General features: G+C 42.7%; 110 protein-coding genes, 2 tRNA genes, 3 pseudogenes, 1 riboswitch and 4 other annotated features (2 of these 120 cut by a window edge). Of the genes and pseudogenes, 15 read left to right on the top strand and 100 right to left on the bottom strand.

All coding sequences use genetic code 11. The annotated features are described in order from the left end of the window. The 9 genes and pseudogenes from ruvB to nadB all read right to left on the bottom strand — a co-directional run. On the bottom strand, window positions 1-408 hold the 5' portion of the coding sequence (gene ruvB, locus AC1DVK_RS02325) for a Holliday junction branch migration DNA helicase RuvB (protein ID WP_477625747.1). The gene continues 591 nt to the left of window position 1, outside the view; 408 of the gene's 999 nt are visible here — the first part of the coding sequence; the start codon lies at window positions 406-408; its stop codon lies off the left edge, out of view. An 11-nt stretch (window positions 409-419) separates the two neighbouring features. Beyond that, window positions 420-1034 carry a Holliday junction branch migration protein RuvA gene (ruvA, locus tag AC1DVK_RS02320; RefSeq protein ID WP_061464231.1) on the bottom strand — a complete coding sequence of 205 codons (615 nt, stop codon included), beginning with the start codon at window positions 1032-1034 and terminating at the stop codon, window positions 420-422. 177 nt (window positions 1035-1211) lie between these two features. After that, window positions 1212-1712, bottom strand: coding sequence for an intercompartmental signaling factor BofC (locus tag AC1DVK_RS02315; protein ID WP_061464232.1), 501 nt, complete (start codon window positions 1710-1712; stop codon window positions 1212-1214). A 110-nt stretch (window positions 1713-1822) separates the two neighbouring features. Next, entirely contained in the window at window positions 1823-2374 is a 552-nt protein-coding gene (locus tag AC1DVK_RS02310) for a YhcN/YlaJ family sporulation lipoprotein (RefSeq protein ID WP_477625746.1), read from the bottom strand. Between the two features lie 155 nt (window positions 2375-2529). Further along, window positions 2530-3477 carry a phosphotransferase gene (locus AC1DVK_RS02305; RefSeq protein WP_410861893.1) on the bottom strand — a complete coding sequence of 316 codons (948 nt, stop codon included), beginning with the start codon at window positions 3475-3477 and terminating at the stop codon, window positions 2530-2532. Window positions 3478-6066: 2589 nt separating this feature from the next. Continuing rightward, window positions 6067-6214: pseudogene (gene safA, locus AC1DVK_RS02300) on the bottom strand (SafA/ExsA family spore coat assembly protein); the annotation flags it as partial. Between the two features lie 869 nt (window positions 6215-7083). Beyond that, the gene (gene nadA, locus AC1DVK_RS02295) at window positions 7084-8190 is read right to left on the bottom strand and encodes a quinolinate synthase NadA (protein ID WP_477625745.1); all 1107 of its coding nucleotides are present in this window, start codon (window positions 8188-8190) and stop codon (window positions 7084-7086) included. Continuing rightward, window positions 8187-9038, bottom strand: a complete 852-nt coding sequence (gene nadC, locus AC1DVK_RS02290) for a carboxylating nicotinate-nucleotide diphosphorylase (protein ID WP_089361651.1) — start codon at window positions 9036-9038, stop codon at window positions 8187-8189. Before nadC ends, nadA begins: the two co-directional genes overlap by 4 nt. Further along, window positions 9019-10602: an L-aspartate oxidase gene (gene nadB, locus AC1DVK_RS02285; protein ID WP_477625744.1), complete on the bottom strand. Its 1584-nt coding sequence runs from the start codon at window positions 10600-10602 to the stop codon at window positions 9019-9021. Before nadB ends, nadC begins: the two co-directional genes overlap by 20 nt. 102 nt (window positions 10603-10704) lie before the next feature. Here nadB and AC1DVK_RS02280 point away from each other — a divergent pair, with 102 nt between their 5' ends. Together AC1DVK_RS02280 and AC1DVK_RS02275 are read left to right on the top strand one after the other, a co-directional pair. Further along, window positions 10705-11832: an IscS subfamily cysteine desulfurase gene (locus AC1DVK_RS02280; protein WP_477625743.1), complete on the top strand. Its 1128-nt coding sequence runs from the start codon at window positions 10705-10707 to the stop codon at window positions 11830-11832. Between the two features lie 46 nt (window positions 11833-11878). After that, window positions 11879-12412, top strand: a complete 534-nt coding sequence (locus AC1DVK_RS02275) for a transcription repressor NadR (protein ID WP_061466154.1) — start codon at window positions 11879-11881, stop codon at window positions 12410-12412. Window positions 12413-12602: 190 nt separating this feature from the next. On the opposite strand, the gene AC1DVK_RS02270 is transcribed toward AC1DVK_RS02275, so the two are convergent. From AC1DVK_RS02270 to AC1DVK_RS02220, 11 genes are all read right to left on the bottom strand, one after another. Next, window positions 12603-12737, bottom strand: coding sequence for a hypothetical protein (locus AC1DVK_RS02270; RefSeq protein ID WP_477625742.1), 135 nt, complete (start codon window positions 12735-12737; stop codon window positions 12603-12605). Between the two features lie 425 nt (window positions 12738-13162). Beyond that, window positions 13163-14038 carry a prephenate dehydratase gene (gene pheA, locus AC1DVK_RS02265; RefSeq protein ID WP_089361654.1) on the bottom strand — a complete coding sequence of 292 codons (876 nt, stop codon included), beginning with the start codon at window positions 14036-14038 and terminating at the stop codon, window positions 13163-13165. A 132-nt stretch (window positions 14039-14170) separates the two neighbouring features. Then, window positions 14171-14620 carry an ACT domain-containing protein gene (locus AC1DVK_RS02260; RefSeq protein WP_061464241.1) on the bottom strand — a complete coding sequence of 150 codons (450 nt, stop codon included), beginning with the start codon at window positions 14618-14620 and terminating at the stop codon, window positions 14171-14173. A gap of 40 nt (window positions 14621-14660) precedes the next feature. Further along, window positions 14661-15950 carry a GTPase ObgE gene (gene obgE, locus AC1DVK_RS02255; RefSeq protein WP_061464242.1) on the bottom strand — a complete coding sequence of 430 codons (1290 nt, stop codon included), beginning with the start codon at window positions 15948-15950 and terminating at the stop codon, window positions 14661-14663. Between the two features lie 48 nt (window positions 15951-15998). After that, window positions 15999-16544, bottom strand: a complete 546-nt coding sequence (locus tag AC1DVK_RS02250; protein WP_477625741.1) for a Spo0B C-terminal domain-containing protein — start codon at window positions 16542-16544, stop codon at window positions 15999-16001. A gap of 544 nt (window positions 16545-17088) precedes the next feature. Beyond that, the gene (gene rpmA / locus AC1DVK_RS02245; RefSeq protein ID WP_034308845.1) at window positions 17089-17379 is read right to left on the bottom strand and encodes a 50S ribosomal protein L27; all 291 of its coding nucleotides are present in this window, start codon (window positions 17377-17379) and stop codon (window positions 17089-17091) included. Between the two features lie 12 nt (window positions 17380-17391). Then, window positions 17392-17724: a ribosomal-processing cysteine protease Prp gene (locus AC1DVK_RS02240; protein ID WP_061464244.1), complete on the bottom strand. Its 333-nt coding sequence runs from the start codon at window positions 17722-17724 to the stop codon at window positions 17392-17394. Between the two features lie 13 nt (window positions 17725-17737). Further along, a complete protein-coding gene (gene rplU, locus AC1DVK_RS02235) occupies window positions 17738-18046 on the bottom strand; it encodes a 50S ribosomal protein L21 (protein ID WP_034308849.1) in 309 nt (102 codons plus the stop codon). A gap of 13 nt (window positions 18047-18059) precedes the next feature. Next, window positions 18060-18143: a sequence feature (ribosomal protein L21 leader region), on the bottom strand. A 76-nt stretch (window positions 18144-18219) separates the two neighbouring features. Continuing rightward, window positions 18220-19689, bottom strand: a complete 1470-nt coding sequence (locus tag AC1DVK_RS02230) for an Rne/Rng family ribonuclease (RefSeq protein WP_477625740.1) — start codon at window positions 19687-19689, stop codon at window positions 18220-18222. Window positions 19690-19730: 41 nt separating this feature from the next. Next, a complete protein-coding gene (locus tag AC1DVK_RS02225) occupies window positions 19731-20597 on the bottom strand; it encodes a M50 family metallopeptidase (RefSeq protein ID WP_061464246.1) in 867 nt (288 codons plus the stop codon). Next, window positions 20590-21339: a M23 family metallopeptidase gene (locus tag AC1DVK_RS02220; RefSeq protein WP_089361657.1), complete on the bottom strand. Its 750-nt coding sequence runs from the start codon at window positions 21337-21339 to the stop codon at window positions 20590-20592. The genes AC1DVK_RS02225 and AC1DVK_RS02220 overlap by 8 nt, the downstream gene beginning before the upstream one ends. A gap of 284 nt (window positions 21340-21623) precedes the next feature. Between AC1DVK_RS02220 and AC1DVK_RS02215 the strand changes: the two genes are divergently transcribed. After that, on the top strand, window positions 21624-22067 hold the full coding sequence (locus AC1DVK_RS02215; protein ID WP_053347157.1) for a S1 domain-containing RNA-binding protein: 444 nt from the start codon (window positions 21624-21626) through the stop codon (window positions 22065-22067). Between the two features lie 144 nt (window positions 22068-22211). Here the strand turns inward: AC1DVK_RS02215 and minD are convergent, their stop codons facing one another. From minD to AC1DVK_RS02170, 9 genes are all read right to left on the bottom strand, one after another. Further along, the gene (minD, locus tag AC1DVK_RS02210) at window positions 22212-23015 is read right to left on the bottom strand and encodes a septum site-determining protein MinD (RefSeq protein ID WP_089361659.1); all 804 of its coding nucleotides are present in this window, start codon (window positions 23013-23015) and stop codon (window positions 22212-22214) included. Window positions 23016-23017: 2 nt separating this feature from the next. Further along, window positions 23018-23701 carry a septum site-determining protein MinC gene (gene minC, locus AC1DVK_RS02205; RefSeq protein WP_089361660.1) on the bottom strand — a complete coding sequence of 228 codons (684 nt, stop codon included), beginning with the start codon at window positions 23699-23701 and terminating at the stop codon, window positions 23018-23020. Between the two features lie 116 nt (window positions 23702-23817). Continuing rightward, entirely contained in the window at window positions 23818-24333 is a 516-nt protein-coding gene (gene mreD, locus AC1DVK_RS02200) for a rod shape-determining protein MreD (RefSeq protein WP_477625739.1), read from the bottom strand. Further along, window positions 24330-25202: a rod shape-determining protein MreC gene (gene mreC, locus AC1DVK_RS02195; RefSeq protein WP_089361662.1), complete on the bottom strand. Its 873-nt coding sequence runs from the start codon at window positions 25200-25202 to the stop codon at window positions 24330-24332. The genes mreD and mreC overlap by 4 nt, the downstream gene beginning before the upstream one ends. Window positions 25203-25391: 189 nt before the next feature. After that, entirely contained in the window at window positions 25392-26411 is a 1020-nt protein-coding gene (locus AC1DVK_RS02190) for a rod shape-determining protein (protein ID WP_061464254.1), read from the bottom strand. 147 nt (window positions 26412-26558) lie between these two features. Next, a complete protein-coding gene (gene radC, locus AC1DVK_RS02185; RefSeq protein ID WP_089361663.1) occupies window positions 26559-27233 on the bottom strand; it encodes a RadC family protein in 675 nt (224 codons plus the stop codon). 48 nt (window positions 27234-27281) lie between these two features. Next, window positions 27282-27851 carry a Maf family protein gene (locus tag AC1DVK_RS02180; protein ID WP_089361664.1) on the bottom strand — a complete coding sequence of 190 codons (570 nt, stop codon included), beginning with the start codon at window positions 27849-27851 and terminating at the stop codon, window positions 27282-27284. A gap of 196 nt (window positions 27852-28047) precedes the next feature. Continuing rightward, window positions 28048-29013: a hypothetical protein gene (locus AC1DVK_RS02175; protein ID WP_477625738.1), complete on the bottom strand. Its 966-nt coding sequence runs from the start codon at window positions 29011-29013 to the stop codon at window positions 28048-28050. A 307-nt stretch (window positions 29014-29320) separates the two neighbouring features. Further along, window positions 29321-30043, bottom strand: coding sequence for a prepilin peptidase (locus AC1DVK_RS02170; RefSeq protein WP_477625737.1), 723 nt, complete (start codon window positions 30041-30043; stop codon window positions 29321-29323). Between the two features lie 520 nt (window positions 30044-30563). Here AC1DVK_RS02170 and AC1DVK_RS02165 point away from each other — a divergent pair. Continuing rightward, window positions 30564-30861: pseudogene (locus AC1DVK_RS02165) on the top strand (transposase); the annotation flags it as partial. Window positions 30862-30887: 26 nt separating this feature from the next. Here AC1DVK_RS02165 and AC1DVK_RS02160 read toward each other — a convergent pair. Then, window positions 30888-32177 carry a bifunctional folylpolyglutamate synthase/dihydrofolate synthase gene (locus tag AC1DVK_RS02160; protein ID WP_477625736.1) on the bottom strand — a complete coding sequence of 430 codons (1290 nt, stop codon included), beginning with the start codon at window positions 32175-32177 and terminating at the stop codon, window positions 30888-30890. 98 nt (window positions 32178-32275) lie between these two features. Between AC1DVK_RS02160 and AC1DVK_RS02155 the strand changes: the two genes are divergently transcribed. Both AC1DVK_RS02155 and AC1DVK_RS02150 read left to right on the top strand, forming a co-directional pair. After that, complete coding sequence (locus AC1DVK_RS02155) at window positions 32276-33217, top strand: ATP-grasp domain-containing protein (RefSeq protein ID WP_089361668.1); 942 nt, start codon at window positions 32276-32278, stop codon at window positions 33215-33217. Beyond that, window positions 33186-34040 (top strand): ATP-grasp domain-containing protein, encoded by an 855-nt coding sequence (locus AC1DVK_RS02150; protein WP_477625735.1) that lies wholly within the window; start codon window positions 33186-33188, stop codon window positions 34038-34040. Before AC1DVK_RS02155 ends, AC1DVK_RS02150 begins: the two co-directional genes overlap by 32 nt. A gap of 71 nt (window positions 34041-34111) precedes the next feature. On the opposite strand, the gene AC1DVK_RS02145 is transcribed toward AC1DVK_RS02150, so the two are convergent. Then, window positions 34112-36763 (bottom strand): valine--tRNA ligase, encoded by a 2652-nt coding sequence (locus tag AC1DVK_RS02145; protein WP_289319949.1) that lies wholly within the window; start codon window positions 36761-36763, stop codon window positions 34112-34114. Window positions 36764-36806: 43 nt separating this feature from the next. Next, window positions 36807-37035, bottom strand: a binding site (T-box leader). 237 nt (window positions 37036-37272) lie between these two features. On the opposite strand from AC1DVK_RS02145, the gene AC1DVK_RS02140 reads away from it, so the two are divergent. Further along, on the top strand, window positions 37273-37464 hold the full coding sequence (locus tag AC1DVK_RS02140) for a hypothetical protein (protein WP_061464264.1): 192 nt from the start codon (window positions 37273-37275) through the stop codon (window positions 37462-37464). A gap of 56 nt (window positions 37465-37520) precedes the next feature. Here the strand turns inward: AC1DVK_RS02140 and ysxE are convergent, their stop codons facing one another. The 8 genes from ysxE to hemA form a co-directional block, all read right to left on the bottom strand. Further along, a complete protein-coding gene (gene ysxE, locus AC1DVK_RS02135) occupies window positions 37521-38600 on the bottom strand; it encodes a spore coat protein YsxE (RefSeq protein WP_477625734.1) in 1080 nt (359 codons plus the stop codon). 123 nt (window positions 38601-38723) lie between these two features. After that, window positions 38724-40145 (bottom strand): stage VI sporulation protein D, encoded by a 1422-nt coding sequence (gene spoVID / locus AC1DVK_RS02130; protein WP_089361672.1) that lies wholly within the window; start codon window positions 40143-40145, stop codon window positions 38724-38726. A 342-nt stretch (window positions 40146-40487) separates the two neighbouring features. Next, a complete protein-coding gene (gene hemL, locus AC1DVK_RS02125) occupies window positions 40488-41777 on the bottom strand; it encodes a glutamate-1-semialdehyde 2,1-aminomutase (RefSeq protein WP_477625733.1) in 1290 nt (429 codons plus the stop codon). Between the two features lie 39 nt (window positions 41778-41816). Then, a complete protein-coding gene (gene hemB / locus AC1DVK_RS02120) occupies window positions 41817-42812 on the bottom strand; it encodes a porphobilinogen synthase (protein WP_089361674.1) in 996 nt (331 codons plus the stop codon). Window positions 42813-42830: 18 nt separating this feature from the next. Continuing rightward, a complete protein-coding gene (locus tag AC1DVK_RS02115) occupies window positions 42831-43607 on the bottom strand; it encodes a uroporphyrinogen-III synthase (protein ID WP_477625732.1) in 777 nt (258 codons plus the stop codon). Then, entirely contained in the window at window positions 43607-44539 is a 933-nt protein-coding gene (hemC, locus tag AC1DVK_RS02110) for a hydroxymethylbilane synthase (protein ID WP_061464269.1), read from the bottom strand. Before hemC ends, AC1DVK_RS02115 begins: the two co-directional genes overlap by 1 nt. A 9-nt stretch (window positions 44540-44548) precedes the next feature. Next, a complete protein-coding gene (locus AC1DVK_RS02105; RefSeq protein WP_089361677.1) occupies window positions 44549-45379 on the bottom strand; it encodes a cytochrome C assembly family protein in 831 nt (276 codons plus the stop codon). 10 nt (window positions 45380-45389) lie between these two features. Then, the gene (hemA, locus tag AC1DVK_RS02100) at window positions 45390-46739 is read right to left on the bottom strand and encodes a glutamyl-tRNA reductase (RefSeq protein WP_061464271.1); all 1350 of its coding nucleotides are present in this window, start codon (window positions 46737-46739) and stop codon (window positions 45390-45392) included. A gap of 251 nt (window positions 46740-46990) precedes the next feature. Here hemA and AC1DVK_RS02095 point away from each other — a divergent pair, with 251 nt between their 5' ends. Beyond that, on the top strand, window positions 46991-47473 hold the full coding sequence (locus AC1DVK_RS02095; RefSeq protein WP_061464272.1) for a LiaI-LiaF-like domain-containing protein: 483 nt from the start codon (window positions 46991-46993) through the stop codon (window positions 47471-47473). A gap of 75 nt (window positions 47474-47548) precedes the next feature. Here the strand turns inward: AC1DVK_RS02095 and yihA are convergent, their stop codons facing one another. The 33 genes and pseudogenes from yihA to AC1DVK_RS01930 all read right to left on the bottom strand — a co-directional run bounded on the left by yihA (window position 47549) and on the right by AC1DVK_RS01930 (window position 77416). Next, window positions 47549-48130, bottom strand: a complete 582-nt coding sequence (gene yihA / locus AC1DVK_RS02090; protein WP_061464273.1) for a ribosome biogenesis GTP-binding protein YihA/YsxC — start codon at window positions 48128-48130, stop codon at window positions 47549-47551. Continuing rightward, window positions 48127-50448 carry an endopeptidase La gene (gene lon, locus AC1DVK_RS02085; protein ID WP_061464274.1) on the bottom strand — a complete coding sequence of 774 codons (2322 nt, stop codon included), beginning with the start codon at window positions 50446-50448 and terminating at the stop codon, window positions 48127-48129. Before lon ends, yihA begins: the two co-directional genes overlap by 4 nt. A gap of 254 nt (window positions 50449-50702) precedes the next feature. Beyond that, a complete protein-coding gene (lonB, locus tag AC1DVK_RS02080) occupies window positions 50703-52373 on the bottom strand; it encodes an ATP-dependent protease LonB (RefSeq protein ID WP_089361681.1) in 1671 nt (556 codons plus the stop codon). Window positions 52374-52570: 197 nt separating this feature from the next. Then, a complete protein-coding gene (gene clpX, locus AC1DVK_RS02075; protein ID WP_061464276.1) occupies window positions 52571-53839 on the bottom strand; it encodes an ATP-dependent protease ATP-binding subunit ClpX in 1269 nt (422 codons plus the stop codon). 426 nt (window positions 53840-54265) lie between these two features. Continuing rightward, the gene (tig, locus tag AC1DVK_RS02070; protein WP_061464277.1) at window positions 54266-55558 is read right to left on the bottom strand and encodes a trigger factor; all 1293 of its coding nucleotides are present in this window, start codon (window positions 55556-55558) and stop codon (window positions 54266-54268) included. A gap of 183 nt (window positions 55559-55741) precedes the next feature. Then, a complete protein-coding gene (locus AC1DVK_RS02065) occupies window positions 55742-56776 on the bottom strand; it encodes a tetratricopeptide repeat protein (RefSeq protein ID WP_477625731.1) in 1035 nt (344 codons plus the stop codon). A gap of 166 nt (window positions 56777-56942) precedes the next feature. Next, a complete protein-coding gene (leuD, locus tag AC1DVK_RS02060; RefSeq protein ID WP_061464279.1) occupies window positions 56943-57542 on the bottom strand; it encodes a 3-isopropylmalate dehydratase small subunit in 600 nt (199 codons plus the stop codon). Window positions 57543-57570: 28 nt separating this feature from the next. Then, window positions 57571-58980 (bottom strand): 3-isopropylmalate dehydratase large subunit, encoded by a 1410-nt coding sequence (leuC, locus tag AC1DVK_RS02055; protein ID WP_477625730.1) that lies wholly within the window; start codon window positions 58978-58980, stop codon window positions 57571-57573. Between the two features lie 69 nt (window positions 58981-59049). Further along, on the bottom strand, window positions 59050-60162 hold the full coding sequence (leuB, locus tag AC1DVK_RS02050) for a 3-isopropylmalate dehydrogenase (RefSeq protein ID WP_061464281.1): 1113 nt from the start codon (window positions 60160-60162) through the stop codon (window positions 59050-59052). Window positions 60163-60177: 15 nt separating this feature from the next. After that, the gene (locus tag AC1DVK_RS02045; RefSeq protein WP_089361685.1) at window positions 60178-61713 is read right to left on the bottom strand and encodes a 2-isopropylmalate synthase; all 1536 of its coding nucleotides are present in this window, start codon (window positions 61711-61713) and stop codon (window positions 60178-60180) included. Continuing rightward, entirely contained in the window at window positions 61700-62728 is a 1029-nt protein-coding gene (gene ilvC, locus AC1DVK_RS02040) for a ketol-acid reductoisomerase (protein WP_061464283.1), read from the bottom strand. Before ilvC ends, AC1DVK_RS02045 begins: the two co-directional genes overlap by 14 nt. A gap of 45 nt (window positions 62729-62773) precedes the next feature. Continuing rightward, window positions 62774-63286: an acetolactate synthase small subunit gene (ilvN, locus tag AC1DVK_RS02035; RefSeq protein WP_061464284.1), complete on the bottom strand. Its 513-nt coding sequence runs from the start codon at window positions 63284-63286 to the stop codon at window positions 62774-62776. A 3-nt stretch (window positions 63287-63289) separates the two neighbouring features. Further along, window positions 63290-65005, bottom strand: coding sequence for an acetolactate synthase large subunit (ilvB, locus tag AC1DVK_RS02030; protein ID WP_089361686.1), 1716 nt, complete (start codon window positions 65003-65005; stop codon window positions 63290-63292). Between the two features lie 115 nt (window positions 65006-65120). Continuing rightward, window positions 65121-65379 (bottom strand) — a binding site (T-box leader). Between the two features lie 280 nt (window positions 65380-65659). Further along, window positions 65660-65935 carry a M15 family metallopeptidase gene (locus AC1DVK_RS02025; protein WP_477625729.1) on the bottom strand — a complete coding sequence of 92 codons (276 nt, stop codon included), beginning with the start codon at window positions 65933-65935 and terminating at the stop codon, window positions 65660-65662. A 23-nt stretch (window positions 65936-65958) separates the two neighbouring features. Continuing rightward, window positions 65959-66153 (bottom strand): hypothetical protein, encoded by a 195-nt coding sequence (locus AC1DVK_RS02020; RefSeq protein WP_410861207.1) that lies wholly within the window; start codon window positions 66151-66153, stop codon window positions 65959-65961. A gap of 146 nt (window positions 66154-66299) precedes the next feature. Further along, on the bottom strand, window positions 66300-66575 hold the full coding sequence (locus tag AC1DVK_RS02015; RefSeq protein ID WP_089361687.1) for a GNAT family N-acetyltransferase: 276 nt from the start codon (window positions 66573-66575) through the stop codon (window positions 66300-66302). A 434-nt stretch (window positions 66576-67009) separates the two neighbouring features. Next, window positions 67010-67369 carry a YidH family protein gene (locus AC1DVK_RS02010; RefSeq protein ID WP_061464288.1) on the bottom strand — a complete coding sequence of 120 codons (360 nt, stop codon included), beginning with the start codon at window positions 67367-67369 and terminating at the stop codon, window positions 67010-67012. 109 nt (window positions 67370-67478) lie between these two features. Further along, entirely contained in the window at window positions 67479-67652 is a 174-nt protein-coding gene (locus AC1DVK_RS02005; RefSeq protein WP_167555994.1) for a hypothetical protein, read from the bottom strand. A 181-nt stretch (window positions 67653-67833) separates the two neighbouring features. Continuing rightward, a pseudogene (locus AC1DVK_RS02000) lies at window positions 67834-68042 on the bottom strand (2TM domain-containing protein). Between the two features lie 167 nt (window positions 68043-68209). After that, entirely contained in the window at window positions 68210-68566 is a 357-nt protein-coding gene (locus AC1DVK_RS01995; RefSeq protein WP_089361688.1) for a GIY-YIG nuclease family protein, read from the bottom strand. 18 nt (window positions 68567-68584) lie between these two features. Continuing rightward, window positions 68585-69340, bottom strand: a complete 756-nt coding sequence (locus AC1DVK_RS01990; RefSeq protein WP_289319938.1) for a DUF2087 domain-containing protein — start codon at window positions 69338-69340, stop codon at window positions 68585-68587. Window positions 69341-69956: 616 nt separating this feature from the next. Beyond that, window positions 69957-70157, bottom strand: a complete 201-nt coding sequence (locus tag AC1DVK_RS01985; protein WP_061464291.1) for a hypothetical protein — start codon at window positions 70155-70157, stop codon at window positions 69957-69959. A 224-nt stretch (window positions 70158-70381) separates the two neighbouring features. Then, window positions 70382-70455: transfer RNA gene (locus tag AC1DVK_RS01980), tRNA-Arg, on the bottom strand. 574 nt (window positions 70456-71029) lie between these two features. Next, window positions 71030-71317: a hypothetical protein gene (locus AC1DVK_RS01975; protein WP_410861202.1), complete on the bottom strand. Its 288-nt coding sequence runs from the start codon at window positions 71315-71317 to the stop codon at window positions 71030-71032. Window positions 71318-71449: 132 nt separating this feature from the next. Next, window positions 71450-71523, bottom strand: a tRNA-Arg gene (locus AC1DVK_RS01970). Between the two features lie 173 nt (window positions 71524-71696). Further along, complete coding sequence (locus tag AC1DVK_RS01965) at window positions 71697-72209, bottom strand: metallophosphoesterase family protein (protein ID WP_477625728.1); 513 nt, start codon at window positions 72207-72209, stop codon at window positions 71697-71699. Window positions 72210-72211: 2 nt separating this feature from the next. After that, on the bottom strand, window positions 72212-72823 hold the full coding sequence (locus AC1DVK_RS01960) for an XTP/dITP diphosphatase (RefSeq protein ID WP_089361692.1): 612 nt from the start codon (window positions 72821-72823) through the stop codon (window positions 72212-72214). After that, window positions 72792-72995 (bottom strand): hypothetical protein, encoded by a 204-nt coding sequence (locus AC1DVK_RS01955; protein WP_318681383.1) that lies wholly within the window; start codon window positions 72993-72995, stop codon window positions 72792-72794. Before AC1DVK_RS01955 ends, AC1DVK_RS01960 begins: the two co-directional genes overlap by 32 nt. Before the next feature lie 810 nt (window positions 72996-73805). Beyond that, complete coding sequence (locus tag AC1DVK_RS01950) at window positions 73806-74885, bottom strand: GerMN domain-containing protein (RefSeq protein WP_061464300.1); 1080 nt, start codon at window positions 74883-74885, stop codon at window positions 73806-73808. A gap of 238 nt (window positions 74886-75123) precedes the next feature. Next, the gene (racE, locus tag AC1DVK_RS01945) at window positions 75124-75927 is read right to left on the bottom strand and encodes a glutamate racemase (RefSeq protein ID WP_089361695.1); all 804 of its coding nucleotides are present in this window, start codon (window positions 75925-75927) and stop codon (window positions 75124-75126) included. Between the two features lie 10 nt (window positions 75928-75937). After that, window positions 75938-76381, bottom strand: a complete 444-nt coding sequence (locus AC1DVK_RS01940) for a MarR family winged helix-turn-helix transcriptional regulator (protein WP_089361696.1) — start codon at window positions 76379-76381, stop codon at window positions 75938-75940. A 223-nt stretch (window positions 76382-76604) separates the two neighbouring features. Further along, complete coding sequence (locus tag AC1DVK_RS01935; RefSeq protein ID WP_028392149.1) at window positions 76605-76829, bottom strand: helix-turn-helix domain-containing protein; 225 nt, start codon at window positions 76827-76829, stop codon at window positions 76605-76607. Between the two features lie 122 nt (window positions 76830-76951). Next, window positions 76952-77416 carry an acyl-CoA thioesterase gene (locus tag AC1DVK_RS01930; protein ID WP_410861199.1) on the bottom strand — a complete coding sequence of 155 codons (465 nt, stop codon included), beginning with the start codon at window positions 77414-77416 and terminating at the stop codon, window positions 76952-76954. A 152-nt stretch (window positions 77417-77568) separates the two neighbouring features. On the opposite strand from AC1DVK_RS01930, the gene AC1DVK_RS01925 reads away from it, so the two are divergent. Further along, window positions 77569-77709 carry a hypothetical protein gene (locus AC1DVK_RS01925; RefSeq protein WP_477625727.1) on the top strand — a complete coding sequence of 47 codons (141 nt, stop codon included), beginning with the start codon at window positions 77569-77571 and terminating at the stop codon, window positions 77707-77709. Between the two features lie 58 nt (window positions 77710-77767). Here the strand turns inward: AC1DVK_RS01925 and sdhB are convergent, their stop codons facing one another. From sdhB to AC1DVK_RS01910, 3 genes are all read right to left on the bottom strand, one after another. Beyond that, a complete protein-coding gene (sdhB, locus tag AC1DVK_RS01920) occupies window positions 77768-78541 on the bottom strand; it encodes a succinate dehydrogenase iron-sulfur subunit (RefSeq protein ID WP_061464304.1) in 774 nt (257 codons plus the stop codon). Between the two features lie 17 nt (window positions 78542-78558). Further along, window positions 78559-80310, bottom strand: coding sequence for a succinate dehydrogenase flavoprotein subunit (gene sdhA, locus AC1DVK_RS01915; protein ID WP_089361698.1), 1752 nt, complete (start codon window positions 80308-80310; stop codon window positions 78559-78561). A gap of 70 nt (window positions 80311-80380) precedes the next feature. Further along, entirely contained in the window at window positions 80381-80989 is a 609-nt protein-coding gene (locus tag AC1DVK_RS01910) for a succinate dehydrogenase cytochrome b558 subunit (protein ID WP_089361699.1), read from the bottom strand. 384 nt (window positions 80990-81373) lie between these two features. Between AC1DVK_RS01910 and AC1DVK_RS01905 the strand changes: the two genes are divergently transcribed. Continuing rightward, the gene (locus tag AC1DVK_RS01905) at window positions 81374-81844 is read left to right on the top strand and encodes a YslB family protein (RefSeq protein ID WP_061464307.1); all 471 of its coding nucleotides are present in this window, start codon (window positions 81374-81376) and stop codon (window positions 81842-81844) included. Between the two features lie 63 nt (window positions 81845-81907). Here the strand turns inward: AC1DVK_RS01905 and AC1DVK_RS01900 are convergent, their stop codons facing one another. The 14 genes from AC1DVK_RS01900 to zapA form a co-directional block, all read right to left on the bottom strand. After that, window positions 81908-83140: an aspartate kinase gene (locus AC1DVK_RS01900; protein ID WP_289319929.1), complete on the bottom strand. Its 1233-nt coding sequence runs from the start codon at window positions 83138-83140 to the stop codon at window positions 81908-81910. Between the two features lie 89 nt (window positions 83141-83229). Beyond that, a riboswitch (Lysine riboswitch) is annotated at window positions 83230-83406 on the bottom strand. A 61-nt stretch (window positions 83407-83467) separates the two neighbouring features. Beyond that, a complete protein-coding gene (gene uvrC / locus AC1DVK_RS01895) occupies window positions 83468-85240 on the bottom strand; it encodes an excinuclease ABC subunit UvrC (protein WP_284470063.1) in 1773 nt (590 codons plus the stop codon). A 102-nt stretch (window positions 85241-85342) separates the two neighbouring features. Next, complete coding sequence (gene trxA, locus AC1DVK_RS01890; RefSeq protein WP_061464310.1) at window positions 85343-85657, bottom strand: thioredoxin; 315 nt, start codon at window positions 85655-85657, stop codon at window positions 85343-85345. 206 nt (window positions 85658-85863) lie between these two features. Then, a complete protein-coding gene (locus AC1DVK_RS01885; RefSeq protein ID WP_410861196.1) occupies window positions 85864-86841 on the bottom strand; it encodes an electron transfer flavoprotein subunit alpha/FixB family protein in 978 nt (325 codons plus the stop codon). 70 nt (window positions 86842-86911) lie between these two features. Continuing rightward, complete coding sequence (locus tag AC1DVK_RS01880) at window positions 86912-87685, bottom strand: electron transfer flavoprotein subunit beta/FixA family protein (RefSeq protein WP_410861194.1); 774 nt, start codon at window positions 87683-87685, stop codon at window positions 86912-86914. Window positions 87686-87813: 128 nt separating this feature from the next. Beyond that, window positions 87814-88587 (bottom strand): enoyl-CoA hydratase, encoded by a 774-nt coding sequence (locus AC1DVK_RS01875; RefSeq protein WP_410861192.1) that lies wholly within the window; start codon window positions 88585-88587, stop codon window positions 87814-87816. A gap of 124 nt (window positions 88588-88711) precedes the next feature. Then, window positions 88712-89299 carry a TetR/AcrR family transcriptional regulator gene (locus AC1DVK_RS01870; RefSeq protein ID WP_061464314.1) on the bottom strand — a complete coding sequence of 196 codons (588 nt, stop codon included), beginning with the start codon at window positions 89297-89299 and terminating at the stop codon, window positions 88712-88714. A 198-nt stretch (window positions 89300-89497) separates the two neighbouring features. Continuing rightward, the gene (locus tag AC1DVK_RS01865; protein ID WP_477625726.1) at window positions 89498-91195 is read right to left on the bottom strand and encodes a long-chain-fatty-acid--CoA ligase; all 1698 of its coding nucleotides are present in this window, start codon (window positions 91193-91195) and stop codon (window positions 89498-89500) included. Window positions 91196-91389: 194 nt separating this feature from the next. Continuing rightward, window positions 91390-92148, bottom strand: a complete 759-nt coding sequence (locus AC1DVK_RS01860; protein WP_477625725.1) for a GNAT family N-acetyltransferase — start codon at window positions 92146-92148, stop codon at window positions 91390-91392. Between the two features lie 210 nt (window positions 92149-92358). Next, a complete protein-coding gene (locus AC1DVK_RS01855) occupies window positions 92359-92766 on the bottom strand; it encodes a DUF350 domain-containing protein (RefSeq protein WP_061464317.1) in 408 nt (135 codons plus the stop codon). 64 nt (window positions 92767-92830) lie between these two features. Continuing rightward, the gene (locus AC1DVK_RS01850) at window positions 92831-95185 is read right to left on the bottom strand and encodes an endonuclease MutS2 (RefSeq protein ID WP_477625724.1); all 2355 of its coding nucleotides are present in this window, start codon (window positions 95183-95185) and stop codon (window positions 92831-92833) included. 35 nt (window positions 95186-95220) lie between these two features. Beyond that, entirely contained in the window at window positions 95221-96939 is a 1719-nt protein-coding gene (polX, locus tag AC1DVK_RS01845) for a DNA polymerase/3'-5' exonuclease PolX (RefSeq protein WP_477625723.1), read from the bottom strand. Window positions 96940-97149: 210 nt separating this feature from the next. After that, a complete protein-coding gene (locus AC1DVK_RS01840) occupies window positions 97150-97695 on the bottom strand; it encodes a CvpA family protein (protein ID WP_061464320.1) in 546 nt (181 codons plus the stop codon). 4 nt (window positions 97696-97699) lie between these two features. Continuing rightward, window positions 97700-97960, bottom strand: coding sequence for a cell division protein ZapA (gene zapA, locus AC1DVK_RS01835; RefSeq protein ID WP_048678967.1), 261 nt, complete (start codon window positions 97958-97960; stop codon window positions 97700-97702). Between the two features lie 172 nt (window positions 97961-98132). Between zapA and rnhC the strand changes: the two genes are divergently transcribed. Further along, complete coding sequence (rnhC, locus tag AC1DVK_RS01830) at window positions 98133-99092, top strand: ribonuclease HIII (protein ID WP_477625722.1); 960 nt, start codon at window positions 98133-98135, stop codon at window positions 99090-99092. On the opposite strand, the gene AC1DVK_RS01825 is transcribed toward rnhC, so the two are convergent. The 4 genes from AC1DVK_RS01825 to AC1DVK_RS01810 form a co-directional block, all read right to left on the bottom strand. After that, window positions 99083-99547, bottom strand: a complete 465-nt coding sequence (locus AC1DVK_RS01825) for a hypothetical protein (protein ID WP_477625721.1) — start codon at window positions 99545-99547, stop codon at window positions 99083-99085. The genes rnhC and AC1DVK_RS01825 overlap by 10 nt on opposite strands. A gap of 60 nt (window positions 99548-99607) precedes the next feature. Then, a complete protein-coding gene (gene pheT / locus AC1DVK_RS01820; RefSeq protein ID WP_477625720.1) occupies window positions 99608-102022 on the bottom strand; it encodes a phenylalanine--tRNA ligase subunit beta in 2415 nt (804 codons plus the stop codon). A gap of 28 nt (window positions 102023-102050) precedes the next feature. Beyond that, window positions 102051-103091 (bottom strand): phenylalanine--tRNA ligase subunit alpha, encoded by a 1041-nt coding sequence (pheS, locus tag AC1DVK_RS01815; protein ID WP_061464323.1) that lies wholly within the window; start codon window positions 103089-103091, stop codon window positions 102051-102053. Between the two features lie 58 nt (window positions 103092-103149). Further along, window positions 103150-103389: a binding site (T-box leader), on the bottom strand. Window positions 103390-103432: 43 nt separating this feature from the next. Beyond that, window positions 103433-104191, bottom strand: a complete 759-nt coding sequence (locus AC1DVK_RS01810; RefSeq protein ID WP_089361710.1) for a TrmH family RNA methyltransferase — start codon at window positions 104189-104191, stop codon at window positions 103433-103435. Window positions 104192-104313: 122 nt separating this feature from the next. Between AC1DVK_RS01810 and sspI the strand changes: the two genes are divergently transcribed. After that, window positions 104314-104523 carry a small acid-soluble spore protein SspI gene (gene sspI, locus AC1DVK_RS01805; RefSeq protein WP_061464325.1) on the top strand — a complete coding sequence of 70 codons (210 nt, stop codon included), beginning with the start codon at window positions 104314-104316 and terminating at the stop codon, window positions 104521-104523. Between the two features lie 16 nt (window positions 104524-104539). Here the strand turns inward: sspI and AC1DVK_RS01800 are convergent, their stop codons facing one another. From AC1DVK_RS01800 to AC1DVK_RS01770, 7 genes are all read right to left on the bottom strand, one after another. After that, window positions 104540-104923, bottom strand: coding sequence for a general stress protein (locus AC1DVK_RS01800; protein ID WP_318682289.1), 384 nt, complete (start codon window positions 104921-104923; stop codon window positions 104540-104542). A gap of 323 nt (window positions 104924-105246) precedes the next feature. After that, window positions 105247-106029 (bottom strand): general stress protein, encoded by a 783-nt coding sequence (locus tag AC1DVK_RS01795; RefSeq protein ID WP_477625719.1) that lies wholly within the window; start codon window positions 106027-106029, stop codon window positions 105247-105249. Between the two features lie 182 nt (window positions 106030-106211). Continuing rightward, on the bottom strand, window positions 106212-107141 hold the full coding sequence (locus AC1DVK_RS01790; protein ID WP_317776900.1) for a YsnF/AvaK domain-containing protein: 930 nt from the start codon (window positions 107139-107141) through the stop codon (window positions 106212-106214). Between the two features lie 245 nt (window positions 107142-107386). Further along, window positions 107387-108712: a (Fe-S)-binding protein gene (locus tag AC1DVK_RS01785; RefSeq protein WP_410861182.1), complete on the bottom strand. Its 1326-nt coding sequence runs from the start codon at window positions 108710-108712 to the stop codon at window positions 107387-107389. Continuing rightward, entirely contained in the window at window positions 108709-110121 is a 1413-nt protein-coding gene (glcD, locus tag AC1DVK_RS01780; protein ID WP_477625718.1) for a glycolate oxidase subunit GlcD, read from the bottom strand. The genes AC1DVK_RS01785 and glcD overlap by 4 nt, the downstream gene beginning before the upstream one ends. Before the next feature lie 116 nt (window positions 110122-110237). Next, complete coding sequence (locus AC1DVK_RS01775; protein ID WP_477625717.1) at window positions 110238-111350, bottom strand: PucR family transcriptional regulator; 1113 nt, start codon at window positions 111348-111350, stop codon at window positions 110238-110240. Window positions 111351-111419: 69 nt separating this feature from the next. Next, window positions 111420-113111, bottom strand: a complete 1692-nt coding sequence (locus tag AC1DVK_RS01770; protein WP_477625716.1) for an L-lactate permease — start codon at window positions 113109-113111, stop codon at window positions 111420-111422. Between the two features lie 253 nt (window positions 113112-113364). Between AC1DVK_RS01770 and AC1DVK_RS01765 the strand changes: the two genes are divergently transcribed. From AC1DVK_RS01765 to AC1DVK_RS01755, 3 genes are all read left to right on the top strand, one after another. Next, window positions 113365-114096 carry a FadR/GntR family transcriptional regulator gene (locus tag AC1DVK_RS01765; RefSeq protein WP_089361717.1) on the top strand — a complete coding sequence of 244 codons (732 nt, stop codon included), beginning with the start codon at window positions 113365-113367 and terminating at the stop codon, window positions 114094-114096. Window positions 114097-114273: 177 nt separating this feature from the next. Continuing rightward, a complete protein-coding gene (locus AC1DVK_RS01760; RefSeq protein ID WP_061464334.1) occupies window positions 114274-114990 on the top strand; it encodes a (Fe-S)-binding protein in 717 nt (238 codons plus the stop codon). A 22-nt stretch (window positions 114991-115012) separates the two neighbouring features. Beyond that, on the top strand, window positions 115013-115343 hold the 5' portion of the coding sequence (locus AC1DVK_RS01755; protein ID WP_089361718.1) for a LutB/LldF family L-lactate oxidation iron-sulfur protein. 1100 nt of this gene lie beyond the right edge of the window; only the first 331 of its 1431 coding nucleotides appear in the window; its start codon is at window positions 115013-115015; its stop codon lies beyond the right edge, outside the window.

Here is a 115343-nt window from a genome sequence, read left to right as displayed (position 1 = left end):
TACAATATCCAGACAGAAGTCCTCCATAGCCGGGTATAGCACTTCTTCGACAACACGAGGAAGACGGTGAATCTCATCAATGAATAACACATCACCAGGCTCAAGTGCACTCAAAATGGCCGCCAGATCTCCCGGCCGCTCAATGGCGGGACCGGAAGTCGTGCGGATATTGACACCCATTTCATTGGCGATGATGACAGCTAGCGTCGTCTTCCCAAGTCCGGGCGGTCCATATAAAAGTACATGATCAAGCGTTTCTTCCCTCATCCTTGCCGCTTCGATGTATACGCTCAAATTCGCTTTCACTTTATCCTGTCCAATATATTGCTTTAAGTTTTGCGGCCGCAGGCTTTGTTCAAAGGATAGTTCGTTCAGACCGGCTTCCTGATTGAATATTCTCTCCTCCATTGCGCCACTCCTTATCTTAACATCATTTGCAATGCTTTCTTAATGTATTGCTCGGTCGTCATATCTTCCGTCTGCAACTTCTTAGCAACCTTTTGGATTTCCTTTTCAGAATAACCAAGAGCCTTTAAAGCAAGAATGGCTTCATCCAACGCTTCCGTATAACCATTGGGACTGAGTGCGGCCGTGACGCCTTCGTTAAACAAGCTTGGAAAGGCATCCGGAATAATGTTCTCAAGTTTCCCTTTTAAATCCAGAATCATTTGCCGTGCCGTTTTCTTGCCGACTCCCGGGAATTTCACCAAAAACGATTCATCTTCACTTTCGATCGCCTGCACCACCTGATCAACTTGTCCTGATGCTAATATGGCTAGAGCACCCTTCGGTCCGATTCCGGTTACATTCAATAATTTTGTGAATAATGCCTTTTCTTGCCTAGTCTGAAATCCGTAAAATGCAGCCATATCCTCGCGCACATAATGATATAAAAAAACTTGGATTTCTTTCTGGTATTGGGCGGAAAAAATAAAAGGATTCGGCGTCATCACTTGATATCCGATTCCCCCATTTTCCACAACTATGTATTCAGGTCCAATATAATCGACCTTGCCTTTTATATAATCATACAAATTAATTCTCTCCCTGATTTTGCTGTACCTCTCATTTTATCATAAAAAAGAAGGGTTGTTCATTAAAAGTTATTTAGTAGTCGGCAAAGACTTTTCCAATGGACGCTATCCCGTTTTATCGCATTTGGGGTTTACGGTTTTCTGGAGAAAAACAAAGAGGATGGGTGTCATCCCATCCTAGTTTACCGAATATGGCTCATATTCTTTAATGAGCTGTTTATATTGGTCTTTATTCATGATCGGTATCCCTTTTTGCAGTTCCTCCTGCTTGTATACTTCAAGTTTACCAACGTCTATTTGGTAAAAAGTATGAATGATCTTGGCGTGCTCAGGCCTTCCGATAAAAATGGATAACGTACCATCTTCCCTCATCCCAAGATAACCATTCGCTTTTAAAAGCGGAGATATGTCATTTTCAATTTTCTTAAGGACAATATGTTCTTCATTTTGATCGACTACTTTCCACCCTTGATATTTTGACCAAAAGTCTTCCATCGACCAAATTGTTTCTGTCAATTTCTCCTCACTTAACTCGCCATCCAGATACATACGCTGAAGGATGACTTTCCTTTCAATTGGTTCATTTTCCTTCTGCACAGGTCCTTCGGCATAAACGGTTAAACAAAATGGCAGTATGAAAAGTATCATGAAAAATTGGATCCTTAGTTGATTAATCAATATTCTCACCTCTTAAGGCGTTTACTTTTTAAGTAGTTTGACCCAAATAAGGATTATTAACCAGAAAAAATCTAAAAGGGCTGACCATGGAATCGGGGTCAGCCCTGTAATTATTTTAAGTGATCTTGATGAATGTTAAGATTCTCGAACATGTCATTGGCATCCAGAATGACCATTTCCCTCGTATCGCCATCACGAAGATTGTTATCAAGTGTCATCGACCTATAATAGACACCTTGATCGGTTGTGACGTATAGGTTCCGGCCATTTGAAAGCGGTCCGATTTCATTCTTGACTTTTTCTTTGACATTTTTTGCTTGGCTGTAGTCATTAAGCAGCAAGGCAACCAGCATTTCGTCTTTCATGATGATTGTTCTGGCATCGATAACAGGGTCCACTCCATTGGCGATTCCATTAGCTTTGTCGGCTAACGTGCCTTCATAAGAATTATAATAGGATGATCGGGCCCTCAGCGGTTTACTTTCATGGCCATGGTAATTACGATCCCGCGTACTGTATGCATCATCTTTATCGTAAAGGCCTTGCCCCATATTCCGATAATTGATGTTTCGTACCAATACATCTTTTTCAGTTGTATGGTACCCTGTTTCATTCGTTATATTTTCGTTTTTCGCTGTATCATTATTAGCGCATCCAACCAAACTGACAGCGGCTAATACCGTATAAAGTGGCAGTGTCCATTTTATTTTCTGMAAAATAACCCTCCCATTGCAATAGAATGAGCTATATTCCGCTCATAATTAGCATGGGTGTCTAACGATGAATGTACTCTGTAAGTTACGGCCAAAAGCGCGTTTTATTTCCTCTTTAGGGAAGAAATCTTCTTCTCCAATTTTTCATTCATCTCAATCCGCTCCGAAAAACCTTCCACAGTCATTTTCCAGACCGAATGAAGCTGAGAAGAACTTTTATTAAGACGATTCCATTCACGGAAAATATCCGTAGGATAAGTTAAAGCATATAAAAAGGCCAGGTCAGACTGATAGCTTTGCAATTGCGGCACTTCCCACAACTTGGTGGCCGCATCTTCCAAATGAGGTGAAATTCGATTTGCATACTGTAAATAATCAATGCATCTTGGAGCACTTGACATTAGATCAAAATCGATTAAGGTTAAAGTGCCGTCTTCTCTCCGCAAGAAATTATGGTGGGCACAATCACCATGAATGATGACTTTCTTTTCCTTACTCCATAAAGACTGGTTCTTATCAAAACCCTCTAATGCCCACTCCCCCCATCTAATCCATTCTTTAATAATATCTTCGGAAACATATTGGCGAACATAAGAAAAGTTATTTTTAAATAGTGATAAACGCTCTTTCCATTTTTTTGATTGATCAAAAACAGGCGCATTAATGGAGAGATGTTCAGAAACATCATGGAAGCTTTCCAGTAACTGAATTCCCTCTAAACGGTCCTTATGATTGGAAAATCGGAATTTTTTCTTACTCGGCGGAAAATAGTCCATACTGCCATACCATTTCCCTTTGAATTGAAAGGGCATTAAATTCTGATGAATATAATACGTTTGATGGAAACCCTTTTGTTTTAATAAAGAAGTCAATTCTCTTTGCCGATCCCATTTTTCAAAACTGCTGAATCCTTTAAGGATTATTGGATGACCCTTTTCAAAAGTTATTAAATAGACACTGCTTTGAAGATGGTGGACTTTCTTTGGCTTACGATTTATATAAGAGAGGAGACGAGTGTTAAAAACACTGTCTCCTTGATAATTAGTAGTCATCGCTTTCATCTACATATGTTGGTATCCCAAATGTTTCAGGAGCACGAACGCCACCGAATTGGCCAGGCTGTCCTCCCATTTGTCCAGGCAACATAGCTTCAGGCTGCCCCCGCATCATGCCCGGCTGACCACCAAATTGACCCGGCATCATCATCTCTAGCTGACTTCCCGGCTGACCTCCACCTTGACCTCCCATCATCCCTGGTTGGCTTCCTGGCTGGCCTCCACCTTGACCTCCCATCATCCCTGGTTGACCTCCTTGGAAGCCTCCCATCATTCCTGRTTGRCCTCCTGGATGGCCTCCCATCATTCCTGGTTGGCCTCCTTGGAAGCCTCCCATCATTCCTGATTGACCTCCTGGATGGCCTCCCATCATTCCTGGTTGGCCTCCTGGATGGCCTCCCATCATTCCTGGTTGGCCTCCTGGATGGCCTCCCATCATTCCTGGTTGGCCTCCTGGATGGCCTCCCATCATTCCTGGTTGGCCTCCTGGATGACCTCCCATCATTCCTGGTTGGCCTCCTGGATGGCCTCCCATCATTCCTGGTTGGCCTCCTGGATGGCCTCCCATCATTCCTGGTTGGCCTCCTGGATGGCCTCCCATCATCCCTGTATGGCTTCCTTGATGGCCTCCCATCATCCCTGTATGGCTTCCTTGATGGCCTTCCGTCATCCCTGTATGGCTTCCTTGATGGCCTCCCGTCATCCCTGTATGGCTTCCTTGATGGCCTCCCGTCATGCCTGAATGGCTTCCTTGATGGCCTCCCGTCATCCCTGAATGGCTTCCTTGATGACTTCCCATCATGCTTGGATGGCTTCCTTGATGACCTTCCATCATGCCTGAGTGGCTTCCTTGATGACTTCCCATCATGCTTGGATGGCTTCCATGATGACCTTCCATCATGCCTGAGTGGCTTCCTTGATGACTTCCCATCATGCTTGGATGGCTTCCATGATGACCTTCCATCATCCCTGAATGGCTTCCTTGATGACCTTCCATCATCCCTGAATGGCTTCCTTGATGACCTCCCATCATGCCTGAATGGCTTCCATGATGACCTTCCATCATGCCTGAGTGGCTTCCTTGATGACCTCCCATCATGCCTGAGTGGCTTCCTTGATGACCTTCCATCATCCCTGAATGGCCTCCTTGATGACCTTCCATCATCCCTGAGTGGCCTCCTTGATGACTTCCCATCACCCCTGAGTGGCTTCCTTGATGACCTTCCATCATGCCTGAGTGGCTTCCTTGATGACCTCCCATCATGCCTGAGTGGCTTCCTTGATGACCTCCCATCATCCATGGTTGACCTCCACCTTGGCCACCTATCATCATACCTGGATAGCTTCCACTTTGACCGCCCATCATCATGCCTGGATCACTTCCACTTTGACCGCCTATCACCATACTTGGATCGCCTCCACTTTGACCGCCCATCATCATACTTGGATCGCCTCCACTTTGACCGCCCATCATCATGCCTGGATCGCTACCACTTTGACCGCCATATTGTTGGACTTGAGCCGATTCTTCTGACTCCGCTTCATATTGATGCTGCATCTCTATTTTTTTGTTTCCTTGATACTGCCCTTTCACATCCGGCCCATAAGTTCCTAGTACCCCCTTATTACAGCCGCAATCTTCCTCTTCTTCACCGGCTGTCTGGGTATACTGCTGAGGAAAGTTATGGTGATCATTTGAAGAAGACGATTCCATTGATGACCCATACTCTTGTTGCATATATGAACCTGCTACTTGAGCTTGTTGATTCATCCCCCCATAAAAATGATGCGGAACCGGTGCTGAGGCTTGATATGGATAATGTTGCTGGCCTGCTGGATTCATACTTGCCCCTTGAACGAATCCTTGCCCCATCGTTTGCATGTCAGGAGATCCTCCCCAAACATCAGAACTTTCTTCCATCATTTGATAACCTTGTGGAGCCGCCTGGTACCCTTGAGCACCTTGATATGGGGCTTGCATCCCTTGCATCTGCATATACGCCCATGGAGGCGGCTGAATACAATAACCGCTTCCAGGCATGATTGGAGTTACTGGAATACAATCATCCACCGGCTCACAATATTCCTGTTCTGGCTGGACAGCAGGCTTTTTCTTCTTCTTTTTAGTGACTGCCTGCACTTCTTTTTTCTTTGGTAAAGGTGGTGGTGCAGGAGGCTTCTGTACACTCATATTGGTCATGTTGACCATATAATAATTATTGATATCGATTTCCGGAATCACTGGCATCGGTACTGGTACTTCTTTTGGAACGATTATTTGCTTCTCTTTAATGATTGGCTTTGGCTGAACGATCTGTTGCTCTTTCTTAGCTGGCTGAACGATCTGCTGCTCCTTCTTAGCTGGCTGTTGAAAGATTTTCTGCTCTTTTACTGGTTTTTGAACGATTGGTTGTTCTTTAACCGGCTGTTGAAATTTCGGCTGTTCTTTTACTGGATGTTTTTGCATAATTTGCTGCTCTTTCATAGGTGCAGGCTGTGCCTGATACGGTTGAATTTGGGATTCTTTCATTCCCTGTTGAATATTCACGTTTGGTTTAACCGTTTCTTTTATTACAGCTCCGGATGTCCCTGGTATTTTAATTTTCATTCCGGGCATCATCATGTCCGGGTTGCTCAATTGCGTGTTAACTTTTTTAAGTTCTTCAAAACTGACGCCATATTTTTTGGCGAGCTTCCAAAGCGTATCGCCTTTTTGGACTATATGAATTTTCACGCTGTTAACCCCTCCTGTGCATATGTCCATATATTCTATGATGCAGTGGGTGAATTGCTATTATTTTTATCATGAAAACTTATGCGTGAAAAAGGACTTTTATGATTGGAACCAATGATTTAGACACATGAAAGGTACTTTTTTGAAGAAGAAAAAATCGATATGGCATCCCGGAAAAAGGATATTCTTCTCTCTTAGGACCTGCCTTATTAATAGGATCGATAATTAGAAAGGAACCATTGCACTCATCCTAAAAAAAGGATTCGTCAGGAATCCATCATGAAAGAAACGCTTCCTTCAACCCGTCTAAACTAAAGGGGAATCCTGGTATAATAAGCTAAATGACCTAAAGCTGTGGGTCCAGGTAACTTTTCTTACATTCTGGGAGGAATATTAGTGGAAGAAAGGGTAGCTCGAACGTGGAGGACAAAAGAGGTAAAGATATGGCCGGAATCGGTTTGGCAATCATCTTGTTCGTGATGCTCCTGGCGGTAATCCAAGCGAATTGCTAGGCAGCTTGAATTCCACAGATTTGGCTATACTTCTATTTAAAAACCAAAAAGAATGTTGGCAAAAGGAGTTTTATCTAAATGGTAAAACAAATTTGACTGAGATGGAAGATGCGAGACTGCTGGGAAAAGTGCGTCCAAGGAAGTCCTCACAGGCGCAAAGAGTGCCCAGGTCGGACCGTCCGCGGAAAGCGAGTGCCCTACGTTCCAATCAACGTTCAAATTTTACAAACCCACAAAAAAAAACTGTAGACACACTCAATTATTTATCGAGTGTGTCTACAGTCTGAGGGGGGCTTCTGCCCTCCCTTTCTTATGTTATGAAAAGCCTTTTTCAATTTTATTATTGAAAGGATTAACTTAAACCCGTTCCAACATTCTGTTTAAAGCTAGTATGGCATTATCCGCAATGCCCTTCTCGACTTTTATCGGATTAATGACAATACCTTCTTCAATTGATTCAAGCGCCCAAAGCAAGTGAGGCAAATCAATCCGGTTCATCGTAAGGCATGGACACATATTCGGATTTAACGAGATGATGTTCTTGTCAGGGTTATTGGCGATAAGCCGTTTAACAAGATTCATTTCCGTGCCGATTGCCCAAGAACTACCTGGTTCGGCCTTTTCTATCATATTAATGATGTACGATGTCGAACCCGCATAATCCGACAGGGCGACTACCTCACGGCGACATTCGGGATGAACGATGATATTCATTTCCGGCTGCTCCGCTCGAAGCGTTTCAATATTCGCCGTCGTGAAATTTTCATGGACCGAACAATGCCCTTTCCAAAGAAGTACCTTCAGATCTTCGAGTTCCCCTTCATAAATCAATTCGTCCTTATGAGGATCCCAGACAGCCATTTCATTTAATGGAATGCCAAGGTCAAAGGCTGTATTCCTCCCAAGATGCTGATCGGGAAGAAACAGGATCCGTTCTTTTTGCGAGAGGGCCCACGATACCATCCCTTGTGCATTTGAAGAAGTCACCGTCGCCCCGCCATTTTTCCCTACAAAAGCTTTGATGGCCGCAGTCGAATTAACATAAGTGAGCGGAAGGATCGTATCGCCAAATAATTCCTGAAGCTTTGTCCAGGCCCGTTCCGTTTGTTCAATATCCGCCATATCTGCCATTGAACAGCCTGCACGCATGTCAGGAAGGATGACCGTCTGCCCTTCTTCAGTCAAAATATCGGCAGTTTCAGCCATGAAATGTACGCCACAAAACACGATATAATCCGCTTCGCGATTTTCGGCGGAAAGCTGTGCCAACTGAAGTGAATCTCCCGTTACATCCGAAAATTGAATGACTTCCTCCCGTTGATAATGATGACCTGGGATATAAAGCCGCTTTCCCATTCGGTTCTTAATGTCATGGACCCGTTTTTCCATATCTTCCATTGTCATCGTCTTATATTTTTCAGGCAATACATTCCCTGCCGTACTAGCCATCTCCAATATGTTCATTTCAATATCCCCTCACGTTCTTTGACCTTAGCGCTAATATCAAGTGCCCTGACACTGTGAGTCAGACTGCCCAATGAAATATAGTCAACCCCTGTTTCCCGATATGAGGCTAGATTGTCTAAATGAATACCTCCGGAAGCTTCAGTTATGATGTGGGCAGGAACCAATTTGATCAGTTGCTTAATTTCTTCGGGGCTCCGGTTATCGAACATGATGATATCAGCACCGGCTTCCACTGCTTCAAGCACCTGTTCGATTGATTCCGTTTCCACTTCCACTTTAGTGGTATGTCCCAGTTTGGATTTTACCGTTTGAACCGCCTTCGTTATGGACCCAGCGAAAGAAATATGATTATCCTTTATCATGACGGCATCAAACAGGCCATATCGGTGATTGAATGCCCCGCCTGAACGGACCGCATATTTTTCAAGCATCCGCAGGCCAGGTGTAGTTTTCCTCGTATCACAAGCCCTCGTCTTCGTCCCCGCTAAAATGTTGGTAGCTTTATGAGCCTGTGTCGCTATGGCGGACATACGCTGCACTAAATTCAAAACCACCCGTTCCCCTTTTAAAAGAGAAGCCATATCGCCGGTCATTCTTGCAAGTTGATGTCCTGGTTCAAAAACTTCGCCATCATGAACAAAAAGGGAAACCTCGATTTGCTCATCCAACAATGCAAACCCTGTCTTGATGACGTCACTTCCACTAAAAACTCCGCCTTCTTTTGCAATGAATGTCAAAGTCCCTTGTTCACCTTGATCAAAAATCGTATCACTCGTTACGTCGCATTCACCTATATCTTCCATTAAAAATTGTTGCAGCATCTGCTTAAGCTTCAATATATTCATATAGTCGCCTCCCTTTTACCCGGTTTTTCACATCTGTGCAAGCAAGGATAACCGAATTTTCAAGCCATTGGGAGTCATCTTCGCTTGGATAGTCACTGCGGAAATGACCGCCCCTGCTTTCCGTTCTGGTCAGTGCGGATTCGGCAATCAGCCATGCCACGATTGTGGCATTGATATTCGTTATCTCTTTTATTGATAATCCCGTTACTTCCATATGCAGCAATTTTTCGATATTGAATGTCTCAAGATAATCCTTCAGTCGAGTTAAACCTGCTTCATTTCGAACGATTCCTGCTTCGTTCATTAATTTTTCCTGCAATGTCGCGAGATCAGGTAAAATGGTAAAATGGCAGGAACCTTTGGACTGCTCTTTTTCTTCCGGTATCGACCTTGCTGGCATATTTGCTAGCAACTGACCAAGCGCATTTCCAAAAACCAGCCCTTCGAGTAGGGAGTTGCTGGCCAATCGGTTCGCCCCATGTACACCAGTGCATGCCACTTCACCAACTGCATACAAAGAAGGGACAGAGGTTCTCCCCCATTCGTCGACTTCAATCCCCCCCATCAGGAAATGGTTTCCAGGCGCTACAGGGATTTTCCCGAATTTAAGGTCCAGCCCGCTTTTTTCACATAATGAGCTCACTGTCGGAAAACGCTTCTTAAAATCCTTAATCATTGAAATATCCAAAAATACCTTTTCTCCGCGCTGTAAATAAGAAAAAATCGTCTGTGCCACAATATGCCTTGGAGCCAGATCTTTCATGGCATGGACATCCTCCATGATCGGTCTTCCCATTTCAGTCACTAACCTTGCACCATCCCCGCGGACCGCTTCTGAAACCAGCCCTTGCGCTTTACCATTTATAAAAAGCAGGGTCGGATGAAACTGTATGAATTCCATGTCACGAACTTTTGCCCCGGCCTTGAATGCAAGTGCGATTCCATCTCCTGAAACCGTTTGTGAATTTGAAGTGAAATGGTATAGGGAACCACAGCCTCCAGTTGCCAAAACTGTTCGTTCCGCGTGGTACGTTACAAGTTTCCCAGCCTTATCAAGAGTTTTGACGCCTATGCAAGAATCATCTTTTCCGATAATCAACTCCACTGCTGCCGCATTCTCGACCACAGTAATCAAAGAGTTTTTCAAACACCCTATTAGATGTTCCATGATGTACTTTCCTGTAGAATCCCCATGACTATGAAGGATTCTCCTTTCACTGTGGGCACCCTCCATGCCAAGCATGAGGGTACCATCATGATCATGGTCAAATTGCATGCCGGAACGAATAAGTTCAGCTATCACCGAAGGGGCCTCTTCGACGAGTATTTCCACTGCCTTTTCCTTGTTATAACGCTGACCAGCCTCCAGCGTATCTTTTTTATGATAGGATACTCTGTCACGATCAGATATTGCAGCTGCAATCCCGCCCTGTGCTAAATAGGAATTACTATGGCGGATCTTTGATTTTGTGATGAGTATCACATGCTTATGTTTACTTGCTTCCAATGCCGTTTTCAAGGCAGCAATCCCGCTACCTATAACGATGATTCCCGCTTTTACCATTATTTCATTCCTCCTGTTTATGACAGGTGTCTTGACAACTATATTTACATATTATTAAACTATTATCAAGAGTTTTTTAGATTACAAGATAGAGGTGATTTCTTGATTTATTTGGATTATGCAGCCACAACGCCGATTGATGATGAGGCACTCGACGTATTCAGCCAAGCATCCCGGAAGTTTTTCGGGAATGCAAGCAGTTTGCATGATATTGGCTCTGAAGCGGCACGTTTATTGGATATGTCACGGCAGCAACTAGCAGAAATGCTGAACATAAAAAAGGAAGGAATCATCTTTACGAGCGGCGGGTCAGAAAGCAACATGCTTGCCATTGATACATTCATCGCATCAAAACCATCCTGGCAGAACCACTTGATTGTAAGCCGAACTGAACATGCATCAATTGCCAATTTTGTCGCAAAGCTTGAACATGAAGGCTTCGAGGTTACGTATTTACGGCATTTGGAAGATGGCCGAGTTGATATTGAACATCTACAGGAATGTTTATCGGAGAAAACTTGCTTGGTCATCGTCCAACATGTGAATTCAGAAATCGGGGTCATTCAACCCATTGAGCAAATAAGTAAAATCGTTCGAAGACACCATGCTTTCTTGCATGTGGATTGTGTCCAATCATTTGCTAAATTGCCGCTTGGGAAGTTATCTGCCTTATGTGATGGATTATCAGTTTCCAGTCATAAAGTTTATGGTCCAAAAGGGACTGGAGCCGTCATTTTCCCGGCCATCCATCGGTTGAAGGCTTCTGTACCGAATATCACTCATGAATATGGTTTCCGGCCAGGGACAGTGGACGTCCCCGGTATAGCTTCCTTCGTAACCGCTGCAAAGAAATTAGGGGATATCATGGAAGATGAACGGAAACGGATTTCCATGCTTAGGGTGCAATTGATCGAGCGGCTTACGGAAAAGAAAGTCGATTTTCAAATCATCGATGCGGAGGACAAGCAATTGCCCCACATTCTGGCACTGACCTTTGCTGGATTCCAAGGACAGTACATCATGCTGGAATTAAACCAGAAGGGATTTGCTGTATCGACGGGAAGCGCCTGTCAAATCGGTAAACAGGATCCTTCAAAAACAATGATGGCCATTGGGAAAAGCGAAGATGAAGCACATCAATTCGTCCGTTTTTCATTTGGTAAAAATACAACGGCCGACGACATTCACAAGTTGGCAGACTGTCTCGAAGGAATAGCTTCCATTCGATAAACCCCTCCATTCTATGGTAGAATGTTTGTTAATAAAGAGGTGAATGATTATGGAAAGAAAGAAATTACTCGGGGAAGAAAGACGGACGAAACTCTTACATTTATTGCAAACAAGCGATCAGCCAGTAACAGGCAGCGAGCTTTCGCAAATCACGAATGTAAGCCGGCAGGTTATCGTTGGTGACATAACGCTCCTGAAAGCACGGAATGAACCTATCATTGCCACGAGCCAGGGCTATATGTACTTACAAACGGGGAGCACCCAAAAGCCGGAAAGGATAATTGCTTGCCAGCATGATCCTTCACGGGCCCAAGAAGAGCTATTTTTACTCGTGGATATCGGCATCACGGTGAAAGATGTCAAAATCGAGCACCCCGTATACGGCGACCTGACCGCTTCCATCATGGTCAGCAGCCGTAAAGAAGTCCAGCAATTCCTCTCTAAGGTGACGGCAACGAACGCATCTTTTTTATCGGAACTAACGAGCGGCATCCATCTCCATACACTGAGTGCATCATCAGAAGAACTGCTTGATGAAGCGGAAGGTGCATTGAGGGATGCCGGCATTTTGGTCGATTGAAAAAATGAAAGTCCTCAAAAGCCACATCTTTTGAGGATTTTTTATTGGCTCCGCACTATCCATCCTAGATTCTCAATTTCCAAAAAAAGACTAATGCTGGGGCCTACCGCCTGTCCCCAGCCCCCTATCCCTTGTGTTAATTCATCATTCGATGGCCTCTTCCAAATGGGATATTGATATTTCTGCATAATCAAATGCCCTGAAGTTCATTACCAATCAAAGCTAAGTTTTTTGCGAAATTCTTCGTCCAAGGTAATGAATGGGAAATGACGGTTCCAATCGCTTGAGTCCAAGAACCGAACGTTTCTTCGAATTGCCAATCCATCTCTGCTAACCATCATCCTATCATGCATGTTTGGATATTTTTCTAGCATTAAAAAAAGGTGCAACTACTAAGGATTAGTCACAAGGTATGTAATCATGTTCCATATAGGTAATCCTCATATTCCTCTAAAGAATCATCTCCAAAGTGAAAAATAATGAATTCCTTCATCGCTCTCCATTTTATATATATTCTATAAAATGACAGTCAGCCATTTTAAGAACTTATACACAAGAAAAAGCCCAATCTTAACGGAAACCTTCACAAAAAAATGCCCCGGAACTAATCCCGGGGCACCTTTCTTGTATAAAGCACAGCTGAGGGTTGTACCATTTATCACTTAGGAAATCGATGATGCAAAATTCCAGCCCTATGTACCCAGGAAAAATCGTTTACAGTCGCTTTAAGCGTTCAATTTTCCTGGGAAATCATCGTTGCGGTACACCATTTTGGACTCTAAAGCATGAATAGCTTCCCATGATCGAAACCGTACACCCAAGGGCCTCGAGCTCAGAAATTGCTCCTGGAATAAGAACATCGTCAAGGGCCATTTCAATGTCGATGATGAAAAAGTAATTGCCTAATCCTGTTTTCATGGGTCTTGATTCAATCTTGGAAAGATTAAGCTTCCTCCAGGAAAAAGCGGATAGGACTTGGTGAAGCTGCCCTGAGTGGTCGGCAGGCAGCTGAATCATCAGGGTCGTTTTCTTGTTCCCTTCAACGGTCAAATGCCCTTCATAGTCAACTTCACTGTTGGATACGACAATAAACTTGGTGTGATTATGTTCGTAATCGTGAATGTTTTCTTCCACAATCGTCAAACCATACTCCGCTGCAGCCATATCATTTGCAATCGCAGCAATATTGATATCGGGATTCTCCATCACCATTTTTGCAGCGGCTGCAGTGGATGTGACATACTCATATGGAATGCCCCTTAGTTCTTTATGGAGGAATTTGCGGCATTGAGCGATGGCATGGGAATGCGAATAAACCATGTCCGGTTTGAAACCAGGATATGCATGATCCGGATGCACCATATAATGCTGTTGAATTGGGATCGTCACTTCCCCTTTCATCGGTAATGTGACTTCATGGACTAAGTAATCCATCGTAATATTTACCGATCCCTCCAAAGCATTCTCGATCGGTACGAGCGCGTGATTCACTTCCCCGTCCCGGACAGCATCAAGGCAGTCTGGAATCGTGTTCATCGGCATTTTTATATCATTAGGAAATAGTCGCGAAACAGCTAAATCCGTGAACGTCGCTTTTGGTCCAAGAAATGCAATTTTTGATGTCATATTATAAACTCCTTTTCACGGAAAATCTATTGTTTATGTTATGCCATTTTCTGATTTTTTACAATAGTTAATCGATAAATCATCCTCTAACAAATAAAAACAGCCTGTACATGTGAAATGTACAGGCTGTTTTCATGCGCCGTTCCCAATAATTTCGACTTTTTCGACGAACTCCATTTTACGCAATTTAGTAAGCAGTTCATCAATATCCATCGTCATCCCACCCGTGTTCAGAGATAGGGTAACATTGGCACGACCCTGCAAAGGAATCGTTTGGTGGATAGTCATGATGTTGCAACCGGATGAGGCGACGAGCCGTAAGAGCTCCGATAGAGTACCAGAACGATCCTCGAGGTAGAAGAACAGTGTAATCAGCTTTTCTTTAACAACAGTATGAAACGGAAATACCGTGTCACGGTATTTGTAAAAAGCACTCCTGCTTAGGTCCACTCGCTGTACCGCTTCCCAAACTGATTCTGCTTTTCCCCGTTCAATCATTTCTTTTGCATCCAGCGTTTTTTTCATCGCTTCGGGAAGGACATCCTCCCGAACGAGGAAAAATTTCTGATCGGCCTTATTCAAACTCCGCACGCCTCCTTTTGCCTGCCATCATGGTCTTCAATCAATCAACAAATTCAAATTCATATTCAAGGATACGGACGATATCGCCATTTGTTGCACCTTTTTGACGAAGGCCTTCGTCGACTCCGAATGAACGAAGCTGTCTAGCGAAACGACGTATGGACTCATCACGGGTAAAATCAGTCATTTTGAATAGACGTTCGATCTTGAATCCTGATACGGCAAAGCTGCCATCGGATTCGCGTTCAATATTAAATTCATCTGACTGTGATGTATGTTTATAAAGAACCCGGTGGATTCCAGTATTCTCTTCTTCATGATCAAGAGGGAACTCAGGCGTTTCTTCGATTTTATCAGCAATTGCATAAAGAAGCTCACGGATTCCTTCACGCGTTACGGCAGAAATCGGGAAAACAGGATAGTCTTCTTCCAGCTTTTCTTTGAATGCTGCTAAATTATCTGCTGAGTCCGGCATATCCATTTTACTTGCTACAATGATTTGCGGACGTTCAGTCAAGCGCAGGTTATACTCTTCCAACTCTTTATTGATTGTTTGGTAGTCTTCATATGGATCCCTGCCTTCAAGACCCGACATATCGATTACATGAACGATTACTCTCGTTCTTTCAATATGGCGCAGGAATTGATGCCCAAGGCCCACTCCTTCTGAAGCGCCTTCGATCAAACCCGGTAAATCGGCCATGACGAAGCTGCGGTGATCTTCCGTTTCCACCATTCCGAGGTTAGGAACGATCGTTGTGAAATGATATTCGGCAATTTTAGGTCTTGCTGCGGATACGACAGAAAGCAAAGTGGATTTCCCTACACTTGGGAAACCAACCAAACCGACATCAGCCAACAGTTTCAATTCCATGATTATATCGCGCTCTTGGCCCGGTTCACCGTTCTCCGCGATTTCAGGTGCAGGATTGGCAGGTGTAGCAAAACGGGAATTTCCCCGGCCTCCACGGCCACCCTTTGCGATAATGGCGCGCTGCCCGTGCTCAACTAAATCAGCAATGACTTCCTTCGTTTTTTCATCAATGACAACCGTGCCTGGTGGAACTTTGATGACCATATCCTTTGCGGCCGCACCATGCATGTTTTTGGACATGCCATGTTCCCCGCGGGGTGCCTTAAAGTGACGTTGATAACGGAAATCCATTAACGTACGCAAGCCCTCTTCCACTTCAAAAACGACATTTGCCCCATTACCGCCATCTCCGCCGGCAGGTCCGCCTTTTGGTATGAATTTCTCACGACGATAAGCAACTATTCCGTTACCACCGTCTCCGCCTTTTATATAGACTTTCGTTTGATCGACAAACATGCTATCACTTCCTTGTTTTCTGCAAGTCATTTCTTGCTGTATACTTCTCTAAAAGTTAATATCCATCTTAAAAAATATTTCATCCTCATTACATTCGAGAATTTCAATTGATTGCTCGGCCGTTAATGAACCTTCCAAAAACTCCCTCACTGCGGATTGATCAATGAACCTGCCTTGCATATGAAAGGAACAGCGCATATCGCTCACTTCTTTTTCTTTTTTACTCATAGAAACAGCTAGTATATTTTCAAAAAACGGGTCCAGATTCTTATCCAGAGTTTTAAAGAAATCGTTCGTCCAGCGATACATCAGCTCGTCCATTTCAGCAGAGCCTTCAAAAATATCAATGATTTCATATTCGCAATAAAATGAGCCATTATTCCAATTCGACGTCAGCAACATCTCGGTGAACTTAGGTAAATTCAAACTGGAGAGGCGTGCTTCATTCTGGGTTTCAACAATGATTTCATCAATGATGCCCTTGACACGATCAATTCTGTTCAGCTCCAGATTCCCTTTGATGATTTGAATTTTATTCAGCCAGTCATGCCTGGTTTGACGAAGAGTTTCAATAGTCGTCCAATTTTTTTCCATTATAAACACCTTCAATTATGATAAAGAAACTTTTTTCAGCTCTATCATGTTGAATACTTCCATTTGTACAGTATATCAAAAAAACGACAAACAGGAAATGAAGCTCGATTCACATGCCTTCACATGAAAGCCCCCGTCCAAAAAATACAGCCGCACACCCTGAGTTCTTTGGACGATGGTAGAGCCATTTGAACTAAAAAAGAGAATGGGCCTTATTTATGCACCAATTGGAGATATTATAGTTGAATTGGACTGTCTATTCGGTTTAATCAAATGGGAAGGATGAGTAACTTGGATTTTCCCCCCTGAAAGTTTAAGAAAGCCCGCCGATTGGCGAGCCTTTTGTAAGTCAGAGGTTGTTTTCCTTATACTAATGACTAAAGTCTCCTGCAAAATGCTGGTTATTAATCGTTCCTATAGTATAAATAAAGGGCCAGACCCCTTCTTCACTATATAGCATACCATTATTAAAAATGACGCGGTATATAGTGTCTCGTAGAAGGAATCAGACCCTTTTGAGTCAGCCTCTGTTCAAAGATGCCAATTATGCTTCTTGTGCAACTGGATATACGCTTACTTTTTTACGGTCACGTCCGAAACGTTCGAATTTAACAACACCGTCTACTTTAGCGTATAGAGTATCGTCTCCACCACGGCCTACGTTCTCACCAGGATAGATTTTTGTTCCGCGTTGACGGTAAAGGATAGAACCACCAGATACGAATTGACCATCTGCACGCTTAGCGCCAAGACGCTTAGATTGAGAGTCACGTCCGTTCTTTGTAGAACCTACTCCTTTTTTCGAAGCGAAGAACTGAAGATTTAATCTTAACATTTGTTCCACCTCCTATTGGTTGAGGATAATTTTCATGTATTTACCATAATCACGTTCGATGGTTTGCAGCGATATGAGCATACTGTTCAAAAGCAGCTGAACCTTCTCTTCCGATTCCGGCGAAAGATTCCCCGGAATGACGCAGCGAAGATAGCCGCCTTCCCTACCTTGCTCAATCTCAGGCTCTACGTCCGTTAAGGACATGATCGCATTGACTGCCCCGAAGGAAACAGCCGATACACCTGCACAAACGATATCAGAACCTTTTTTAGCAAAATTAGCATGTCCGCTTAAGGTGAACGAAGTAATCCGTTCCTGCGGAGCATCAAAGACAACTTTAATCATCTAGAATCAGCCCTTACGCGTTGATTGCTTCGATAACAACTTTTGTGTATGGTTGACGATGACCTTGTTTTTTACGATTGTTTTTCTTCGCTTTGTATTTGAAAACAGTGATTTTCTTTTGCTTACCTTGTTTTTCGACAGTACCTGTTACAGTAGCGCCTTCAACTAGTGGAGCACCGACTTTCACGTCTTCGCCACCTACGAATAAAACTTTGTCAAATGTAACAGTTTCGCCTGCTTCTGCGTTTAATTTTTCAATGTAAACCGCTTCGCCAGCTGCTACTTTAATTTGTTTACCGCCAGTTTCGATAATTGCGTACATACTTGCACCTCCTTAAATGTCTCAGACTCGCCAATCACAGGCGTTTTACCAGAAAGGCAAAAGCTTAGGACCTGTTGTTGAGCGGTTGTAGCACGGGTGCTACAAACATAACATTAAAATCCTAACATGAAACCGGAATGGCTGTCAATATATTTGTGAGATTTACCCTTCCTTCATTCGAAAGCCCGCCCGATTTCCTGTATGCTCCCGAAGCGCTTGATGGAATAGGCATTCCTGGGACCTGGGATAAAAGATAGGAATAACTTTTTAGCGATCAATTCCTCCAGTGTCTGCCGGTATGATTCCTTTTCACCAAGCAGCACGTCCGCCACCGCTTTACTGACCTCCACCCAGACCGCTTCATCATCCGTCTTCCGATGTTCAAGCAATTCACGTTCCAAGCGGAAGGCCACCGTTTCCGGGCTCTCGATTTTACCGATACCACTGCACACGGGGCAAGGCACCGTCATCATTTCACTTAAAGATGGGGATGTTCGCTTTCTCGTCATTTGTAAAATGCCCAGTTCCGTAAAGCCGATGACCTGGATCCGCTTCTCATCCCTCGCCGCTTCCTTTTTGACGATGTCGATGATTTCTTGCGCATGTCGTGATTGGTCCATATTGATGAAATCTATCAAAATGATTCCGCTGATATTCCTCAATCTCAGTTGACGGGCGACCTCTTTCGCCGCAGCCTGATTCACCGCAAACAATGTTGCTTCCTTCGCCACCTTGCCGGTGAACTTACCTGAATTGACATCGATTACGGTGAAAGCTTCCGTTTCTTCAAAAATTAAATATCCGCCATTATCAAGCCAGACGATTTTCTTGGCCACTTTCTCGACTTGCGCTTCCACATTCCATTCAGAAAAAATATTCTTACCAGATACATGGGATATTTCCCACTCCTTACGGTTTTCCTGTACCCATTTTTTCAATTCCTGATAGGCCTCGAAATCATCGATGGCAAGTTCTCCGGCAGCCGTTCCCGACATTTCAGAAATGATCATATCAAGGTATGTGTCCCTCTCATATAGAAGGAACGGGGCCTTGAGGGACCCAGCCTTAATTTCAAGTCCTTTATAGAGCTCCCGCAATATAGTTAACCTATCCAGGAAGACCGTTTCACTTTCGTTCTCCATCGAGGTGCGGACAATCAATCCCTCATCTGGCTTTTTATATTGTAAGGCCGTTTCCCGCCACTGCTTATGCAGATCATCATTTTTGAATTTCTTTGAAACGCCAACATAATCTATTCCATGTATGTATACGAGGGAATCCGTTGAAAACTCGATCAGCCCTGTCAATTTAGCACCTTTCGTACCCGTTTCATCCCGGGCCACCTGAACTAGCAGCTTTTCTCCTTGACGGACATATTGACCGATTGATGCTTTCCCATCGCTTTTTTTTGTCAGCTGGTAAGAGGGAATCTCGTCACGGTGTAAAAAGCCATTCTTCTCTGCACCGTAATCAATGAAGACGGCATCCATACCCGGTAACACCTTCGTCACTTTCCCAAGATAAATATTACCGACCGTACTGCGCTTTTGAGGCGGCATGATTTCAAGTTTACGTAAAACACCATTCTCAAGTACGGCCACTCTTTTTTCGCGTGAAGCTAGGTTCGCGATCATCTTTTTCATCAAAAAAATCCTCTCCTCAATTTGAAGAAAGGATAACATATTTAATAAGAATATAATAGGTCGCCGATTTTCCCGTTTGTCATTTTCTCGGAAAAATAGGCATGAAGGATTTCCGTTTCATCCAACGAACCGCTTTCTTTCCCGTTTTTCATGATGATGACGGGGTGTTTACATCCGCGCTGGAACAGTTCCAGCACTTTATAAATCGGTTCTTGTGAATCCACCGAAATCGGCTTCAGTTTCGCCAAATCATTCGTATGCCCGTAATGGCGCTGCAAAAGAAAGCGGATAAACGCATAATACCGCTGCCGCCATTCCATGACGAGCGACAGACTTATGAAAAAGATGATGAGCCAGATGTTCAAATTGAGCGGATCAAGAATGAGCCAGGTCAAAAAAGCCAGGACAGCGAATGCTGCAGAAAAATGAAGTGTATGTTTCTGCGCTTCAAGAAAGGTACAATATAGGGAAACACCGATGAAGAGCAGCCTTCCCCCGTCCAATGGCCAGATTGGCAGCAAATTAAAGACCAGCAGCATAAGATTCATATATAAAAAGGGCTGATACAGTTCATAGGAAATAATAGAAAAGAAATAGAGCAAAAAGGCTGCACCAATGAGCCAAACATGTTGAAGCGGACCGGCGAGCACCACCGCCAAATCCTCCTTCAAACTCTTATTTCCATACTCCTCAGTCTCGACAGCCCCACCAAAAGGAAGGAGCTGGATTGACTTTATCCGCCATTTGAAGTGCTGGGCACAGACGGCATGCCCCATCTCATGAATGAAGACGATGAGCAGCAGCATCATCACTTCAACGAAATGGGCAGTGAGGATGGCGATGCCAATGACAAACCACAATGTCGGATGCACCCTGATTTTAAACAGTAATTTCCCATATTCACTCAAATCGAATCACCTTTTTAGGATTGACGAAAGCGTCATTTTCTTTTATCGCTAAATAAAACCTGCCCTTGGATCCATCTTCACTTACTGTAACCTGTCCGACTTCATTGCCCTTTTTAACGAACTCGTACAACTTCACATCAATACCTTCCAGCTGCCCATACCAAGATTCACTTTTATTGGCATGCTGAATGACGACCGTCTTTCCAATCCCCTCCTTTTCGCCGGCAAAAATGACTACCCCTTCATTAACGGCCTCAACCTTTGAGCCTTTGCTCGTTTCCAATATGATTCCCTCACCGTTCGTCTCGAAGGTTTGGGTAATCTTCGCAGAAGCTGGCATTGCATATTCTTCATTCGAATCAACAGTTTCCTTACCAGCTTCATTCGGTAAAAAAGCAATTGGTTTACCAAACGCACTTTCGTACCAATTGGAGATTGAAGCGAACTGAAATTCCTTGCTCATGTTCTCCGTGACAAAACTTCTGGCAGGGTCAAGCCGCACAGAAGGGTGTTTGAACATCACCGCGATAATCAGGAACAGGCATACACTGGCAAGGACTTTAAAGAAAAAATATTCTTTCTTGAAGAGCGGATGATCTTTCTCGGAATACCCGTTAAATGAATCAACCCCATATGGTTCCTCATTATTGATCTCCGTCCAACTACTGCTTCCTGCCGGTTTATCATTAAACTTACGTCTCTTGGCGATACGATTGCGGATATCTTTCCTCCGATCATCCATTCCAGATTCTCCCCCCTGTTCATGTCAAAGCGCTATAGTACAACGTATGAGCAACTTGTCCTGACTATGACGGAGAAAAGTTTTTCTTTCCGGACATCCCCAGGATTTATAAAGCGAAAAAAATTTTTTGAAGGAAAAATCCACCGGAAACTAATGAATTCCTCAGGCAATTTGGGCATCGATTCAGATAATCGAATAATTGAGGAAAAAATCCAATTGATATTGTTCCCATTAATTTGTTATAATAAAGTGGTTTTAACATTATTGAGGGGGAACGTTTTTTTATGTCAATCGAAATAGGCAGCAAAGTACAAGGTAAAGTAACAGGTATCACTAATTTTGGAGCATTCGTAGAATTACCAGGAGGCTCAACAGGTCTTGTGCATATCAGTGAGGTAGCAGATAGCTATGTAAAAGACGTAAATGACCATCTTAAAGTAGGCGACCAAATTGAAGTAAAAGTGATTAGTGAGAAAGACGGAAAAACTGCCTTGTCCATCAAAAAGGCTATAGATAAACCCGAAGGGCAAACCTCTTCTTATACCAAACGCCCACCACGCCAAGGGGATAGCCGTTCTAAAGATTTTCGTTCAAAAGGTAATTTCCAACCAAAGGAAAATTTCGAAGATAAAATGGTTCGCTTTTTAAAGACTAGTGAAGAAAATTTATCGACTCTTAAACGCAGCACCGAATCAAAACGCGGCGGCAGAGGCGGAAGACGCGGATAACCCGCACATTCCAGCATATAGATAAGGCAAGCCAGGATATGGCTTGCCTTTTTTATTTATTATGATGGGAATACCCAATAGTTCCATGCAGCAAAAGAAGCGAATGCATAAAATGCTCCCGCTTCTTAATATGGAATATAGAATTTACCGCACGCTAAAGAATTTTTTCAATTTGGACATGAAGCCTTTCGGTTCTCCGCCAATTGGAGTCAAGGGTACAGATTCGCCAAGGATCCTTCTGGCAATGTTCCGATAGGCAAGTGAGACTCTATTGTCCGGGTTATAGGCAATGGGTTCCTTTCTATTCGCTGCCACAATGACTTGGTCATCATCAGGAATGACGCCGATCAAATCAATTTTAAGAAAATCGGCAACCCCATCGATATCCATTTCTTCATCCTCATGAAGTAAATGGCCGCGTATCCGGTTGATGATCAATTGAGGCGGTTCAATATGCTCTTCTTTTTCAAGCAGGCCAATAATACGGTCTGCATCCCTGACAGCCGGTCTCTCTGCAGTCGTAACGATGATCGCCTTGTCCGCCCCAGCGATGGCATTCCTGAAGCCCTGTTCAATGCCTGCAGGGCAATCAATGATGACATAATCATAGTCGGGCTTCATATCGCTTATGAGTTTCCTCATCTGCTCTTCATTCACCACTGTTTTATCACTATTTTGTGGAGCTGGAAGCAAATACAGCAGATCCTCGAAATGTTTATCTTTAATAAGCGCTTGGTGTAGCTTACAGCGCCCCTCTACAACATCGACCAAATCATAGATGATGCGATTTTCCAATCCCATGATCACATCCAGGTTCCGAAGACCAATATCCGTATCAATCAAGCAAACCTTTTTGCCTAGAAGAGCTAAAGATGTTCCTAAATTGGCGGAGGTGGTCGTTTTCCCGACACCACCCTTACCGGATGTTATAACTATTGCCTCTCCCACGATTAGAGACCCCCTTCTAATCTATTTAAATTAGGTCTATATTTCTTTAAAACTTGCAGTTTTTCTATAATGATATTTTCTTCTTCATCCATGAAGGCACATTCCAAGTCATGTCCCCATTTCGTATATTGATCAGGAGATAAATTCACTTGTCCAGCAATGCGCAGCTGGGCAGGCTTCATGACAGAGGCAGCTATTATGGCCTCATTATTCCCTTTATATCCGGCATGGGCTATTCCCTTTAGCTGACCCATGATATATATGTTGCCGCCCGCACGAACCGTTCCGTCGGGGTTGACATCGCCAATTAGAAGTAAATCACCAGGGACTTCAAAAACCTGTCCCGACCTGATCACCTTGGTCACGGTCGTCACTTGGTTTTCATCTTTCCAGCGTCTCGCTTCTTCCTTCGTCAGGACATTCGAAATCATCTCATCAACGAAAAGCTTCTTCTTTTTATGGATGACCTCTTTAATCTTTTCTTCTTGTTTTTCATCAAGATAGCGGTTCCCTGTATGTACTTTTACGGAAATGGACGGGTCATTTTCTTGAAACTGATAGTTTGCCGAAAGCTTCACTTCTAACTCTTTCAATAACTCGGAAAATGAGCAAGAATCATCGAGATGAAGCATAAACCCGTCTTTTGTTCCCTTAATCATGACATTTTGCTGAATTCTTTTATTCATGACGTTAGTTTCACCTCAATGAAATATAATTCGACATAGGAAAACAAATTTCCTTTTTCTACGTACACGGAAAAGAGAAAATACATTCTCGACCTGCTTTGTAAGACACAGGAACGTTAATCCGTTTCTCCTTGCAAATCAAGCTTTTCAAACATTCTTTTTAAAGGATAGCAGCTGATAATAATGAATGCGAGGTTCAATAATAATGTCGGCAGCAATCTGCGTTCCGCAAATTCACCGAATCCCATATCTGCAAAAGAAAGGATGACATTCATCTGAAAGATGACAACCTCTAAAACTGCCGTGAACAAAAACGCCGTCAGGCAGGAAACCAATAAACTATTTTGCAGGATTTTCATGCATTTCGATATCAGATATGCAAGAAAAGGCAGCAGGAACATGTAAATCCCCAGGATTTCCGTATACACGACATCATAAGTCAACCCAAGAATCGCTCCATAAAGCATACCCATTTTCCTGGATCCGTACATGGTCAGGAAAAAGACGAAAATCATCATGAAATGGGGAACGAGGATTTTATCGGACCCGAATGCACCAGCGAATATCTGGGCGAAGATGCTTTCAAATACGAAAAAAACCAAGGCTATAAAAGAAAGGATGAAATATCTCACTTAGCTTCATCCTCCCCATCACTTTCTTTCGGTACACCGCCCACTTCACGCTGAACGACCATTACATTATTAATATCATAAAAATCCGTCGAAGGTTCAATATATGCGGTTTGGTTCAATCCATATTGATCCACTTTGACATCGACAACTTTCCCGATCAGCAAACCTTTCGGAAAGATCCCTCCATAACCTGAAGTGATGACCAATGAATTTTTCTTGATCTTTTTATCATAAGGTATCCGCTTCATCAGTAAAAGGTTCTTCTTATCATCGAAGCCTTCAATCAAGCCATATGCTTTATCATCACCTTGAACGATGGCAGAGACACGGTTGGCTTTATCGATCGAACTTAATAGTTGAACCGAAGCCGTGAAATCCGTCGCTGTTTTCACCTTACCGACTAGCCCTTTGGATGTGATGACAGCCATATTTTTTTCTACCCCATTACGCTTCCCTTTATTAATCGTCAGCATTTCATGCCAGCGGTCAGGATTACGTCCAATGACCGTCGCCTGAGTGGGTGAATACTTCCGCAGGTCATCTTCTTTTTTGAGGTTATCGCGAAGGTCTTCATTTTCTTGTTTTAAATCTTGGACTTGGGTTTTCAATAATACATATTCATCCAAGCGGGCTTTCAATTTTTTGTTTTCCTCGTATGTATTTTGAAGGTCTTTTAAGCCCCCTACAAAACCTGTTATACCCGATACTGGCTTATTAAACACATTTCCGACCCAGCCTGTCGTATCTTTCAGGAATTGCTCCGGCCATGTCAACTCTTCTCTCTCTCTTAATGAAAAACCGATCAATGCCACGAGAACGATAATACTAACGAGCAAGAGAAGGAGCTTTTTATTAAAAAACTGTGGCATGATAATTGCACCTCTATATCTAAAATATATAAAATCTAATATCTAAAATCATCTAAAATTTACACAATCGTCTTGTTCATACAGACCAAAAAAACAGCTATAAATGATTATAATGAAACAGATAAACATAAGAAAAACCGGCTCAAAATTGCACCTTTTGTTGAGCCGGCCCTATTTGAGAAGTAATGCTTATCGCGAATCTCTTGATTTGGTCTTGAACAAATGAATGTGGTCCAACGCTTTACCCGTTCCGATTGCAACACAATCCAGCGGATTTTCAGCGATGATTACCGGCATTTGCGTTTCTTCACTGATGACTTTATCCAAATTGCGCAGCAAAGCACCCCCGCCTGTCAGCACAATGCCTCTATCCATGATGTCAGCTGCTAATTCAGGTGGTGTTTTCTCTAGAGTGTTTTTCACGGAATCCACAATTGCAGAAACTGTGTCGCTTAATGCCTTGGATATTTCCTCAGCTGTAATTTCGATCGTTTTCGGTAGTCCAGTCAATAGGTCACGGCCGCGAATTTCCATGTTATCTACGCCTTCCGTGTCTCCAGCAGAACCAATTTCCATTTTGATGGCCTCAGCAGTACGCTCACCGATCATCAAATTGTAGTTCTTACGGATGTAAACGATAATGGCATCATCCATTTCATCACCGGCAATACGGATGGATTGGCTTGTTACGATTCCGCCAAGGGAAATGATCGCCACCTCCGTTGTTCCACCGCCAATATCAACGACCATGCTGCCTGTAGGCTCCCAAACAGGAAGGTCAGCCCCGATCGCTGCTGCAAACGGTTCTTCGATAGGATATGCATCACGGGCTCCAGCTTGTCTAGCTGCATCGATGACTGCGCGCTGCTCAACTGCCGTAATTCCGGAAGGCACACAAATCATGACATATGGCTTATTACCGAATACGCCCTTCTTTTGAGCTTCCTTCATATAGTACTTCATCATGGTAGCCGTCGTTTCATAATCGGCAATCACTCCATCCTTCATAGGACGTAGGGCAACCACGTTACCAGGTGTACGGCCGATCATGTTTTTCGCATCGTTTCCGACTGCAACGATTTGCTTTGTATCTGTTTGCACAGCTACAACCGATGGTTCACGTACTGCGATTCCTCTTCCTTTCACATATACAAGCGTATTCGCCGTTCCTAAATCAATCCCTATATCTCTAGCGCCAATTCCAAACATTATGGTATCTCCCTTTCGTAAACAAAAATGCCTTTTATAAGTTCAAATAATAATTTGTCGTTTTTTGACAATAAGAGTTTTGAAAAAGTTTCCTCTTTTAAAAATCATAAACAATATTATATCGTATCGTCAAAAATTTTGATAGTGTCATAAATAACCTTTTTCCTTCAAACTAACATATTTATGTTCCCCGATAATGATATGGTCCAATACTTCAATCCCGATTATTTTACCACATTCGACTAATCTTTTCGTCACTTCAATATCTTCTCTGCTGGGAGAGGGGTCTCCGGAGGGGTGGTTATGAAGACAGATGATAGAGGCAGCGGACCTTCTGAAAGCTTCTTTAAAAACCTCACGCGGATGAACGATTGAGGCATTGAGGCTACCGATGAAGACCGTAGTTTTTTGAAGCACTTGATTTTTCGTATTTAAATAGAGACAGACAAAATGTTCCTGTGACAAGAACCGCATTTCTTCCATGCAATAATTGGCTCCATCTTCAGGAGATCGAATCACATAACGGTCTTGATCATTCAATTTGTTAATCCTCCTGCCAAGTTCGACAGAGGCCAGTATTTGAATCGCTTTCGCTTCACCAATCCCTTTAATCACCGTCAGTTCTTCCACTGAGGCTTCTTTTAGCAGACGCAGGCCCTTGAAAGAATTGATGAGCCTGCCCGATAGTTGCAGAACGGATTCTTCCTTTGATCCCGTCCTCAATAACAGAGCAAGCAATTCTTGATTGGATAGACTTTGCGGTCCGTCCTGCAGAAACCTTTCGCGCGGCCTCTCTTCTTTCGGGTAATCCCGAATTAACATTTTTGATCCACCCTTTCTTGGAAAAGGGAGATGCCAGAGGGAAATCGTTTATGCTAAGTCTGCCTGCATCGCTTTAAGTTCACGGGCCAATCTTGAGACCGGAAGCCCGACGACAGAGAAATAGTCCCCTTTGATTTGTTTGACGAGAAGAGATCCATATCCTTGAATCCCATAGCCGCCAGCTTTGTCAAAAGGTTCCCCGCTATCCAGATAACGTTCGATTTCAGCTTCTGGCAGCTCCCAAAATGTCACTTCCGTCTTTTCTGCGAATACTCTGCGATGTTCGCCGAATAGGATGGCAACACCTGTGTATACTTCGTGTGTCCGTCCTGATAACATTTCCAGCATTCTTTTTCCATCTGCCCGGCTTGCCGGCTTCCCCAATATCTCACCATCAAGGACAACAACGGTATCCGAGCCGATTACCCAGTTTTCCTGAAATTTCGCTGCGATGGCTTCCGCTTTACGGGAGGCCAAGTCTTTCACCGCAGCATCCGGACACATGTTTTCATCAATACTTTCATCGACATTGGAATTCATGCTTTCAAAGGGGATTTGAAGAAATTGTAGAAGTTCTTTACGACGTGGTGATGAAGAAGCTAAAATCAATGGCTGCATAATTAAAAAGTCACCTTTCTTTACTAGGGAGATACATATCTATCCTATCAAATAATGGTCCAATCCACAATTATTGTTTACTAGGAATCGACAAATGCCCGAAAGTATTTCCCGGAAAATAAAAAAAGGTGTCAGCAGATAGTTTCATATTGGGAGCCTGTCCCATTAGGCAGCTCCCCTTTTTCTTTACTTAACTTTATATATTTTGGTAATTCAATAAAAAATCAAGAAGACTTTCTTGAGCCTGAAATAGCTTTTCTTCGTTTAGGGAAGTCTCATATTCGTTAATCGACTTTGCCGCAGCCGTCAGGTCATCGTTCATTTTTGTAAACTTCGGTGATAATTGCCCTCCCTTCAGTTCATCCAGGTTTTTTTTCAGGGTTTCTCCGTTTACCGTCCCTTCCTTTCCGCGAAGCTTTGTTGCAGATATTTCTGCCAATGATGTATATACTGCCTTCATCTTGTCAAGGGTTTTCTCTTCTTCCTGGCTTGTCCCAGCCGCTTCAAAATTGATTTCCTTCCAATATACCTCTACATCATAGGACTTTAAGAATAAGGCCAGCTCCTTACTTGCAGTGAGACTCTCTGCCGATCCCAGGAATAAATAATAGCTGTCTTCCAATTTGAAAATTTCAGCTGGAACCTGCTTTTCCACGATTTTCTTTTGGATTTGCCTTGCCGCATCCTCGCTGCTGAATACACCACCCTGTACAAGAAATGTCTTTAGCTGGGTTCCTGGTTCATTTGCTGCCGCTTTTTTATCTTCAACAGTGGCTCCCTTTGGAATCGAGGTCCCGACCGAAGAAACTGCGGCTTTTTCCTTTGTAATCGTTTTAACGGCGATCAAGCCAAGAATCGATCCAAAAAACACTGCACACATGACAGCGATCATGAATGCCTTGATCGGTCTATTATCCGGGCTTTTCAGCGAACTAGTCCCAAAACCGATTAGCTTCGGCATTTTCTTCTTTGGCGGTGAGGGAATCAATACAATCTTGTTTTCATTTGAATCCTCAGGGAGTATCCATTCGAAACTCTCATCTGGCTGTTCCAGCTCCTCACTCGCCGCCTCTTGGCTTTCCATCTTATTTTTATCCGCAAATACTTTTTCTTCCCCATTTATTTTAATCGTGACGCCTTTGCTTTTTTCCGTCTTGCCCAATTTTTTTCCTCCCCTCCAGATCATTTTTTTCATCCTAACATAGAGGCAAAAAAAAATAACAAGACTTTTGTCGTCTTGTCATTAATAGGTTTCGTCAAATTTCCCTATTCATATCGAGTTACACAAAAAGGAACTTTAAGGCACTGGTGCTTCTGGTCCATGAACCGTTTAATARCGCCATACACCAATTACATATATACCTCTTCCATGTCATCTTCACTTGAAGCCAAATGGGGATAGTTCCCTACTCCTCATTGTTCAGGTGTTTTTTGACAAATTACTCTTGAACTGGGATGGTCCTTTAAGCTCATCTTAGAAAAGTTACATACCAATGTAAAAGGGAATCGCCCCAAAAATAAGCAGTCAAAGTCCCCAAAACGATATATGGCCCGAAAGGAATCAGTGTTTTCTTTTTTAGAACCCCGGTTAGCAACCCGATGATTCCAAGGAATGCACCATAAAAGCACGCAAAAAGAAACGATAGCAGGACCATCTTCATTCCCAGTACAAAGCCAATCACTGCAAATAGTTTGATATCACCGCCACCCATGCCCCCCTTACTCACCACAGCGATTAATAGCAGCAGGCTAAAGCCAATCGCTGCCCCGACAATTGAATCCCACCATGGCGACAGCGGAAATGAAACTCTTAGAACCGTAAAAATCGCCATAAAGAAAAGCAGTATTTTATCAGGAATGAGCATATAGGCTACATCAGACACGAAGATGATCATAAATAATGAAATCAATGTCCAGCCAACCCAGAGTTCGTCCGACCAGCCAAGAAATATGGGAGCTGAGGCAAACAAAACACCGGTCAGCATTTCCACTGACGGATAGAGGGGGGAAATCCTTGCTTTACAGCCCAGGCATTTTCCGGATTGCATCATATAAGAAATAACCGGTATCAACTCGAAGAATGTCAATGTACGCCCACAAGAAGGGCAAGCAGAGCGCCGATTCGCAAATGAATTACCCGCTGGAACACTTAAACCGACGACGTTAAAGAATGAGCCTAAAATTAAGCCCAAGACGAAGAGATAGATATGGATAGCCATCATTTATACAAAGTGCACGAGGATTCGATTGCTTTTCTTTGAAACCCTAATATAAAAGTCCCTTCCGCTATATAATAATCACTTGGTTTCTTCATGATTTTTCATTCCTCCCGTCATTTTAATAAGTAGATCCTACTATTCATCAGTCATATAGAATCAATATATAAACATATTTTAACAAATATACTTGGTGAATTGTTATCAATCACTCTATTAGAGTTTTTTCTTTTCAAGAGACTCTGTTACAAGAGAAAAGGACCTTTGAAAAGATCCTTTTCCAGACTGTAGACAAACTCTCGATGAAAATTTTTAGGGGTTTGTGCAATAGGAACGTAGGGCACTCCCTTTGCGCCTGCGGGGTCTCCCATGGACTCGCTTTTCTAAGCAGGAGTCTCGTACACCCGCTCCAATCAACTTTGTTTTAACTTATAGATAGAGCCCTTTTGCCTAAAGTCTTTATTGTTTTAAAATAGACTTAATAAAACTTGAGGTGATGAGGATGCATCCTATTAAGCGTGATCAACTTGAAATGATCATTTTAAATCAACTGGTGCCTGCGAACCATTTGGTTCGTAAAATTGAAGCTAACACTTTCATTTATGATTTGTTGAAAGATTTGTATTCAGAGATAGGACGCCCAAGTATTGATCTAGACTTTCATTCAATATAACTTCGGTATTCGTTCAATGCGTAAAACAATTGAAGAAGTTGAAACAAATATAGCTTACCGTTGGTTCTTAGGCTTTGGTTTCCATGATAAAGTGCCTCATTTCTCAACATTCGGGAAAAATAATTAGTCCGGTAAAGGCACATCCCTTTAGGCATCTTCTCTGATTAGGAATTCCCTCACAAGTGAAAGGAAATGAAGGGAACCTGTGATGACAAGGGCCTCTTTTCCCCCTGTTTTCCGTCTGCCTTCCCTTATCRCCGCCTGCCAATCCTTGTTTATACTTTTATTTTCATGACTGCATTTTTCATAAAGCGTGTGCGCATCCGCCGCCCGTTCGTGGAAGAATTCAGTAATGATGATTTCCATCGCTTCCTTTTCCAGTCCACGAAGCATCTGGGAATAATTTTTATCTTTGAATGAGCTGAATATGAACCGGTACTTATATTCAGGGTAATGCACTTTTAGCGTTTCCATCAATACGTCGATGCCGGCCGGATTATGTGCACCATCAATGATCACCAACGGCTCATCCGATATTTTTTCAAAACGTCCATCCCATTTCGCTTCCCCTATTCCTTTAAGGATGCTTTTTTCATCGATATTTTCCATTCCTAATAGGACAGCAGCAATGGCCAGCGCCGCATTTTCCATTTGATGACGGCCTAACATCTGCATTTCCACATTTTCGATGGACCTGTCTCCAAGCGAAAAGGAGAAACTTTGCCCACATTCACTTTGCTTTACATTGCCTACATGAAAGTCTTTACCTAATTGGTAATAAGGCACGCCTACTGAAGACGCTTTTTCTTCGATTACTTTTGCTGGTTCCCAAGCGGTGACTCCGCTGATGATCGGTGCCCCGCTTTTAATGATGCCCGCCTTCTCTGAAGCAATTTCCCCAAGTGTGTTACCCAGGATATTCGTATGTTCCAAAGAAATCGAGGTAATGATCGAAAGAAACGGCTGGATGACATTCGTTGTATCGAGCCTGCCTCCCAGTCCGGTTTCCATTAAAACCAAATCCACTTCCTTTTTGCTGAAATAAGAAAATGCCATTGCAGTCAATATTTCAAACTGAGTAGGTCCATTCCCCTTACTGTCCATCTCTTGGATGAACGGCTGCAGCTCCCGGAATGTGGCGATAAAATCCTTATCACTGATTTCGTCCGCATTTATCTTCAGCTGTTCATTCAACCGTATTAAATAAGGTGAAGTGAAGGAAGCGACACGTACCCCTTCAGCTAGAAGGATTTCTTTCATATATTGCAAGGTAGATCCTTTCCCGTTTGATCCTGCAATGTGAATATACTTAAGCGCCTTATGTGGGTCACCTAAGTTAGTTAATAATGTTTCCATCCTTGATAAGCCAAAATTCATACCCAATTGAACTTGGCGCCGTTCAAAAAAATGATTGATTTCCTTCATGGTTGTTACCATTATCGTTGAGCCTCCTCTTTCTTTATACCGCTCTTATGCGTTAATATTATTTTATCAATATATGAACGATTAACCTAGATGAAAGGTAGTGTTTTAAAATGAAACCTTCAGATCTTCACTGTTGGATCGTCGTTAACGGCTATTTACAGCATGATAAGTTTTCCAATTTAGCTTTGTTCATTAAGGAGGCGGCTGAAAGGAAAGAAATCATGGCAACCCTTATCCGTAATTCAGATCTGATACCCATAATTGAAAAAGGAGTGCCTCTAATTAAAGGAGCCTTTGATAAGCTGCCTGATTTTGTTCTGTTCATGGATAAAGACATTCATTTGGCTCGCCATTTGGAATTGCTCGGCATCCCCGTATATAACGGCAGTACAGCTATCGATATTTGTGACAGTAAAGCAAAAACACATCAAGCATTGGCCGGGCATGGCATACCGATGCCGAAAACCTTGTTTCCCCCCTTTACGTACGAAGGTATCGAAAGGGTCAATATGGATGCCTTTAAACAAATCGGCATTGAACTTGGGTATCCACTTATCGTTAAGGAAGCATACGGTTCTTTTGGGGAACAAGTATATTTGATCCAAACAGAGGATGAGTTATTTAAGACAATCCGTAATCTTGGCCACAAACCATTTATCATTCAGGAATTCGTCGAACACAGTAAGGGACGGGATATTCGTGTTAATGTCGTCGGCAATCGAGTCATAGCAGCGATGCAACGCCATTCCGAGCACGACTTCCGAGCTAATATGACTGCTGGGGGTCAGGCTGCCCCCTATACACCCACCACGGAAGAAGCACAACTTGCCATCAAATGTGCGGAGATTCTAGGTGCCGACTTCGCCGGCGTCGATTTGCTGTTCGGTGAAGAGGGACCGCTTTTGTGCGAAGTGAATTCGAATTCTCATTTACTGAATATTTATGAATGTACAGGCATCAACATCGCTGATAGCATGTTCGATTATATCTTGAACAAATTAGGAAAAGGAAGTGCATCTGATGAAAAAACAAGCGGGTTGGTTGATTTATAACCGTGAGGATGCCATAAATAATAAAGGATACATAGATTGGATGCTTGGCGAAGCCAGTCAGCTTGATCTTGATTTACACTTTCTCCATCGGGAGGACCTTAGGATCGGCCACCGTTTCAACGAATTGTACGTGGAACATGAGATGAAGCCAATTTCATTGCCTGACTTTGCTATCGTCCGGACCATCGATCCTTTTTTTACTAGGCAACTGGAGCAACTGGGGATTGCCTGCTTTAACTCCTCATCCGTATCCGAAATCGCGAATGACAAAGCAAAGACGCATCAATATTTGTCCTCGCTGGGGATACCAATGGCCGATACCGTTTACTGCAACGGAAGGCCGAATGCCGAGGATATGGAGTTCCCTTTCATCGCTAAAGAAACAGGCGGCCGCGGCGGGAAACAAGTTTATTTAATCGAGCATGCCGATGATTTGGCCGAACTGAATGACGGAAATTGGATTGTCCAAAAACCTGGTTTATTCGGCAGGGATATCCGTGTCTTTGTAGTTGGTAAAAAAGTGAAGGCAGCTGTACTTAGGGAATCCGCTTCAAGTTTCAAGGCAAATTACACGCTAGGGGGATCGGCTTCGTTATATGAGCTGACCGCATCCGATTTAACCCTTGTAGAAAGAGTAATCGAGGCATTTGATTTTGGCCTGGTCGGAATCGATTTCATATTTGCCGAAGATGGCAGCCTCATGCTCAACGAAATCGAGGATGTCGTCGGCAGCCGGACATTAAGTGCACTAAGCGACATGAATATCGTACGGGATTACCTCCTATTCATAAAAGAAAGAATATCCTCCCAACGGAACATTTGATTCTGGGAATGGCATCAATTGCGTTAAATACAAAAGGATGAACCGGCATATAGCTGGTTCATCCTTTTGTTTTACAGTTGTTTCAGTTCGCTGATCCTGTGGATCACAGAGTCGCGTTTTTCGCTATAGTCTTTTTCTTTGGCACGTTCTTCTTCAATGACGCTTGCCGGCGCCTTTTTAACGAAGCCCTCGTTGCCTAATTTTTTCTGTACGCGTTCAACTTCTTTATTAAGTTTGTCGAGTTCTTTTTCAAGACGTTTCACTTCTTCGTCGATATTGATCAGTCCTGTAAGCGGAAGGATCAGTTCTACACCAGTTACGACAGCTGTCATGGCTTGAGCAGGTTCTTCGACCTCGATTCCGATCGTCAATTGTTCAGGATTACAGAAACGCTCGATATAGCTGCTGTTTTTCTGTAACGTTTCTAAGATGGACTCATCTTTAGCTTTTAAAATCAAATTGATTTTTTTGCTTAACGGTGTGTTCACCTCAGCACGGATGTTACGGACGGAGCGGATGATTTCAACAAGCAGCTTCATTTCCTCGGCTGCAGCTGTATCTGTCAATCCTTCATTAACTTCCGGCCAAGCGGCAACAGTGATCGACTCACCTTGGTGAGGAAGGTTCTGCCAGATTTCTTCGGTAATGAATGGCATGAACGGGTGTAATAATCTCATCGTGTTATCCAGTACATAAGCCAAGATCGAGCGGGTCGTTATCTTCGCTGCTTCATTTTCGCCATATAACGGAAGCTTCGCCATTTCAATATACCAGTCACAGAAGTCATCCCAAATGAAGTTATAAAGCACACGGCCCACTTCACCGAACTCATAACGGTCCGCAAGTCTCGTCACGTTTGAAATCGTTTCATTCAAGCGCGTCAAAATCCATTTATCGGCTACAGACTTCTCACCGCTTAAATCGATTTCGTCATAAGTCATGCCATTCATGTTCATCAAAGCAAAACGGGATGCGTTCCAAATCTTATTCGAGAAGTTCCAAACCGCTTCCACTTTTTCCGTACTATAACGAAGGTCCTGTCCTGGTGAGCTGCCTGTAGATAAGAAGTAACGCAGGGAATCGGCACCGTATTGATCGATGACATCCATCGGATCCACACCATTGCCAAGCGATTTACTCATCTTGCGACCCTGTTCGTCACGAACCAGACCGTGGATCAGTACATTTTCAAATGGACGCTCACCTGTGAACTCAAGTGCTTGGAAAATCATCCGCGATACCCAGAAGAAAATGATATCATAGCCTGTTACAAGTGCTCCGTTTGGATAGTATCGTTTGAAATCGATACTGTCCTTATCAGGCCAGCCCATAGTCGAAAATGGCCATAATGCCGAGCTGAACCATGTATCCAGAACATCTGTATCCTGTTCCCAGTTTTCAGCATCCGCAGGTTCTTCGTGGCCAACATACACTTCACCTGTTTCTTTATGGTACCACGCTGGAATGCGGTGACCCCACCAAAGCTGACGGGAAATGCACCAGTCTCGGATATTTTCCATCCAGTGGAGGTACGTTTTTTCGAAACGATCTGGTACGAAATGAACCTTTTCCTCATCGGACCCTTTTTGAAGTTCAACGGATGCATCAGCCAGTGGCTGCATTTTTACGAACCATTGAGTCGAAAGATATGGTTCAACAACAGCACCGCTTCTCTCTGAATGGCCGACTGAGTGAAGGTGATCTTCGATTTTGAAGAGCACCCCTTCTTCCTGAAGGTCTTTGACGATTTGCTTACGGCATTCGAAGCGATCCATACCTTCGTACTTACCAGCCTTTTCATTCATCGAACCGTCTTCATGCATGACAAGGATGCGCTCCAAATTGTGACGGTTCCCAATTTCGAAGTCATTCGGGTCATGGGCCGGAGTAATTTTAACCGCGCCTGAACCGAATTCCATATCGACATAATCATCACCGACAATTGGGATTTCCCGGCCTGTAATTGGCAAGCGAACCATTTTGCCGATCAGGTGTTTATAACGATCATCTTCAGGGTGTACAGCAACCGCAGTATCGCCTAGCATCGTTTCTGGACGTGTTGTGGCTATTTCAATTTCACCTGACCCGTCAACCAACGGATATTTCATATGGTAAAATGCACCCTGCACATCTTTATAAATAACCTCGATATCGGATAACGCCGTTTTCGTTGATGGATCCCAGTTGATGATGTATTCGCCCCGGTAAATCAAGTCCTTGTTATAAAGAGAGACGAAAACTTCGCGTACTGCTTTTGAAAGCCCCTCATCAAGAGTGAAGCGTTCACGGGTATAATCAAGCCCAAGACCCAACTTTGACCATTGTTCACGGATATGGCTCGCATATTCCTCTTTCCATTTCCATGTCTCTTCAACGAACTTTTCACGTCCAAGGTCATAACGGCTTACGCCTTCCGAGCGAAGCTTTTGTTCAACCTTTGCTTGAGTGGCGATACCGGCATGGTCCATGCCAGGCAACCATAATACATCATAGCCTTGCATCCTTTTCATGCGTGTCAATATATCTTGAAGTGTCGTATCCCAAGCATGGCCAAGATGCAGCTTACCGGTTACATTAGGGGGCGGGATGACAATCGTATATGGTTCCTTTTTATCGTCACCCGTCGCTTCGAAAAACTTCCCATTAAGCCACCATTTATAGCGGCCTTTCTCTATCGTCTGCGGATCATATTTAGTTGGCATCGAAATTTGGTTCTCTTCCATATCATTTCCTCCTTTTTGGGCATAAAAAAAACTTCCATCATCACAAAAGGACGAAGGAAGTTGTTCGCGGTGCCACCTTTTTTCCGAAAAATAAAAAAATCTCTTTCGGCTCTCAAATCGGATAACGGCTCTTCACCGGCCTTCGCTACTAAGATCTTTCACGAAAACTGCTCGCGGACGACTTCGGATGCTGCTGCCTGGAAACCTCGCACCAATTGGTTTCCTCTCTGAAAAGTGCATTTCATCTTACTATTTCCGGTCTTTGCATTGAATTATATTCATATGTAAAATCATTGAATGCATATAGTATATAGTACAAAAAATATGGGGCTCCAGTCAATCATCTTTTCGCTTACTTTCCCAGGAAGCGTCTCATTTCACGCATTCACTCCCGCTGCCCGGCCATTTTCTTTATTTTATACTCCAGGAACAGTTAATGTGACGGCTTTTTCACCTTTCCCACTACCCACCCATATAATAAAAGAAGTCCTAAAAAGGAAGGTAATAATATGAAGCGAAGATATACTCCCTATACTTTACCGCCTTGGATGAAAAAATTCCGCGGTGTTTGCCAGCAGTTCATCATTCCCTTTATCGTATTCCAAGGATTACGTACGCTGATTTTCCCTACTTTCTTCGATATGCTCCTGTTAGTCGCCTTTATTTTCTTGGCCTTGTCTTTATATTTCGAATGGATTTAATTATTCCCTCACAGCAAAAAAATATACATGACTGGAGATGATCCAATCATGTATATTTAGCTTGGGGGTGATTGCTCTTCTTTGGCAGCCTCGGCAGCCGCCTTTTTCTTCTGTTCGATTTCTTCGATTTTCATCACCATATATTCTACATTCTTCAGGAGCCAAAATTGCCTCTGCAGTTGGGTAACATTATCAAGCTCTGAACGATGGCTCCTGCCATCGGAATAACCCTTCACTAATTCCAATGCTGATCCAGGGAAAGCCATATAACTTTGCATGAGCAGCAATTCTTCTTCTTTCAAAGGAAAATAACGAAAATAGTTATATAGCCAGTCGACGCAGTCATCGCATTGGACAGGATAGGTCCTGGCCGATTTAACGAGAAATGGCAGTAAATCGAAATGAGGCGGTGCCGTATTCGAATTCTCAAAATTGATGAAGTAGCCATACCCCCGTTCATCACTAACGAAATGCTTCAAAGAGACCTTTCCGTGCGTGATCACGGTTCGAACCTTTTCACTTTCCTTCGTTTTTTCATACCAGGTTTCAAATTTCTTGATCGAGTACTTCAGTGCCTGTGAAATATCAGTGAAGAATGAACAAACCGTCATTTCAAATGGAGACATATACCACTTCTTTTCGCAGCTGACAATATACTCATCCATAAAGTCCTTCTCGTTATTCCAGGCATCAAGCGTCCGCTCATAATGAGCTTCCCGTTCTTCTATATCCACCTGGATTTCCTTTACGGACAGCGTATGCATCCGAGCAAGCTCCCTGAACATTTGCTTATGCTTTTCATCACGCTCCCCGTCCCCTTCATTATTAAGCCAGGGCATCAGGTAATACAAACGTCCATTATGAAGGACGGCGTAACGCTGATCCATCGTTTGATAAATGGGAACGATCCGGTTATAGCCTCGATGGTACAGTTTTTGAACATTCCTGATAAAATCAATGCCGTTATGCGGTACAATGGATTTCAACGCAAATGTACCTCGATCACTGTATACTTTTTTCACCCGCCCGAAGTCCTCAATATATTGTACATACATGGCGTATTCCTTCAAGACGGTCTCCGTGTCATGATCCCGATTAATAGGCTGCTGATTCTCGTTTTCCCTCACGAGACTCACTCACTTTCTCTATAAACGCTCAACAATCCGATTATTCGATTCCTCTAGCCACCAAAAGGTGTAATTAAATCCGGGCTGCTCTAAAAAACAGGAGCAGACCATATGCTCTGCTCTCTGTCCTGGTCAATTCTTATACGCAACCGCCTTCGGTATATAGATGACTTGCCCTTCATGGACGTTCTGGTTCGACTCCAACTCATTACTGAAAAGTATGGATTGAACCGTAACATCATAACGTTGAGCCAAGTCATCAAGCGTTTCCCCTTGCTGGACAATACAAACCTTCATCCTTACCAGCTCTTCTTCTTGTTTCCGACCGAATAAGTCCATGATGGAAAGCTGCTTTTCATCATGTTCAGCGGTTTCCTTATCATCACGCTCCACGGCTTGTTTCCTGCCTTTGAAATTTTTAACTTCCTTAGCTGGCGGCGCTGGTCTTTCCTTCTTTTTGAATAGATCGCTTATGGACGACGAATTTGCTTCCTCTTCATGTTCCATCTTCGCATGTTCCTTAAGGATAGGACCCGCTGCAGCCTCAGCTTCTTCCTGCCGGATGACATCCTCGTTTTCGGAATTTGAAACAGGGCTATTCTCAACTGGGACACTTATATGATTGATTACATGATTTGGCTCTTCCACTGCTTCCTCTTCCATCAAAGTCTTTCTAGGAGTCTCGACTTTCTCCATGGTTTCCTGCCTGCTTACATTTTCCTCCTGCTTCTCCTCTTCCATGGATGACATAGGTACCTCTGCTGAATCAGGCTGATCACTTATAGAAAAATTCACTTCTTCCTGTCTGTGCACTTCCGTTTCCCACTCCTCCTCTTCAGGATATGGTGAAACGGGAATCTCAAAAACTGGGACACCATGCTGATCGCTTAAATAGATTGGTTCCTCTTCCTCTTCCTCGTTTGCTTCAGATACCCGTTTTGCCTCTGCAGAAAAAGGCGTGTATAACTCTTCCTCCTGCTCATCTCGGAAAACAGGCTGAAAATCTGGGATTGGCGGCACTGCAGCCGCATATGGAATATATGACTCGTTTTCACCGTCCGTTTCTTCTTGTTCCTCTGTTTCCCCAACTTCCTGCTCCGTATCGAACCGTTCTTCCACATATGAATCATTATAAATTCCGGTTATCAACAAATCCGCCTGCAATTTCAAACAGTTATGTTCAGGCATGGCATAATCAAAGCTTTGAATCGAGACATCGATCTCCTCTAATGAGGCAATTCGATTATTCGGAATTGTTATATCAACCGGAAAACGGTGTGTGAACTCAGTAAGTCCATCAGGATGCCTCTCGACCTTTTGAACGGCTTTTGGCAAAAAGGTCTGCGAAAACTCCTCTTCCTCACCATTTTGCGAGTCTTTGTATTCACCGCATAAATCTAACGAGCCTCGTATAAAAACATATTGATCACTTTCTTGAATCGTCACATTTGGATCCAGAGAAATGGAAAATAACTCAGCCACTTCCTGTCCCTTCTGGAACCAAACGGATTCCTCTAAAGAAAATCGTAAATACGATTCATTTTCTTGCGACAAGACAACTCCTCCTTTCAGCTTCAGGAAACGGTACCTATACCAATATCAATCTATGAAGAAAGGAAGCTGATTATTCCTTCATTTCATTTGCAGCCATCCAAACCTTATTTTTACTGAACCATGATAAGGAGCAGACTTTACTTTTTCAGGCTAAAATCCATGTCGATTGGATCAATCAGATTTAAACCATTTTAATTCGGCCTACTGCCAATTAATTTGTCCTTCAACCATTTTTTCGTCCTTCTTCCACTTACTCCTTGAATCAAAAAAACAGGCTACCTTTCTCCAAAATCTTTTGGAGAAATGGTAGCCTGTTAATAATTTTAATAGTGTCATGAAGCCTCATTTTTTTAATTTTGCAAAGGCCTGTTCTGCCGCTGTGATGGTCTTTTCGATATCTTCATCACTATGTGCAGTGGAAAGGAATAAACCTTCAAACTGGGACGGCGGCAAGTAGATGCCTTGATTCGCCATTTCCCTATAGTAAGAAGCAAAGAACTCTAAATCTGATGTTTTTGCTKTATCATAATTGATTACTTCTTCATCCGTAAAGAATAGTCCAATCATGGAACCGGCACGGTTGAATGTATGGGGAACTCCGTACTTTTTCGCTGCTTCTCCGATGCCTTTTTCAAGCATATCACCTTTTCGGGTGAACTCTTCATAAGATTCTGGAGTCAATTGGCTCAGCGTTTCAAGACCAGCCGTCATGGCCAGAGGGTTACCTGACAATGTTCCTGCTTGATAGATTGTCCCGCTCGGGGCAATTCGTTCCATGAATTCGCGCTTGCCTCCGAAAGCTCCGACCGGTAAGCCACCGCCAATTACTTTCCCAAGGCAAGTCAGGTCCGGTACGATGCCAAAATAGCCTTGTGCACAGTTATAACCGACACGGAAACCTGTCATAACTTCGTCAAAGATCAATAGAGCCCCGTATTGGGTCGTCACTTCACGTAAGCCTTCGAGGAAACCTGGTTGCGGCGGAACTACGCCCATGTTCCCTGCAACAGGTTCTACGATGATACACGCGATGTCTTCGCCAAATTGTTCAAACGCATATTTGGTTGCTGCAAGATCATTATATGGTACGGTAATCGTATTTTTCGCAATGCCTTCCGGTACTCCCGGACTATCCGGCAAACCTAATGTGGCAACGCCGGAGCCTGCTTTGATTAGCAATGAATCGCCATGTCCATGATATGAACCTTCGAATTTAAGGATTTTATCCCGACCTGTAAAGCCTCTCGCCAACCTTAGCGCACTCATCGTCGCTTCTGTTCCTGAAGACACCATCCGGATCATCTCAATCGAAGGCATCCGGTCAATGACCAACTTAGCCAGTTCATTCTCAATCAGCGTAGAGGTTCCGAAGCTTGTACCTGATTCCGCTACCTTTTTCAATGCTTCAACGACATGGTCATTCGTGTGACCCAGGATAAGCGGTCCCCATGAAAGAACATAGTCTATATATTCATTGCCATCGATATCATACATTTTTGAGCCTTTTCCACGCTCCATGAAAATGGGATCCATGTCCACGGATTTGAAGGCACGTACAGGGCTGTTCACGCCGCCTGGCATCAATTTTTTTGCTTCGGCAAACGCTTGTTTCGATTTTTCATATGACCGCATGATTCAATCCCCTTTTCCATTACAGGTTTTATTTGTTAATCATCTTTGATTATCTTCGTTTATCCAGCGTGCTACTTCTTTTGAGAAATACGTAATGATCAAGTCGGAACCTGCGCGTTTCAATCCTGTCAGCATTTCCATCACTATCGCTTTTTCATCAATCCAGCCATTTTGGGCAGCAGCTTTGACCATTGAATATTCACCGCTCACATTGTAGGAAACAACGGGAAGATTAAAGTTATTCTTAACGTCCCTGATAATGTCCATGTAGGAAAGGGCTGGTTTCACGATTAAGAAATCCGCACCTTCAGCAACATCGGATTCAGCTTCACGGAATGCTTCAAGGCGATTGGCAGGATCCATTTGGTAAGTTTTCCTGTCGCCAAATTGCGGCGCGCCATTCGCTGCATCACGGAATGGGCCGTAAAAAGCCGAAGCATATTTCACTGCATAGGACATGATCGGAATATCTTCATAGCCAGCTTCATCCAGGCCTGCACGGATGGCTGCAACGAAACCGTCCATCATATTGGAAGGGGCAATGATATCGGCACCGGCCTCAGCCTGGCTGATCGCCGTTTTGGCAAGAAGGTCAAGAGAAGCGTCATTCAGGATCTTTTCCCCTTCAACGACCCCGCAATGGCCATGGCTTGTATACTCACAAAGACATGTATCAGCAATGACAATGACTTCAGGATATTGTTTTTTGATATAGCGGGTTGCCTCTTGCACAAGTCCGTTATGGTGAAATGCTCCTGTGCCTTGTTCGTCTTTATCATGAGCAAAAGGGACACCGAATAAAATGACTGACTTAATGCCCAGACTTACGACTTCATCCATTTCAGCCCCAAGGTTATCCATGGATAACTGATATATACCAGGCATCGAGTTGATTTCATTTTTTACATTTTCACCGTCAATGACGAAGATCGGATAGATCAAATCCTCTTTATGCAATTGTGTTTCACGGACTAAAGCCCTCATGCCAGCACTTGCACGCAAGCGACGGTGGCGATTGAATGGAATGTTTTTCATTTTGAAGTTCCTCCCTTGTTATTTCTTTTTGCTTATGAAGCGTATTAAATCCGCAACCATGGCATCCGTCGTATAAACATCTGGACAAACATCGACGTTTAGCCCATTTTTTTCAGCCGTTTTAGCGGCAATCGGCCCGATGCATGCGATGATGATCCGGTCTATGTATGTATTCAAATCATGGCGTTCCATGATCTGTAAAAAATGATTGACCGTCGAAGAACTCGTAAAGGTTATGATGTCGATTTCATGATTCGTTATAAGTTTCACGAGTCTTTTTTCACTGCTTCCGGGAAGCACGGTATGATAAATTATCACTTCATCACAGGATGCACCGGTTTCATTGATTGCCTCCGCAATAACCGCCCTCGCGAGATTCCCTTTTGCCAGCAATACACGCGACCCGGGATCAAGCAGGGTAATGAACTCCGCAACAAACCCTTCGGCAACAAACTGAGCTGGAACGAAATCCGCCCTATATCCATGTCGTTTCAGGGCCGCTTCTGTTTTGGAGCCGATAACGGCTATTTTCGGAAGCATTAAAGGCTGTTCACCAATAAGTTTAAAGAAGAAATCCACTCCATTTTGACTGGTGAGAATTATCCAGTCATAGGTATGCAGCTCATCTAACCGCTCTTGAACAACTTCCATATGATCAGGAAGAGTGAACTCAAGCAATGGCACAAGAAGCGGCGTTCCGCCATTTTTATCGATCGAATCTTTTAAACCATCTGCCTGCCCTTTCCCTCTGGTGATTAATACCCGATAATCCTTAAGAGGTTGAAAGGGATTCATTACTGATCAAGCTCCTCTTTTACGCGATCAATCAATTCTTTACCGCCCATTTCACTTATCTGTTTGGCAGCATCATGCCCAACCGTCTCGGGATCAGCCCCCTCAACCATTTCTTTATAAATCACTTTTCCGTCCGGAGAAGCGACCAAAGCCGTCAAGGAAACCAATCCATTATCTTTCTCTACCGCAAATCCGGCAATCGGCACCTGGCATCCGCCTTCCATTTTATCCAAAAAGGCACGTTCCGCTTCAACCGTTCTTTTCGTTTTTTCACAGGTTAATTTCTCAAGTTCAGCCAGCAGTTCTTTGTCGTCTTCGCGGCATTCAATGGAAAGTGCCCCTTGTCCAACTGCCGGAATGCAAATATCCTCATCTAAAAATTCCGATACGATGTCCTGCTCCCATCCCATTCTTGATAGTCCGGCTGCTGCTAAAATGATGGCATCATAATCTTCCGTGTTCAGCTTATTCAGACGGGTATCGATATTCCCGCGAATCCATTTAATTTCAAGATCCGGCCTTCTAGCCAAAATTTGCGCACCGCGGCGCAAACTGCTTGTACCTATAATGGAACCGGGCTTCAGTTCGGAAAGGGTTTCATGGTTCTTTGAAATCAAGGCATCCCGATGGTCCTCCCTTGGTGGTATGCAGCCGATCGTCAAGCCTGGAGGCAGCACCGCCGGCATATCTTTCATACTATGTACAGCCATATCTATTTCTTTATCCAGCATCGCTTGTTCGATTTCTTTAACGAATAAGCCTTTTCCGCCTACCTTGGAAAGCGTTACATCAAGGATTTGGTCACCCTTTGTGACAATTTCCTTCACCTCGAACTCGTATGGAACCCCAAGCTCTTTAAGTTGATCGATTACCCAGTTCGTTTGGGTGATCGCTAATTTACTACGTCTAGAACCAACAATTATTTTTCTCATAGTTTCCTCCTATGTATTCCAAAAGTGGAATGTTGAAAGGCTTCCGAAAAGGAAAAAGTTAATTAACACAATCATGAAAGATCCAATATTCAGAAAGGCTAGGGTCCTTCCATACATTTGTTTCCGAATTTTCAAGTATAAAAACACACTGTAAGCGATGAGCAAAATGAATGAACCGATGATCTTCATATCCAGCCAGGATACCCCAGGCACTTTTATATAAGCCCATTGAATCCCCAAGATAAGGGAGACAACTAATAATGGAACACCTATTACTGCGAGGACATAAGACATTTGTTCGAGCTTCGTTAAATCGCCGAGTCGAAGCAGCCGTTTCCCCCACTTCTTCCGTTTAAGTAAATCATATTGAATTAAGTAAAGAAGGGAAAAAACGAAAGAAAGCGTGAATGCCCCATAAGATAGGATGGCAAAAGTGATATGTATGAGCAATAGCTCTGAAACCAGACGCTGTGCAAGCACTTGAGATTCTATCTGAACAGGTGCAAAGGTATGGATGGCCATAACCATAAAACCTAATACGTTCGTAAAAAAGACCGTAAAATCGACTCTTAGGAATCGGTTAATGATTAAAGATAACGATATGAGGACCCATGCATAAAAATATAAGCCTTCAAAAATCGTCAATACCGGGAACCTTCCCGTTTTCAATACATACAGAAATAAAAAAATTGTTTGCAGTACCCAAACAATAGAAAGCAACCAGAAGGCGACCTTATTCGCCTTCTGGTTATTATTAAGGAAGTCAATAAAGTATAAAAGCATACTGATGGCATACAACAATACAGTGGCTTCATGCAATCTTGTCATTAGTAATTCCATATTTACCTCATTACTGGACAGGAACTGGATTCAATAGGGATGCCTTGGAGCTGTTCATTTCTTTTTCATCATCCGCTACCAGCTGGTCTTCAATCAAGTCCTCTAAATGAAAGATTTTCACGAAATTATTTAATTGCTCTTTTGCATTCGGCTCATCCGCAAGCTCTTTTGCATAAAGAATAGGATCTTTTAGCATTTGGTTGATGATGCTCTTCGTATGCTTGTTCAGAACCTTTTTGTCCCGTTCGCTTAAATGAGGAAGCTTTCTTTCGATGCTTTCCATCGTTTCCTGTTGTATGGATAGGGATTTTTCCCGTAAAGATGAAATGACAGGAACCACACCAAGCAAATTAATCCATTGATTGAAGTCCACAATTTCAGATTCGATCATCAATTCTATTTTCTCGGCAGCTTTTTTGCGCTCTTCGATATTCGCTTGCACGATCCCTTCAAGATCGTCAATGTCATACAAGAAGATATTTTCAAGCTCCGCCAATGTTGGATCAAGGTCACGCGGCACTGCGATATCCACCATGAAAATAGGACGGCCTTTACGAAGCTTATTCACGTATGTCATCATTTCTTTTGTTACTAGAAGATCCTTTGAACCAGTGGAGGTAATCAGGATATCCGCTTCCACTAAAGCGCATTGCAGCTCTTGAAGCTGTTTCGCTGTACCATTGAATCTCTCCGCCAAGTCGACCGCTTTCTGAAAGGTGCGGTTAATGACTGTGATGCTGTCAGCGCCATTACTATGCAGATTCTGAATGGCTAACTCACCCATCTTACCGGCCCCAAGAATCAAGACGTTCTTGCCGTTCAGGCCTCCAAAGATTTTTTTTGCAAGCTCGACTGCCGCATAGCTGACAGAAACGGCATTCGTATTGATATCCGTTTCTGAATGAGCCTTTTTAGCTAATGTAATGGCTTGCTTGAAGAGATGGTTAAAAACGGTGCCGATCGTATCATCCTTCTGTCCTAACATATAGCTTGTACGCACTTGTCCCAAAATTTGGGTTTCCCCCAGTATCATGGAATTCAAGCCGCAGATAACTGAAAATAAATGCTCGACTGCCCCATCGCCTTCATAGATGAACAGGTATTTAGAAAATTCTTCTTTATCGATGTTAAACCACTCCGAAAGAAATTCCTTTATATAATACCGGCTCGTATGAAGCTGGTCACCGACCGCATATATTTCTGTTCTGTTGCATGTTGAAATAATAATGTTTTCCAAGATGCTTTTTTTATTTTTAAGAGCTTTCATTGCCTCGGCAAGTTCGGCTTCGTTAAACGATAGTTTTTCCCGAATTTCAACAGGGGCAGTTTTGTAATTAATACCAACCGCTAGAATATGCATCCTTTTGTTTTGCACCCCCAAAATTTTTCATGTAAATTTATTATACCATGTACTAAAATGGATACACGCAAATAATATGAACAGTTTATGAAAACGTATGCTACCATGAAAAGACGCAAAACGCCTGAATTGCTCCAAAAGGTGTCTAAGCGGGATTTGTAAGTTACATACATATTTCGACATTGTGTACAAAAGTACCATATCAAAAATGGCAAAGAACTTCAAGTAATCGAATTGACTAGGAGGATAAAATGAAAACGCAACGTATTTTCCCGGGAACCGTTTTAATCGGTTTCGGACTCTATTTTTTTCTTGAACATTCCCAAATGGAAATCTTTCCAGGCTTTTATAGCTGGCCCACTTTATTATGCATAGTCGGTGCCGCCTTCTTGGTTCAGGCCTATAGCGGTAATGAATATGAATCCATCCTGCCAGGAGTCATCCTACTGGGATTCGGGGCTCACTTCCATATTGTAGCAAACCTTGATATTTGGCCGGATAATATAGGTATCTTTATTTTAATCATCTCACTGGGATTTATTCTCCGGGCACGTAAAACAAATTCTGGAATGTTTCACGGGATGGTATTATTCATCATCTCGATCCTTTTCTTGTTCTATGATAAAATCACAACGTCTTTCGGGATTGTTGAAACAAATACGGCGGACATCGAAAGGTTTTGGCCATTTGCCTTGATGGCAATCGGCATCTACTTTTTGGTTCGAAAAAAGTAAAACTTCAGCCGAGTCGCATTTCATGCGAATTTCATAATGAAAAAGGGTATTCCAAATGCGGAATACCCTTTTCTTTTACATATATTTCTTAAGGACGCCCCAGGCTTGTTCCTTACCTTCGCCTGTTTCACCCGAGAAAAGAAGCAATTCATCTTCTCTTTCCATATTTAACGTTTGGCGTGTTATTTTCAAGTGCTTCTGCCATTTGCCTTTTGGAATTTTATCCGCTTTTGTTGCAATTACGATCCTGGGCAGGTCATAATGCTTCAGGAATTCATACATTGCGATATCATCCTTTGTAGGCGGATGACGCAAATCGACGATCAGAAGCGCAGCGCGGAGCTGATCACGGGAAGTGAAGTACGTTTCGATCATCCTTCCCCAAGCATCACGCTCCGTTTTTGAAACCTTTGCATAGCCATAACCCGGTACATCAACAAAATGGATTGCTTCATTTATGATGTAAAAATTCAAGGTCTGCGTTTTACCCGGTTTAGAGGATGTGCGCGCCAAGTTTTTTCGATTGATCATTTTGTTGATGAAACTGGATTTACCAACATTGGAACGGCCCGCCAAGGCAAATTCCGGAATTGGAGTATTGGGATATTGCTCAGGCTTTACAGCGCTGATGACAATATCTGAACTTGTCACTTTCATTCGTTCACACCTACCAATGCATGCTCAAGGACTTCATCGACGTGTGAAACTGGAACAAATGTTAATGCTTTACGGACACTTTCCGGGATATCATCAATATCCTTTTCGTTATTTTGCGGGATGATGATTTTCGTAAGTCCTGCGCGATGGGCCGCTAAAGATTTTTCTTTAAGCCCGCCGATCGGAAGAACCCGTCCGCGTAATGTAATTTCGCCTGTCATGCCTACCTCTTTTCTGATCGGCCTATTAGTAAGGGCCGATATTAACGCTGTTGCAATCGTGATGCCTGCAGAAGGACCATCTTTAGGGACGGCACCTTCGGGGACATGAATATGAATATCATATTTTTCATGGAAGTTCGTATCAATATGAAGTTTTTCAGTTTTCGAACGGACATAACTGAAAGCAGCCTGGGCTGACTCTTTCATTACATCGCCAAGCTTTCCTGTCAGGATAAGCTTGCCTTTACCCGGTGACAAGGAAACCTCGATTTGCAGCGTATCGCCACCAACCGATGTGTAAGCTAAACCATTAGCTACTCCTACTTGGTTTTCGACTTCCGCCTGTCCATAATGGAACATGGTTTTCCCTAAAAACTCCTCGACATTCTTTTCAGAAATGACGACCCGCTTTTTATCTCCGGACACGATGATTTTTGCAGTCTTACGACAAATGCTTGCAAGCTGTCGCTCCAGACTCCGAACACCGGCTTCCCGGGTATAATAACGGATGATTTTGGTAAGTGCTTCCTCACGGATTTGCAATTGTGTCTTCATTAAACCATGGTTTTCCAACTGTCTTGGCAGTAAGTGATCCTTGGCTATATGAAGTTTCTCTATCTCAGTATAACCTGCAATCGAAATGATTTCCATACGATCACGAAGCGGGCCTGGAATAGATCCCAAATTATTCGCAGTCGCTATGAACATGACTTTGGAAAGATTATACGTTTCTTCAATATAATGATCACTGAAATTATGATTTTGCTCCGGATCGAGCACCTCCAGCATCGCTGCAGATGGATCTCCCCTAAAGTCATTGGACATCTTATCCACTTCGTCCAGTAAAAAGACAGGATTGATCGTTCCAGCTTTTTTCATGCCTTGGATGATCCTTCCCGGCATCGCCCCTACATATGTGCGGCGATGTCCGCGGATTTCTGATTCATCACGCACCCCGCCTAAAGATATACGGACGAAATTCCTATTCAGGGATGAAGCAATCGATTTAGCCAGACTTGTTTTCCCGACGCCGGGTGGTCCAACTAAGCAAAGGATCGGTCCCTTCAATGAATTGGTCAATTGCTGGACGGCTAAATACTCAAGCACCCGTTCTTTCACCTTTTCCAATCCATGGTGGTCCCTGTTCAGGATCTTTTCAGCTTTGTGAATATTCAAGTCATCTTTAGTCGCTTTGGACCAAGGAAGCGAGATCAACCATTCGATATAATTACGGATGACAGAACTCTCGGCAGAGCTTGACGGAACTTTTTCATAACGGTCCAATTCCTTTAATGCCGTTTCTTTAATATGCTCAGGCATATCCGCTTCTTCTATCTTTTCGTTGAGGACCTCAATTTCCCCTGTTTTTCCTTCTTTATCGCCCAATTCCTTTTGGATCGCTTTCATTTGTTCACGTAGGTAATATTCTTTTTGGGTCCGTTCCATCGAACGCTTAACACGCTGGCCAATTTTTTTCTCGAGAAAAAGAACTTCTTTCTCGTTATTGATGATTTCGATCACCCGGCTTAAACGCTTTTTCATATCAATGGTCTCAAGCACTTCTTGCTTCTCCTTCAACTTCAAAGGCAAATGGGATGCGATTATATCCGCTAATCTCCCTGGCTCTTCAATATCGGAAGTGGACGAAAACGTTTCACCGGTTATTTTCTTGGACATTTTTATGTATTGTTCAAAATAATCCAGCAGGGTGCGCATTAATGCTTGATGTTCAGCATCCTTTTCATCACTGTCTTCATATATTTTAATCTTGGCACCATAATGTGTCTCATAATCGTAAAATTCAATGACCTCTGCCCGGTTCAATCCTTCCACTAACACCCGGATTGTACCATTCGGAAGCTTCAGCATCTGTTTTACCTTTGTTAAAGTTCCCATAGTAAATAAATCTTCTTCACCTGGTTCGTCCAACGAAACATCTTGTTGTGTCGTCAAAAATATAAGATGGTCTTCCACCATTGCTTTCTCAAGGGCTTGTACCGATTTATCTCGGCCTACATCTAAATGAAGTACCATTGTTGGATATACAAGCAGTCCTCTAAGCGGCAGGAGGGGGACGATGATTTCTTGATCAGTCATTTCCTGACACCTCCATCTAATTAGTATCGTCGTTGTAAACTATTTACCCATGTTCTCAACCTTTTAACAATTCTATCCTATTTATATAGAAGTGTCTATTCGTTTACCTTAACACGTTTCGACTGCTATTATTATCTCCAATATTAGATAAAAAAGCACGTCTTAACAGTGTTTATTTTTTTGTTAGGTTTATGGAGGACCCCCATTATGGTCCTTAAAATGCCCCGGTTCTGTTTTAATCCGGGGCATTTCCTTTATACGCTTTCTTTTTTCGATAGGTCCAAGGATGTGAGAATTTGTTCCGACATCAGTTCCTTTTTCAGTGCCTGATCCAGCACTTCTTTCACATTCGAAACTGTAATGATTTCTATATCCTTGATCTCAGATAGCAGCGGCTGCATGTTATCGGCAGGGATGATTACTTTCTTTGCCCCGGCAAGTTTTGCTGCCTTGATTTTCGGAATGACTCCGCCAATCGGTTTAACACCGCCATGAATGCTAATTTCTCCAGTCATCGCTAATGTGTGATCTACAGGGATTTTATAAATGGCCGAGTAAATGCCTGTTGCCATTGCAATTCCAGCAGAAGGACCATCTACAGGACTTCCGCCCGGAAAGTTGACATGGATATCGAATTGATCGGCAGGAACTCCCATCGACCGTAAAACCGTAATCACATTTTCAATCGAACCTTTTGCCATGCTTTTGCGGCGAATCGACTTGCCATTCCCACCGCCAATACTCTCTTCTTCGACAATGCCGGTAATATTAATCGAACCTTTTTCATCAGGGGCGGCCATGACCATGACCTCGATTTCCAGCAATGCCCCGCTGTTGGGACCGTAGACTGCTAGACCGTTGACAAGGCCTATTTTAGAATTTGATTCTATTTTCCTGTCCATTCTTTGGGTAAGTTGGCTGCTATGTGCCATCCAATCAATATCTTCTTCTCTGATAAAAGTCCTGTTTTCATTAATTGATATTCCTGCAAGAGTCTGAATCATGTTGACAGCTTCCCTGCCATTTCGGGCATAATCCGAAATCGACTGCAAGCCTTTTTCACTGATGGTAATTCCAACTTTATCGGAGGCATTCTTAGCCACAGTGATTATTTCTTCCCTGTCAAGTTCACGAAAAAACACTTCTATGCATCTCGAGCGTATCGCAGGTGCGATTTCATTTGGCGTTCTTGTTGTGGCCCCAATCAATCGAAAGTCAGCCGGTAGTCCATTTTTAAAAATATCATGGATGTGAGTGGGAATACTTTGATTTTCCTCTTGGTAATAGGCACTTTCCAGAAAGACCTTGCGATCCTCCAATACCTTCAACAGTTTATTCATCTGTATTGGATGAAGCTCCCCTATTTCATCTATGAACAGTACGCCTCCATGAGCATTGCTTACTGCACCTTGCTTTGGCTGCGGAATGCCAGCCTGTCCCATCGCCCCTGCCCCTTGATAGATTGGATCATGCACAGAACCGATCAGCGGATCGGCAATCCCCCGTTCATCGAACCTGGCGGTGGTGGCATCCAGTTCAACAAACACTGCCGAATTCTTAAAAGGGGACTTACCATTTTTCTTAGCCTCTTCCAAAACAAGTCTGGCCGCCGCTGTTTTCCCTACCCCTGGAGGACCATAAACTATCACATGCTGGGGATTTGGTCCACATAAAGCAGCCTTTAAAGATTTAATGCCATCTTCCTGACCGATGATTTCATTAAATGTGCTTGGTCTAACCTTCTCCGCCAATGGCTCTGTTAACGAAATCGATCTCATCTTCCGTAATTGGTCCATTTCCTTACGTGAATCACGGTCAATGGAAACTTTTTGTGTCCGCTGGCCTTTCAATAAGTTCAAAAAATACAATCCAATAATGATCCCAAAAAACAGCTGGATAAACAACGCCAATCCTGTCCAATTCATCGTATTCCCTCCTGCACTCTCCAAGTTTGTCATTTCTGTTAGTATCTCCTTTGGAAGGGCGAAATTATCCAAAAATTTCGTGTTGTAAATTTTGGGGTTTTCATCTCAAAGAACAGTATTTTCTCAATAAACATAAAAAAAAGACAAAAGAAAAAAAGACTGCCAGGATGAACTGGCAGTCTTACTTTTCCTATAAATTAAGCAGATGTTTTCTTTCCTTGTCCTTTGATGGTTGTACCGTCTTTAAGGACGAGCTTTGGAGATTCATTTTTCGAAATCGTGCTGCCTGTGATTACACATTTTGCAACATCATCACGTGAAGGCAGATCGAACATCACTTCAAGAATGATGCCTTCAATGATGGAACGCAGACCACGTGCACCAGTTTTACGTTCAATTGCCTTTTTAGCAATTTCACTTAGCGCTTCCTGTTCGAATTCCAATTCAACATCGTCAAGCTCAAGCAATTTTTGATATTGCTTAACAAGGGCATTTTTCGGCTTTGTCAGGATTTCAATCAAAGCAGCTTCATCCAATTGCTCAAGAGTCGCAATTACCGGAAGACGCCCGATGAATTCCGGAATTAAACCGAAACGAAGCAAGTCTTCAGGAAGAACTTTTGAAAGCAATTCTTTTTCTGCAATATCATCCTTTTTCACGTCAGAGCCAAAACCAATGACTTTTTGACCAAGACGGCGTTTGATGATTGGTTCGATGCCATCAAATGCACCGCCACAGATGAACAAGATATTGGTCGTATCGATTTGGATGAATTCTTGATGTGGGTGTTTACGTCCGCCTTGAGGCGGTACGCTTGCAACCGTTCCTTCAAGAATTTTCAATAAAGCTTGTTGCACACCTTCACCGGACACGTCACGTGTAATGGAAGGATTCTCCGATTTACGGGCAACTTTATCGATTTCATCAATATAAATGATGCCTTTTTCCGCTTTTTCCACATCATAATCAGCTGCTTGGATCAATTTTAGAAGGATGTTTTCGACATCTTCCCCAACATATCCAGCTTCTGTCAATGAAGTCGCATCAGCAATTGCAAAAGGAACATTCAGTAATCGCGCCAATGTTTGCGCAAGAAGGGTTTTCCCGCTTCCAGTCGGTCCGATCAAGGCGATGTTACTTTTAGAAAGCTCAACATCGTCGACTTTGCTATTGGAATTGATACGTTTATAATGATTGTAAACAGCGACAGCCAAAGACTTCTTCGCCTGTTCTTGTCCAATCACATATTCGTCAAGAATTTCACGGATTTCCATAGGTTTAGGCACATCTCTGAATTCTACTTCTTCATCAGTCCCCAACTCTTCTTCGACGATCTCCGTACAAAGCTCGATACACTCGTCACAAATATATACACCTGGACCAGCAACCAGTTTACGGACTTGTTCTTGTGTTTTACCGCAAAAAGAACATTTTAACTGTCCTTTTTCATCATTAAATTTAAACATGTACGTTCACCCCTTCAAATACTCTTCCAACTCTATTACATAGCGGTACCCGATTGTAAAAAAAAACCGGGAACACACCTACTTAAGCATTCCAAAATCCCTAGCATGTTTTGCATTTTATCATGTTCTTGGAAGTTTAGTAACAAAAATGCTCACGCGTCCGAGTTGTAAATATGTACAATAATCAATCAATATGTATTTGCCCTTTACCAGTATGCCCAAAACTTTTGATTTTTAAAATCAGGATTTGCTGTATAAATATGTATATGCGGTATTAGAACTAATCTACACTGAAATTCAAAAAAAATCAATCAGGAACTTACCGATATTTGAAATTTCCACTAATTCTCAATATGTATAAAACAAGGCACGATTACTCGCGCCTTGTTTTTTAAGGAAATATTTAAATCTACTTATTTATAAAAATTATTTTGCGTCAACTGTTTTGCTGTTTTCTACCAAGAAGTCAATAGCTTTCTTAATTTTAAGATCGCCTTTGATTCCTTCTAAGTTTCCAAGAGCTTGTTTAATCGCATCAATTTCCATATTGTACATTGTAGCCATTTGTCCAAGTTCAGCTTCTACATCTTCGTCAGTCGCTTCAATTTTTTCAACTTCAGCGATTGCTTCAAGAGTCAGGCTCGTACGAACTTGTCCTTCAGCTTCTTCTTTCATTTGTGCTTTTAAAGCTTCTTCGTCTTGACCTGAGAATTGGTAGTAAAGTTCCAAATTAAGTCCTTGAGATTGAATGCGTTGAGAGAACTCATTCATCATGCGGTCCACTTCGTTTGAAATCATTGCTTCAGGAACGTCCATTTCTGCGCCTTCAACAGCTTTACCAATTACAGTGTTTTGTATGAAGTTTTCTTCTTCGTGTTTTTTGTCATGCTCTAATTTATGTTTTGTTTTTTCTTTAAGTTCAGCCAAAGTTTCCACTTCGTCGTCGACATCTTTCGCGAACTCATCATCCAACTCAGGAAGTTGTTTAGTTTTGATTTCGTGAATTTTCACTTTGAATACAGCTGGTTTACCTGCAAGTTCAGCAGCATGATATTCTTCAGGGAAAGTAACTTCGATATCTTTTTCAGCGCCAGTTTCAAGACCAACAAGCTGCTCTTCAAATCCTGGAATGAAAGAGTTTGAACCGATTTCCAATGAATGGTTTTCTGAAGCTCCGCCTTCGAATGCTTCACCATCAACGAATCCTTCAAAGTCAAGAACGACTGTATCGCCGTCAGCAGCTTGTCCTTCTTCTTTAACAACAAGCTCAGCTTGCTTCTCTTGCAAAGTTTTCAATTCGTTTTCAACATCTTCGTCAGTTACTTCAGTATTGAATTTTTCAACTTCAACACCTTTGTAATCTCCCAATTTAACTTCAGGCTTAACTGTTACAGTTGCAGTGAAGATCAGGTTTTCGCCTTTTTCCATTTTCTCGATGTCGATTTCTGGACGATCTACAGGCTGGATTCCTGCTTCTTCGACAGCATTTGCATAAGCATCTGGAAGAATGATATCAAGCGCATCTTGGTATAGTGATTCTACGCCGAATTTTTTTTCGAACATTTGACGTGGCATTTTACCTTTACGGAAGCCAGGTACATTTACTTGTTTCACTACTTTTTTGAAAGCTGCGTCTAAACCTTCGTTTACTTTTGCAGAGTCAACTTCAATTGTTAGTACGCCTTGATTACCTTCTTGTTTTTCCCATTTTACAGACATGTGTTTCCCTCCAAAAAATCTATATACTTCAATAATAAGCATTGGATGAATATGCTTTGCAAGTGTAACAAGTCATCCCTCAAATATCCCCAAAAAAATATTGGGAAATCGTCAAAACCTGACGATTATACATTACAACCACTACATTATACCACAGGTTTAATCTGTTACAACAGCAATAGCTTAAATAATGGGATAAGAAATTTCCTCAATTTCTTTTAAATAGGATAGGATATCCGCAACGGTTTCTTCATCAGCCAGATAAAGGTCAGCCAAGTCACTCCCAAAAACTTCCCCAGTCATGTATTCTTCCGCTAAGGCATGATAGGCAGCTGCCCACGCCGCAAATCTTTCAGGTCCAGGTTCAAAGGGATACAATATAAAGGAATGACGGTCAATTAAACTATGGACCATTTCAAATAAGCTCGGATTTTCCTGACTGATTTCCTCTTCAGTCAGGCCGGTGACCTTCTTATAGAAGTCCGTCTCCTTCACACTTTTCATTTCCCTTGGTATGACCGACTTCGTTTGATTGAATTTCCTTAGTGTCACTTCCTCGTTATATTCCTGGTCAATAAGAATGTTAAGGAGCATCGTTTTAAAGAAAGGGTGTCCCTCATCATTTTGTAGAAATTGTGCGATTTCCGGGATAAATGGTCGAATATTGATATTCGTTAGTTTTGAAATGACCATGAACATTTCATTATCCATTTTCCCTTCAAAAAGATCATTCTCCTGCAATTCCTCTGCAAGCTGCTGATTTTGCCTTTCCTTTTCTTCTTTTTTATCCTCAAGGGCCCTTTTACTGAACTGAAGCATCTTTTCGAAATGTTCCTCTTTATCAAAGGGAATTTGGCTCTCTTCAAATAGCAGCTCGATTGTCGTGACCATTTCCTGATGCTCGCCTAATTGCAGCAGTACCATCAAATAGATATTGATAAGTTGAAAATAGTCGCCTATGCCTTTATTCAGCATCTCTATACACAACTCTTTTGACTCCTCATAATACTCAAGTTCTACTAGTGAGACTACAAGCCCCATGCAAACTTCATCATTTTCGGGCTCATACTCCCTGGCTTGGCCGAAAAGCTGTGCAGCCGCTTTAAAGTTTCTGTTCCCAAGCTCGTCAAGCCCTTTTGCAATCAGCCTTTCACCGAGATTTGGAAAGGCGATAATCTTGGTTTCTCCGGCCTTCTTTTGGTTGTTCTCATTATCCATCCTATTTTCCGCCTCACCGTTCGCTTTTTGAAAAACAGTTTAGCATGTAATAGCAGGAAACACAAAATTATATGGACGGATGAACGCCATTCCGTCTTAACCAGCCTCCTCAAAAAAAACCCGCATCCTTCAAATGAAAGGATGACGGGAAAATGACATTCTTCAATTAAATACTCGATACAGCCTTTTCTTGCGATTCATAGGCAGAAATCTTTTGATCATATTGCAGGGTTATCGAAATTTCATCCCAGCCCTTAATAAGCATTTCCTTCCAATATGGATGGATGTCAAAGCTTGTTTCAAACCCTTGGCCATCTTTCAATGTCTGATTGGGAAGGTCGATAGTCAACTCATAATCAGTTGCCGACACCCTCTCCATTAAATACTTTACTTCAGCCTGGGTTAAAGCGATGGGGACCATGCCATTTTTCATGCAATTACTTTTAAAGATATCAGCATAAGACGGTGCGATGATGATATCGAATCCATAGTCTTTCAAAGACCACGGAGCATGCTCACGAGAAGAACCGCAGCCAAAATTTTCACCTGCTATTAAAATGGACGCGTTTTTATTATGGGGCTGATTCAATTCAAAATCAGGACTTTCTTTTCCATTCTCATCAAAACGCCAGTTATAGAATAAAAATTCTCCAAATCCGCTTCGCTCAATCCGTTTTAAAAATTGCTTTGGAATGATTTGGTCCGTATCCACGTTTTTACGGTCAAGTGCCGCCGCTCTTCCTTTGTAAATAGTAATGGGTTCCATTCTCTGCACCTCCGGTTAATTCTTATTCTTAATGGACCTGTTCAGTTCTTTCCGAATTCCTGATATCGACAAACTTCCCATGAATGGCAGCCGCGGCAGCCATTGCCGGACTAACTAGGTGTGTCCTTGCACCAGCTCCTTGCCTGCCTTCAAAGTTCCGGTTACTGGTGGAGGCACAATGCTCTCCGGCTGGAACCACATCAGGGTTCATGCTCAAGCACATGCTGCAACCTGATTCACGCCATTCAAAGCCCGCAGATTTGAAGATCTCATCCAACCCTTCTTCTTCCGCTTGCCTTTTAACACTCTGTGAACCGGGAACGACCATCGCCCGAACTCCTTTTTGCACAGTCTGGCCATCGATCATTTCTGCGGCCTGCCGTAAGTCTTCAATGCGTGAGTTCGTACAAGATCCTATGAATACATGCTGAACGGGGATATCCGTAATTGGCATGCCTTCCTCAAGACCCATGTACTCAAGTGCCCGATTCAGCTCTTTAGAATCCATGATGCCTTCCGCGAAGGTAGGTACTTTACCGTCCACTCCACTAGCCATTCCAGGATTTGTACCCCAGCTGACCATAGGTGAAATCAGGCTGCCATCAAGAATGATTTCTTGGTCATATACAGCATCCTCATCAYTTGAAAGTGACTTCCACTCCTGAACACATTGCTCGAACTCTTCTCCTTTCGGCAAATATTTACGACCTTTCAAATAGGAGAAAGTTGTTTCATCAGGAGCAACCAGCCCCGCCCTTGCCCCGCCTTCAATCGACATATTGCAAACCGTCATTCTCTCTTCCATCGACATATCCCGGAAAACTTCCCCGCAATACTCAATGATGTGCCCAGTGCCGAAATCGACGCCAAATTTAGAAATCACATATAAAATGACATCTTTCGCCATCACACCGTGTCCAAGTTTGCCATTAACCTCAAGCTTTAATGTTTTCGGTTTTGTTTGCCAAAGGGTTTGTGTGGCCAAAACATGTTCAACCTCACTCGTACCGATTCCAAACGCAATCGATCCAAACGCACCATGTGTGGAAGTATGACTGTCACCGCATACTATCGTCATCCCTGGCTGTGTAAGCCCTAATTCTGGCCCGATAACGTGAACGATCCCTTGTTCCGGGCTGTCCAAATCAGCCAGGCGGATACCGAACTCCTTACAGTTTTGGTCTAGTGCCTCTAATTGCTTTCTAGCAATATCATCCTCGATGAAATAGCGATTAACGGTTGGTACATTATGATCCATTGTCGCAAAAGTACGGTCTGGTCTCCTGACTTTGCGTCCTTTTAATCTCAATCCTTCAAATGCTTGCGGAGATGTCACTTCATGAATATATTGAAGGTCTATATAAATCAAATCCGGTTTATTTTCCTCTTCATTTACAATATGACGATCCCATATTTTCTCTATTATCGACTTTCCCATCTTATCCCACCTCGATCAATCTTATATTTTTTTAAAAAACACGGCCTAATATTAGGCCGTGAAAGAAGTTTATGCGTAAGCTCCCATGATATTGGAAATGGCTTCCTGGTCTAAAAGATTGGCTTTTATTTCTGCAATCATCTCTGAAGTAGACGTAATAATTGGTTGGCCATTTGCGATATCGCCTGTTCTCAAACCATAATCAAGGACCGTTTCCACTGCCTGCTCAACGGCATGTGCCTCATCTTCCAAGCCAAAGGACAAACGCAGCATGGACGCCGCTGATAAAATGGTCCCAATTGGATTAGCTAAGTTTTTGCCCGCAATATCAGGAGCAGAGCCATGAATCGGTTCATATAAATTAGGCCCTTCCGTTGATATGGAGGCGGAAGGAAGCATTCCAAGCGAGCCAGTCAATACAGAGGCTTCATCGCTTAAAATATCACCGAACATATTCTCCGTCACGATAATATCAAATTGTTTCGGGTTTTTAATCAGTTGCATGGCTGCATTATCCACAAGCATGTGTTCAAGGATTACATCCGGATAGTCCTTGGCGATTTCTTCAGCCGTTTCACGCCACATCCTGCTGGACTCAAGAACATTCGCTTTATCCACGGATGTTACTTTTTTCTTGCGTTCCGATGCTAATTCAAAAGCAAGTTCAATGATGCGCTTCATTTCGCTTTTCTGATAGAAAAGGGTATCGACAACCGCTTCTTTCCCTTCTCTTTCAACGCGCTCACTTGGCTTACCGAAATACAGGCCGCCAGTTAGTTCCCTGACAATCACGAAATCAACATCTTCAATGAATTCCTTTTTAAGAGGAGAAGATTCCGACAAGCTGGAATAGTAGCTGATTGGACGGATGTTAGCATAAAGATTCAAATCTTTTCGGATTTTCAACAAACCACGTTCCGGTCTTAGGTGTGCAGGCTGGTCATCCCACTTAGGTCCTCCAACGGCACCCAATAATACCGCATCGCTGTTTTTACAAATCTCCACTGTTTCATCCGGCAAGGGGGAGCCTGTGTTATCGATGGCCCCGCCTCCAATCTCACCATATTGAAATTCAAAATCGTGTCCATATCTTTGGGCAACGGCTTCGAGGATTTCTACAGCGCCTCTTGTTACTTCTTTCCCGATGCCATCTCCTTGAAGCACCGCAATATTCCTTTTCATCGAAATCTCCCCTTCCTATTGTAATACTGCTTTTTCTTCCAGTTCCCTCATGATGATCACACGGTTCACAGCGTTCAAATACGCTTTGGCAGATGCCTCCAAGACGTCCTGATCAAGACCGCGGCCGCTCGTTTCCACACCGTTATAATCAATTTTCACAAAAACCTGAGCAAGGGCATCCATACCGCCACCCACCGATTGAATTCGATAGTCCAGCAAGTTGATTTCACTGCCCAAACATCTTTCAAGCGTGTTATAAAGGGCTTCAACACTCCCTGCCCCAGTAGCCGCTTCCTGAATCTCTTCATTATCGCCTTTTTTCAGTGTAACCGTCGCTGTGGCAACTTGATGTGTACCGTGGGAAATCTGGAAAGAAATCAGGTCATAGAAACTGATATCCGTCGCTTTCTCTTCAAGCACCAGTGCCACGATATCTTCATCAGTCATGGTCTTTTTATTATCGGCCAATTCCTTGAATTGAACGAATAATGAGTTCATTTCCTCATCCGTTACCGTAAAATTCAACTCTTGTAATCTTTCTTTAAAAGCATGCCGCCCTGAATGCTTCCCTAAAACAAGTGAATTGGACGAAACTCCGACGAGTTCAGGTGATATGATTTCGTATGTCGTTTTTTCTTTTAACATGCCATCCTGATGAATGCCAGATTCATGTGCATAAGCATTGGCGCCAATTATGGCCTTATTAGCAGGAACTTGCATTCCCGTAAGGCGGCTAACCAGGTCACTGGTCCTTTTAATTTCATTTAATACAAGGCCCGTTCCCGCTTGATAGAAATCTTTACGGATGTAAAGTGCCATAGCCACCTCTTCAAGTGCCACATTTCCAGCACGTTCACCAATGCCGTTGATTGTGCCTTCGACTTGTGTTGCCCCGCCTTCGATGGCAGCCAATGAATTGGCCGTTGCCATTCCAAGATCGTCATGGCAGTGTGCAGATAAGCTAACCTTATCAATAGAAGGAACATGTTCACGAAGGTATCTGAAAATGTTTCCGTATTCGATTGGAGCTGCATACCCTACAGTATCCGGGATATTAATGACCTTAGCACCAGCTTGAATGACCGCTTCAACGATTTCAGCCAAATAGTCAAGTTCCGTACGGCTTGCATCTTCTGCAGACCATTGCACGATCGGAAAACGCGCTGCTCCGTACTTAACCATTTCAACCGACTTTTCAATCACTTGCTGCTTCGACATTTTTAACTTATATTCACGATGAATGGGCGAAGTGGCGATGAACGTATGCAATCTCGGTTCCGCCCCGTCCCTTAATGAATCCCAGGCTGCATCAATATCTCCTTTTACAGCACGCGCCAGCCCCGTAACAGAGCTGTTTTTAATTTTGCGCGCGATTTCCTGTACGGAGTTGAAATCCCCTTTGGATGCTGCCGGAAAACCGGCTTCGATAATATCAACACCCAATCTTTCAAGCTGATAAGCAATTTCAAGCTTTTCGGTAAAATTCAAATTCACACCGGCTGATTGCTCCCCATCTCGAAGCGTAGTTTCAAATATATTAATTTTTCGCAACGGCTACCACTTCTTTCTCTTTTTGTTGAGGTTTTACGAATGGCATCATTTTTCTTAATTCACGGCCAACCACTTCGATTTGATGTTGGTTTTCACGATTATTGATAGCATTGAAGACTGGACGGTTCGCTTGGTTTTCCAAGATCCATCCTTTAGCGAACTCACCGTCTTGGATGTCTTTCAAGATCGCTTTCATGGCCTCTTTCGTAGTTTCCGTCACAACGCGTGGTCCAGAAACGAAATCTCCCCATTGAGCTGTGTCAGAAATGGAATAGCGCATGTTTTCCATTCCGCCCTCATACATAAGGTCGATGATTAATTTAAGTTCATGTAAACACTCGAAATATGCCACTTCCGGCTGGTATCCAGCTTCTGTCAAGGTTTCGAAACCAGCTTTCACAAGGGAAGTCAATCCGCCGCAAAGTACGGCCTGTTCTCCAAATAGATCCGTTTCCGTTTCTTCCTGGAAAGTAGTTTCCAAACCGCCAGCTCTTAAAGAACCGATTCCCCGAGCGTACGCAAGTGCCAATTCTCTTGCCTCACCCGTAACATTTTGATAGATTGCGAACAATGCCGGCACCCCTGCACCTTGTTCATATGTACGGCGAACAAGATGTCCCGGACCTTTTGGAGCGACTAATAATACATCCACATCTGCCGGAGGAACGATTTGATTGAAATGGACGTTGAATCCGTGTGCGAACATTAACGCTTGACCTGCGCGCAATACCGGTTTGATTTCTTCTTGGTATACTTTCGGCTGAGTTTCATCAGGTAAAAGGTTCATGATTACGTCTGCCTGTTCAGCGGCTTCTTTAACTGTGTAAACATTGAACCCGTCTTCCACCGCTTTATCGAAGGATTTACCTTTCCTGATTCCGATGATTACTTCTACACCACTGTCACGTAGGTTTTGTGCGTGTGCGTGTCCTTGTGAACCATATCCGATGACCGCTACCTTTTTATTGTTGAAAAAATTCTCGTTTGCTTCTGCGTTATAATATACTTTTGCCATAATAATTACATCTCCCTTTTCTTTTCATTATTGTTTTTGTTTTTTTTATACAATTGTTGCGCTCTTGGCGTGTGCTATTTGCATTCCACGCGGGATGGCGGCTGTCCCTGTCCTTGCCAATTCCTTGATGCCATATGGCTTGATCAGTTCGATGAAGGCTTCGATTTTATCCGATTCCCCAGTGATTTGAACTGTCACGCTATCTTTACTGACATCAATTACTGATGCACGGAAGGGTTCGATGACTGAATAAATCTCAGCTCGGGTATGCGTTGTCACCAATATTTTGATGAGTGCAAGTTCCCTCGCCACAATGGATTGATTCGTAATATCATATACTTTCAATACTTCGATCTGCTTGTTCAATTGCTTGGTGATCTGTTCAACGACTGTTTCGTCATCAACATCGACCACGAAGGTCATCCTTGAAATGCCTTCCTGCTCGGATGGGCCGACAGCCATGCTTTCAATGTTATAATTTCTTTTCGTGAACAGATTCGTAATCCGATTCAGGACGCCTGGCCGGTTGTTCACGGTGAGGCTTAGAATTCCTTTCATTGATTAAACTCCTTCCATTTCATCAAGCCCTTTTCCTTGTGCTACCATCGGAAAGACATTTTCTTTTTGCTTTACACGGAAATCGATTAATACCGGACCATCTGTCGCTAACGCTACATCCAGGCAGTTGCTGGCTTCTTCCTCCGTCGTCACCTTGTAACCCGGAATTCCATAAGCATCGGCTAATTTCACAAAGTCCGGATGCGATTGAAAAATGCTGTGTGAGAAACGGTTATCATGAAAGAGTTCCTGCCACTGCCTTACCATCCCGAGTGCCCCGTTATTGACAATGATGATTTTGATTGGCAGATTCATTTCGGCAATGACCGATAGTTCTTGCAGGCACATCTGGAAACCGCCATCCCCCGATATGGAAAGCACCGTCGCTTTCGGATTCGCCAGTTGTGCTCCGAGAGCCGAAGGTAAGCCAAAGCCCATCGTTCCGAGTCCACCGGAAGTGACCCATGAATTCGGTTTGTTAAACGGATAGTATTGCGCTGCCCACATTTGATGCTGTCCAACATCCGTCGTAACAATGGCCTCCCCTTTCGTTTTTTCATGAAGCATCTGGATGACCCGCTGTGGTTTCAGCACGCCTTCTTCATGTGTATAACGCAATGGGAACTCTTCATTCCATGCAGTCAGCTGTGTGGTCCATTTTTCAATTTCCGGCTTCTTGCCATTTTGTGCGATTAACTCCGTCAGCGCTTCCTTAGCACTTCCGACAACTGGAATTTTCGTCGGTACATTTTTACCGATTTCCGCTGGATCAATATCGATATGGGCCACCGTTGCATGCTGTGCGAACTTCGCTAGATTTCCAGTCAATCGATCATCGAACCTGGCACCGATATTGATTAATAGGTCACATTTCGATAACGCCATGTTTGCTGCAAAACAGCCATGCATACCACCCATTCCGATAAAGAGGGGGTGTTCCGCCGGAAAACCTCCAAGACCCAATAAAGTGTGGACGACGGGAATGCCTTGCTGCTCGACATAGTCCTTTAATAGGTGAGATGCCTTCGCATGCAGGACGCCTGCCCCTGCAAGAATGACCGGTCTTTTCGCTCCACTTACGGCTTCAACAAGCTTTCTGATCTGTAAGTAATTCGGCTTGGTCGTCGGCTGGTAACCAGGGAGATCCATTTCTGGCTCCTCATCCGTGTATGCACCTTCTAAAATGGCCATATCTTTAGGTATATCAATTAATACTGGGCCAGGCCTGCCGCTTGAAGCGATATAAAAAGCTTCTTTTATAATGCGCGGGAGGTCTTCCGGCTTTCTTACCTGGTAATTATGTTTTGTAATCGGTGTAGTGATCCCCAGTACATCCGCTTCCTGGAATGCATCTGAACCAATTACGCTGGTAGCGACCTGACCCGAAATAACCACAAGCGGCAATGAGTCGATCATTGCATCAGCCAAACCCGTGACAATGTTCGTCGCTCCTGGTCCGGATGTGACTATGACCACCCCCGGCTTGCCGGTTATCCTGGCGTATCCTTCCGCTGCATGGATCGCACCTTGTTCGTGTCTTGTCAAAATATGAAAAAGCTCTGAACTGTAAAGCTTGTCATAAATCGGCAATACGGAACCACCCGGATATCCAAAGATGACTTCAACATTTTCCTTTTTCAATGCATTCAGCAGAAATTCGGCACCACTATAATGTGTCTTTCCACCGTTCCGATCAGCTACCACTGATTTTTGTGCCATTTCGTTAATACCCCCTTCACTTTCCTATAAAGTAATTTCCCAAGATTCAGAATTTTCAGGTTTTAAGGCATACAAAAAAGCCTTTTCACCCCAAATGTACTTGCACTCGGCAAGTTAAAGGGGTGAAAAGGCTTGATGAGCCACTCCACGGTACCACCCTTTTTCGCATGAAACTCCATGCGCACTTTGAATAGTCTACACTATTCTCTGTTTTGGTAACGGGTACTGGTACGCACCCGTTCAGCCCTACTAGTCTGACGTTCAAGCTGAAACTCCAAGGTGAGTTCATCTTTCGGGACAATACCGGCTCTCAGCTACCCGGCTCTCTGTGACTGCCTTTTAAAAAGACTACTTATCCTCTTCAATGCTTTTCGCATTATTCATATTTTTCGAAACGCTTATGTTTGATGTCTTGTATTTGTGATTATCTTACGTGTATTTCATGTAGTAGTCAACAGGTTTTTGAGAATTTTTTGATAATTCTAAATTGCGAGTTTTGTTGTATACGCTTACATACCTATCATGGCCACATTTTATAAAAAAAGTTTTTTCAATTTTTAATTTTCAAAAACATCGGATATCCCCATTAAATGATTAATGTCACGCATCATCCACATGATGTCAGTCACAAGTATCGGATTCCTAAAAAAAGAATCATCCATTTTCCCTTTCAGCCTCATTTTCACTGATTGCGGACGCCACTCTTGATATAAGATTCGGCCGCCATCCCTTTTGAAGATCTCTCGTAGATAAACCGCCCGACATCCCAAGATGCGGAAAATCCCGGAACGATTCAAAATCCCCCCAATCAAATACCAGGGATTTTGCCATGGCTGGTACTCTTGTCCACTTTTCTTCCTCTGTCCACAATGCCAGCTTGCCGTCATCACTAACAATGATAAAATCTACAGCAAGTCCATAGTTATGCAAGGGTTGGCCCGCTCTGGCATATGTCACGATCGGCTTTGATTTATTCGTTCTTCCTCGTTCATAAAGAAACATCGGTAACCAGCCGTGATTTGAACAAATATCCCCGCTTCATAAGCTAATTTAACCACATCAAGTATCGACTCGTTCACGACCGGGTTCATACCGCTTCCCATATTTTCCTTTGCGTGATTCAATAGGGTTTGTAATTTGATGGCCATTCTGGCACCTCTCCTATATTAAATGCGAACATAACTGCAGGAGGAAAGGCTTTACCATTATTTTATTGGGGGGTAAAGAGTATCTGAAAAATGAAAAAGGGCTGAACATAGGGGATATTAATCATCCCCTAAGTCAGCCCTCCGGTTCATTTAGCCAAAACATCCTCGTATTCTGCATTTTTTTCAAACTGTTTTTGAACGAACGAACATACTGGAACAATTCTAAGTTTTTCCTCACGGGCGAATCCTATTACCTTTTCGACAAGGGCATTTCCTACCTTTTGCCCGCGAAGCTTGTCAGAAACTACGGTATGATCAACTGTGATTTCATCATCACCTGATTTAAAAAATGTGATTTCTGCCAGTTTCTCGCCAGATTCTTCGACAAAAAAAGAACTTTCACCTTTTTTGATATCCACCATCTCGATGACCTCCTTTTAATTCCTTTTTATCATATCTCACAAAATGGAAATTAACCAAATATTTAAAGCTTACTCAAATTATTGCTATGTGAAGTTTACTTACAAATAAAAGAGGGATGATAAAAAATGATCCAAGGTAGATAAATGACATGACTTGGAAATCATGATTGATTTTCCAGCTACTCCGAGACGATTTTCCGAAGATATATATTTCCCGTAAAGCCTAGAATTCACTGAAACTGAGGTGTTCGTACTGCATGAAATCTTTTAACAAGGTTTTTCTTACTCTTGCCCAACCATAATGTAATTCAGAGTTTTTCAAGCTTCTGTTTTTTTATTGCAACTAATAAACGGAAGGAATCTTCCCATGGTGGTGTTAGAATAAGTAAATAGCAGAAACTAAAAAACTGCCCTATATAGGATAGGGCAGAGCGTTACACTTTTATGGACAGAAAATATAAAATAATGATCGATAACAATATGACCATAAAAACAGCGATGAGAATTACGTGCGCACTCGAGGGCCGAAACGTCCCTTCATTGATTTGCCGCTTCTTCTGCAGATAACCGAACGTCGCCAGCACCGTAATCACAAGGCCCAATGCACATGCAAACATCCCCAGTATGATACTGATCAAGTCTATTCGGGCATCCCGATGCACACCAATCGTAAAATGCAGGCTCGTCGTGAGAAAGCCAACCCCCACTATCGCAATCACCGTTCTTATCCACGCCAAAAAGGTGCGTTCATTAGCCAGATGCTGCTGAGCATATTTCAATTGATTTTTCTCCATGTCATCACCTTAATTGAACATTTTTGAATCGATTCTTATGTAACTGATGTGAAAGACTCGTAACACATCTTAATCCGCCGCCTTCAGGACTCGGGCCTCTCATTATCAGTCATCTCTTAAGGAACGACATAGCCCTGAACATAGACCCGACAAACATTAGGCCTGCGCCGCCAAGCAATAAATATATACATTGTGTTTTATCAATAACATCCAAAGGATAAAGCAAGGCACCCAGTGCAATGATTGTCCCTATCCCCGTTATGGTCCATCCTATTTTTTTCATTCGCAACTCCTAAAAATGATGTATTTAGAGAAGGTCCTTCAAGGGTTCCCCCTAAGTTTTACAAACAGGACCCCTCACTAATAGCTTAAACCATTTAAAAACTAACAACAAGTGAGATATCATAATTATCTTCCCACGAAAAAAAGAGCCATAATGACTCCCTATTTTGAATATCCCATTTTCAGCTGTCCTTTTTATCCTTTTCCATGTATTCTCTTATCTTTCTATCTTCCCACTAAAGACGTAAAGCTCCCATGTACAAAGGGTTGCTATGCCATGCACCAGAACTCCAATCCTCCACCCTCCAAATGGATAAAAGAACCACCAATAACCAGGATCCGACAATAGGTGACACCGTTAAATGAATGAAAATGCCTTAAGGTTTTCCACCCTTTTTTTTGCTCTTAAATATCCATCTCCATTTTCCGTCCCAGCACCACCTAATCGTAAACACTAAATATTACCATCAGCTTTAATAATACGTAATTCATCTAATTTACATTATGAGACGAGATGTGTTAACGCTAAATCGAGAACCAGGAATTCGGAGAAATAAGTCAGTTTGATTTCACTTTATTGTATCCCCGTTCCTCATATGGCTGTATTTTTTCCATCCACACTTCTTCAAGTTTTTTCAATTCGCGTTTTGCATCGAAAAATCCTGTTTCTTTCGGCTTCAATACCTCCAGTATCTCAAAAGAAAAAGCTTCTTTCCCATATTGATTCCATTCACCTTGCAGAACTTTATTGGTGTTCGTTCCCATTTCCAATTCAAATTGTTTACCCTTCAACGTCTTTAAATTTCTGGTGCTCCCGATAAAGATTTTATTATTTACCGTATTTCTTATTTGGTATACACCCGCTTCAACCTTCGTTTCTTTATATAATTGCTTCAATTCTTTTTTACGATCCATCTTCCTTGCCTCCAGTCATCATTTTTTCAGCCAATACTGGCCTCCATCAGGCTTCCTATCCAAAAATCCATATTCTATTAAATATCTTCTCAATAGAACATGATCATGATAAACGGCACCCAATATTTGATTAATTTCTTTTTCTTCGTATTTTCGCTCATTTTCAAAACGCTTCGTAATTTCCAGGAGAATGATTAGCCTTTGTTTTTCTTTTGGCGGGAAAGACTTTAATCCACCCTGACTGCCTTTAGGGAAATACTTTTTCAGCACAGTAATCTTTTCATCCTCGGTAACGTTATAACGATCATCGACCATCCTTGCTTTTTGATGAAGGGGGATGAACGCCGGCGCATATTCATCTTTATCTTTCAAAAGTTCCATCATGGCTAAAAACAACTTAGCCTGCCGCTCTTTCTCTTTCAACACAAAGCGATGGTTACGAATTGTGGAAGAACTTCCAATCCCCATTTCCTCCTGAACCTCAGCATCATTCTTCCCCTGGTAAAAAAGGCGAAGAAGGCGATTTTGATGGTCCGTAAGACCTGTAAGTTTTTTATCCAGATCAATCAAGTATTCAAAAACGGAACGATGTGCACGCTCAATATGAATCCGCATATACCTCTCAGCTTCATAAAGAACCCCATCTTCCGGATATACTATTCCCTTTTCAATTGCAAGTCCGCACAGTAAACAAATATACTGGCTCCCTTCTTCGATATACCCTTGTTTAAGCTCATCTTGGGATGCGCTCCAAAACATTTCAGCGTCCTTCATAAAACCAAACACTTCCTCATAAAGTTTATAATATACTAAACATAATATTAATTTGTTTGTAATATGTCAATGTTTTTACGGATTTTTTTATAATTGCACCAAAGGATATACGAATTATACCAGCATTCTTGAAAGTCGGAAGGGATTCATAAAACGAGGGTGGCAGGGATAGTGACCAAATTTTCAGGGAGCTGGGAGATGGACCTTTCACCATTCAATCAAGTTAATGATCCCCCTGGTACTATTCCGCTATAATGCATTTAATAATGGTGGAGCGTAAATGTCGAAATATAGCCTTCATCTATCTTATCTAAAGGCTGTTTTCACATACTTTGTTGCTATTTACCTGGTAGTGAGTTGTTGTTGATTTCCCCTCCAGCTAGCTTTCCGCGGGGCGGGCGGTGAGACCCGCAGGCACTCGCTTTCCTCGGGCGGWCCGCCCGAGGAAAGCGAGTGCCTTGAGGTAACGTTCAAATTGTACAAACCCAAAAAAACTGCAGACAAACTCGATTTTCATCGAGTTTGTCTGCAGTTTGAAGCATCCATAATTGGATCCTTTTTTCTATGGGGCATATGAAATTCGTAGTATAAGTCCTTTGTTAAAGCTTATTAAGTATTAGCTTGGCACAAACTTAAGTATTCCTTCCAGATAAACACCTTGTTCTTTTCGCGAGCATTCCCTCAACTTGATTCTTCCCTCTTTTTCTAGCTCCTTGGCTAATTGGACTACCTTAGTTCCATCTTCGGATATTTCGACTGAAAAGAAATTGCCCCGAGTGGAAGTTTGAATGAACTTGAATAATCTATCTTTATTCATTTAAACATCTCCTTATTCATAACAAGTTCGACATAAAAGATCATCCACCTGCGATAAATACGAAATAAAAAACTTCTTTTCTGCATACAACCAATATTAATTCAATGGATGCAAAAGGAAATGCATTCTTTCTACGTTCATTCCATATTCCCTCGTTAACTTAAAACAGCTCAGAAAAAGTAAAAAAGCCAAAACCTTAAAAGGTTTTGACTTTTTTCTGTTAGTGTCCCAGGAGAGATTCGAACTCCCGACCGACGCCTTAGAAGGGCGTTGCTCTATCCAGCTGAGCTACTGAGACGTATCGCTGTTTTTCTTCAGTTCAGTACAAAACGGTCACTTTTCGAACTTAGACCGTAATCGTGATTTTTATTATAACTTAGTATAATACTCATTGCAATACTAGTAATATAATATTTTGAGGTGGGTTAGAATTACGACTAACAAATACTCAAACCATTTGGCAAGCATTCCTATGAAACACCTATATAGGCTCAATGACATCATCGTTAGCCTGGCTAGTATATTACATCATTCAAGTATTAATCCAATACAATGACACTCGCACCCCTACTTTAGAAACAACTTTCTCTATTGATACAATAAAAAAACATCCACTATTTAAATGGATGCCTTCTTGCAATTATTTAACTTGTTCTGTAGCAATTCTTTTAAAATTTCATTCGCATTTTCTTCACTCTGGTCATTTGTTCCAAGTTCTCCTTGGAAAGCTTTAGACAAAAAAGATTGTTCAAGAAGTTCTAACTTCGATGCTATCTTAACAAATCCACCGCACGGGACAAAAAGAACGTGTCTCTCGTGATGACTTAACATTTGAGCCATCAAATCAACAGTTAAATTTCACCAACTACCATTTATTTCAAGAATGACGAACTTTGGCTTTTAAGAACTGTTGATACTTCACAAAAGTGTTTGTATACTGACTGACACATTACATAATCACTTATAGTACGGCTTCTATTACCACTCACCTTCATTTGCCTTGTAATAACGTCTAGAGCGTTTGAAATCAAGATGGAGTCACTTAGAATAGCAGGCTGTTCAGTCCTAGCTTTTGAAGCGGCAGAATTGGAAACGGGTAATTCCTCTAATAACCCTCTTACGTCTACTTTAACATCTAATAATCCTTTTCTTTTGGTCATACGAAAAAACCTCCTATATCGTTAGTAATGTAAGTCGATATACGGTGTAATTTCTTACATGACCGTTATACTGACCGTTTCACTAAACGATATAGAAGGTTGTCGTAGCGGGCTTTATAACCGCTTTGTTAGTGTCCCAGGAGAGATTCGAACTCCCGACCGACGCCTTAGAAGGGCGTTGCTCTATCCAGCTGAGCTACTGAGACGTTTATGATATAAGTTGCGGTAAAACTTATGTATTACCTTAACTGTTCCCTTAGGACACTTCTTATTATAGTAGGATATAAAAAGAAAGTCAACGGTTTTTCATAAAAAGTTTTTTCTTTTTTTCATGAACCAGGAAGCGGGGAAAAACGCTTCCTGGTTATTATACATGAAGTCATCCCATTTGATAAACATTTCTTAGTTCCTCAACGATTTTTCCTTCAAGGTCATAATAGGTGATTGCAAGTTGGTTTGTTCCCATTTCCAAAATGGCGTAGGTTTTCTCTTTTCGTCCCCGCGGCTGGCGTATGCTTCCCGGGTTGATGAAGAGCTTGCCGTCAATCAATTCGGAACCTGCAGCGTGGGAATGACCAAAACAAATAATATCCGCTTCAGCCTCTTCACTTTTATACGCTAAATTCATCAAGGTCATATTTATGTTATAGAGGTGTCCATGCGTAATGAAAAAACGCTTGCCTGAGATGTTCTCCACAATATCATCCGGATATGCCGAATCATAGTCGCAATTCCCGCCAACGGCCAAAAACTCCGACATGTAAGGATCATTTCTTTCCAACTCTGAATCACCGCAATGGATCATGGCAGCAACTTCTTGTTTATGACGGTCGATTATCATGCTGATTTCATGAGTTAAGCCATGACTGTCACTCATTATTAGCACTTTCATCGTCACATTCCTTCTTCCCTTTTTAGAAATAGATCAAGCCTTTCATCTAGCGCCCTCAATGCGTGGGCACGGTGGCTGATTTGGTTTTTTTCCTCTTTTGTCAATTCGGCGTTTGTTTTGCCCTGCTCTTTAACAAAAAAGATTGGATCATAACCAAATCCATTCGTTCCTGAAGGCTGTTCGGTAATCAAGCCCTCCATCGTCCCCGATACAGTAATCGTTTCCTGGTAGGGCGACGCAAGTGCCAAGGCGCAATAAAATCTCGCCGTTCTTTCCTCTTCCGGCACGCCTTCCAGTTCCCTAAGGACTTTTTCCGTGTTCGCTTCATCACTCTTGGACTCTCCAGCATAGCGCGCAGAATATACGCCCGGACGGCCATCCAATGCATCTACAATCAATCCGGAATCATCCGCAATGACAAAGTGGCCTAGCCGATGGGCGATGGCCTCTGCTTTCAGGATCGCATTTTCTTCAAAAGTTGTACCTGTTTCCTCCACATCCGGTGCATCCGGTACATCAAGAAGCGTTTTGACTTCATACCCTTTAGCAGAGAACAAGCTTTCAAATTCCTTTGCTTTCCCTTTATTTTTCGTTGCAATGATTACTGACTTCATTTTTCATTTCACCCTTTTTGTATTTTTCGGCTATGGATTCAAGAGCTTTTCTAGCAAGGCTCTTTTTGAGCTTAGAAAGAAATAGCTGTAACTCGTTATATGTAAAAGCCGTTTTTTCTCCAGTTCCCTGCGATTGAATGAATTCACCGCTGCCTGTCATGATGAGATTCATATCACAAGGGCCGCTGAATCTTCCAGATAATTTCAGTCTACCACAACTCCCGCTTCTGCAATAACCCCGAAAATTGCAGAAGCCAGAAATTTTCAGCTGAAATACTGCCAGTTCTCCTGCAATTTTTAAAACAAGCAGCCAAAGCGACGAAGGCTTCTTTAATGGTACCTGTCCTAGTGCCGCCACCTGCGTGAATTACACAATCAATTTAGGTCGATCGAACACCGGGCGCTTTCGCATGACTGTTAAAAAAGAGAGATTTAAACAGAAGAAGATTAACCTGCATTTTCAAGCTTCAATTTCAATGTTAAAACTTAGATTCTGTCTAGAACTTCGGAATACCTTTAAAAAAATCATAAAGTTTCAGGAAGGAAGATCATTGAAGCTCTTTAGCACTCGGGGATGCAGCAGAGAATTAAGCACAAATCTGTTTAGCCCGGAAGTGTCCATTTTTCAAAAGAATTAGTCCGGCCATATAGAATTTGGAGGAAAATTTAATAGTCATAAGGAAATCTAACGTTGTAATTTTTCACTTATGTTAAAGATTCCCCCTAATGAATTACATTATTACAAGGTATTTTTTTCTTTTAAAATTTTATTTATGTAAAAACTTTTTAACGAAGAGAGAATGTTTGGTGGAAATACCTTTCAACCTAAACAATGGTTAATTGGATTTTTCTATGAACATTTAAGCAAGGGGCTAAGCATGCAAAAAGAATGTAACCATTAGACTATTGTTATTGGTGATAAAAAAGAATAAGAGGCAGCTGCTGGCTGCCTCCTTGTGCTATATCCATATAAGATCGTTCTTTAAAAGCTACCTGTGTTGACTTTCTCTGGACGGACCACTGGTTCAGATAGTTTCTTACCTTCCTCATTAAGAATATCGGCGCTGCCCTGCACTTGTACTTCAACGCTTTCAATTCCTTTCTGTTCAGTTAAAGAAAGGACCAAAGCATCAAGGACTTCTTGTGACACCTTTTTCTCTTTAAAACTTCCAAGGATATTTTCATTGAAGTTGAGGCTGACCTTACCTTCTGCCACTTTAGGTTTGTCAAGTAAAGCTACATCACTCATGAACCCCGTTTGCAAGTTAGAACCCGAAGGACTCTTCGTTAACTCTTGGACGGCAGCTGTTACATTATCAGACACCGTTTCGCTGATCCGGCGTGTTACCGGAACATAATAGGAGTACTCCTCGTCACCGCCTACATAATAAACGGTCAGTGCTTTGGAATTCGAAATGTCGACCACGTCACTCGTATCGATATTGATTCCTGAAGATCTTGAGATATTCTCATCTATCGGTGTGCCATTGACCGGCATTTCGGAAATATCTTCCCCATTTATTCTCATTTGGATTTTATCGACCGAGTCGAATTGCGTCAGGGTCCATGTAATGGCTTGAAGGATTTTAAGTTCATCCTCTTTTTGATAGTTTTTGAACTCCGGCGAAAAGTCCGCTACAGCCACTCCATCTTTAATGTTTACGCTTATTTGGGTATCGGCAGGAATGACCGCCCTGAACCCATTCGGAAGTTTATCCGTGACTGGACCGTTATCGACAAGGTAATCAAGCGCCTGTTTGGCGACGGCTTCCGATTTAGGAAGTTCCAATGTCTGTGGAACCACATACCCACTTTTATCAATTAAATATAACTCTGTCTTCACTGTTTTCGATTCAACAGCACCAGCGCCTTTTTCTCCATCTGTTGCAGGCTTTTCTTCATCATTCTTTTCTTTTAATGAAGATTCATCATCGACTAATGAAATATCCTTTGGTGGATCAATTTCCTTTTTCTCTTCACCGCCAAATAATCCGCATCCCGAAAGCCAAAAAGAAGATGCCAGAATGGTCACAGCCATTGTTACTTTTGATTTATTGGACATAAAATCACTCCTAGGACAGTTTGTACTCCTATTTATACGAGCCCTAAGGGAAAATAGACCAATTATTTTCCGCTCTGATAATCGAGCTAGGCAATTTGCCCGTACTGCTGCATGTTTGTAAGCCTTCAACGGGATTTCGGGCCTTCTGCCAGTGGATGAATCTGTTAATATACCTTATTTCCCATAATCACCATATCCATTGTCCGCTTCACGAAAAAAAGACTTCCAAATGGAAGCCTTATAGGTGATCAATTTTAATTGTTTCGATTGTATCGGTATGAATACCGAGCCAGCTCGATGCGATAGAACCAAACATATCTCTTGAACCGGTAGTATAAAAGCGATGAACCGGACGGAGCTTGCTTTTATTGATTAATTTATAATAATCCAAAATGACACTTGCCTCACGGGCCGTCTCTTCCCCAGAGGAAATGACTTGTACTCCATCCCCCATATAGGAAGAGATTACAGGCCCCAGCAGTGGATAATGGGTACAGCCAAGAATCAATGTGTCGATCTTCGTTTTCTTCAGCGGGTTCAAGGTTTGTGCCACGACCCTATTGACGATACCCCCTTGAAACTCCCCGCTTTCCACGATTGGGACAAATTTCGGGCATGCTAAACTATCTACTTTCACATCGGAATTGATGGAAGCAAGTGCGTCGTCATAAGCTTTGCTTTTTACCGTGCCTTCCGTACCAATAACGCCAATATGCAAGGAATCAGAAACTTTCAATGCCGCCCTTGCCCCAGGATGGATGACACCCAATACAGGAATCGGAAGTATTGCCCTGATTTCATCCAGTACAGCTGCAGTCGCCGTATTGCAAGCGATGATCAGCATTTTTATATCCTTCTTCATCAGGAACCTCGTCATTTGCCATGTGAAGGTTTGGACATCTTTTTTGGTCCTCGGCCCATAAGGGCATCTTGCTGTATCACCTAAGTAAATTATATTTTCATTTGGAAGCTGGCGCATGACTTCTTTAGCTACTGTCAAGCCGCCTACCCCTGAATCAATGATGCCTATCGGTTGTTTCAAAAAACTCGCCTCATTTTTCTTTCATTTCTTGATGTAGTTTTGCTAAAATCCCTCGGAGGGACACGATGTCAGATTCGTTGAAATTGACTAATACGCCACTCAAGTACTGCTGCCGTTTATTAATCACTTCTTCGATAATCCGTTCCCCTTCGTCAAGAAGGTGAATACGAACCACACGCCGGTCCTTTTCATCTTTGACACGCTTAACAAGCTGATGTTTCTCCATGCGGTCAATCAGATCCGTCGTTGTGCTGAAGGCGAGAAACATCTTCGTGGACAATTCGCCAATCGTCATGTCGCCTGCTTCAAAAAGCCATTGCAAAGCCAGGAATTGAGGAATGGTAATTTTATAATCATTGAGAATTTCCCGTCCCCTTTGCTTAATCCATGACGATACATAGCGCAATTCCCTCTCAATATCGGCTACATAAGCAACCTGCTTCTCTTCATCCATACACACAGCTCCCCACCACTTCATGAAACTTATCATACTACCATTTTGGATGAAAGTGAAATGATTTTCAAGATTGATTGTCCGGAATCCATAATGAAACCCCCTTCATAAAAATAAGCAGCATCCAAAGAAGTCAAAACAACCAAATTGTTTTGGCCTTCCTTATATGCTGCCAACTAGACGGGAGAGAAATATTTATAAGTCTTTATTAAGAGTCAACACATTAAAGCTTAAGTTCCCCCATACGAAGGAGTTCTATGACTGCCTGCGAACGTCCTTTAACTCCAAGCTTCTGCATCGCATTCGAAATATGGTTTCGAACTGTTTTTTCGCTAATAAACAATTCACCTGCGATTTCTTTTGTTGTTTTGTCTTGTACTAGTAACTCAAATACTTCTTTTTCTCTTTTGGTGAGTAGTGGCTTATGAGTGAATTCGTTCTCCTTCAAGTAATGTTACCCTCCTTGCCTTCACCAGCATAAAACCCGGAGTGGGTGTCTATTTAGTCAAGATATAGTATGTTGGCCGGGGCAAGGGAGTGACTCTTTTACTTGTCTAAATCGAAATATTTTTAGGTATGTTCAAGCTCTGTATGCAACAACGACCGCTTCATCTCTTCTGTCCAAGGTATCGGCTTTCCGGTGGCTTTGGAGACCTGGACAATCGTTCCCCTGCCCGTGAAACAAATTGAACCATCGTGTTTGCTTCCCATATAATGTATATCTACAGAAGATTTTCCGATATGGTCAGCTTTCACATGAATTGTCAATTGATCATTGAAAAACACCTGCTTCAGGTAATCACATTGTAGATCTGCAACAACCGGCATCTCACCACCTTCAGCCGAGGTCCAATCCTTCATAAAACCCATGCTCTGGAAATATTCAATCCGCGCTTCTTCAAAATAAGTAAAAGGAATCGTGTTATTCAAGTGCCTAAACATATCCGTTTCCGAAAAGCGAACCTTAATCTCATGTTTAAAGGAAAAATCATTGATCCACTCGGTTATATTATCGATATATGATATTCTGTTCAACTTGTGCACTCCCTTTCGAATATGAATGACTATTCACTCATTTTATAAGAAAACAACGATAATGAAAAGGGTTTTCTATTGAAAGCTGTTTAATTTGATTATTGCTCACGTCACTAATCATAACGAGCATCCTTTGCAGGAGGCCGATGTCAATGGGTGTGGCCGATTTCCTCCTCCAATTCTCCATTCACACTTTGATCTTAGCTTTTTTCAGAGCGCTTGCAAAGCTATCATCTTTTATGGATTTGGCTACCGGTCCCTATCGTTCAAGTATTGAATTCACCCAAATGTAAAAACAAAGAAAAAAAAGAACCCATATCAAAATAGATACAGGTTCTTTCATTTTCATTTTTAAACTTCGTCGCTTCCAAAGAAGTTACGGAATTGTTGAATGGCAGTATCACGGTTCAATGCTGCAATCGAAGTCGTTAATGGAATTCCTTTAGGGCAAGACTGCACACAGTTTTGTGAGTTACCGCAGTTTGCAAGTCCTCCATCGGACATGATTGTATTTAAACGTTCCGCTTTATTCATTGCACCAGTTGGATGTGCGTTGAATAAACGAACTTGTGATAATGGTTGTGGTCCCATGAAGTCTGAATTGCTGTTCACGTTCGGACAGGCTTCCAAACAAACACCGCAAGTCATGCATTTAGACAATTCATATGCCCATTGACGTTTCTTTTCTGGCATACGCGGTCCTGGTCCAAGATTGTACGTTCCATCGATTGGAATCCATGCTTTTACCTTTTTCAATGAGTCGAACATACGGCTGCGATCGACTTGAAGGTCACGAACAACAGGGAAGGTACGCATTGGAGCAAGACGAACCGGCTGCTCCAATTGATCGATAAGAGCTGTACATGATTGTCTTGGTTTACCATTGATAACCATTGAACAAGCACCACATACTTCTTCAAGACAGTTCATATCCCATGCGATTGCTGTAGTGTGCTTGCCTTGTACAGTTACCGGATTACGACGAATTTCCATAAGAGCGGAAATTACATTCATATTCGGACGGTACGCTAATTCAAATTCCTCATCATAAGGAGCTGAATCCGGTGTATCTTGACGAGTGATTATAAAACGGACTGTTTTAGTCTCAGATTTAGTTTCAACCATTTTTTTGCTCCCCCTCTTTAATGTTTCGTAGTGTAATCACGTTTACGCGGTGCGATCAGTGATACATCAATATCTTCATAATGGAATTCAGGTGCTTGATCCAAGCCTTTGAATGTTGCCATTGTCGTTTTCATGAATTCATCATCATTACGTTCTGGGAAATCAGGTTTGTAATGTGCTCCGCGGCTTTCATCACGGTTTAACGCACCAATTGTGATTACACGAGCCAATTGCATCATGTTTTGCAGCTGTCTAGTGAATGCAGCTCCTTGGTTACTCCATTTTGCCGTGTCATTGATGTTAATTTTCTTGTAACGTTCCATCAACTCAAGAATCTTGTTATCCGTTTCTTTCAGCTTGTCATTGTAACGAACTACAGTAACATGCTGTGTCATCCACTCACCAAGTTCTTTGTGCAGGACGTAAGCATTTTCGTTACCATCAAGAGACATGACATCATTCCATTTTTCCTGTTGTTGTTTTTCGTAGCCTTCAAACAATGAAGCAGGAATGGATTCTGAAGTTTTATCAAGGCCTTCAATATATTTAACGGCATTCGGTCCAGCGACTGAACCACCAAAAATTGCAGAAAGAAGTGAGTTCGCACCAAGACGGTTACCGCCATGTTGAGAGTAGTCACACTCACCTGCAGCGAATAAACCTTTAATGTTAGTCATTTGGTCATAATCAACCCAAAGTCCGCCCATGGAATAGTGAACGGCAGGGAAAATTTTCATTGGAACTTTACGAGGGTCTTCACCCATGAATTTCTCGTAGATTTCAATGATTCCGCCAAGTTTAATATCAAGTAATTTAGGATCTTTATGAGATAGATCCAGGTAAACCATGTTTTCTCCATTAATACCAAGCTTCATGTTCATACATACGTCGAAAATTTCACGAGTCGCGATATCACGAGGTACTAGATTACCGTAAGCAGGGTATTTTTCTTCAAGGAAATACCAAGGTTTTCCGTCTTTATATGTCCAGATACGTCCACCTTCACCACGAGCGGATTCACTCATTAGACGAAGTTTGTCATCTCCAGGGATTGCTGTTGGGTGAATTTGAATGAACTCACCATTTGCATAATTTACACCTTGTTGATAAACGATGGAGGCTGCTGAGCCTGTATTGATCATTGAGTTAGTCGATTTACCGAAAATGATTCCAGGGCCGCCGCTCGCCATGATGACTGCGTCGCCAGGGAATGATTTGATTTCCATTGAAGTCAGGTTTTGAGCTACGATACCGCGTGCCGTTTGATCATCATCGATAACGGCTCCAAGGAATTCCCAGCCTTCATATTTCGTTACAAGGCCTTCAACTTCATAACGGCGAACCTGCTCGTCCAATGCGTAAAGTAATTGCTGACCAGTCGTTGCACCAGCGAATGCTGTACGGCTATGTTGAGTACCACCGAAACGACGGAAATCAAGAAGACCTTCAGGAGTACGGTTGAACATAACGCCCATACGGTCAAACATATGGATGATTGACGGTGCTGCATCGCACATCGCTTTAACCGGCGGTTGGTTAGCCAAGAAGTCTCCGCCATAAACTGTATCGTCAAAGTGGATAAATGGAGAATCCCCTTCACCTTTTGTATTTACTGCCCCATTGATTCCGCCTTGGGCACAAACTGAGTGAGAGCGTTTAACAGGTACTAAAGAAAATAAATCAACCTGTTGTCCCAGCTCTGCTGCTTTGATCGTAGCCATTAACCCAGCTAGACCTCCACCTACGATAATAATTTTACCTTTACCCAATTCTGTCACTCCCTTATTTCCATTAGCAAAGCTATGTTTTTCCTAACAATTATAAATGAACCCCATCTTCTTATACGAAAGCGAAAATTGCACTTACTCCAACATAAGAAAGAAGAACGAAAATGATCAAAGTAACGTAAGTCATGATTTTTTGTGATTTAGGTGAAATTGTCAGACCCCAGCTCACTGCAAATGACCATAATCCATTTGAGAAGTGGAAAATTGTCGAAATGACCCCAACTAAATAAAATGCAATCATAAATGGATTAGAGAAAATCTCTGCCATCATGTCAAAGTCAACCTCTGTACCCATAGCTACTTGGATCCTAGTTGACCATACATGCCAAACAAGGAAAATCAACGTAATGATTCCGCTTAGACGTTGTAAAAAGAACATCCAATTTCGGAAAAACCCAAATCTACCCAAATTATTTTTAGCCGTGAACGCGATATAAATCCCGTAAACAGCATGATAAATCAAAGGTAAGAAAATGATGAAGATTTCCAGGAAATAACGAAACGGTATGCTTTCTAAGAAATGTGCTGCTGAATTAAATGATTCCGGTCCCTTTGTTGCCATATAGTTGGTAACTAAATGCTCCAACAAGAACAGCCCGATCGGAATAACTCCAAGTAGTGAATGAAGTCTACGATTCCCAAACTCACGATTTTTTGCCACTAAGTGCCCCCCCTTAATTTGTGAAAAATCATGCAAAGATAAACTGGTGGCTACCTTTTATCTCCGCGTGAAAATAAAGTATAGAGTCAGAAAACTCCCCTATACTTCCGTTTACAATTATGTGACATGTCCATTTTACTCCTGACTTCTATGTGCGTCAAGAAAACGGATACAAGAATTCTCTTTTTCAGAATAGATTTTATTGGATTAAATTGTCTATTTTTTATTCATCAAGAAGATATTTTGGAGAAATTACTAATTAAACTATTAATATCTCGGTATAATTTATCATTTTTTCCCAATTGATATTTAAATAAATAAAAAACAGTATAATTTGCAAAAGAAAAACGTTTATAATAGATTAACAGAAAGAGGCGATAAACTATGAAAAAAAATATTGCTGCTGCGATAGAAGAAGAGATTCCAGCTGAGGAAATTCAAACTGAAGAATTCCAAGTTCCAGCTTTCGGATACGAATTAATCAGAGAAGTTCTATTGAACGATATTCTCGGAAAAGACTCTAATCAAATCCTCTATTGGGCAGGTAAACAGTTAGCACGTAAATTCCCATTAAATGGCGATCAAGAAGTTATTGAATTTTTCCAGAGCGCGGGATGGGGCACCCTGGAAATCATGAAGTATACGAAAAACCAGATGGAATTATCACTGACGGGTGAAATAATCAGCCGCCGTATGGATTTACATCCTGACTGTCACTTCCAACTTGAAGCCGGTTTCCTTGCCGAGCAGTTTACACTGCAAAAAAAGTTCCTAAGCGAATCAACGGAAGAAATCAAACGCCGCGCAAAAAAAGTGATATTCACCATTCAATGGGATCCCAGAGATCAAATCTAATGAGCCCTTAAAACAGACTTACCCTTTTTACCGGAAGTCTGTTTTTTATTGGACTCCTTACTCTCAAGCTAGCACATTTGCATGCTGCCCAAGTTTAAATGCTTCATGAAGAGATTCGACCGCCTTCACCATTTCCTTTTCATTGACGACAGTCGAGACTTTAATTTCAGATGTGCTGACCATTTTCACTTGGATGCCTGTATTGGCCATCACTTCAAACATCTCGGCAGCCACTCCTGGATTGGAAACCATACCAGATCCGACGATGGACACCTTGGCCAATCCGCCCTCCGTTTCGACTCGGTCGAATGACAATTGTTCCTTATTGTTTTCCAGTACGATCAAGGCCGCTTGCGTATCTTCACTTTTTGTGGAAAATGATAGATTGGTCGTATCCTCGGCTGTCATGCTTTGAATGATGATGTCCACATTAATCCGGTTTTTCGCAAGTGTCGTGAAAATTGTGGATAATGCACCAAGTGATTGGGGCAATCCATATATTGTGACCCTTGTAATACTGTCTTCAAAAGCAATGCCGCGTACAATTAAGTTTTCTTCCATAGTTGCTTCCTCCTCAATGATCGTTCCTGATTCTCTCTCCATGCTCGAACGGACTTCAAGCGGAATTTGATAATTTTTTGCATATTCTACAGCCCTTGGATGAAGGACGCCCGCCCCTAGGTTGGCAAGTTCCAGCATCTCATCATAAGAAATGGATTGGAGTTTACGCGCGGCTTTTATGTAGCGTGGATCCGTAGTGAAAACACCCGTTACATCCGTATAAATATCGCATCTATCCGCATTCAGCGCTGCAGCGATGGCAACTGCCGTCGTATCGGAACCGCCTCGTCCTAAGGTCGTGATTTCCCCATTTGCATCGTTCCCCTGGAAACCGGCAACGACCACAATTTTCTTCTCCTGGAGCTGAGCTTGAATCCTCGTGGCATCGATGTTTAAAATCCGGGCATTCCCATGAACGGATTCCGTTTGCATGCCAGCCTGCCAGCCAGTGTAAGAAATGGCTTCATGTCCCTCTTCAATCAATGCCATCGTTAACAGGGATATCGTGACCTGTTCCCCCGTAGTCAATAGCATATCCATTTCCCTCTTGCTCGGTGTTCCGGAAATATCCCGGGCCATGGAAACCAATTGATCCGTGGTTTTCCCCATAGCTGAAACAACGACGACTACCTCATTTCCATTCTTCACTTCCTCGATTACCCTATTGGCAACATTTTTTATTTTTTCTACGCTTCCGACGGATGTCCCGCCGAACTTTTGAACGATTAATGCCATCCTAATGCACCCTCTCTACCTTTTTAGGCAATAAAAAAAGCAATGAGAAATATCTCATTGCTGTGATCACATATCCAATACTGTAAACACAGTGAGATAGCTCTCCAGGGCATAAACCCTGACAATCCGCCATTTATTAAATGTCAGACCAGAAAAACAAGGTATGAGTCTTGTCTTCCTTCGGCGTCATCCCCTTTCAAAACCTTTCATGGAAGCTCATACTTCTCCAGGTTTTTACTCTTGAATTCCGCACCTCTATCAGCACTTTTAAGTTGTCTAGTTAAAAATTCCTTCTTATCATAGCATAGAGAATTGCCTGCAGCAAGATTATTCTTGTAATTTTCTAACGATTCCCTCTGCTACCCCTTTTGGCATGCCAGCTTCCATAATTTCCTCGGCCGTGGCCTCTTTGATTTTCTTCAATGACCCAAAATGCCTTAATAATTGCTTCCTCCGCTTTTCCCCGACTCCCGGAATATCATCAAGCTGGGAGTGAACGGCGTTTTTCCCGCGTAGCTGGCGATGAAACGTAATCGCGAACCGATGCACCTCATCCTGAATTCTTTGCAATAGATAAAATTCCTGGCTCCGTGAATCAAGAGGTACGAGTTCAAGCGGATTTCCAATCATTAATTGTGAAGTCCTATGCTTTTCATCCTTAATGAGACCTGAAAGTGGTATATCAAGGCCTAATTCATTCTCCAAAATATCCCTTACAGCTTCCACATGTCCCTTTCCTCCATCAATGATGATTAAGTCCGGAAGCGGCAGCCCTTCTTTCAATACTCGTGAATACCTTCTTCTGACCACTTCACGCATCGATTCATAATCATCAGGTCCCTGGACCGTTTTGATCTTATATTTACGGTACTCCCTTTTTTCCGGTTTCCCATCAATGAACACGACTAATGCGGAAACAGGGTCACTTCCCTGGATATTCGAGTTGTCGAAAGCTTCAATTCGATGCGGGGTGTAGATCCCTAATTGGTTCCCGAGGTTTTCCACCGCATTGATCGTTCTTTCTTCATCCCGTTCAATCAATGAAAATTTTTCCTGAAGGGCGATGGAGGCATTTTCATTCGCCAATTTAAGCATGTCTTTTTTCGATCCCCGTTTCGGGTGAATCGTTTTGACACCTAGCAGACCTTCGGCCATTTCAGCATCCACTGACTCAGGCAGCAGGATTTCCTTTGGTTTAAAGTGGTTGGTAATCTCGTAAAACTGACCGAGGAATGTAAGAAGCTCCTGTTCCGGTTCATCATAGACAGGAAAAAGTGAAACATCCCTTTCGATCAATTTACCCTGTCGGACAAAAAATACCTGAACGCACATCCAGCCTTTATCATAGGCAAACCCAAATACATCCCTGTCGATGAAATCGGTCGTCATCATTTTCTGCTTCTCCATCGTAATATCGATGTGGGCAATTTTGTCACGATACTCCTTGGCCCTCTCGAAATCGAGCTCCTCTGATGCCTCTAGCATTTTTTCAGTCAGCTCTTTTTTTATCTCAGTATGTCCGCCATTCAAAAACCGGTTGATATCATCCACCATTTTTTTATATTCCTGTTCCTCAACATCATATACACATGGGGCCAGACACTGGCCAAGGTGATAATAAAGACACACGCGATCCGGTAAGGTATTGCATTTTCTAAGGGGATAGATGCGATCGAGCAATTTTTTCGTTTCGTTGGCTGCAAAAGCATTCGGATATGGACCGAAATATTTCCCTTTATCTTTTTTGACTTTACGCGTAATAATTAGCCGTGGATGCCGTTCCGCCGTCAGCTTGATGAAAGGATACGTCTTATCATCCTTAAGCATGACATTATATTTTGGATCATGTTTTTTGATTAAGTTCAACTCTAAAATGAGAGCCTCGATATTGGAAGAGGTTACGATGTATTCGAAATCCTCTATCTCACTCACCAGCCGCAAGGTTTTTCCATCATGAGATCCCGTGAAATAAGAACGGACACGATTTTTCAACACTTTCGCTTTGCCTACATATATGATTGTTCCCTGACGATCTTTCATTAAATAACAACCAGGTTGATCGGGAAGAAGGGCAAGTTTATTCTTTATTTGTTGGTTCATGCATTCAGCCTCCTGTTCTCCCATTTTACAATTATTATATATCAAGATAGCGAAAAAAGCTTCAAGTCCGTAGACTTGAAGCTTTTTTTAGCTATCTTGCTATTACGCGTGTTTTGCAATAAGTTCAGCAAGTGCTTCTTTAGGTTGGAAACCAACCACTTTATCCACCACTTCACCGTCTTTAAGGACGATTAGTGTCGGGATGCTCATCACACCGAATTTCCCAGCTGTTTCTTGGTTTTCATCTACATCCACTTTTACGATTTTCGCTGTATCGCCAATTTCAGTATCAAGCTCTTGAAGAACAGGAGCGATCATTTTACAAGGTCCGCACCATGGAGCCCAAAAATCAACAAGAACTACACCTTCGTTAGTATCTGTAGTGAAAGTTTGGTCAGTTGCATTTACAATAGCCATATATATTTCCTCCTCAAATTTACTCCAATAACTAAAGACAGTATACCATCGTTGCTAGAATCGACGCCAATATTTTGCTTCAGTGGTAGGATGTCCAAAAAAAGAGTAAATATGCAGGCTCAAGCCTTGCCGAATAACACCAAAAAATGAAGGGTCCAGACATGTATCGGCTTTTGCCAAATGTCTTGCCCCTTCATTTTTTTCTATTAAGCGTTAACTTTTAGTTTTTTGAATTCTTCAGTCAGTAATGGAACGACTTCGAAAAGGTCCCCGACAATTCCATAATCAGCTATATTGAATATATTGGCTTCCGGGTCTTTGTTGATGGCAACGATAACCTTGGAGTTGGACATCCCAGCTAAATGCTGGATCGCTCCAGAAATTCCGCAGGCGATATAAAGGTCAGGTGTAACGACCTTACCCGTTTGCCCGATTTGCAAAGAGTAATCGCAATAGTCCGCATCACATGCACCGCGGGAAGCACCTACCGCTCCGCCAAGAACTTGTGCCAGTTCTTTTAATGGTTCAAAACCATCTTCACTTTTCACGCCACGGCCGCCTGCGATGATTACTTTTGCTTCTGAAAGGTCGACCCCTTCACTAGCTTTTCTAACAACATCTTTTATGATTGTTCGTAAATCCTTAATATCCACACTTAATGTAGTTACCTCACCAGAGCGTGACTCATCTTTCGCTAATGGTTCAATATTGTTCGGACGGATTGTCGCGAATATCACGCCATCTGTAACAATTTTCCTTTCAAATGCTTTACCAGAATATATCGGGCGGGTGAAAACGATATTTCCGCCTTCTTCTTCAATGGATGTAACATCGGAGATCAATCCTGATTCAAGTTTTCCAGCCAATTTAGGTGCAAGGTCTTTTCCTAAGGCCGTATGCCCAAAGAAAATCCCTTCTGGCTTTTCCTGCTCGATGACTGCAAGCAAGCCTTGAGCATAACCATCTGAAGTATATTGTTTCAATTGATCATTTTCTACAGCAATAACCCGGTCCGCACCATACTGGATCAATTCATCACCGAAATTTTTAACACTGCCACCAACTAAAACACCTACGATTTCCCCGCCATCTGCAGCAAGTTTAGCCGCACCGATAGCTTCAAATGATACATTTCTTAGTGAACCGTCGCGAACTTCGCCCAATACAAGAAACTTTCTAGCCATTTATAAAAACCTCCTGTGCTCTATTTTATCTATTTGTCGTGTGTTGTTGTTTTGAAAAGGACCGTTTCGATTAAATCACTTTTGCTTCGCTGCGTAATAATTGAACAAGTTCGCTAACTTGATCACCGATTTCGCCGGTCAATACTTTACCAGCTTCTTTTTTAGCAGGAAGATAGATTTCAATCGTTTTTGTTTTTGCTTCAACATCTTCTTCTTCCAAATCCAGATCATCCAATTCCAATTCTTCAAGCGGCTTCTTCTTCGCTTTCATGATTCCTGGCAAAGAAGGATAACGTGGCTCATTTAGACCTTGCTGAGCTGTCACTAACAATGGAAGGGATGCTTCGATCGTTTCAGAGTCCCCTTCAACATCACGGATAACGCTTACATTTCCATTTGCGATATCAAGCTTAGTGATTGTTGTAATATAAGGAATTTCCAATATCTCGGCAACACGCGGCCCCACCTGACCGGAACCGCCATCGATTGCAACATTCCCCGCAATGATTAAATCGGCATTTTTACCTTTTAAGTATTCGCCTATAATTTTGGCAGTCGTGAATTGGTCGCCATTTTCTATGTCGTCTTCTATATTTATCAATACGGCTTTGTCAGCCCCCATTGCAAGCGCTGTGCGTAATTGCTTTTCAGCCTCTTCGGTGCCGACAGAAATAACCGTTACTTCGCCGCCCTGTGCATCACGCACTTGAATTGCTTCTTCAACAGCATACTCATCGTATGGATTTATGATGAATTCTGCTCCATCCTCATTAATTTTCCCATTGGATAGTGTAATTTTTTCTTCTGTATCAAATGTTCTTTTCAGCAGCACATAAATGTTCAAGATAATACCTCCCGAATGATTTGAGTTTTGAAGATTATGAATTTTATTGATATATATTATTGTATTCTTCAGGTTTCACCAAAATCCTRCATAATATTTAAAAATAGTTATTTATCTGACGGGAAACATCATTTCCCTTTGAATACCGCTTCCCTTTTTTCAATAAAAGCGCCAATTCCTTCTTGTGCATCAGCCGTATCGAAAGCTTGGCCAAAGAGGACTGCCTCCCTCTCCACACCTTTATAGTAGGAATCATGCTTGGAATAATTTAATAATTCTATAGCCGCCTTTAAAGCGAGTGGGCTCTTCCTGGCAATTTTATTGGCTAGTTCCTTCGCTTTTGGAATCAGTTCTTCATCCGTGAAGGAATGATTTGCCAATCCATATTGCACAGCTTGGATACCTGTAATCGGTTCACTTGTAAACAGCATTTCCGCGGCCTTTGCCATACCGACATATCGAGGAAGGCGTTGAGTGCCGGCAAACCCGGGGATTAAGCCCAACTGCAGCTCAGGCAAACCTAGTTTTGCCCTTTCGGTTACCAAACGGATGTGACAGGACATAGCCAGCTCCAATCCTCCGCCAAGCGCCGCCCCATGAATGGCTGCAATGACCGGTTTTGGAAAAGATTCAATTTTCTCAAATGCAGCTTGACCATTCTTGGTCAGTTTCTCGAAAGCTTTACCATTTTTCAATTCAGTAAACTCTTTAATGTCTGCTCCTGCAGAGAAAAACCTTCCTTCACCATGAAGAACGACAACCCGTACGGATTCGTCCTGCTCCATTTGATCGAAGGCCTGTGAAAGCTCCCCGATGATTGCCGATGAAAGAGCATTTGCGGGTGCATGATCAATCGTTATAAATGCCACATGATTTTCGACAGAAAGCTTAAGGTATTCCATATCTATCCCTCCAGGCATGTAGTCAAACTTTTTTGATAATTCAATATGTATCACTTCCCGATAAAACTGGAAGCAGAATTAACCGATTCTTTCGAGGATGGCTAGCCACCCTCTATTTAAATCGTTAACTTTTCAAGCCACAGCCGCCAATTAGAAGGCGGTGAACGTCTGTTGCAAGGTCTGGGAGCGAATACTTTTGCTCATTCATGACCCAAGTCGTCACTGTTTCGTCGATCGTTCCAAAAATCATCTGCCTTGCAAGTAAATTATTTAAATCAGGCAGAAATTCGCCGTTCTCTTTTCCTTCTATAATGATCTGATCGATTAAATGTAAATACCCTCTTAACACATCATTAATTCTTAGGCGTAATTCTTTATTAGACTGTCTTAATTCCAACTGAGTGACAATTGCTAAATTCACGTCTTCTGAAAGGTTTTGAAAATGTTTTTGGATGAGCACTTGCAGTTTTTCCGAAGCTGTGGTCTTTCCTTTTAGTTCTTCTTCGATCTGTTCCACAAAATAGCCCATCTTTTCATGGAATAATGATATTAGGATATCTTCTTTATTTTTAAAATAAAGATAAATGGTGCCATCCGCTACGCCTGCCTGCTTGGCGATTTTGGATACTTGGGCTTGATAATAACCGTTTTGGGCAATGACGATAACGGCCGCATCAATAATTTGATTATACTTTGGTCTGTTGCGTTTCACTGGATGTCCCCTTTCAGAAATGAATGAATCATCATTCATATTTCCATCATAAAATGACGACCCTTTACTGTCAAGGAAAAACTTCTAAGCGTCCTGGCATTCCACATGCTCATTGTACAGCCCCCACCCATAGGTTGTCCAGCCGTTCTGAAAACACGGAGCTTCATTCCGCTGCTCCGTCTAAAGGTGGATGCTTGTTTAAGCTTCTTTTCTATCCTCGGATATTTTTTTCTTCTCTTCTTCGATAAGGACTCTTCTCAATATCTTTCCTACCGTCGTTTTAGGAAGTTCTTTCCTGAATTCATAGCTGCGCGGCACCTTATAGGAAGCCAGGTTCTTTCTTGCAAAATCATTCAGTTCTTCTTCAGTGGCCTTGGCATTTTTTTTCAGTACGACATAGGCTTTGACGGTCTCACCGCGATATGGGTCAGGGATACCTGCCACGACTACCTCCTGTATGGCCTCATGCTCGTATAGAACCTCTTCCACTTCACGTGGATATATATTGAAGCCGCCTGCAATGATTGTATCTTTTTTCCTCTCGACTACATAAAAGAACCCCTGCTCATCCATGTAACCCAGATCGCCCGTTAGCAGCCAGCCATTTTTAAAAGTGCTTTCCGTTTCATCCGGGCGGTTCCAGTAACCTTGCATTACCTGTGGTCCTTTTATGGCAATCTCACCAATTTCATTCGGAGGAAGCTCTTCACCGGTTTCCAGGGATAGAATCACCGAGTCGGTATCTGGCCACGGCAATCCAATGCTTCCTTTTACACGCGGCTGATCCCAGATGAAATTAGCATGGGTCACCGGGGAGGTTTCAGACAGTCCAAAACCTTCAACCAGCTTCCCGCCGGTAATTTTCTCAAACTGCTCTTGGACCTCTAATGGCAATGGTGCAGAACCGCTTATACAGGCATTGATGGAAGAAAGGTCATATTTAGCGATATCCGGATGGTTCAATAGGCCAATATACATCGTTGGCGCTCCTGGAAACATGGTCGGTTTCTGTTTTTGGATGGTTTTAAGCGTTGCTTCAACGTCAAACTTTGGCATGATGATCATGGTGTTCCCCTCCATGATGGAAAGAACCAAGACTGTCGTCATACCGTACACATGGAAGAATGGCAGAATCGCAAGGACCCTTTCCTCACCGCGCTTATTTTTATAAAGCCAGGCATTGCACATTTTCGTATTTGACAGCAAGTTCTTATGGGTAAGCATGACACCTTTAGGAAAGCCTGTTGTCCCCCCTGTATATTGCAAAAGGGCAAGGTCATTATTCACATCGATAGGCTCGGTGACATCTTCGGGGATCTTTCGTTTCATGATTTCGGAAAATAAATGATGATTGCCCGAATGCTCCACATTGATGACGATTCCGTATTGCTTTTTTTGAATAAAAGGATAGATAAGATTTTTCGGGAAAGGCAAATATTCTTTGATAGCGGTTACAATTATATCTTCTATATCCGTTCTTGAAGCGACGGCAGCGACACGGGGAAATAAAATATCCATCGCTAAAATTATTTTCGCTCCGGAATCTTTCATTTGATACTCTAGTTCACGTTCGGTATACGTTGGATTCGTTTGAACCACGACTCCGCCGGCCATCAATATTCCAAAAAAACTTATGACACCCTGAGGGCAATTAGGAAGCATGACGGCAACGCGATCTCCTTTTTGAAGACCGATACTTTTTAAATAGGCTGCGAACTTTAACGCAGATTCATACACTTCTTGGAAAGTTAATTCTTTTCCCTGGAAATGAATCGATACTTTATCAGGGAATTCTTCGGCTGATTCCTTCAAAAAAGAATAAAGAGGTTTATCTTCGTACGACAAAACAGCTGGTATCTGTTCCGGATAAATAGCTTGCCATGGCTTATTGCTCATTTGCCCCCTCCTTCTGAATATTCCCAATACTCTTTATCATTATAATACAACCGGGATTTTCTTACAATTGTTGAAATTCAGAAAAGTAAGCATAAAAGCTGTTAATGAGTGGTGGAGCAGTCATTATGACTTGTACCTGCCAAGAGGAAATATTTGATAAAACGCTAAAAATGAGAAACAAAAAAAGGAGTGTTTTACTCCTTAGTTTTAATTCTATACCAATATTTATATTTTTCTTTAAATCCCAATTTTCCGTACAAGCAAGAAGCAGGCGCATTCGTTTCTATGACCTGAAGATAGGCATTTTTTGCCCCATTTTCTTTACCCCAATGCAATAGATTACGAATGAGTTTTGCACCATAGCCTTGGTTTCGAAAGTTTTCATGGGTAATGATATTGTACAGGCCTATGTATTCGTCTTCCAAAACACCCAGTCCACTTGCTGTCACGGTTCCACCTTCATCAGTCAACAACATAAAGCATGTTTTTGGAATGATATTCCCTAACATCTTTTTTAGGATGGTTTGATCATGATCATTAACATTACTTAGCAGGCAGAAATGGTGAAACCAGTCATCGTGTAAATGCTCATACTTCATGACATTGGTTTCATTAGGTGATCCTGTTTCTGCCAAATTCAATACCTGGACACTTGTTTTACCTTCAAGAACATACCCGGACTCTTCCAGTACACTATCCAAGATGATAGGCTTGGCCTGTGGAGTGATTTTGTACACGGCCCTATCATTTCTTGCAAAATATAATTGTTCACAATTCAATATTTTCTTTTTCACATTTTCATTCGATAAATAGATGGGATTGATAGAATTCGCCCGTTTCGTATATCCATCCGCAAATCGGATAACCCAGCCATCATAGATTTGCGTTTGCAGGGCCGGTAAAGCGTTCATCGATAGTTCTTCAATCTTTTGCATCAATTTGGAGCGATTCATGTTCTTCCTCCTCTTCCGAAAAGTCTATTTGACCATTATCATTATACACGCCCCCCTTTTTTTAATAGAATTCAAATAAAAGAAGCGGCACAATGGCCGCTTCAATTGAAGAATATCATATAAATGATTCCTAACAGGAAAAAGATTCCGCAACAAACAATTAAGACTTTTGCAAGCTTCTCCACAGTTTTCTCCCTCTCATGAAGGGCATTAAGAAATTCCGGCGCCGATGACAAAAGATAATGCGATTGAAATGATCATCGATAGGAATCCAACTGCCCGATTATCTTTTTGTATCTCTTCATCTATTTTAAACCGAGGAGTCATAAATTCAAAAATGAAATAACCGATCAACAGAAGGACGAATCCGTATACGCCCCAGCCAATCATGGTAAGAAGCGAATTCTGATGGAGGATGGACTGTTGGAATACATAGGCGATCCCAAATATTTTACCGCCAGTTGCCATCGCGACAGAAAGGTTTCCCTGTTTGATTTCCTCCCAGTTCTTGTACTTTGTGACAAGTTCAAAAATGGCTAAAAAAACAATCATGCACAGAATAACGACACTGTATCGAGCAGCTATATATACATATTCATTTTCCCACATGTTCTCCATGGTCCAACTCCCGAATGGTAACTAGCCACCCGGCTTTTGCAGTAGCCGGAATGGCCACTTTCCTTTATTTAAATTCCACCACCGTAACACCTGTTCCGCCTTCACCGGCTTCACCGAAGCGAATCCTTTTGACGGAGCGGTGATTTTTCAAGTATTCCTGAACACCGGACCGGAGAGCCCCCGTTCCTTTACCATGAATGATGGAGACACTCGAATAACCGGCCAAAAGAGCATCATCAACGTACTTTTCCACTCTTGATATTGCATTTTCAAAGCGTTCGCCACGCAGGTCGAGTTCCACGCTAACGTGATAATCCCGTCCTTTTATCGTGGTAAGCGGTTTTATTTCTTTTACTTTCGTTGCCTTGATGAATTCTAGGTCAGACTCCTTCACCTTCATTTTCATGATGCCGATCTGAACCTGCCATTCATTACTTGAGACCTTCTCGATCAAGTGACCTTTTTGACCAAAGCTTACGACCTTCACTTCATCTCCAGGCTTCAAGCTTTTATCCAGCGGCCTCGCCGCTTTATTTGATGTTTTTTTCAATTTTGGCGTCGCGTTTTCAAGCCGTTTTTTTGCATCGATCAGTTCATGCTCTTTAACATCGGCATGCTTTTCCAGACGCAGTTTACGCAAATCGGCAATAATCGCTTCCGCTTCTTTTTGCGCATTTTCAACGATTGCCGCTGCCTCTTTTGCAGCCTTTTCGACCATGGCATCCCGTTCTTCATGATATTCACCAATTTGCTTTTGAAGGTCTTTATGAAGAACTTCAGCCTGTTTCAGGTGATCCGCTGCTTCCCGTTCCTCTTCTTCAGCCTTCTTGCGGCTGTCTTCAAGGGAGGCTATCATATTCTCAACTTTATTCGTATCCTCACCAATATGGCTGCGGGCGCTGCTTATCACGCTTTCTTCCAAACCAAGGCGCTTGGAAATTTCAAATGCATTACTCCGTCCCGGTACACCGATCAAAAGTTTATAGGTAGGACTTAAGGTTTCCACATTAAATTCTACGCTTGCATTAATGACGCCTTCCCGATCATATCCGTACGCTTTTAATTCTGGGTAATGTGTCGTTGCAATCACACGTGCTCCGCGCTTATACACTTCATCCAAAATGGAAATGGCTAAAGCGGCACCTTCCTGAGGGTCGGTTCCCGCACCAAGCTCATCGAATAAAACAAGGCTGTCATAATCGACATTCTTTAGGATATCGACAATATTGACCATATGCGAAGAGAATGTACTTAAGCTTTGCTCAATCGACTGTTCGTCGCCAATATCGGCATAAACAGAGGAAAACACAGCCGTTTCGGACCCATCCAGCGCAGGGATTTGCAGACCGGACTGGGCCATTAAGGTACAGAGGCCAATTGTTTTCAGTGTAACCGTTTTACCTCCTGTATTGGGTCCGGTGATGACGATTGTCGTAAATTCATCACCAAGGAAAATGTCATTGGCCACGACAACATCACTCGGAATGAGCGGATGTTTCGCTTTGAATAATTTCACGCGTCCCTCATTATTCAGAATCGGTTTGGATCCTTTTATCGCTTTTGCATACTTTGCCTTGGCGACAAGGAAATCGATTTGTGCAAGCACTTTGACATTATGAAGCAATTCTGGGGTGAACGCACCGACTTTTTCCGATAATTCGACCAATATCCGTTCTATTTCCTGTGTTTCCTTCACTCGGGTTTCCTGCAGGACATTATTCAGTTGAACGATAGCTTGCGGTTCAATGAACAGCGTCTGCCCAGATGAGGATTGATCATGAATGATCCCTCCATACACACTGCGGTATTCCTGTTTTACCGGGATCACAAAACGGTCATTCCTGATGGTGATGATGGCATCCGATAACATTTTTGATGCGCTGGAAGAACGGATCATGCTTTCTAGTTTTTCCCTGACACGGCTTTCGTTCGTCCGAATCTGGTTTCTTAGGGTACGAAGCTTATCGCTGGCAGAATCCATCACTTCGCCATGTTCACTTACTGCATACGTAATTTCCTGTTGCAAATCAATCAATGGATGAAGGGAATCGATATATTCCGCTAAAAGCGGAACATCAATTTCCTGCTCTGCGAGTTCATCGAAGAAACGGCTGAGGATCCTGCCGGCACGAATCGTACTTGCAAGTTCCATCAATTCCATCGGCGAGAGCATTCCGCCAATCTGTGCCCTTTTTGCATGTGGACGGATATCAAAAATCCCGCCCAACGGCAAGTTGCCTTTCAGCCGGACGATCTTGGCTGACTCATCTGTTTCTTCCTGCCATCTCGACACCTCTTCAAAATCAATGGAAGGCATCAATTGCTGTGCCTTCTCTTTTCCTATGGAAGAGGATGCGTGTGAGATTAATTGTTCTTTTATTTTATGAAATTCCAATGTCTTTAAAGCTTTATTATGCATGGAGTTAAAGCTCCTCCTTATTTATGGGCAAATAGTTAATCATTTCTCTTTAAAAACGCTAATAATCCATCCTTATCCCTTGCATTAAGGACCGTTGATTCTTTAATCCAGCCCTTTTTCGCCGCCGAGACTCCAACAGGCATATGTTCAAGCATATCGATGCTGTGGGCATCGGTATTGATTACGATCGGAACGCCTGCTTCCTGTGCCTTGCGGAGATGGGGTGGCGCCAAATCCAATCGGTTCGGATTCGCATTCAATTCCAATGCGGTATTCGTCTCGCGTGCCAGTTCGATCAGCATCTCTATATCAACATCATATCCGGTGCGTCTGCCGATAATCCTTCCCGTTGGATGGGCGATGATATCGACATGCGGATTATTCAGAGCCGTTTTTAAGCGCTCCATGATCGTTTCCCTAGGCTGTGAAAAGCTTGAGTGAATCGATGCGATCACCAAATCCAGCTCCGCAAGCAGTTCATCGTCATAATCAAGTGTCCCATCAGGGAGTATATCCATTTCAATCCCTGAAAGAACGGTAATGTCATCATATTTTTCATTCAGTTCATGGATGATTCGTTTTTGTTCACGTAAACGCTCCACGGTCAAGCCATTCGCCACTTTCAAATATTGTGAATGATCGGTGATGGCCATATAGCGATAACCTTTTGCACGGCATGCTTCAATCATTTCTTCAATCGTATGAGCCCCATCACTCCATGTGGTATGCATGTGCAGGTCACCTTGGATGGCCTCTATAGATATGAGAGGTTCCTTAGCATCATATTGCTCCACTTCCGTTCCGTCTTCACGCAGCTCTGGGGGAATGAATGGAAGGCCAAAATGATTATAAAATTGTTCTTCCGTTTCAAACGTCAGTACATCACCGGTTTCAACCACTTCCACACCATATTCGCTGATTTTCTCTCCGCGATCTTTAGCCAGCTGGCGCATCCGCACATTGTGATCTTTCGAACCGGTAAAATGATGGAGTGTCGTGATGAATTCCTTATCCTTCACAATTCGGAAATCGACAGAAATATCATATTCATAATCAAGCACGACCGATACTTTTGTATCACCGGCTGCAATCACTTGTTTTATGCCCGTTAAAGCAAGCAGTTGATTCTTGACTTCATCGGGATGATCTGTCGAGATGATGAAATCGAGGTCCTTGATCGTTTCCCTCATACGCCGGATGCTGCCGGCTCTGGATGATCGTATGATGCCTTCCATGTTCGCAAGGGCCGTTTCAATAACATCCGCAATCGGCCTCATGAAGGCAAGGGGTAGCCGTTCAGGCCTTGAACCTGCCTCGGCAATTGCAGACAGGATCTTCTCTTCCGTTTTTTTGCCGAAACCGGCAAGCGCCGCGACCCTGCCCTCTTCACAGGCGATTTTAAGATCATTTACATCATTGACATGCAGCTCTTTATGAAGTTTGGCAATTTTCTTCCCGCCCAAACCCTGAAGCTGCAAGAGCGGAATCAACCCTTTCGGCACCTGCTCCTGCAGCTCTTCAAGTACGGTCGATTTCCCCTCATTTATATACTCTTCGATGACAGATGCCGTTCCTTTCCCGATTCCATTTAAAGCGGTAAAGTCTTCGATAGCGGTAAGGCTCCGATCATCCGTTTCCAAGGCGCCTGCTGCCTTTCTGAAAGCTGAAACCTTGAACGGGTTCTCTCCTTTTAATTCCATATATATTGCGATTTTTTCTAATAATTTAATGATATCTTTTTTATTAATTGTCATTTAATTCACCGCCGAAAAAATTAGTAGGGTGTCCCATGTTTACTTTCTTAAAGATACCTTTCTTGGAGGTAAAGTACAAGCAGTCCGATTCTTAACTTTCGAACCAAATTGAGGGAGATAACATTCAACTGCATAAAAAGGGGCCTCCCCCGTTCAAAGTATAGGAATCTAGAACTTTGAGAAAGGGAGGCAGGCCCTCGTATATTGACATTAAGATTGTTTTAATTCATTAAACCAAAGGTCTTTCACTTGCTCTGACAGGAACGGCGTATGTTTCACGATCGTTTCTGCCAGAAAAGATTCCGTTAATGGTTTCTGGATGGAATCCATTGGCAGCATGGCAGCTATATATAATATAATAAACATGATAAGATAGACTTCGAGAAAACCCAATATCCCGCCACCCCAGCGATTCAGCTGTTTTAAAATCGGAAGATGGGTAATGAAATTGAGCATAGATCCTATCATTTGCCAAAGAATCTTGGCAGCAAAGAAAATGATTGCAAAGGCAATCGCATTGTAATAAGCCGTTTCAAGCCCGACTGTATCGAAAAACATATTAAGGGTCGAGGAATCACTCATCGTTGGAAACGGGATCCACAATTTCAAATTGGGAGCAAGATCTCCGTAAAATACATATGCGACGATGAAGGCCACTATAAACCCTGTCATATGAACCATTTGTAAAATGAAGCCACGCTTTAAACCGATTAATAAACCGATTAAAAGAATGGCCAGAATTGCTAAATCAAGCATGTACTCAGTCCTTCTCTCTCTTTAATTCCAGTTGAAGCTGGTCTAGTTCATCTTTTAATTTAATATATTCGTGGATGGTATTCACGGCCGTTAGTACCGCTAGCTTGCTTGTATCCAAATATGGATTTTTCATCCTGATCTCTCTCATTTTTTCGTCAACCATCGAAGCGACCAGGCGCATATGGCTTGCGCTTTCTGTACCGACGATTGTGTATGGTTGACCGTATATATCAACTGTTGTTTTATTTCGTTTATCGTCTGACAAAATGATGCCCCCAATCTAAACAATCCTAATTCTATCATATCATGAAGTTTTTCGTCACGAAAGATAGTACAGCGTCATTTCTCGCATAAAAACTGCAATAATTTGTCAGATGAAAACGACTCTAGGATGAAAATTACCTGAAAAATAAAATGATGTTAGGAGTTTACCCATTATGTCCCATGTTGTTTTACTTATCAGCCCTGAACAAATAAAGGTGATGAAATCCCATTATTCTTCATCCTTAGCCGCCAAACTGCCGCCAGGGAGCATCTTTTCCGCCAAACCGCCGTTATGTACGGTGACCGCCTATAAATCCGGCAAAGTACTCTTTCAAGGTAAGAATGCCGAAATAGAAGCGGTAAAATGGCAACAAGGTACCACCGCTGCGGCTCCAAAGAAAAAAACGGCATCATCCGCATCAGTCAACGTCCATCGATATTCACCACCTGCAAATATCGGAATCATGTCAGTGATTGGATCCGATGAAGTAGGAACAGGAGATTATTTCGGCCCGATCACCGTTGTAGCCGTATATGCAAAAAAGGAGCAACTCGCCCTATTGAAGGAACTTGGTGTCCAGGATTCCAAAAACCTGAAAGATCCACAGATTATCGAAATTGCCAAACAGATTAAGGATGTTGTGCCATTCAGTCTGCTCACATGCGACAACCCGAAATATAATACGCTGCAGGCAAAGGGAATGTCACAAGGAAAAATGAAGGCCCTCCTCCATAACCAAGCAATCAAGCATCTCATGCAAAAAATGGACCCGGAACAAGCGGAAGCGGTCCTTATTGATCAATTCGCTCAACCAGATGTATTTTTTAATTACCTAAAAGGCCAAGAACTATTTCAAGCTAATGCCACCTATTTATGCACAAAAGCGGAAGGCATACACCTAGGAGTGGCAGCCGCTTCCATCCTGGCCCGATATGCATTCGTCAAACGCTTTGATTTGCTGAGTGAAAAAGCCGGATTCAAAATCCCTAAAGGTGCCGGCTTTGCAGTCGATGAAGCAGCTGCAAGATTGATTCATGAAAAAGGAATCGATTCATTGAACGAATTCACGAAAATCCACTTCGCCAATACAGAAAAAGCGAAGCGATTATATCAACAAAAATATCATAAATAAGGGAACAGCCGCTTTTTTATTGATGAAAAACACGTTTTACTCGTAAATTCGCATGCTTTACTCGTGAATTCACACCATTTACTCGTGAGTTCACACGCTTTACTCGTGAGTTCACACGCTTTACTCGTGAGTTTACACGCTTTACTCGTGAATTTACACCATTTACTCGTGAATTCACACCATTTACTCGTGAGTTCACACGCTTTACTCGTGAGTTCACACGCTTTACTCGTGAATTTACACCATTTACTCGTGAATTCACACGCTTTACTCGTGAATTTACACCATTTACTCGTGAATTTACACCATTTACTCGTGAGTTCACACCATTTACTCGTGAGTTCACACACTTTACTCGTGAATTTACACCATTTACTCGTGAATTCACACGCTTTACTCGTGAATTCACACGTTTTACTCGTGAGTTCACACCATTTACTCGTGAGTTCACACACTTTACTCGTGAGTTCATAAAAAGACAGCTTCCCAAGATTCAGGGAGCTGTCTTTTTGGTTTTATCCTCTAAGTTCTGCGCCAGCTTTTTCTTTAACGGCTTCAAGCACTTTTTCATGTGCTTTTGTAATATCTTCGTCCGTTAGCGTCCGTTCCGGGTCGAAGTATTTCAGTGAATAGGCAATGGATTTCTTGCCTTCCTCCATTCTTTCACCTTCGTATAAGTCGAAGATGCTTACTTCTTTCAGCAGTTTGCCACCGGCTTCTTCAATAATATTCTGAATGTCCCCGGCTTTCGTAGCTTGATCCACAACGAGCGCGATATCGCGTGTAGTTGATGGATAGCGCGGAATGGTTTGGTATGCAATCGGCGCGACTTCGGCTTCGGCCAATGCTTTTAAGGAAAGTTCGAAAATGTATGTTTCTTTAATATCCAAGTCTTTTTGGACAGTTGGGTGCACTTGGCCGATAAAGCCAATCACATCACCATTCAACAGTACTTCTGCTGTCCGTCCTGGATGCATGTCGTTAATTTCCGCTTGGCGATAACTGATTTGATCAGCTAATCCCAGTGTATCGAATAATGCTTCGATCACGCCTTTGGCTACAAAGAAATCTACTGGTTTTTTTTCACCTTGCCATAGATGCGACTCCCATAGGCCAGTGATGGCTCCAGCAATATGTTCTTTTTCTTCAGGCAGTTCTTGTTCGTCCTGCTTAAAGAATACCGAACCGATTTCATACAGTGCCAGTGAATCAATTTGGCGGGCATTGTTATATTTCACGACTTCCAGCAATTGAGGTACAATGCTCAAACGCAATTGGCTTCGTTCTTCACTCATCGGCATTGCTAAACGAATGGATTCTCTTGCTTCCAATGCGAATTGGGACGCTTTTTCCTGGCTTGTAAGTGAATAGGTCACCGCTTGATAAAGGCCTGCGCCTTCAAGGGTACGACGTGCTTTCCGCCGTTTAATTTGATAGTCAGTCAATTGGCCTGGAGTAGCAGAACCGATCGGCAGCGTAGCTGGAATGTTATCATATCCGTATAAACGTGCAGCCTCTTCAACTAAATCAGCTTCAATCGTAATATCGCCACGGCGCGTAGGGACAGTGATTGTGAACGTTTCATTGTCAAGTTCCACGCCGAATTGCAGGCGTTTGAAGATCGACTCCACTTCAGTTACGCTCATGCTTGTTCCAAGAAGTGTGTTGATTTTTTCCAGTGTGATGCTAATGACCGCTGGTTCCATTGTCAATTCGTCAACTTCAGCCGTTCCTTGTAAGACTGTTCCGCCAGCATATTGTGCAATCAACTGTGCGGCACGTTCTCCAGCTTCACGTACACGGGCCGGATCGACGCCTTTTTCAAAACGGGCACTTGCTTCACTGCGCAAGCCGTGGTCTTTTGAAGCTTTACGAACTACTGTACCTGCAAAATATGCACTTTCAATAATGATGTTCGTTGTATCATTTTTCACTTCGGAATCCGCTCCGCCCATCACACCAGCAATCGCAACAGGCTCGCTTCCATTTGTGATCACTAAATGGTCAGGCGTCAAAGTCCGTTCCGCTTCATCCAATGTTACGATTTTTTCAGCATCCTTCGCTCTGCGGATGACGATTTCCTTTGAACCAAAGCGGTCATAATCAAAGGCATGTAGCGGTTGACCATATTCAAGTAAAATGTAGTTCGTGATATCGACCACATTATTATGAGGTCGGATACCTGCAGACATTAACCGAGTCTGCATCCAAAGCGGTGAGGGTCCGACCTTAACATCTTTGATGATTTTAGCAATGTATATCGGGTTATCTTCTTTCGCTTCCACTTTGACACTGATATTATCAGATGCTTTTACAGCTGCCTCTTCTTTCTCGACAACTGGCCATTTCACTTCCCGGCCTAGGATGGCACCCACTTCGTATGCAACACCAAGCATACTCAATGCGTCAGAACGATTTGGAGTCAGCCCAAGTTCCAGCACTTCATCACTTAAACCAAGTTCTTCCAATGCATCTTTTCCTACTTCCACATCATTAGGGAAGACGAAGATACCTGTTGCATAGTCCTTTGACACAAGCTTGGATTCGAAGCCCAATTCTTGAAGCGAGCAAATCATCCCGTGCGATTCTTCTCCGCGAAGTTTCGCTTTTTTGATTTTGAAATTACCTGGAAGGACTGCGCCAACGGTAGCGACTGCGACTTTTTGGCCTTTATCGACATTCGGTGCTCCACAGATGATCTGGACGGGATTTTCGGCACCGATATCAACTTGGCATTTATTCAATTTATCCGCATTTGGATGCTGTTCACGTTCAATGACATGCCCGATGACGACTCCTTTAAGCCCTTCACTCTTCTTTTCTACCCCTTCAACCTCAATGCCGCTTTTCGTGATTTTATCAGCTAGTTCCGTCGCATTGATGCCCGAAAGGTCAACATAATCTTGTAACCATTTATATGACACAAACATGGTAGGTCCTCCTTTTTAAAATAAAAATTTATGCTTCGTGATGGTTGAATTGTTTTAAGAATCGGACATCATTCGTATAGAAGTGACGGATATCATCCACACCGTATTTCAACATGGCAATCCGTTCCACGCCAATTCCAAATGCGAATCCCGAGTATTTCTTGGAATCGAAGCCAGCCATTTCAAGGACGTTCGGATGAACGATCCCGCCGCCAAGCACTTCGATCCAGCCTGTTTGTTTACAAACGCTGCAGCCTTTACCACCACAGATTTTACAAGAAATATCCACTTCGACAGAAGGCTCCGTAAATGGGAAGAAACTTGGACGAAGTCTGATTTCACGGTCTTGCCCAAATACTTTTTTCGCAAATACATCAAGCGTCCCTTTCAGGTCGCTCATGCTGATGTTCTCATCGATGACCAAGCCCTCAATTTGCTGGAATTGATGGGAGTGTGTCGCATCATCGTTATCACGGCGATATACTTTTCCTGGGCAGATGATTTTAACAGGACCTTGACCTTTATGTTTTTCCATCGTTCTAGCTTGAACAGGTGAAGTGTGCGTACGCATCAGGATTTCATCCGTGATATAGAATGAGTCCTGCATATCACGTGCCGGATGGCTTTTTGGCAAGTTAAGTGCCTCGAAGTTGTAGTAGTCGCTTTCAACTTCGGGACCTTCTGCAACGGTATAACCCATTCCGATGAATAAGTCTTCGATTTCTTCCACGACACGTGTTAATGGGTGAAGATTCCCCTTGTTAACCGGACGTCCTGGGAGTGTGACGTCAATCGTTTCAGTTGCCAGCTTTGCATTGATTGCCGCAGTTTCAAGTGCTTTTTGTTTCTCCTCGATCTTTGTTGCAATCGCTTCCCGAACATCATTGGCTAGTGCCCCAATCTTCGGACGTTCTTCGGCTGATAATTTACCCATGCCGCGCAATACCTCAGTGATTGGCCCTTTTTTCCCTAAATAAGCAACACGGACTTCATTCAGTTCTTTTAATTCGGAAGCGGCGGCAACTTTTTGCAACGCTTCTTCCTGCAGTTCTAGTAAACGTTCCTGCATCATGTCTTCCTCCTTTATTTTCCTGTTGTAAAAATGAACACAAAAAAAACCCAATCCCTAAAGGGACGAGGTCTATGTATCGCGGTACCACCCTTATTAGTGCACGAACAAATAAACTTCTGCACTCACTTCATTAAAAATAACGGCTCTTCACCGGAACATTTTTCGGACAATCTGTCTTCCCAATGCCAACTCGAAAGGTGAATTCCCTTAAGGTGCCATAAAAATGCTTTCAGTCAAGGCATTTTTTCCCTGGATATGGATAACTTAAGCTACTACTCTTTGTCATCGTTGTTTCAATATAAAATTCTGTTTTATTATATTATAATTCCACGGCCGTTTCAAATCGATTTTCGTAAATGGTACATTAAAATCCCGGCAGCGATCCCCACATTCAGTGATTCGCTTTTTCCGTAGATGGGGATATAAAGGTTTTTAGTCGTTTTCTTTAGTAATTCCTTAGACACTCCTTGACCTTCATTGCCGACCAGCAGGGCAAAACGAGAAGACTTTTCCACTTCTTCAAATGGGGATGCGCCTTCCAATGCCGTGCCATAAACAGGTGTGCCGATTTGCTTCAGCTCATCGATGATCTCTGAAAGGTTCCCTTTAATGACAGGCATATGGAATAGGCTCCCTTGCGTCGAACGGACCACTTTGGGATTATACAAGTCGGCACATCCTTCGCCAAGAATGACCGCATCGATTCCTGCCGCATCCGCTGTCCTGATCATCGTTCCAATATTCCCCGGATCTTGTACGGCATCGATCAACAATAGTTTATCCGGATTAATGGACGTCATGTTCGTTAATTTCTGTTCACAAACCGCTGCAATTCCCTGTGGGGCTTCGGTATCGCAAATCGCTTTCATAATATCACTTTTCACATAAATGACTTCTGTTCCTTCCAGCTTAAAATGGCCAGGCATTTCAGTTTCTTCATTTACGATCACTTCCAGGACGATTTCTTCTTTTAAGGCTTCTTCAACTAGGTGAAAACCCTCGACTAAATATTTGCCTGTTTTATCGCGTTCTTTTTTCGTCAATAGCTTTTTCCATTGCTTCACTTGCGGGTTTTTTATGGATTCAATATATTTCAAGGGTAAACGCTCCTTTAACTTCACACTGATTTTCCTATTATAACGCAATTCACATACATATTGCATGCCAGTTTGTGAAATGCTATTAATGTCAGTCATTATGTGTTAGAGGAGGAATAATTGTGAATTTAAACCTACGTAATGCGATCATCCAAAATGTATCTGGAAATTCGCAAGATCAGCTAGAAGACACGATTGTCGATGCCATACAGAATGGCGAGGAAAAAATGCTTCCTGGATTGGGAGTATTATTCGAGGTCATCTGGCAAAATTCATCTGAACAGGAAAAACAGGAAATGATCACTGCCCTTGAAGCAGGATTAAAAAAATAACAGCCTTCAAAGGCTGTTATTTTTTTAATTTCGCTTTGCCGGCTTTCAGTTCTTCGATGGAGACTTCCTCATCAAGCAGCAAGATGAACTTTTTTCCGCTCACTTCTTCAAGCATCGTTTTTGTCTCAGCAAAAGAGTAGCCGTATTTCGTGAAAAAGCTGCGTAAATCTCCAGATCCTTCATCTGTGAAGTAGTGGAAGATTCTCAAAAAAAAAGTGTCCTCCTTATCCTGATTGGCGATGATCAGTATATCCGTATGTTCATTTCCAAGCTGCACATCGTTTTTTATATCAGCTGCTACTGTCATTTGGTTGCCAGTCACGCCTTTAGCTTTTAAGTCCTGAATTGCAGCAAGTAGTTCCGGATTAGAGTCAAAAACACCATATACGTTTTTTTCCATGTTTCTCCCCCTCCTTGTTACTCTACTAAAATAAAATTCCTATGTCATTATACCTTGCGGCTTTATCAATAAACAAGCAAATAATCCATTGGGGATTCCTAACTAATGAACGAGGAAACCCCTTGCCTAAAGGGTTTTTTCGCAATCCTAAAAAATTACAGCCTTGTGCAGGCTGTAGACAATTTGAACGCTGCCTCCAGGCACTCGCTTTTCCCGCAGGAGTCTCACACACCCGTTCCAATCAACTTGTTTTGAAATTTAGATAGAACCCCTTTTGTCTTCAAACTGAAATAACAGCCTTGCGCAGGCTGTTATTTCGGGTCTTACAGATTATCTGTGTTAATTCGATTTTTGATGTATTCATCCATCAAGCCTTTCTCCTGCTGCCCGGTCCTATCCAGTGCTCCTTGAGCATCCAAAGCTTTTTTAGCGTCTCCATTGGGGTCGCTTACTAATTTCCCTAAATGATCCCCCGGCTTTTGCTCCTTATATTTTCCGATGGAGTTCCCACTGATTTCCCTTTCTTGGGCTTGCTTCGTATCCAGCTCTTCCTTTTCAAAGATGTTAGCAGAATTTCCGTGGAGTTCCTCGTTTCTTCCTGGCTGTGCTTCTACTTCCCTTGTTTGATATGCATTCGCTGTTGTTTCAGGAAAAAGGTTCGGGTCCGGATTGTTCACCACCCCTGTTTTAAGCGGATTCACTTCAGATAATCCGTCCGCATCCTTCATGCCTTTGGAAGTTTCGCCATCTCGTTGTGATACGGTTTTCGATTCATCTAAAAGAATCAGGAATTTCCCGGCCTCCACTTCATTTATATAAGCGGTGGCTTCACTATCGGAAAGCCCTAAGTCACCTAATCGGTTCCTTATATCTTCTGAACCCTCGTTCAGGAAAAAGTGCTTCATCTTATCAATGAAGGAATCCTCATTAGAGTTCGTAACGACATCCACATCCGGACCCGGCTTTTCATTGAAAAAATCCAAATCTTCTTTCTTATCAGCCATTACAGTTATTTCACTTTCATGAACCCCTTTTTCCTGGAGGGATTGTATAGCCTGGATTACTTCTTTTTCCGTATTAAAAACACCATATAATGTTTTTTCCATGCATCTTCCTCCTCTGATCATTCCGATATTCCTTCTTATGTGTATTTATACCCTGATGGGCGTTATTTAAACAAAAAATGGCTCATTCAAAGGTTTGCCTCCCCTAAGTTCGAACCTTTAGCCAGGCTTTAAAATCAAAAAGAAACCTGCAGTTTAAAAACTGCAGGCCCTTTCCTTCACTCTTAGAAGCGGTCGATTTTTCGTTCAGTTGCCTTTTTTTCATTTACGATCGATTCATCTGTACTATCAAGCTGGATATCTTCCTTTTTAAGGGTATCCTGAACTTGTTCCGTTTCTTGTACGGCATGTTTCTTGATGACGATTTCATCTGTGACAACCGGTTTTTTCGAAACTTCCAGTTTTTCTTCAACAACGGGGATACGTAATGTTTCCCCATCTCCAATGCTTCCAGTTTCCTGATTCGCTTCACGTCCTGAAACTGATCTATGCTCGACTGTCAATTCTTCGTGTTCAACAGGGACATTAATCGTTTTATGCTGTTCATTGACTTCTTTATTAATGACCACTTCGCCTGTCTGAACTCTTTCTTTGTCAATGTTCAGCTGTTCTTCCCTGAGTCGAAGCGTCCTTTCATCTTCAGGCAATTCACGGCCTTGCCCGTTCACTCCATATACATCTTCTTTATTTAATGCATCGGCTTTTTCGGTACCGTTGTAAAGAGGGTTGGCAGAGTTTGTATCAAGCCTTGTACGGGCAGTGTCCGTTGTTCCAGTCGTGAATTTATCCCTTGCCGTTCCAAGGTGGCCTTCACTTTCATCGACAAGAACCAGGACTTTTCCGTTTTCTACATCAAAGACATGTTCAGCCGCTTCACTATTCGAAAGACCTGCGTTCGCCAATCTTGTTGAAAGGTCTGCCGTATCTTCCGGCATGAAGAAGCGTGCCACCTTGTCCATAAATGATTCGTCGTTAGGAACATTCGTCATTGTATGAACATCAGTTTCGCGTTGATGGTTCGTAAAATCCAATGTTTCTGCCTTGTCTGCGACGACCGTAATATCGTCACCTTCAAACCCCTTGGCCTTTAGTACATTGATTGCTTGGATCACTTCTGCATTTGATTCATATACTCCATATACTGTTTTATTCATTTAATATTCCTCCTTAGGTTTTGTTGACTGGTTTAGTGGATGCTATATATAAACTCTACCCGCCATATACCTAAGTAAACGAGAAATCAATATTTCATTTATGTTATATCATTTACATTTTGTTCTCAGCACAGAACATTTTTTCAAATGAAATCCAGGTTTTACAAGGGTTTCCCCATTTTTTAAAATGTAATGTTTAACCAAATTCTGCTATGTCACTATTTTCATGTACCACTTTGAAAGCTTTATAGATCAACTGCCTCCATAAGCAGGTCCACAATATGGACCGCTTTCGTACATGCCCCCAAATTTTCCCTCTCGATCCCCAATTGCATTTGTAACAGACAGCCAGGGTTTGCCGTGACAACAATATCGGCTTTTGTCGATTTAGCGTGCACCATTTTAGAGTCGAGAATATTCATGGACATCTCTGATTCAACAATATTATAAATCCCTGCCGAGCCGCAGCAGCGATCCGCATCCTTCATTTCCCTGAAATCGATTCCTTCTATCGATTGAAGGAGAATTCGCGGAGCCAAAGAGGTATTCATCACATTCCGTAAGTGACAGGAATCCTGAAAAGTTACTGATTGATCTGGCAGTTTCAGTCGAACTTTTTCCTGAAAACGCAAATCAACAAGGATCTCGCTGATATCTTTCAGCTTATTTTTAAATGCGATTGCCCGGTCATGCCATTCGGGTTCATCTTGGAGCAAATGATCATAATCTATGAGAAAAGCTCCGCAACCGCCGGCATTCGTAATAATATAATCCACTTCGTCCGTTTCAAAAGCTTCAATATTACGCTTGGCCAGTTGCTTTGCCCCTTCTTTTTCACCACTGTGCCCATGAAGCGCCCCGCAACAGGCCTGTGATTTCGGAATCACGATTTCACATCCAGCCAGCTGAAGAAGCTTTAGTGTGGCCTTGTTCGTTTCCAAAAACATCGTATCCATCAAACAGCCGGAAAAGAAAGCCACCTTTTTGAGTGCAGTTCCGATTGCAGGCAGCTCAGTTGGCCTATTTTTCATTTCTGATTTTTTCGGGACTTTCGGCAGCACTTTTTCCATGGTTGCCAAATTATCCGGAAGCATGTTGAGGACTCCCGTTTTACGGGCCATGTATTGCAGGCCTGATCTCTGATAGAAGCCAAGCAATCCCGTCATGGCTTGCATTCGCTCCTGATGTGGGAATAATCCACTAAAAACGGCCTTGCGAATCGTTTTTACAGGGAGACTGTGTTTTTTATTCTGATGGATGATATCCCTTGCTTCTTCAAGAAGATGTCCATATTTCACACCAGATGGACAGACAGGCTCACAAGCCCTGCAGCCGAGGCAAAGACTCAAAGAACGCTCTACATCCCTATCCGGCCCAATCACGCCATCCGCCACCGCTTTCATAATTGCAATCCTGCCCCTTGGTGAATGGGATTCCTTCAACCCCGATTCAATGTATGTCGGACAATGGGGTAAGCAAAAGCCGCAGCGCATGCAATTCAACAATTCATCTTCATCCATTTTTTCCGCGAATTGAATGGCAATGGTCTCCCTTTCCTGAGCCGTCGTCATGAAGATACCACCACCCTTTTCCTGCTTTCCTTGGCAAATACTTTACCGGGATTCATGATGTTATTGGGATCGAAAGCTTGTTTAATCGCTCTCATGGCGGCAATCCCTTCTTTCTTCAGCTTCCATTCAAGATAAGGTGCCTTCATCGCTCCCACACCATGTTCACCGGTGATCGTCCCGCCAAGGTCGATAGCCACGGCAAAAATGTCGGCAAAAGCTTGCTCCACTCTCTCCATTTCATCATGATCACGAGCGTCGGTAATGCACGTTGGATGCAGGTTCCCATCCCCAGCATGACCGAAAGTGCAAATGTTCACGTTATGCTTGCTGGCAATTTCATTAATCGCTCTAACCATTTTGGCAATTTCCGACCGGGGAACGGTAGCATCTTCCAAAATGGTCGTCGGCTTGAGGCGTGCCAGTGCGGAAAGGGCTGTCCGTCTTGCGGTCTTCAAGGCAACAGCGTCAGATTCCGTTTCAGCAATTTCCACGGAAACCGCCTTTTCCTCTAGACAGATATCGGCCATCCTTTTCATATCACGTTCCACCACTTCAGGCGGACCATCCTGTTCAATCAGCAGGACGGCTTCCACATTGGTGGGCAAACCGATTTTCGCGAAGTCTTCAACCACGATCAAAGTCGGCCGATCAAGAAATTCCAATGTAACAGGAATGATTTTATTGGAAATGATCTTGGCCACTGACTCAGCTGCAGCATCCAGATCTTGATATAAGGCAAGCATGGTCTTTGTCATTTCCGGGATTGGGATCAGCTTTAAGATCGCTTCCGTAACGATGCCCAAGGTCCCCTCTGAGCCGACAAAAAGCTTCGTTAAATCATATCCAGCTACATCTTTGGCAAGCTTGCCCCCTGTTCGAATGATGTCCCCATTCGGAAGGACCACTTCAAGCCCGATGACATAATCACGGGTGACTCCATACTTTAACCCTCGCAGTCCACCAGAGTTCTCATTAATGTTGCCGCCAATCGTGGAGATTTTCATCGAGCTTGGATCGGGCGGATAAAACAAGCCCCTCTCTTCAACTGCAGAAATCAAGTCCAATGTGATGAGCCCAGGTTGTACGGTTGCCGTTAGGTTTTCTCCATCTATTTCAAGTAATGAACTCATCCGATTGAACAATAGGACAAGCCCCCCCTCTGTCGGGCAGGTGCCTCCGCTCAAATTCGTCCCAGATCCGCGTGGGATGATTGGAACACTGTATTCGTTGCAAACTTTGACAATGGCTGCGACTTCAGCCGTGCAGCCCGGTTTAATGACAGCATCCGGCATCGCTTGAAACCCTGGCGTTGCATCATATGAATAGACAAGGCATTCCACTTTCGAGTCATCGTAATTTTCCTGGCCAACGATGGCAAGAAGTAGCTGCTTAACCTGCTTTGTTAACATGTATATCCCCCTCATAAATAAAATGGCATTCAATATTTTTATATGATTTAAGTATAAGAAAAAAAACATTCAACCTTCTATGTATGAACATATAGAATTTACAGATTTACATAGAATTAATTTGGATGTTTATCCAATACTCTTAAGGATAGATACATAATGACTAAATCGGCTAGCTTCCTAGGATTGAGTTTGGTCAAATCCTCTATGCGTTTGAGCCTGTAATGGAGGGTATTGATATGGATATGTAGGGCTGCAGCGGTTTCTTTCAAAGATAGATCACATGCAAAATACATGGAAAGGGTTTTAAGCAGCTCCTCATTAGGAAGCAAATCCTGTATCGTCCGGGATAAATATTCCTGTCTTGTTTCAGTCGTAACTTCATCAAGCAGGATCTCAAGCTTCAAGTCCTCGTCAAATATAATTCCCGATGAAGGAAACCCAATTTTCAAGGAACGTTCCGCTTTAAAAAATGCTTGCCTGAATGCGGATCCCGGTGTACGCGAACTAACCCCTGCACACACTTTATAACCCGAGCTCTCTTCCAGTTTTCTTTGCAGTTTACTTAATTTCTTTAATTGTTGGATTTTTGAACCGATAAAATCGGCTATTGAAAGAATGACGAATTGATTCCTCCCCCAACGGACAACGATGTCCTTGGGATGCTGCTGACCTATGTATATCTGAAGCGTTTTCCACACATGGGGTTCGATGATTTTTTCAGTCTTAAATTCACCTATGGTGATAATTCGGTCTGCATGAACATCGACCCCAAGCAACTTAGCCTTCTGAAGGAATGGCTCATTGAACAGCTGCAGCTGATGCCATTCAAATACAAAGAATTCCATCAGCCGTGATTGGGATTCTACTTGTTCGATGTGATAGCTTTCCTGAATGAACATCTCCGTCATCTTTTTTAAAAGTTCTGCATATGGGGAAACATGTTTGGGGTCTCCCGTAATTCCAATTACACAAACGGCTTCCTGGTTGAAGAAAATGGGTAGATTTATTCCTGCCTTCACCCCTTTCCAACTTCGTTCATCCTGTTTATTGATGATCAATTTTTCACGAGTGTTGAAAGCGTGGATGGCTCCTTCATGGTAAGATCCAATACGGCTGCTATCGGTGCTTGCGATAATCGTGCCAGCATGATCAATAATGATGATTTCCTCATCAATCAGCTTCCGAACCTCATGAACCAAATTTTCTGCCACTGCTGCCAATTGCATTAGATTTCCTCCTTTTTTTGAATGAGCTTGGAAAATATTTCGAGGCTCCCCAAAAGGGGAGCCTCATACTTATGGAATCATCCAGGAAAGGACGCCATTTTGCAAGAAGGTGATCACACAAATAAGCAGTAATAAGAATAAACTATGCTTTAGCGTGAATCTCAATAATTCAGATTCCCTGCCCGCCAATCCAACGGCAGCACAAGCAATCGCTATCGATTGGGGTGAAATCATCTTTCCGGTGACCCCTCCGGATGAGTTTGCCGCAAGCGCCAGGACCGGTTCCATCCCCACTTTAAGAGCGGTGACTTTCTGAAGACTGCCAAATAAGAGATTGGCTGATGTATCCGACCCGGTAATGAACACACCCAGCCAGCCTAGAACCGGGGCAAAGAACGGAAACAAATCCCCCGATTTTGCCAGGGTCATCCCGAGTGTAGTCGACATGCCTGAAGCATTCGTTACGTAGGCAAAAGCCACAACGGAAGAAATCATCAAAATCGGTTTCGCCAACTCATTCATCGCTTCGGCAAAGGTGCTCGAAAAATCTTTTGCTGACATTTGTGCTATGAACTTCGTAACGATGGCAGCCAGCAAAATGGCGGTCCCGGCTGCTCCAAGCAGCTCTATTTTATAAAAAGCGGCGATTGGCAGTCCATTGTTTCCTATTATTTCATTATGCAGACCTGGCACTTCGATTTGGAAGGTTAATAGTTTCCCGATTTCATTGATTCCGCCAAGCAACACATTGGTGCCTTCATAATGCCCTGAGAGCGCCGGCTTAATTGGGTTCATCCCCCAAATCGTGATGAAAGCCGTTAACAGAAGGAACGGTGACCAAGCATGGAATATCTGCCATTTCGTGTACTTTGTTTCCGCTTCGGCTGTGTCGTCCATTTGTTCGACAGCTGCTGCCGTTTCCTCGGATGCAAAGCGAAAGATCGTTTTAGGTTTCCAGAATTTAAGGAAGATCGCTAATGCAAATAGTGACACTAACGCAGAAAGGATGTCCGGTAATTCAGGCCCAAGGAAATTTGAACTTAAGTATTGGGTGATGGCAAAGGAAAATCCGGAAACCAAAATGGCTGGCAAGACTTCGAGCGACCTTTTCCACCCTGTCATTATCAAAATGAGATAAAGCGGGATGAAAGCCGAAAGGAATGGCAATTGACGGCCGACCATTTTTGAAATTTCCATGGCAGCTATGCCAGTTGGGCCTTCCATGGCGATGATCGGTATGCCAACCGCCCCGAACGCTACCGGAGCGGTGTTCGCAATTAAACAAAGCCCGGCTGCATATAGCGGGTTAAAACCGAGACCAACCAAAAGCGCGGCTGAAATGGCGACAGGTGCTCCAAACCCTGCGGCACCTTCCAAAAAGGCCCCGAAAGAAAATGCCACCAATAAAGCCTGAAGGCGGCGGTCTTCGGTAAGCGAAAGCACCGAAGAGCGAATAATATTGAATTGTCCGCTTCTAACAGTCATTTTGTACAAAAATACTGAAGTGATGATTATCCATCCGATTGGGAGCAGCCCATATACCGCTCCTTGTGAAGCAGACATCACTGCTTTTCCTGCAGGCATTCCATATATCAATACTGCCACTGCAAGAGCTACAAGCAACGTCGTTATACCAGCAAAGTAGCCTTTCATCCGTTTGATGGTAAGTGCCCAGAAAAAGTAAAGAATTGGGATGAGTGCGGCAATAGATGATAAAACTAAATTATCGGTGATCGGCGTAAAGTTTTGTGTCCATGTCATTCATTTCGACTCCATTCTCTATAGATTTTTTAAAATTTTCAGAAATCAACTGCGAGTTGAAACCCCTTACATATGCGAATATTCAAAGTCATCTGATGACTTGATGAGTATTCATTAAAATTAAATGATTAAAAATATAAAATCAAGATTTTTTTTATTTTTTGCTAATTTTTAACCTTCTGGAAGTGTGCAAGATCATTTGTGTTATATAATATTAACCAGAGAAACTCATAGAAAATAGAGGTGCTACTACTTGGTGTATAAAAAAATAAAGCCGAAAAAAATTTATGAAGAAGTCAGCGATGAACTTTATGAAATGATTCGGTCTGGTAATCTGAAACCAGGTGAACAATTGGATTCCATTCAGCAGCTTGCGGAAAATTTCCAAGTCGGGCGTCCGGCCATCCGTGAAGCATTAAGTGCATTAAATTCAATGGGTCTCATTGAAATAAAACAAGGGGAAGGGACATTCGTTAAAACCTTCGACCCTACCATCATGAACCATCCCTTGTCTGCTGCCCTTTTGATGGATCAAGATAATATCAAGCATTTGCTGGAAGTTAGAAAAATCCTTGAGTCTGGGACGGCAGAAGTGGCAGCGAAGAAAAGATCGGAAGAAGACCTTATCGAACTCAAGGAAAGGCTTTTTGATATGGAACAGGTATCCGACGATGAAGAACTTAGTGATAAAGCGGATATTGCCTTCCATGTTGCAGTGGCAAACGCTTCACAAAATGAGCTGCTGATTACATTGATGAACCACGTTTCAGAATTAATGACGGAAAAGATGCGTGATATCCGTCGGGTTGCGCTTTATTCCGAAGAGATGACACTTAAGCAGCTTTATCAGCAGCATGCGCGGATCTATGATGCAATCGTGGCTCAAGATGAAGCTGGAGCCCGCAATGCCATGCTGTTTCACCTTCAAAGCGTCGAGGAATCACTGAACCGGGTCATCCAAAAAAAACAGCAAAAGAATAGTTAATTTTCTTAAAAATTTCAAAAATACTCTATACAAACAAAGATAAAATTGATATATTACTTTGAAAATGATTACTACATTTAAATATTGGAAATTGGTTTATTCTCTTAACCATTTCCTTTTTCTATTTTCCAGTCATCAGATGACCTGTTAACCTATTCGAAAAAGGAGGAGTTCAGATTGAAAGTTACTCTCTTTGCAACATGTTTAGTTGATTTGTTTCAATCCAATGTCGGTAAGGCAACAGTGGAGCTACTCGAAAGATTAGGCTGTGAGATCGATTTCCCGGAATCCCAGATATGCTGTGGACAGCCGGCATATAATAGCGGGTATACGAAGGATTCGAAGGAAGCTATGAAGAAGATGATTAAAACGTTTGCCGATGCTGAATATATCGTAACCCCTTCCGGTTCCTGTGCAGCGATGTTCAAAGAGTATCCGGTCCTTTTCAAAGGCGAGGCCGAATGGGAAAAGAAAGCAGCCTCATTAGCGGATAAAACATATGAATTGACCCAATTCATCGTGGATGTCTTAAAAGTGACCGATGTCGGGGCGACCCTTAAGGGAAAGGCCACTTATCATACTTCATGCCATATGACACGACTGCTTAAGGTGAAGGAGGCACCTTTCATTTTGTTAAGCCATGTTAAGGGACTGGAAATGACACCTCTGCCAGATGCTCAAAATTGCTGCGGATTCGGGGGAACCTTTTCAGTTAAGATGGGTGACATTTCCGGGCAAATGGTGGAGGAAAAAGTCTGCAATATTGAAGATACCGGGGCAGATATTTTAATAGGCGGGGATGCAGGATGTTTGATGAATATCGGTGGACGGATCCAAAGGAAGGGGCAACCGGTGAAAGTGCTCCATATTGCGGAAGTCCTGAATAGTATTTAAAGAAAGCGAGGAGGGAAAGACGATGGCTATGAAAACCAGCTCTGCCAAGTTTAAAGACCGGGTGGATGAAGGAATACATAATGATTTTATGCGTTTGGCCGTTTCGAGTGCCCAAGAACGATTACACGGACGGCGGCTGACGGCCGTTGATGAATTGGGAAGCTGGGAGGATTGGCGTTCCCTTGGGGAAGAAATCCGGCAGCATGTGCTCAGCAACCTTGATTTCTATTTGCACCAGCTTGCAGAAAACGTTTCGAAAAGGGGCGGTCATGTCTTCTTCGCTGAAACGGCTGAGGAAGCAAGCGGCTACATCAAAGATGTCATTGTAAAGAAGAATGCCAAAAAAGTCGTGA

It is taken from the genome of Peribacillus sp. P4_B1 (genome assembly GCF_056402395.1).
This window is presented reverse-complemented; position numbering and strand designations above follow the sequence as displayed.

What these genes read in the sequence shown, in the direction of transcription:
- AC1DVK_RS02305 (WP_410861893.1), bottom strand. Translation starts at nt 3,477, where the DNA reads ATGACTACTAATTATCAAGGAGACAGTGTTTTTAACACTCGTCTCCTC.
- nadA (WP_477625745.1), bottom strand. Translation starts at nt 8,190, where the DNA reads ATGAACATATTGGAGATGGCTAGTACGGCAGGGAATGTATTGCCTGAA.
- nadC (WP_089361651.1), bottom strand. Translation starts at nt 9,038, where the DNA reads ATGAATATATTGAAGCTTAAGCAGATGCTGCAACAATTTTTAATGGAA.
- nadB (WP_477625744.1), bottom strand. Translation starts at nt 10,602, where the DNA reads ATGGTAAAAGCGGGAATCATCGTTATAGGTAGCGGGATTGCTGCCTTG.
- AC1DVK_RS02270 (WP_477625742.1), bottom strand. Translation starts at nt 12,737, where the DNA reads ATGGATTGGCAATTCGAAGAAACGTTCGGTTCTTGGACTCAAGCGATT.
- pheA (WP_089361654.1), bottom strand. Translation starts at nt 14,038, where the DNA reads ATGACATCAAAAATTGCATTTCTTGGACCAAAAGCGACGTTCACGGAT.
- obgE (WP_061464242.1), bottom strand. Translation starts at nt 15,950, where the DNA reads ATGTTTGTCGATCAAACGAAAGTCTATATAAAAGGCGGAGACGGTGGT.
- AC1DVK_RS02250 (WP_477625741.1), bottom strand. Translation starts at nt 16,544, where the DNA reads ATGGAAAAAAATTGGACGACTATTGAAACTCTTCGTCAAACCAGGCAT.
- rpmA (WP_034308845.1), bottom strand. Translation starts at nt 17,379, where the DNA reads ATGTTAAGATTAAATCTTCAGTTCTTCGCTTCGAAAAAAGGAGTAGGT.
- AC1DVK_RS02240 (WP_061464244.1), bottom strand. Translation starts at nt 17,724, where the DNA reads ATGATTAAAGTTGTCTTTGATGCTCCGCAGGAACGGATTACTTCGTTC.
- rplU (WP_034308849.1), bottom strand. Translation starts at nt 18,046, where the DNA reads ATGTACGCAATTATCGAAACTGGCGGTAAACAAATTAAAGTAGCAGCT.
- AC1DVK_RS02230 (WP_477625740.1), bottom strand. Translation starts at nt 19,689, where the DNA reads ATGAAAAAGATGATCGCGAACCTAGCTTCACGCGAAAAAAGAGTGGCC.
- AC1DVK_RS02220 (WP_089361657.1), bottom strand. Translation starts at nt 21,339, where the DNA reads ATGGATGATCGGAGGAAAGATATCCGCAATCGTATCGCCAAGAGACGT.
- AC1DVK_RS02215 (WP_053347157.1), top strand. Translation starts at nt 21,624, where the DNA reads ATGTCAATCGAAATAGGCAGCAAAGTACAAGGTAAAGTAACAGGTATC.
- minC (WP_089361660.1), bottom strand. Translation starts at nt 23,701, where the DNA reads ATGAATAAAAGAATTCAGCAAAATGTCATGATTAAGGGAACAAAAGAC.
- mreC (WP_089361662.1), bottom strand. Translation starts at nt 25,202, where the DNA reads ATGCCACAGTTTTTTAATAAAAAGCTCCTTCTCTTGCTCGTTAGTATT.
- AC1DVK_RS02190 (WP_061464254.1), bottom strand. Translation starts at nt 26,411, where the DNA reads ATGTTTGGAATTGGCGCTAGAGATATAGGGATTGATTTAGGAACGGCG.
- radC (WP_089361663.1), bottom strand. Translation starts at nt 27,233, where the DNA reads ATGTTAATTCGGGATTACCCGAAAGAAGAGAGGCCGCGCGAAAGGTTT.
- AC1DVK_RS02180 (WP_089361664.1), bottom strand. Translation starts at nt 27,851, where the DNA reads ATGCAGCCATTGATTTTAGCTTCTTCATCACCACGTCGTAAAGAACTT.
- AC1DVK_RS02155 (WP_089361668.1), top strand. Translation starts at nt 32,276, where the DNA reads ATGAAACCTTCAGATCTTCACTGTTGGATCGTCGTTAACGGCTATTTA.
- AC1DVK_RS02150 (WP_477625735.1), top strand. Translation starts at nt 33,186, where the DNA reads ATGAAAAAACAAGCGGGTTGGTTGATTTATAACCGTGAGGATGCCATA.
- AC1DVK_RS02145 (WP_289319949.1), bottom strand. Translation starts at nt 36,763, where the DNA reads ATGGAAGAGAACCAAATTTCGATGCCAACTAAATATGATCCGCAGACG.
- AC1DVK_RS02140 (WP_061464264.1), top strand. Translation starts at nt 37,273, where the DNA reads ATGAAGCGAAGATATACTCCCTATACTTTACCGCCTTGGATGAAAAAA.
- hemB (WP_089361674.1), bottom strand. Translation starts at nt 42,812, where the DNA reads ATGAAAAACATTCCATTCAATCGCCACCGTCGCTTGCGTGCAAGTGCT.
- AC1DVK_RS02115 (WP_477625732.1), bottom strand. Translation starts at nt 43,607, where the DNA reads ATGAATCCCTTTCAACCTCTTAAGGATTATCGGGTATTAATCACCAGA.
- hemC (WP_061464269.1), bottom strand. Translation starts at nt 44,539, where the DNA reads ATGAGAAAAATAATTGTTGGTTCTAGACGTAGTAAATTAGCGATCACC.
- AC1DVK_RS02105 (WP_089361677.1), bottom strand. Translation starts at nt 45,379, where the DNA reads ATGGAATTACTAATGACAAGATTGCATGAAGCCACTGTATTGTTGTAT.
- hemA (WP_061464271.1), bottom strand. Translation starts at nt 46,739, where the DNA reads ATGCATATTCTAGCGGTTGGTATTAATTACAAAACTGCCCCTGTTGAA.
- AC1DVK_RS02095 (WP_061464272.1), top strand. Translation starts at nt 46,991, where the DNA reads ATGAAAACGCAACGTATTTTCCCGGGAACCGTTTTAATCGGTTTCGGA.
- yihA (WP_061464273.1), bottom strand. Translation starts at nt 48,130, where the DNA reads ATGAAAGTGACAAGTTCAGATATTGTCATCAGCGCTGTAAAGCCTGAG.
- lon (WP_061464274.1), bottom strand. Translation starts at nt 50,448, where the DNA reads ATGACTGATCAAGAAATCATCGTCCCCCTCCTGCCGCTTAGAGGACTG.
- lonB (WP_089361681.1), bottom strand. Translation starts at nt 52,373, where the DNA reads ATGAATTGGACAGGATTGGCGTTGTTTATCCAGCTGTTTTTTGGGATC.
- clpX (WP_061464276.1), bottom strand. Translation starts at nt 53,839, where the DNA reads ATGTTTAAATTTAATGATGAAAAAGGACAGTTAAAATGTTCTTTTTGC.
- tig (WP_061464277.1), bottom strand. Translation starts at nt 55,558, where the DNA reads ATGTCTGTAAAATGGGAAAAACAAGAAGGTAATCAAGGCGTACTAACA.
- AC1DVK_RS02065 (WP_477625731.1), bottom strand. Translation starts at nt 56,776, where the DNA reads ATGGATAATGAGAACAACCAAAAGAAGGCCGGAGAAACCAAGATTATC.
- leuD (WP_061464279.1), bottom strand. Translation starts at nt 57,542, where the DNA reads ATGGAACCCATTACTATTTACAAAGGAAGAGCGGCGGCACTTGACCGT.
- leuB (WP_061464281.1), bottom strand. Translation starts at nt 60,162, where the DNA reads ATGAAAAGGAATATTGCGGTGCTTCAAGGAGATGGCATCGGGAAAGAA.
- ilvC (WP_061464283.1), bottom strand. Translation starts at nt 62,728, where the DNA reads ATGGCAAAAGTATATTATAACGCAGAAGCAAACGAGAATTTTTTCAAC.
- ilvN (WP_061464284.1), bottom strand. Translation starts at nt 63,286, where the DNA reads ATGAAAGGAATTCTAAGCCTCACCGTGAACAACCGGCCAGGCGTCCTG.
- ilvB (WP_089361686.1), bottom strand. Translation starts at nt 65,005, where the DNA reads ATGGCACAAAAATCAGTGGTAGCTGATCGGAACGGTGGAAAGACACAT.
- AC1DVK_RS02020 (WP_410861207.1), bottom strand. Translation starts at nt 66,153, where the DNA reads ATGGCCATCAAATTACAAACCCTATTGAATCACGCAAAGGAAAATATG.
- AC1DVK_RS02015 (WP_089361687.1), bottom strand. Translation starts at nt 66,575, where the DNA reads ATGGTGGATATCAAAAAAGGTGAAAGTTCTTTTTTTGTCGAAGAATCT.
- AC1DVK_RS02010 (WP_061464288.1), bottom strand. Translation starts at nt 67,369, where the DNA reads ATGGAGAAAAATCAATTGAAATATGCTCAGCAGCATCTGGCTAATGAA.
- AC1DVK_RS02005 (WP_167555994.1), bottom strand. Translation starts at nt 67,652, where the DNA reads ATGAAAAAAATAGGATGGACCATAACGGGGATAGGGACAATCATTGCA.
- AC1DVK_RS01995 (WP_089361688.1), bottom strand. Translation starts at nt 68,566, where the DNA reads ATGGATCGTAAAAAAGAATTGAAGCAATTATATAAAGAAACGAAGGTT.
- AC1DVK_RS01990 (WP_289319938.1), bottom strand. Translation starts at nt 69,340, where the DNA reads ATGAAGGACGCTGAAATGTTTTGGAGCGCATCCCAAGATGAGCTTAAA.
- AC1DVK_RS01985 (WP_061464291.1), bottom strand. Translation starts at nt 70,157, where the DNA reads ATGAATAAAGATAGATTATTCAAGTTCATTCAAACTTCCACTCGGGGC.
- AC1DVK_RS01975 (WP_410861202.1), bottom strand. Translation starts at nt 71,317, where the DNA reads ATGACCAAAAGAAAAGGATTATTAGATGTTAAAGTAGACGTAAGAGGG.
- AC1DVK_RS01965 (WP_477625728.1), bottom strand. Translation starts at nt 72,209, where the DNA reads ATGAAAGTGCTAATAATGAGTGACAGTCATGGCTTAACTCATGAAATC.
- AC1DVK_RS01960 (WP_089361692.1), bottom strand. Translation starts at nt 72,823, where the DNA reads ATGAAGTCAGTAATCATTGCAACGAAAAATAAAGGGAAAGCAAAGGAA.
- AC1DVK_RS01955 (WP_318681383.1), bottom strand. Translation starts at nt 72,995, where the DNA reads ATGAATCTCATCATGACAGGCAGCGGTGAATTCATTCAATCGCAGGGA.
- AC1DVK_RS01950 (WP_061464300.1), bottom strand. Translation starts at nt 74,885, where the DNA reads ATGTCCAATAAATCAAAAGTAACAATGGCTGTGACCATTCTGGCATCT.
- AC1DVK_RS01940 (WP_089361696.1), bottom strand. Translation starts at nt 76,381, where the DNA reads ATGGATGAAGAGAAGCAGGTTGCTTATGTAGCCGATATTGAGAGGGAA.
- AC1DVK_RS01925 (WP_477625727.1), top strand. Translation starts at nt 77,569, where the DNA reads ATGGGTGTGGCCGATTTCCTCCTCCAATTCTCCATTCACACTTTGATC.
- sdhB (WP_061464304.1), bottom strand. Translation starts at nt 78,541, where the DNA reads ATGGTTGAAACTAAATCTGAGACTAAAACAGTCCGTTTTATAATCACT.
- AC1DVK_RS01905 (WP_061464307.1), top strand. Translation starts at nt 81,374, where the DNA reads ATGAAAAAAAATATTGCTGCTGCGATAGAAGAAGAGATTCCAGCTGAG.
- AC1DVK_RS01900 (WP_289319929.1), bottom strand. Translation starts at nt 83,140, where the DNA reads ATGGCATTAATCGTTCAAAAGTTCGGCGGGACATCCGTCGGAAGCGTA.
- uvrC (WP_284470063.1), bottom strand. Translation starts at nt 85,240, where the DNA reads ATGAACCAACAAATAAAGAATAAACTTGCCCTTCTTCCCGATCAACCT.
- trxA (WP_061464310.1), bottom strand. Translation starts at nt 85,657, where the DNA reads ATGGCTATTGTAAATGCAACTGACCAAACTTTCACTACAGATACTAAC.
- AC1DVK_RS01885 (WP_410861196.1), bottom strand. Translation starts at nt 86,841, where the DNA reads ATGGCTAGAAAGTTTCTTGTATTGGGCGAAGTTCGCGACGGTTCACTA.
- AC1DVK_RS01875 (WP_410861192.1), bottom strand. Translation starts at nt 88,587, where the DNA reads ATGGAATACCTTAAGCTTTCTGTCGAAAATCATGTGGCATTTATAACG.
- AC1DVK_RS01865 (WP_477625726.1), bottom strand. Translation starts at nt 91,195, where the DNA reads ATGAGCAATAAGCCATGGCAAGCTATTTATCCGGAACAGATACCAGCT.
- AC1DVK_RS01860 (WP_477625725.1), bottom strand. Translation starts at nt 92,148, where the DNA reads ATGAATCGCTCCAAATTGATGCAAAAGATTGAAGAACTATCGATGAAC.
- AC1DVK_RS01855 (WP_061464317.1), bottom strand. Translation starts at nt 92,766, where the DNA reads ATGGAGAACATGTGGGAAAATGAATATGTATATATAGCTGCTCGATAC.
- AC1DVK_RS01850 (WP_477625724.1), bottom strand. Translation starts at nt 95,185, where the DNA reads ATGCATAATAAAGCTTTAAAGACATTGGAATTTCATAAAATAAAAGAA.
- polX (WP_477625723.1), bottom strand. Translation starts at nt 96,939, where the DNA reads ATGACAATTAATAAAAAAGATATCATTAAATTATTAGAAAAAATCGCA.
- AC1DVK_RS01840 (WP_061464320.1), bottom strand. Translation starts at nt 97,695, where the DNA reads ATGCTTGATTTAGCAATTCTGGCCATTCTTTTAATCGGTTTATTAATC.
- rnhC (WP_477625722.1), top strand. Translation starts at nt 98,133, where the DNA reads ATGTCCCATGTTGTTTTACTTATCAGCCCTGAACAAATAAAGGTGATG.
- pheT (WP_477625720.1), bottom strand. Translation starts at nt 102,022, where the DNA reads ATGTTTGTGTCATATAAATGGTTACAAGATTATGTTGACCTTTCGGGC.
- pheS (WP_061464323.1), bottom strand. Translation starts at nt 103,091, where the DNA reads ATGCAGGAACGTTTACTAGAACTGCAGGAAGAAGCGTTGCAAAAAGTT.
- AC1DVK_RS01800 (WP_318682289.1), bottom strand. Translation starts at nt 104,923, where the DNA reads ATGGAAAAAAACGTATATGGTGTTTTTGACTCTAATCCGGAACTACTT.
- AC1DVK_RS01795 (WP_477625719.1), bottom strand. Translation starts at nt 106,029, where the DNA reads ATGGAAAAAACATTATATGGTGTTTTTAATACGGAAAAAGAAGTAATC.
- AC1DVK_RS01790 (WP_317776900.1), bottom strand. Translation starts at nt 107,141, where the DNA reads ATGAATAAAACAGTATATGGAGTATATGAATCAAATGCAGAAGTGATC.
- AC1DVK_RS01785 (WP_410861182.1), bottom strand. Translation starts at nt 108,712, where the DNA reads ATGACGACGGCTCAGGAAAGGGAGACCATTGCCATTCAATTCGCGGAA.
- glcD (WP_477625718.1), bottom strand. Translation starts at nt 110,121, where the DNA reads ATGTTAACAAAGCAGGTTAAGCAGCTACTTCTTGCCATCGTTGGCCAG.
- AC1DVK_RS01775 (WP_477625717.1), bottom strand. Translation starts at nt 111,350, where the DNA reads ATGCAATTGGCAGCAGTGGCAGAAAATTTGGTTCATGAGGTTCGGAAG.
- AC1DVK_RS01770 (WP_477625716.1), bottom strand. Translation starts at nt 113,111, where the DNA reads ATGACATGGACACAAAACTTTACGCCGATCACCGATAATTTAGTTTTA.